Here is a 115343-nt window from a genome sequence, read left to right as displayed (position 1 = left end):
CTGGAACTCCGACATGTTGATCGTGATCATGTTCTGCTCGCCGCCATAAAGGGTTTCGGCAAGCGCGAGGGCGGTTTCTGTCTTACCCACGCCGGACGGTCCGGCCAGCATGAAAACGCCGATCGGCTTGGACGGGTTGTCCAACTTGGCGCGGCTGGTCTCGATTCGTTTCGCAATCATCGTCAGCCCGTGGGACTGGCCGACCACGCGGCGATTGAGAATTTCGGGTAGCTTCAGGACGGTTTCGATCTCGTCGCGCATCATTCTGCCGGTCGGGATACCGGTCCAGTCGGACACGACAGAGGCCACCGACTGCTGGTCGACATGGGCATAGATCATCCGCTTTTCCGGATTGATGCCTTCCAGTGTCTCGAACTTGCCGCGCAACTCGACGCGCTTCGTCGCTCGATCTTCGTCGCCGTTCTCGGAGAGGATTTCGCGAATGCTGCGGATGTCCTTGACGAGCTCCTGTTCCTTGGCCCAGTCGGCCTCCAGGCCGGACAGCTTGGCCTTCAGCGTCGCTATGTCGCCGTCGATTGTGGTGATGCGCTCGCTGTTCTCGTCCCCGAGATCGCCGTCGCTGACCAGCGCTGATCGTTCGGCCTCGCGGGCCGCGATCGCGACGCGAGCGTCCTCGATCAGGGCCGGCGTCGCGCTTTGACTGATGGCTACCCGTGCTGAAGCTGTGTCCAGCAGGCTGACCGCCTTGTCCGGCAGCTGTCGGGACGGAATGTAGCGATGCGACAGGTTGACCGCGGTCACGATCGCGGCGTCCGAAATGCGAACGCCGTGGTGCTTCTCCATCGGGCCCAGGAGACCGCGCAGCATGATGCAACAGGTCTCGACATCCGGCTCATCGACCTGGATCGGCTGAAAGCGCCGTGTGAGTGCGGGGTCCTTTTCGATGTACTGGCGATACTCTGCCCAGGTGGTGGCGGCGATGGTCCGCAGCGTGCCGCGGGCGAGGGGAGGCTTGAGGAGATTGGCCGCGTCGCCGGTGCCGGCGGCGCCACCGGCCCCGATCAGCGTGTGCGCTTCGTCGATGAACAGGATGATCGGGGTAGGCGAGTTCTGTACCTCGTCGATCACCGAGCGCAGGCGCTGCTCGAACTCGCCCTTCATCGAGGCACCGGCCTGCATCAGGCCGATATCCAGCGCGCAGAGCCTGACGTTGCGCAGCGGCGGCGGCACCTCGCCGGCGGCAATGCGCTGGGCAAATCCCTCGACCACGGCAGTCTTGCCGACGCCGGCCTCGCCGGTGAGGATCGGATTGTTTTGCCGCCGGCGCATCAGCACGTCGATCAATTGGCGGATTTCGTCGTCTCGACCGAGGATCGGGTCCATCTGGCCCGATCTGGCCTTGGCGGTCAGATCCTGGGAGAACCGGTCGAGCGGCGTCGTCCCCTTGGGATTCGCCCGGTCCGTACCGTCAGTACCGGCACCGGCCAATCCGGAGCCGTCCATCGGACGCATGGTCTCCTCCTCGGAGCCTGCCCAGATGGCGCGGTGCTCCGCAGCCAATGCGTCGACATTTATCTTGGCGAATTCCTGCGAGATGTTGTTGAGCGCACGACGGATCTCGTTCGATTTCAATCCGGCGACCAGGAGATGTCCGGTGCGGATCTGGGTCTCGCCGAAGAACAGCGTGGCGTAGTGCCAGCCACGGTCGAGAATATCGATGACCGAATTGGCGACGCCCGGCATGTCGGTTTCGTTCTTGCGGAAACCGTTGATGACGCCCGCGAGGTCCGACAGCAGCCGCGCGCGGTCGAGCTTGTAGTGATCCACCGACAGGCTGAGGTCGGTCCGCTCCTGTTGCAGGATGTGAAACAGCCAGTGCGCAAGCTCCACGTTACGGTTGCTGACGCTCTTGGCGTGGCGCAGGGCCTGTATGAAGGCATCGTAGCCGGCCCGGTTCAGTTTGCCAGTCACGGCCTCAAGGCTGATATCGGTCACGATGGCGCCTCCTGCTCAATCCCGGACGATGCCGGGTCGTCGCGGAAATCGGCTCGAATTCCCATGATGTTAGGACAATCGGAGCGATGCTTAGGTTCAAATCGGCTGCTGATCAGTCGCAGCGTTGCGCCGGGCTCTGAGACGCTCGGCAAGGTGAAAGCGTGCATCGCGCCGATACTCCTCGGTCGAGGCCCAGTTCGGCGAAACCCAGCTGGTCCATCCAAGGCGTCCGCTCTGCCCGAGCTTCATCGGGACAACCGCTCCCGCCGGAATGGCAAGTTCCACCTCCCACTCGAGTTCGTCGCCGATGTAGAAGTAGGCGGCGTCAGCCAGGGGCTCGGACAGGTTCGGCGCTTCGGTGGGCAGGAACTGCTCGTATTGAGCAAAATCCTTCACGAACACGCGAACCCTGATCTTGTCTTCGACGCTGAACACACGCGAGCCCAGGAGCGCGTCGTGACCAAGCTTGGCGTGCGTCCCGCCGAGCCGGCTGCAATGGCTTGGGTCGAATGGGAGCCACGTGCCGACGAACTCGTCGATCTCGACCCTGACATCGAACAGCCCTTGCAGCAGCCGCGCCAGTCGTGATGCGGATTTCGCTCTCGGTGAAACCAGCCCGGCGAAGCTCAGCTTCGCCATGTCAGGCACGGTATCCCGATTGGCAAAAATATCGGAGCCGAGGCCGGCGAAGGAGCCGACATAAGCGATGAAGCGGTCGTCGGATGGCCGATCATGCTGGGCGATCGGCCGTGCGTCTGCCCAGGCTCGAAAGAACAACTGCAGAAAGCGTCCGTTCAGCAGGTCGAGAAAACGGGGGAAAGCGTCGTCCCGCATCAACTGCCAGCCGACGCTCTCATCGGTGGTAGCCAGCGGCAGCGCGCCCTGCGGTCCGAGCAGGCCGAGGAATTTGACCAGAATTTTGAGCCTGCCATCACGATCGTCGACCGAGCTCAGATTGGAGGCGGGAAATTCCAGATAGGGGGTTTGACCGAGGTCGACAAACTCCTCGCGACGCGCTGCACTGTCGCCGATCCGCGGTCGATCCGGATTGCATCGCTCGAGCTGGCGGAGCGTCTGAAAGAAATCGAACCGCCACGGCTCGGCCTTCATCTGGTCGATCAGCGTCACAGCGGCCTCCGGGTGCCCATGCGGGCCGGCCAACGCATGATCTCGCCGCGCTCCGGGGTCGAGATGACGGTCTGGGTGAAGGTGTTGAAGCCTGAATAGTCGGCGAAGAAGCGTTCCAGCACAGCCCCGAGCAGGAACACGCCGCTGCCCTCGAATGCCTTCTCGTCAAGCGTGACCGTGATCTCCAGGCCGCGCGCTGCGCCACTGCCGGTACGCTCACGCACCCGCCGCACCACGGGCCTGCTCTCGACGCTGCGCACACCACGAATCTTTCGCTCCGTCGCGTCGTCGAACTGGTCGGCGAACAATGACAGCATCTCCCGCAGTGCTCCGGCGTTCTTGCCGCCGCTGCGTTCCACGAGGCCGAGATAGTTCAAACTCAGCATGTTGATCAGGCGCCAGCTGACGACGCCGCTATTGGCGATTTCGCTGCGGCTGCGCAACTGCGCCACCACCGGCTCGCGTGGTCGGGTGGGGCCGGCGATGCACATCAGCTCGAGCGAGGTGTCGTCCAGCAGGCGAAAGTCGGCTCCGCCCTGGCCGACCGGCAGATGTTCCGTGAGATGCCGGTTGGAGCACAGCGCGCGGACGCTCAGCTCGGCGGCGGATCCGTCGCCGCTCGGGTCGCCGGGCTCGAGCAGCGAGAGGAACATGTCCGTCCCGGTATAGTCCGAGGCCGCGCCATAGGTCTTCTCTTCGACGGTGCGCCGCCGCGGCAGCCGACGAACCGTGTAATAAAGTCCCTCGACCGATCCGGCCGTCCTGTCGACGGCGGCGGAGTACAGCGGACGCACGCGCCGCTTGTCCTTTTCCGCCGGAAAGTGCGCGTAAACCTCCAGCACCTGGTGCGGCTCGTATTCGAGGTAGCGGCTTCGGTCGGGCACCACGTGGTATTCGTAGGTGTTCGACTTGATCGGGATGCGATCACTGGTCTTTTCGAACAGGTTGATCGCCGGGGCGGTGTAGAGACTGAACGTATCCGCCCGGACCGAGGCGGCGAGACGCGAGTTGTGTTCATCGAACGCGAAGACGATATCGATGGATTTGCTGCGCAACCGCGGCATCACAGCGCGAAGCTGCGTCAGATTGACGCCAAGGAACTTGCGCGGAAACACGAAATATTCCCGCAATAACTCCGAGCCGCGAAAGACCCGGTTGTCGTTCGGAAACAGGGATTCGTTCTCGCTGAAGCCGACCTGCTGCACACAGTCGTTCGGAGCCCGGATGACGACCGGATCGCCGAAATCGTCGAGATAGCGAAAATAGAGCCCGACGCAGTTCGAGGTCAGTTGCTCGTAGAGTGCGATGGCATCCGACTCGGCGCCGGTCAGGTAGATGGGCAGTTCGCTGGTGCGGCAGCCGGCGAACCAGGTCTCCGGTTTGTTGCGAGTCTCGGCGTCCGCCGGCTCCTCGTCGAGCCGCGCGGCGGTACGGTGCGTCAAGGAGAGCCTGAGCCCAGCGATAACTTCTCCGCCGACTGGAATCCCGAGGGCCTGCAACGCGCCCGCGGTCGCAAAATATTCGGCGCCGGTGACGTCAAAAGGCCAAAGCACGATATCGCGGCAAAGCCGGAATCGGCAGGCGAGGCTCCGTTCCCTTTCGCGATAGTTCGCGTCGAAATAGGCGCCCCGCGCAATCTTCTTGCCGTCGCGCAATGCCGGATCGGCGTAGGTCGGCTGAATCCTGACCAGCATGGCGGACGGAGTTGGCGCGAGATAATTCGGAACCAACTGCTCAAGCAGGTTCGCCGTGAATTCCGGAAACTCGTGCTTGAGCTTGAGCTGGACACGGGCGGCGAGAAATGCAGCGCCTTCCAGCAGGCCTGAGATCATCGGATCCGAGCGGTCGCGGACCAGACCGCCGAGGCGCTCGGCGATACCAGGATATTCCTCGGCAAAACCTTCCGCGTGCTCGTACAGCAGCGACAGTTCACGATTGTAAAAGTCGAGGAATTCGCGGTTCATGCTATAATCGGTTGATCTGTATATCGCCGCTGTCGAGGTCGACGTCTGCGACGAATTCCACGGGGACGTTGAGCGGTTCGCACTTCAGGTCGGAATGCACGACAAAGCGCAGCTTGAGCTGCTCGGGGCCCACGGAGGTGTCGCGCCGCACCCGGATGGACTTGCGATCGAGTCTCGGCTCGTAAGTCGTCAGCGACATGCGCAGGGCATCGCTGAGCTCCTCGTCGGTGACTTCGTCGATCGAACGGTTTGCGATATCGGGGAAACCATAGTTCAAGATCGAGGTGCGGACGCAGCTGCGACCCGTCAGGTCAAGCGTCGATTCGAGGGCAATGGTGTTGAGGAGAGTTTCGACGTCCTGCGAAACCTCGCGCCTTAGCAGCGTCTCCGAGATCGGGAATCGACCGGCGCTGCGCCGTCCCGCTATGACTCGCTCACCGAACTGATCGCGCAGTTCGAGTGGTTTGCGCGCATCGCGCGCGTCATGAGCCGCACGAAAGGCCAGCATCAATGGCGGAGAGAGCCGATCCTTCCTTGGCGTAACGGTCATTGACGGTCCCCGTACAGCCGGCGCCGATTGCCGCTATGGACAACCGGCGCCGGGCAGGAAGCCTGCGATCAGGCCCATTCCTTGTTGGCCGCAACGTCCCATCCGAACACCGGAGACGCGCCGGCGCCGCCTTTTTCCGTCTGGGTCTTGTAGGTCATTTTGACCTTCTGGAAGTTCAGGCTGACGTTTTCGGTGAGGCGATCCTCGCCGTGCGATCCGCCCGTCGAGACGCTCGAGACCAGAACGTGCTTCATCTCGATCTTGAGATATTCGAGCGGGTGTTCACCGGCCTTGCGTACCGTGAGGATGGCGCTGTCGATGTGCTTTCCATTGGCGCAGACCTTGAAAAGCTCGGGCGTCGCCTTGTCCACGAAGTGCGTGAAGTGGAGGTCTTGAACCGCGACCTTGCCGGCGCCGCCGCCCGACCCGCTGTGGAACGTGCCGCTTTGGCTCTCGCCAAACGACCAGCTCAAAATGTCGATTTCGTCCTTGTGTTTGTCGTCGAGCGACTCGCCCTTGATCGGATCGAGTTTCAAAAAGATGTCGACAGCCATAGCATAGCCCTTTCAAAATTCTCTGATGAGTGACGGTTGCAATAGCGCGGCGTCAGGAGCTCGGGCCTGGCAGGCGCGAAACGAGACTGAGACCGACGTCCATCGCTTCCAGTTGAAAGTGTGGACGGAGAAAGAAGCGCGCGTTGTAATATCCCGGGTTCTCCTCGTTTGCTATGACCTCAACCTTCGCAGCGGCCAGCGGCTTGCGCGCTTTCTGAGCTTCTGACGACAAGGCCGGATTGGCATCAACGTATTCGTTGATCCAGGTCTGCAGCCAGACCGTCAGCTCATCCTTTTCCTTCATGGATCCGATCTTGTCGCGAACCATGCACTTCAGATAATGCGCAAAGCGGGATACTGCGAACATGTAGGGCAGGCGTGACGACAGGTTGTCGGACGCGGTTGCATCCACGCCCTTGTCGCCGAAATACTTCTTCGGCTTATAGAGCGACTGGGCGCCGATGAAGGCGGCCTTGTCGGTGTTCTTGCGATGGATCAGCGGGATCAGTCCCGCCTTTGCAAGCTCGTGCTCGCGACGATCGCTGATGGCGATCTCGGTCGGGCATTTCAGGTCGACGCCACCGTCGTCGGTCGGGAACGTATGCGTCGGCAGGTTGATGACCTCGCCGCCGGACTGGACGCCGCGGATGCGCGTGCACCAGCCGAACTCCTTGAAGGCGCGGTTGATGTTGACCGCCATCGCATAGGCGGCGTTGATCCAGCCGTATTTGTCACCGGTGTGCCCGTCCGTCTCCTCTTCGAAGGCGAACTCTTCCACCGGCTCCGATTTGGCGCCGTAGGGGAGGCGGCCCAGTGCGCGCGGCATGCACAGACCGAGATAGCGCGAGTCGTCCTGATCGCGCAGTCCCTTCCATGCGGCGTATTCCGGCGTGTCGAACACCTTGCCGATGTCGCGAGGGTTGGACAGTTCGGTCCACGAGTCCATTCCCATCAGCGTAGGCTCGGCGCCGCTGAAGAAGGGGGCGTGCGCGGCGCCGGCGATCTTGCTGAGATCGCGGAGCAACTGCACGTCGGTGGGGAGGTGGCTGAAATAGTAGTCGCCGATCAGGCAGCCGAACGGCTCGCCGCCCAACTGGCCAAATTCGTACTCGTAGATCTGCTTGAACAGCGGGCTCTGGTCCCAGCGCGCATCGGGATAGAGCCGCAGGTTCCGATACAGCTCGTTCTTGGAGACGTTCATCACCCGGATCTTGAGGTTGGCGTCGGTCTCGGAGTTGAAGACGAGGTAGTGGAGGCCGCGCCAGGCACTTTCGATCGCCTGGAATTCGGGCGCGTGCAGGATCTCGTTCATCTGCGCGGTCAGCTTCTGATCGATCCGCGCGATCATCTCCTCGATGGTGTCGAGCACGTCCGACTTGATGACGCTCGTATCTTTCAGCGCTTCCTGAACGAGCGTGGACACCGCGTTCTCGACTTCGGTCGCCGCACGTTCGGTGCGCGGCTTGAAGCTTTGCTTCAGCAGGGCGGCGAACTCGTCAGCCTCGACGGTCCCGACCTTGGCGGTGGTCTCTTTGTGGATTGCTTCTTTTGCCATGGTCCCCATTCCTTCCCTTAGCTGTTGCTGTCGGATTCGGTGGACTGGCTGGTCGCGCGCTCGCGCAGTGCGGCCATCAGTTGAGGATCGGCGAGGAGCTTCTTCAGCTGGTCCTCGGCACCCACCTTGCCATCCATGTAGCGCAGCAGGTTGGCGAGCTGTTCACGCGCTTCGAGCAGCTTGGCCGTCGCCGGCACCTGGCGGGCGACCGCCACCGGCGTGAAGTCGGATATCTTGTTGAAGCGCAGGTTGACGGAGATCTTTTCGTCGGACCCGTCGCTGAGACGGTTGGCGACGCGCGCCGTCACGCCGGGCTGGATCGCCGCCATGCGGTTGTCGAAATTGTCCATGTCGAACTCGAGGAACTTGCGCTCCTCGACCTTCGTCTTCTCGATGCCGGGGTTGTTGCCGGAAAGATCGGACAGGACGCCCATGACGAACGGCAGTTCGATCAGCCGCTCGGCATCGTAGGGATCTTCGTAAGTGATGTGCACGCGCGGTGCGCGGTTTCGGCGAATGAATTTTTGACCGCTGTCGGTTGCCATTGGGTTGCCCTCTTCACAAAAAAATCTCTGCGGAAGCCGACTTGCACGACGCAGGCAGGGAAGTGCCTCGGTCTTTCGTCGGCGGAGCTTCCTTCCGTTCAGTTAGTCCCGTCGAACGGAAGGCGGGTTCAATTCGATTTGTCGATCGCCTTCAGAGCGCCCTCGGGCAGCACTTCGTTCAGCAGGCTGAGGAAGTCTCGCTGTGAGAGTTCGCGTGCGCGATCGACCAGGAACGGGATCGGGCTGGACGGCTCCGCGGCTCGGAAGAACGACGCGACCTTGCTCAGCAGGTCCAACGCCTGGGCTCTGTTTTCGGCTGCAAAAACAGCGTCTTGAGCCTCGTTTTCGGCCGCGGATGGGAGCGAGGTGGCGAACTCCGCCATGCGCTCGATCGGCAGGTCGAAGACCTTGTCGCGACCGATATTGATGGCGGCGCTCTCGACGTGGGCCGGCATCAGCATCCGCATCACTTCGATAAACGATTTGCCAACCATGTCCTGCGCCTGCCGCACCAGCAACAGCGCCGGGCTCGACGGTTCCTTTCGAGCGAAATAGTCGGCAGCCGCCGCCAGCGCCGCGGACGCCTGTCCGGGTGACATCACTGCGCCGGCGATTTCGATCGGAGGCTGCGGGCCGTCTTGAGCAGTCTCGTCCGGAGACGGGGCAATTGCGGCCGGATCGCGTGCAGCGACCAGAGTCGCGAGCCAGCCGGCCATGCCATTCGCGACACCCGCCAGCCGGTCGAGACTGATGGGTTGCCCCGAGTTCAACTTTTCGTGCCAAACCGATTTGATGCCGGCGATCTCGGCAGCGACCGCGGAACAGCGGGCGCTCACCGCCTTGAGGGTGTCGAGATCGGTCTCGCTGACGATGCGCTCGATGGTTCCGAGATCTGGCGTGTCGACATCGGCATCGCCGGCGGGAATTTCGCCCTTGGCAATCTGATAGGCACGGTAGTTGAGGCTGCCGTGCCTTCGATTTTCGATCAGGGGGAGGAATTGGAGCGGGTTGATCACCGTCGGAAACACGTCGATCGCCTCGATGGTGACGGCACGAAAGGCATAGTCGCCGTCCTCGCCCCTCGGGTGAACCGCTTCCCATTGTTCGCGGAGCAGCAGGGTGGTTGCCCGCAGGCAGCCGAGGAAGCCGTCGAGATCGCGGTTCAGGATGGAAAACTTGGCGAGCAGCATGGTCAGGCGCAGATCGCGGGTGCGAGCCAACAGGGGCTGCGCAGCGGCGAACTGGCCGGCAATATCGATGGCCTTCGGGTCGAAGCGTCCGCGCTCTCCATTCGCGTTGACGACCTCGAAATACGACATCGGCAGCAGCGATTCCGCAGCTGCGAAGAAGTTCAGGTACTGGACGTCGCCGGCCGCATCGAGGTCTGGCCCGCAGGGATCGTCGGGGTCGATGGGCTGGGTCAGGGATACGACGTCGAGCATGCAAAGAGGATCCGTCTGCGGGCCCCTGGCCCCTCTGCCAGGTCCATGACATCTAGCGGATCACGCGGGGGATCATGATCCGATTGACTGGTAGGTCAGATCAACGCCGGCCTCGGTTCATTCCCGCGATGATGGCGGTTTCCCGTGAACCAGCAAGCGCTTGGAACCGACTACATGAGTGCCGCAGTGGCTTCCCCGGGCGGGTGCGTTGCCGCGTCAGGAGAGGTGACACCGAGCGGACTTGCCGGCCATCCCACCGATGGCCGGCTCGGATTTCGGTCGTTCGTGCTTGACCGCCCGATGCGCCGGTTGCGCAGCTCGTGCGGTCAACGAGGGAGTTTAACGCCCACATGGGCCAGCTTACCCAGGATACCCGCCTCTGCGAGCTCAAGACCCCCCTTGGCAAGGACGTTCTGGTTTTTGCCCGGTTCGAGGCCGCCGAAGGTCTGAGCGAACTGTTCGAATACCGCATCGAATGTCTCAGCGAGGAAGCCGATCTCGACTTCGATCGGGCCATCGGCAAGCAGTGCACCCTCACCATCAAATTGCACGAGAAGGAACGCGAGTTCAGCGGCATTCTCACGGAAGCCCAATGGCTGGGGGTGAAGAACGACTATTTCAGTTACCGGATCGTGCTGAGGCCCTGGTTGTGGCTGCTGTCGCGGACCACCGATTGCCGGATCTTTCAGGACAAGAAGGCGCCCGACATCATCAAGGAAGTCTTCAACGAGCGCGGCTTCACTGATTATGAGTCCAAGCTTACCGAAGAGGGCTCATGTCCAAAGCTCGAATACTGCGTTCAATATCGCGAGACCGATCTGGATTTCGTGTGCCGGTTGATGGAACAGCACGGGATCTACTACTTCTTCAAGCATGAAGGCGGCAAGCACACGCTGGTGCTGGCCGATTCCAAGTCCTCGCACAGTCCAATCAACGGCCTCGCGAAGATCCCCTACATCCCGCTCACCGGCTCCGATCGTCGCGGCGAGCAGCATATTTATGAATGGGCGTCCGAGCGCCGGTTCCGCACCGGGAAGATCGAGCTCAACGATTACAACTACCAGAAGCCCAACGCGCAGATGATCAGCGACGCCAAGGGCTCCGAGCACTACACACGATCCGAGATGGAGTTCTACGACTATCCCGGCAAGTTCAAGGAGAAGTCCGACGGCGAGCGATATGCGAAGATCCAGCTCCAGGCCGAGCAGGCGATGGATCGGCGCCGTCGGGGCAACGGCGACGCCGTCAACCTTTTCCCCGGCGGACTAACCAAGCTCGAGAAGCACTCGAAAGACTCGCAGAACGTCGAATATCTCGTGGTACGAGCCGCGCATTCGTTTTCCATCGAATCCTATCGCACTGGCGGCCCCGGCGACGCCGGACAGCATGTCTACTTCGGCAGCTACGAATTTCTGCCGAGCGATCGGCCGTTTCGAACTCCCATGACGACGCCGAAGCCGAGGATCAACGGCATTCAGACAGCCAAGGTGGTGACCAAGGACGACAATTCGAGCGAGGAGATCGACGTCGAGTCGCTGGGCGAAATCTATGTTCGCTTTTTCTGGGATCGGAAGAAGAAGCGCTCGTGCCGGTTGCGCGTGGCGCAAGTCTGGTCCGGCAAGCGCTGGGGCGGTCAGATCATCCCGCGCGTCGGGCAGGAGGTGGTCGTGGAATTCCTGGAAGGGGATCCCGACCGGCCCCTGGTGATAGGGACCGTCTACAACGATGAATACAAGCTGCCTTACGACCTGCCGTCCAAGAAGACGATTGCGGGTCTGAAGTCCGACTCGACCAAGGGAGGAGGCGGCTACAACGAATGGAACTTCGAGGACAAGAAGGGGTCCGAGAAGATCACCGTGCACGCCGAGAAGGACTACGACGTCACGGTCCGCGACACCGAGACCAGGACCATCGGTGAGGCGGCGTTCGGCGGCGATACTCGTAAGACCACGCTCAAGAACGGCAACGACAAGCTTGATATCCAATTGGGCGGTCAGCACGTCAAGCTGGCGATGGATCAGTCCGTCGATGCGGGCCTGAGCATCACCCTCACGGCCAACGTCAACATCACCCTGCAGGTTGGCCCAAGCCAGATCATCCTGTCTCCAGCCGGCATCGTCATCAACGCGCCAACCATCACCATGACCGCGCAGGCCGCCATGGCGCTCGCGGCCGGCGGCCCGCTGGTTGCCCACGGCACGCCAACCATTGTCGGCTGACAGCCATGAATCAGGTTCGGTTCAGCACAGTCCACGATCTCTTTGAAGCCTATCCGCTGGCGCGCTACGACGTCGGCAAAGCCGCTCCGGATAAACTGTCGTTGGATTTCCTGCAGGAGGCGGCCGATGCGGGCAACTGGCACCAGGCTGTATCCTTCTGCGCGTATCTGCTCCCCAGGCGCGTGGCCGTCGCCTGGGGCTGTCGCTCGTTGCGGCAGATGTTCGACCATTTCGACGGCAATGAAGGCAGGTCGCTCAGTTTTGCCGAGACCTGGGTCCGGCAACCGGACGAGCAATCGCGCAACAAGGCTTTGGCGGTCGGCAACGCCAACGATCCCGAGCAGCCGGCGACCTGGCTGGCGCTGGCGGCGGGTTGGTCTGGCGGAAGCGTGGTTCCCGCGGAATTTGCACCGGTCGAAGCCAAGCCGGACCAGACAGCGCGAGCGGTTCGCGCAGCCCTTTTGATCGGCCTCTGCCGGCTTACCCGTGAGTCCAGGGACCGGATAATGACGGCCTGCCTGGAGGATGGTATTCAATTGGCACGCGGCGAACCGCGCCCTCCACGCTGACGAGACGATGTGATGGTGCTTCGCTTCAACATCGAGAACGAGCCGAACCTTCCAGACGGCGGCCCTATGTCATTTACTGTCACCGGAAGGCGTTCGGTCGACATTGGCCGGGACCGCCATCTCGACTGGACATTGCCCGATCCGGCACGGATGATTTCGGGGAAGCATTGCGAGGTCCATTATCGCGACGGCGGCTACTGGCTGCACGACGTCTCGACCAACGGCACCTTTCTCAATGGTGCCGACCAGCGTATGCGGGGAGCGCATCGGCTGCGCAACGGCGATCGGCTCGTCATCGGCCACTATGTCATTGGCGTTTCGCTGGACCTGGATGAGCCTGCCGAGGGCACGCCGAGCCATGGTGCGCAGCAGCAAGCTCCGCTCGCTCAGCAGCACGCCGATTACCACGAGCTGTGGGCTCCCGGTCGCGACGTGCCGCCGCCAATCGACCCGCAGCAGTTGCGAAAACCGCGCGAGGCCGCGCGGCCCGTCAATCCGGAATTCCTGGACTGGGCAGCGAGCGTTCCCGCGGCGGGTGTGGATCCTGTCCGCCATTCGCCGCAGATGCCTCAACGCGAGCCGCCGCTGCACGACGACATGAGCTGGGCAGCCGGTCCGGTCGCCACGCCAAAACCGCCGGTCGACGTGCTGCACGCGATGCCGACGCCGCGCCGACCGTCGGTATGGGCCGACGACGAAGCGGCTGCCCCGCCACCGCCGGCGCCTTCACCGGCAGGGCATGTGGGAGCGCCGCGGCCGCAACTGGCCGAGCCGGCACCGGCCACGGCCGCGTCGATCGGCAATCCGGAGTTTGCGCGCCTGGTCGCACGTGCTGCCGGGCTGCCGGACGGTTTCTTCGCCGACAAGACCGAAGCTGAACTCGCGGAACAGCTCGGCGTCATCCTGCGCATGACCGTGGAAAACTTGATGGCCCTGCTGCAGGCGCGCACCCAGGCCAAGCAGCTGACGCGCAGCACCAGTCAAACCACCATCCAGGCCATCGAGAACAATCCGCTGAAATTCTCGCCGACCGCGGAAGACGCGATGCGTATCCTGTTCGGGCCGCCGACCCGCAGTTACCTCGATGCGCCGCATGCCTTCGCCCAGGGCTTCAAGGACCTCAAAACCCATCAATTGAAGACTTATGCGGCAATGCAGCATGCCGTCCGGGGACTGATCGCCAGTATCGATCCGACGCTGATGGCGCGCGAGCTCGAGCTTCAGCGCGGCGCAAGATCCTTGTTTGGCTCGAACAAGAGCAAGCTCTGGGACGAATTTTTGACGCGCTGGAACGCGCATCTCGGTCGCGACGAAAGCGCGCCGATCGATACCTTCATGCTGCATTTCTCCGAATATTACGACCGCGCAGACAAGTCGGGGTCAAAGTGAACTGTCGGTGACGATGCAGTCGCCGATCATTGCCAAGTGGATGTAGGAATGTCCTGGTACAGCAAAGTTTTCTGGTCGGAAGGCCTGTTCCTGCGACCGCATCATTTGCAGCAGAACGATCGCTATCTCGAGCATCTGCTGGAAAAGCGCGTTCGTTACACGACACCGTATCCCTGGGGCTTTGCCCAGCTCGAGATCGATAACGATCTTACCCAGCAGAGCAAATTCGCCGTGCGCAGTGCGACCGGCGTCATGCCGGACGGAACGCCGTTCGATATTCCTGCCGACAGCCCGATCCCGGAAGCCATCGAAGTGCCGGATTCGGCCGCAGGCCAGATCGTCTGGCTGATGATGCCGGTCGCGGCGCCCAATACGCGGGAGGTGGATGAGGATCGCACCGACAGCGCAAGTCGCTACGTTCGGACTGCCGAAACGTTTATCGATTCAACCTCGGCGCTGCGCATCGAAGAAGAGATCGACGTTGTCTATCCACGCCTGTCGTTCGAGCTGCGCAAGACGAGCAAGCCGGGATACATGGGTCTCGGCATCGCTCGCATCCTCGAAGTGCGCGACAAGAATATCCTGTTCGACGACAAGTTTGTGCCGCCGATGCTGGTCTGCGCCGCGCATCCGGTTGTCGATGGCTGGCTCAATCGAATCATCGGCTGGGTCGAGACCAAGCTCGACGAGCTTGCACGCTACGCAGTCGATCCGTCGTCCGGCGGCGGTTTGCAGAGCGTCGATTATCTCGTGCTGCAGGTACTGAACCGGACCATTCCGGTGCTGACTCATTTCAAGCGATCCGGCAGCGTACATCCCGAGCGGCTGTACGAGGAATTGCTGAGGTTTGCCGGTGAGCTTGCGACCTTCGCGACCACCGAACGACGCGCACGTGACTACCCGGCATACGATCACGACAACCTCGAATACGTCTTCACGCCCCTGGTGCGCGACATCCAGGATTTCCTGAGCGCGCGGCTGGGCAGGCGGGCGATTCGTCTGGAGATCATCGAACGCGCCCAGAACGCATTTGTATCGCCGATCCGCGATCGCGCGTTGTTCCGAAATGCGACCTTGGTGCTGGAGGTCGCCGCGCGGCGACCTCTCGTGGAGATTCAGAATGAATTCCCGCATCTGTTCAAGGTCGGGCCCAACACGAAAATGACCGAGATCGTGCACGCAAACCTGCCGGGTTTGACCTTGGTGCATCTGCCGACGCCGCCACCGCACATCCGAGCCATCACAGACCACGTCTATTTCTATCTCGATCGCAAGTCGCCGCTGTGGCCCGAGTTCAGCACAGCGGCCTCGATCGGGATGCATTTTTCCGGCGACTGGCCGGAGCTTGAGTTGTACCTTTGGGCCATCCTGGAAGAGCGGCCATGACCGACAGGGACAAGCCGGTTAATCCTTTCGGTCGGGGTGAGCGGACCATCATCCGTCCGAACCCCGGCGGGAAGATGCCGCCGGCTCCGGCCCCTCAACCTCCGGCAGGCGAGGGACCTGCCAGCCGTCCAGCGTACTCACCATCGCCCATGGCTTCGCCTGGTGCCCCTTCGCCGCCCTCATTTTCTCCCACACCGCAGAGCGCAAGCTACGCCGCCCCGCCGACCAGCCAGCCCTCAGAGGAATGGATTTCGACGCCGGCGCAGGCTCAGGCGCCGCAACCGATGCTGCCGCCCGGACCGCCCTTGCGTGTCGACGATCTGGTTGCGCCAAACGCCAATCCGGTAATGCGCGCCGGCGGCCCTTTGCTGCAGTTGCTCGGCCGGCTGCGCGTCGCGCTGATGCGGGCGTCATTCGCGAGCCTGATGGAGCAGGTCGCCGACGCCATCAAGTTCTTCGAAAAGGATATCCGCTCGGCGGGCATTTCCGAGCACCAGGCCAATACGGCAAAGTATATCCTGTGCGCGACCGCCGACGATATTGTGCAGCACATTCCGACCGACGACCGGCACGTCTGGGCCCAATACTCGATGCTCAGCCGGTTCTTCGGCGAGCGCGTGGGCGGCGTACGCTTCTTCGAGATTCTCGACCATTTGAAGACTGATCCGCTCGTCAACTATCCGGTGCTCGAGCTTCAGCACGCCTGCCTTGCGCTCGGATTCCAGGGCATCCACCGGACGTCGCCGGGCGGACTTGCGAACCTCCAGATGATCCAGCGCAACCTCTATGAAACGCTACGCCGGGTTCGGCCCAAGCCGACCAACGATCTGTCGCCGCACTGGCGCGGACAGGCCTTGGCCGGTCGGCGGAAGCGCTTGCGCATTCCGGTCTGGCTGGTGGCGGCCGTGGTCGCCGCGCTGCTGACCGGATCCTATTTCGTTCTGCGAACGTTGCTGGCTGGCCGCGCCGAGAATGCTGCGCAAGTCGCGCTGGCACTGCATCCCGGCGATCCGATCGAGCTCAAGCGCCGCGTCGTTGCGCCGCCGCCACCACCGCCTCCGCCGCCACCGCCGGACCGCATCACCCAGCTGCAGCGCATTCGCAACGCGCTTGCGCAGGAGAAGACGGCGTGCGCCATGACCGCGGATCAGACCGCGAGCTTCATCGTGATCAGGGTGTGCGATCTCGCATTGTTTGCCTCGGGCCAGGCAACCATCCTGGATGGTTTCAAGCCGATCGCGGCCCGCGTTGCCGCGACGCTCGACAAGGAGCCGGGACGAATCCGGGTGGTTGGCCATACCGACAGCTCGCCGATCCGCACCGTGCGTTTCCCCTCGAATTTCGAATTGTCGGTCGAGCGCGCCAAGGCGGTTGCCGCCGCGCTGAAACCCGGCCTGGCCGATGGTTCGCGCGTTGATGTCGACGGCAAGGGATCGGATTCACCAATTGCCAGCAATTCGACACCCGAGGGACGTGCCAAAAACCGTCGGGTCGAAATTTTCATCGAACGTAGCGAATAAGCGGACGCCAGAAGCTCACGCGATAAGCGACAGGTACCGGTCAATATGCTCGCCAAGGACATTCTACGCATCGTTCTCTATGGAGTCGGGCTCAGCTCGCTTGGAGCAGTGATCTACCTTGCCGGTCCCTTCGTTGCTTTCGGCGACTGGCATCCGTTGGAAAATCACATCGTTCGCCAGATCGCGATCCTGCTGCTCGGCGCGGCGGCGGCAGGCATCACCGGCCTTCATTTCTTCAAGCGACGCAAGAATGCCAAAGAGATCGCCGACGGCGTCAGCGCTGCGGACCAGGCTGTCAGCGACGAGCCGGTGCTCAAGGAGCGCATGAAGGATGCGCTCGCAACGCTCAAGACCGCGAGCGGCAACAAGTCCGGATATCTCTACGATCTACCCTGGTACGTCATTATCGGTCCGCCAGGTGCGGGAAAGACCACTGCGCTGGTCAATTCGGGGCTCAAGTTTCCGCTCGCGCGCGGGGCGACGCCGGCGGCGATCGCCGGGGTCGGCGGGACTCGCTACTGCGATTGGTGGTTTACCGAGGAAGCGGTGCTGATCGATACCGCCGGTCGCTATACGACCCAGGATTCAAACAGCAAGGCCGACAAGGAAAGCTGGCTGTCCTTCCTGGACATCCTGAAAAAAAATCGGTCGCGCCAGCCGATCAACGGCGTTCTCGTCGCAATCAGTCTGGAAGACGTGCTGACGCTGCCGAAGCAGGAACTCGCGCTTCATGCCGATGCCATCAGGATGCGGCTCCTCGAGCTGCATCAAAGGCTGAAAGTGAGCTTCCCGGTCTACGCGCTGTTCACCAAGGCCGATCTCGTTGCCGGTTTCACCGAATATTTCGCCTATCTCAGCGAGGCCGGCCGGCGCCAGGTCTGGGGCGCCACGTTCCAGACCGCCGACAAGACCCAGAATCTGGTGGGACAGGTCCCGGTCGAGTTCGATCGCCTGCTGGAGCGTCTGAGCGAGGAAACGCTCGACCGTCTGCAGGACGAGCCGACGCCGCAGCACCGGGTGCAGTTGTTCGGCTTCCCGGCGCAGATGGCGCGGCTCAAGCCGCAGATACACGATTTCCTCAACCAGATTTTTGAGCCGACACGGTATCACGTGAATGCCAATCTGCGTGGGTTCTATTTCACGTCGGGCACCCAGCAGGGCACGCCGATCGATCAATTGATCGGATCGTTGGCGCGTACGTTCGGCGCGGAGGAAGTCGGTGCCGGATCGTACTCCGGAACCGGCAAGAGCTATTTCCTTGCCGATTTGATTTCGAAGGTCATCATCGGCGAGGCCGACTGGGTCTCGACCGACCGCGCTGCGGTGCGCCGCGCCTTGATCCTCAAGACCGCGGCGCTGTCGCTGATAGGTTTGGTGGCGATCGGACTGGTCGGTGCGTGGCTGACCAGCTACAAGCGCAACTCCGACCTGATCGAGCAGAGTTTGCAGGCGGACAACGAGTATGCGGCCGCCGGGGCGCCGCTCATCAAGCAAACGCTGATCGCCGATCACGATCTCGACAAGGTGCTGCCGCTGCTCTATCGGCTGCGGAACGCCCCGGCCGGCTATGCCTCACGGAATGAGCCGGTCGCACTGTCGGCGCGCTACGGGCTCAGTCAGCACGCGCGCCTGTTGTCGCCCGCGAAGGCAGCCTATCACACCGCGCTTGAGCGCATGTTCAGGCCTCGCTTGCTGTACCGTTTGGAAGAGCAGCTCAATGCGCGCATCAACGAGCCTGCCTTCGTCTATGAGGCGCTGAAGGTCTACCTGATGCTCGGCGGCCTGCAATCCCCGGACCGCGAGCTCATCCGTTCCTGGATGCAGCGCGACTGGGCGGACAACCTCTATCCTGGCGCGACCAATGCGGAAGGGCGGCGTCTGCTCGACGAAAATCTCGTCGCCATGTTCGACCTCGAAACCGAGCAGCCGCCGCTGGTCGAGCTTGACGGACGGCTGATCAAGCAGGCCCAGAATTCATTGGCGCGCCTCAGCGTCTCGCAACGCGCCTACGAGTTCCTGAAGTCGGAGGCTCGAGGATCGACCGCCGGCGACTGGATCGCCAGCCGCCGAGGCGGTCCGGACGTGGCAGTTGTCTTCGAAACCACGACTGGGCAGCCCCTGGACAACGTGCGGGTACCCGAGTTCTTCACCTACAACGGCTTCAATCAGAAGTTCATCGCTCGACTGCCCGGATTGTCGGAGCGCATGAAGCGGGAGCGGTGGGTCTTGGGTGACGCCGGCCAGCAATCGGCAATCGACCAGCAGTATGACAATCTGGCTGGCGATCTGCTTAGCATCTACTCCAATGAGTTCGTGACGACGTGGCGGACCGCGCTCGGCAGTCTGCGTCTGAAGAAATTGCTCGCGGACAAGCCGAAATACGAGGTGCTGAGGGCGCTTTCGGCGCCGACTTCGCCGATGCGGCAAATCCTGGAGTCGGTGCGCGATGAGACGATGCTGACCAAGGAACGCCCGAAGCCGGCGAGCGGCGGCACGCCGGCCGCGCCGCCCGCGGTGACCGCGCCGGCGCTGTTCAACAACGCCCAGGATGGTACGCCCGGTGCGGCGATCGAGTCGCAGTTCAAACCCTACCATGCAGTGCTTGAAGGGGAGAGCACCCGCCGGCCGATCGACTCGACGATCGCAAACCTGAACGACATCGCGCAGAATCTGACGCTGATGGTCGAGAATCCGCAGCTGACGGCGCAAGCAACGGCGGGGCTTCAGACCCAGGTTGCGGCGCTGCGCAACAATGCCTCGCGTATGCCGCCACCATTTTCCGATATGCTGCGGGCGGCGGCCGCGGAGTTCGAAGGCAGCATCGCCGCCTCCACGGCCGGTCAGATCCTGCAGTCGTTGCGCGATCAGGTCACGCCGGTCTGTCAGCAGACGGTGACCAACCGCTACCCGTTCGTACGGAGCAGCGGTCAGGAAGTCCCGCTCGCGGACTTTGCCAAACTGTTCAGCCCGAACGGTGTCATGGACAAGTTCTTCACTCAGTTCCTGGCGCCTTATGCGGATACGTCGCGATCCGAATGGGTCTGGCGGAAGGAGAGCCCCGTCGGCCGATCGTTCTCGCCCGATACGCTAAAGCAGTTCCAGAACGCAGCCTATATCCGCGATGCCTTTTTCCAGACTGGCGGCGGTGTGCCGGCGGTGTCCTTTGCGATCCGGCCGCCGGCCGCGCGGCCGGACCCGGCATCACAGTCAAGACCGAGATCGGCGGCACGACGATCACGAGCCCAACCACACCAGGACCAGCCGCAGCTCCCTCCATGTTTGGTGCGCCGCAACCCGCTCCTCCGCCGCCGCCGCCGCAGAGCAATTCACCGACGACGGTGCTCTGGCCCGGCCCATCGCCGCGGACGGCAATTTCGGTCAGCAACGAGACTGGCTCGCCGTCCGTACTCGAGCGCATCGGCCCCTGGTCATTGTTCCGAATGCTGGAGGCCGGCTCGCTGGTCGCCAAGGCGGAATCCGCCAGCGCAACGTTCATTGTTGCCGGACGTGAGCTCAACTATCAGATTTCGACCGGATCGCTGCGCAATCCGCTAAACCTGTCAGTGCTCCGCGAGTTTCGTTGCCCGACCGGAATATGACCATGCGATGCGGCTTATTCGGCAAGATCGGCGCGAAGCGTGATTTCATCGCGATCGCGACGCCGCGCAGCTTCCTCGAAGTCTGGGAGCCGTGGGTGCAGGCCGCCATCTCCGCAAGCCGCCATCAACTCGGCGCCGGCTGGCAGGAAGCGTTCCTGACCGCGCCGATTTGGCGATTCTGGCTTGGCGCCGCGATCTGCGGCACCACCGTCGCGGGAGCGATCATGCCCTCGCTCGACGGTGTGGGGCGATACTATCCGTTGACGCTGCATGCGGTGCCGGATGGTGACGCCGCGCTGTCGCCGCCGCAGATCGACCCGCAGGACGAGTGGTATGGGCAAGTGGAGACGTTCCTGCTCTCGACCCTGGACCGGGCTGCGACGTTCGAGCAGATCTCCGATGCACTGGATCGTCTCGCGCTTCCCCGTCTGCGGACGCCGGGGACCGATCGACCGCCGGTCGTGTCGCTGAGTGATGCGACGCTGAGAATGGTTTCGACGGTCGATGGGTTTGCCGAGTCGTTCGGCACGCTCTGCGGCGCCAACCCTCAAGTCTATGCCGCGGCTAGTTTCTGGTGGACCGCCGGGGGCGAAGGGTTCTCGCCGACCGCACTGTGTTGCCGCGGATTGCCGGATCCGTTTCGCTATTCCACGTTGCTGACCGGCGACGTTGGCCGCGAAGTATCCGGGACGGGATGACGCGCGATGGCACACGTCCCCTCCTTGTTCGATGTCGGTAGCGTCACTCACGCCGGACGGGTGCGGGCGCGGAACGAGGATGCGTGCCTGGTAAGAACCGACGTCGGCCTGTGGGCCGTCGCTGACGGTATGGGCGGTCACGAGGCGGGCGATCTTGCCAGCCGCATCGTGGTGGAGTCGCTTGATTCCATCGGCGCGCCGGACTCCGCGGCGGACCTGCTGGCGCAATGCGAGGCGCGTCTGTTCAGCGCCAACCAGCAGATCCTGGCACTCAGCCATGAAAGGCAGGGTGCCATTGTCGGGACCACGACGGCAGTCCTGCTGGTGCGCGACGGCCATTATGCCTGCATCTGGGCGGGTGACAGCCGGGTGTACCTGATCAACCGCCACGGCATCACACAGGTGTCGCACGATCACAGCGAGTTGGAGGAGCTGATCGCCGATGGCGCGCTGTCGCGCGAAGAGGTCCAGGACTGGCCGAGCAATGCCATCACCCGTGCTGTCGGTGTCGTCGCCGACCCCGAGCTCGAGGTGGTGACCGGTCCGGCCGAACCGGAAGATATCTTCGTGATTTGCAGTGACGGCTTGACACGGCACGTGCGGGACGACGAGATCGAGCAGCACGCGGCCACCCGCCTTGCCCAGACCGCCTGCGACGACATGCTCGCGCTCGCACTTGATCGCGGCGGACTCGACAACGTCACGATCGTGATCGTGCGATTGCTCGCGCCACGATCCTCAGAGCCGACGAGGACGCCGCTTGATCAGGAGCCGCGACCATGACCGCGAACGATCCGTTTCGGTCATCCTACCGCGGTGTGCCGGCCGGCACCCGGCTCAACGGCATTTACGAGATCGAGGCGATGATCGGGGCAGGCGGCATGGGGGAGGTCTACCGATGCCGCGAGATCCAGACCGGATCGCCCGTCGCGGTCAAGATGCTGCTCCCCGACATGGTCGACAACGAGGCGGCGCTTGCGCTGTTCCGCCGGGAGGCGGCGGCGCTTCACAATCTTCCGCACGAAGCAATCGTTCGCTACTTCCTGTTCACGGTCGAGCCCGCACTGCAGCGCCCGTATCTGGCGATGGAGTTTGTGAACGGACGCTCGCTGTCGAACATGCTCGACGATGGGCCGCTGACCTTCGAAGCGCTGATCAAATTGATGCGGCGGGTCGCATCGGGCCTTCAGGCCGCTCACGAGCACGGCATTATCCATCGCGATGTCTCCCCCGATAACATCATCGTGCCGCTCGACGATGTAAGGCGGGCGAAGATCATCGACTTCGGGATCGCCCGATCGACGCAGATGGGCGACAAGACCATCATCGGCTCCGGCTTCGCCGGCAAGGACAATTACGCGTCGCCGGAACAGGTCGGCTTGTACGGCAATGATGTCACCGCGAAATCCGACGTCTACAGCTTTGGTCTCGTGCTGTTCCATGCCCTGACCGGACAGAAGCTCGATATGGGCGGGAGCCAGTTTCAACTGGTCGAGAAGCGTCGGCGCGTGCCCGATCTCGGCGCAGTGGACATGCGCATCAGGCCGCTTCTCGAGAGGATGCTGCAGCCGGACCCGGCCTTGCGCCCGACCATGGCGGAGGTCGCCAACGGGACGCCGGCGGGTTCGGCGCAGCCGTCCGCGGCACCGCTCTACGGCTTCGATCCATTGGGGAAGCCGGAAGCCGGGACGTCTGCGCGGCAGGAGCGGGTGCCATCAACCACACGGAACTCTCGCCGCATCTGGCTCAGCGCTTGCGTCGCGGGGCTGCTGCTTCTGCTGGGCGGCGGTGGGTACACCTTCTATAAATTTGTCTGGAAGACATCGGGCTTGGCGGCCTTGCCGCCGCCTCCGAAACTCGCCGGGACATCCGCGCCGACGAGCGAGCCTGCTCCGCCACCGCCGGCACGTCAGGAGCCGGTGAAGCTGCCGTCTCAGCCGACGTTGACGCCGTCTCCGTCCCTCGACGGGCCGGGTCGAGCCGAGCGCATCCGCAAATATGTTGCCCAGTATGCGGGCGGCGACTGCTTCTTCATCCTGCCTGTTGCCGTGAGCTCAAGCGCAGCCGTCATTGAAGGCTTCGGCGCTTCGACCGCCCCGTTCGATACCTTCGACAAGGCGTTTCGAAAGGAGCAGGGATTTGAGGCTTCGGTCGGCGTCAGGCAGGTGAATCAGGCACAATGTCCGGCCGTCAAATTCCTCAGTCAGGTCGGAAGCGATCAAGCGCGGGCGCCGCGCATCAACCTGTCGGCGACGGAGCTGAAGGCCGGCGAGACCCTCAATGGGACCGTCGAGAATTTTGCCAACCGGGTGGTGGAACTGCTCATGGTCTCGGATCGCGGCGAGGTGCGGAGTTTGTCCTACCTCCTGAAGCCGGGTGTCGACTCGCTTTCCTTTGCCCTGCCGATGGAGCGTACGACCGGTCCGCAACTCCTGTTGGCCGTCGCAGCCCCGCGGGTCCTGGATTCATTGCGCCAGCCGCGACCGATGGCTGCCGACACATTCTTCCTGCAGGCAACCAGCGAAGCTCAACGCGGCAACGTGACCATCACCGCGGCTGGACGCTATGTGATGCTCACCAATTGAGCTGCCGTTCAGAACTTGCCGATCATCAGGATCTTCAGGTCGGCATCCGGCTTGAAGTCGCTCGCCGTGAACTGCCGCGCGTTGTCGGCAGATGACGGCTTGAGCCGCCCTGGACAAAAACTGACCAGACGGTCGTCGCCGCCCGGATCGATCGTCAACGTGAAGGACCGGATTGGACCCGCCCAGTTCGCACCCGTCTTGAGCACGTAGGAAATACGCCGCTCCTGCAGCTTTGCGGTGTTAGCCTGGCTGTCACCTGTGCGCTTGTCCAATTCGGCAAGGAAGGCATCCGTAACGCAATAATCTCTCCGGTATCGCTCGACTTCCGGGCCTAGCGCCGCGCTGTGACGCAGACCGGAGCGCAGGACCGTGTCGGGGCTGGAGCCGACGCTCGGGCGATATTGATGTTCGACCGTGACGGTACGCGCCGCTGGGAACACTTGCTCGCGAACAGCCGACGTCCTGGTTATCCAGCCGGGCGTGTATTGCTGGCGACCGTTGTCGCTCATGCCGGCAGGCATCAGAAGGCCATCATCGATCAGCTTCGTGCGGGTTGTCGCCGGCAGGTCGGCCACCCGTATCTCCCGATCACCGAGCGGCAGCAAAGGCAGCTTGAACTGACGGAGGAGGGCGGTGACATCCTTGTTGCCGACCATGGCGCGCTGGTCGATGGCCAGCGGCACCGGGTTGCCGTCGATCCTCGTCTCGAACGCGACGAAGTTGACTGGATCGCTCGATGGAAGCGCAATGCTCTCGGCTTCGGACAGGTCGATGTCGGGCAGCGGAAAGGCGACCGTGAGTGCAACCGGCTTGCTCGTCTGGTTGACGAATTGGTAGCGAACGCTGACCCGGTCCAGCCCGATACGAAGCTCCTCGCTCGCCATGGCCACGTCCTTGGTGCGGACGAATTGCAGCCCGCCGATGGACAATTCGGCCGCCGAATCGTTCGCCCGCGCAGGCCAGCCGGTTGCGGCCAACAGGGCGATCATCAAGGCTCGCGACCTCAACGACTGCCCGCTTAACGCTCCATTTGCCATGCCGGCCTCCATGCGGCGCCCCAGCGTCTGCCCGTGTGGGTCAATCGATCGCCTGGTAAAGGTCGCCCCATTCCGGTTTCCAGACGCCATCGGGGTCGCAAACCACGATCGCGAGCTTCATGTCATTGGCGAGACGGATTGCGCCGCGAAAGGCATCCTGGGCCGGCATATGGGCGCTGACCTGGTCGCTGCTCAGGCGTCCCCCGCTTGCGGCGGCCGGCAACACGATTGACCCGGAGGCGCCGGCATTGTCGCGTCTCAAAACCAGAGTAATCGCGTCGGGCTGGATTTCACTGACTTGCTCAAATCTGTTTCTGGCCATGATTTTGCACTGCAAGCTGAAGGAGTTCGGACTATCACCGTCCAGTGAAAGAGTTGAACGGGATCGGGGTTGCTCGCCACTAATTGACGCTGCACTCGCGCAGTCTTGGATTAGGCAGTCTTGGATTAGTCGGACTGACGCCGCATTCGGTTCGGTTACATTGAGGCGGATATGCTTCGTCGATCTAGCTGGATCTGGCTCTCTATCGTCGGCGCGGCCATAGCTGCCACCGGGGCTAGGGCCGACGACGCGGTCGTGCGAAGCTTTGCCGGCGGTTCGGCTGCATCCATGGTGGGGATCGTCGCGGCCAGCCAGGACGTCGAACTCGCGGGCCCGCAAGCGCTCAGCGCTGACGGACAGGGAAACCTGTTTGTGCTCGATCAGATCAATGGCCGCATTCTGCAGTTCGACCCGAAACAACCGAACACGGCTCCCGATATCCTGAAGATGCCTGGCGATGTGCAGCCCACCGACCTCGTCGTCCATAACGACGACATCATGGTTTGGGACGGCGGCGTGCGGATGCTGAAGGCGGCAGCAGGACAGTCCACACGCGGGCTTGGCGGAGACGTGATCCAGTTGGAGGAAGTCTCATCCCGCGGAACGGACGACCAGGTCGCCATTTCGGCCTTCGCACAGATGGGCTCGCAGGCGCTGAGCAGCCCCACCGACTTGCTGGATCAGAATACGCGCGCGGCCATCGTGAGGACGACGCGACAGCCCGACCGGCAATATATCGCCTCGCGCAGCAAGGGATCGGTGATCGCCGATATCATTCCCGACAAGGGCAATGCCGGCGTTCGGGTCGAAATCCAGACCATGGTCTCCAACGAGACCATCGGTCAGCTCGGCCTGCGCGTCCGCAACCAGCTCGGCACCGTGGAGTTTCTCGAGATCGACAACAGCGACCGCTTCTACGTGCTGGCCGAGGACATTCCTCCGTCGGGCAAGAATGCCTCCACCTTCGTCGCACGCTATGCCGCGAACGGACGCCTTGAGGGCATCTACGAGCTGCCGCTGGAGAATACGCCCGTGACCCGGCGGTTCGTCACCGTCTCGGGCGACGGCGACGTCTATTTTCTGCGCACCAAGCCGGATGGTGTCGAGGTGGTCGGTGTCGGCTTCCGCCCCCTGGGGAAGGTATCCGTCATTGACGTCAGGCCGTCGCGCACGGCTGCCGCGCCGGCGGCGGCGCAGCCGGATATCAAGTTCAATGCGACCGCCGCTGTGCGGCCGTCCAATCGCCAGCAGGCGATCGAGACGGCCTTCGCCTTTGAGGGCATTCAATGGAAGCTGACACCGGCGAACTACGGTAGCGATCCCGACAGCCAATGCTCCGGTTTCAGTCGTATTCGCCGGCCGTGGTATCTGCAGGGCAAGGTAAACCAGGAAGTGCGCGGCGTGCCCTATTGCTGGGGCTGCCACGGTTCGCTTGCGAATTTCCGGCAGCGGATCGACAGCGGGACCCTGGCGGGCAATGTCTGCACCCGTAACGAGCCACGGCCGGATGTGGCCGGTGTCGACTGTTCGGCGTTCGTCAGTGCCACGTGGGGACTTTCCGTCCACTACACGACCGCCGCCATCCCCGCGATCGCCGCGCCCGTGACCAATCCCTGGGACCTCAAGCCTGGTGACGCCCTGAACAAACCGGGTTCCCACGTGATGTTGTTCCTGCGGTTCACCCCGGATCGCAAGGCCGAGGTCATGGAATCCTCGACGGGTGGCTGCAACGGTCGGGTCTGCCGCAACGTCTACCCGCTCGCGAGCCTGCTTGCGCGCGGTTACGTTCCGGTCCGCTTTCGGGCGTTCGCAGACGATCAGACGACCGTTTCCGCGAACGCCTATCAGGAGACCGAGGCGCCGACAGGCCGCAAGACGGCGAACAAACGGCGCTGAACCTGAAGTCTTGCCAAGGCTACAGATGAACATGGATCACCGCCTGCGCGCTGGTTTCCGGAGGTCCGGACGGCATTTGCCTTTCTGTCTTACCGGTGCGGTTCCAGGGCGGACCTGCTTGATATCGAGGTGGATCGCGATGCGAACGCTCAGGGGCTTTGATCGAAGGACCGGTTGGCTGTGTGCCGCCATCCTGCTCGCCGCGTTGATCGGCCTGCCACTCCAGCGCGCGCATGCGGCGGGTGAACTGTCGATAAGCAATCCCGACGGTGCGGCGCTCCGGGCCCTCGTCATCGGCATCGACGACTACCAGCATGTACGCAAGTTGAAGGGCGCGGTCGCCGACGCCAATGACATCGTGTCCAGCTTGAGAACCATGGGTGTCAGCGATGTGGTCGAGCTGACCAATGCACAGGCGGACAGGGCGAGCGTGCTGCGCGAAATCAGCTCACTGGTGGAGCGGACCAAGAGCAACGATCTCGTCTTCCTGTCGATCGCAGGTCACGGCACGCAGGAGCCGGAGCGGATCAAGGGCTCGGAACCGGACGGAATGGAGAACGTGTTCCTGCTGCCTGAATTCGCGACCACGCCGGCAGGATCTGTCGAGCGCATTCTGGGAAGCGAATTCAACCATTTCATCCGGCAGTTCGAATTGCGCGGCGCAAGGGTGATTTTCGTCGCGGATACCTGCCATGGCGGCGGAATGGTGCGCGATATCGATCCGCGGGCGGCTGAGATGAGTTTTCGGCAGGTGCCCCGCTACACGCTGCTGGTCGATGAATTGAAGCCGGTGTCGAGCAGCGACGACCCGAAGTCCGAACTCGATCTCGACCACACCGCGTTCATCGCCGCGGTCGATCGGCACACCAAGGCGCCGGAAGTGCGGATTCCCGGGATCGACGGCCTGCGCGGCGCCCTGAGTTATGCCGTTGCGCGCGCCGTGGAGGGCAACGCGGACATCAATCATGATGGCAAGGTGACCCTGAAAGAGCTTTTCAGCAATGTTCGGCAGGTGGTCTATCAACTGTCCGACCAGCGCCAGAATATCGTGACGGTATCGTCGCCGGCACAGATGCCGGAAACCGAGGTCGCGTTCGAACTGACCCGCGGCGTGGTGCTGATCCAGGGGACGGCGGCGAGAGCTGCCTCCGGCCAGGTCGCTACCGTCGCGTCCGCCGAGAAGCAGACCCCTGCGCCGCCGGCCGTTACGGCCAAGTCGCAAACCGCTCCAACCAGTGCCGCTGCGACCGCCCCAGCCGCGCCCAGTGCCGCACTGCCGCCCTTCCGCCTCACCACGCCGATCCGCTTGGCAGCGCTTGACGGCAAGATGAGCTATTTCACCAGCGTCAAGCCGCAGGACGCCAGCGTGCAGGCCGTTCAACCGACTGATAATCCCGACCTGATCTGGGACCCCGTGTCCCATGACGTGATCGCCTGGGGCGACGTGGTCGCCTATGGCGTCGACGTTGGCGGCTTGACGACGGTGGTCAACCGAACCGCGGCAATTCGCGAGCTGAAGCGCATGGCGACGCAATCGCCGCAGCTGATGCGTATTTGGCCGGATGATCGACAGCAGCGCAGCGGACAGACCGTCGAGGTCGAATTGTCCGACGTCGGTTCGCGGGCGGTGCTGCTATTCAACGTGTCCGGTGATGGAACCATCCAAATGCTGTATCCGGTGGGTTCCGATGCCGCGATGGCTCGGTCAGCAAATCTGCGGCTGCCGCTTCGGGTAGGCGAGCCGTTCGGCGCCGAGCAGATCGTCGCGGTAACCTCGCAGCAGCGGATGGTGGATCTGGAGACGGTCCTGATGCAGCTCAACCGGCGCCGTGCCTCGGGGCAGGTGATCAAGAGTCTGGAGCGCTACCTGCCGGCGGACGCGCGGATCGCGTCAATCGGCTTTTTCAGCGTTCCCTGACGAAGCTGTGACAGCCGGTCATGTCGCCAGCGAAACTGGTTTCCCGCAAGCAATCCTGGTTCGCGATCGCGCTGCTGCTGGCAGGAAGCGGGGCCGCGTGGGCGACGCCGCCGCCATCGGCCGCTCCATCGGCAGGAGCGACGAACGCTCCGTTGCTCTGGCGCGTACAGACCCCGCGCGGCCCGGCAAATGCCGCCGGCGTGGCGCTTGAAATCCTGCCGGGTCCAACCGTCAACATTGGCGGCAAGGTGTCATTCGGCGTAACCGCCAGGAAGCCCGGCTATCTGATGCTGGTGGATGTTGATGCGGAAGGGCGGATGAGCCAGATCTTCCCGACTGCCGAGCTATTGGCGCAGTCGGTCGGACCCGACATGAATCTTGTCAAGCCTGGCGTCCAATTCATCGTTCCGACCCCGGCGGCACAGCAACGTGGATTTGAATATGTCGTCGCGCCGCCGGCCGGGTCCGCCGTGATCGTTGCGATCCTGAGCGAGCGACGTGTGCAATTGCTCGATTTGCCGGACATTCAGCGCAAGCTTCAGGGGCCGGCCGACACGTTGAGCTATCTGTCGGATTGGACCAGTCAGCTGCGGATACCGGACAGCGGCGGCGGAAGACTGTTGCCGAACAATTGGTCGTTCGACATCAAATCATACTCCATCAAGTAGGTCAGCGATCGCATTGCTCAGGCTGCCCGGGCGGTCGAGGAGACCGTCCCGCGCGATCATGTGGTGAATATTCTTGTGGCCGAAGCTGCTGTCCGGCGTCTTGCGTGCAGGGCCCCGCGGTTTGGCTCCCTTGCCCCCGGCATTGCCGATTGCGGGGAGGAGACGGCGGCCCGATCTCGAGCGTGCCGCCTTGCATGCCGTCCTAGTTGCAGACCTCAACATTGCCGGTACCGCCGCCGGGACCTCCGCCGCCACGGTAATCGAGATGACACCCGCGACGGACCGGGCGGCATAGATAAGCATCACACACGATCTGGCCGCTGCCACCAGAGGGTCTGGCCGTCGCCTGTCGTCGGGGAACGTCGGCTTGCGGCTCGGGCCTCTCACGGACCGGACGATCGGCGCGCGACGGCCGCTCATCCGTGTTGCGCTTCGCCACCGGCTTTTTCCCGCGCCGCTTCTCGCATTCGTTATCCTCGTTCAGGAACGAGCCCTCGGCGCAGGTGATCTTGCGGCACTGGTCGCCGTCGGCCTTGTAGCCATGTTCGCAGATCAGCGGGCAAACCCGGGCCGGCTTCAGCTTGATCGCATCGAGCGCATCGAGGCTTGCAAGCTTGACGTCAAATTTGGTTCCGGCGTGCCGGTTGAACAAGGTCAGGGAGCGACGCGAGGCCGCGTTCCACTCACCGTCGATGGAGCCTGTGAAACAACCAACCCGGCTCAATTCGCTCTGCACCGATTTGGCAAGATCTTCCTGCGGCGGCGCCGTGTTCAGGGCGGCAACCTTCGCGCCCTCGCTATTCTGCGATGGGGTAGCGGTTGCAATATTATCCGGCTTGGCGCTGTCGGGCGCGGGTCCGTTCGCGGAAAGCATGGCGACCGTTGAGGTTTGGGATGCGGTCCGCTTCCGTTCAGCCTCAGCAGCTTGGTCCTGCGCCGCCTGCTTTGTTCTTTCTGCCGCGATACGGGCATCCTCCGCGGCCTTGAATTCTGCGGCCGCCTTTTCCTGCTCCGCTCGCTGGGCACCTTCGGACGCAAGCCGCGCCTTCTGCTGCTCCGCTTCCTGCGCTTTCCTGGTGGCGGTAACGCGCGCGTCCTCCGCGTCGATCTGGTTGAGCTGAAGCTTGGCCAGATTTGCATAATAGCCGTCGGGATGCTGGGCGAGGAACGCGCTCATGGCGGCCTTATTGCCGACCTGCAGGGCCAATTCGTAGTCGCGACGGATCTCCGACGAGGCGTTAACCGCCGGCGGCGCCGGCCCTTCTGCCTTTGGCACGAGCGCAACGTCCTCACCGCCCAGTGAGCCGTAAACGTAAGGCTCCTGCCGGTTGCCGGTCGCTTGCAAGACATCATCGCGGACGAAGCCGAAAGCCCTGCGCAGGTCCAGTCCAGGCTTTGCGATATATTTCACCAGCGCCGTCGCGTAGGGACTGTTCGTGCTGTTGCCGTCGAGCGCGGTCAGTCCGGCCTTCGCCGCAAACGCGATCAGCGTATTGGATACGGCGGGTTCTACCCGGGCGAGCCCGCGGCTGATCGCGCGCGAAGCGACGGTTCGCTTCATGGTGTCGGCAAAAGGATTGTTGCGGCAGGCATCAACGATCACGACGCGGAGCTGCTTGGCGGGCTCGATGGCCAGCAGGACACGATCGAGCGAGAAGGCCTCGTCATAGATATCGGTGTCGCGTTCAAGTCTGGCATCCGTCGGGATCAGATAATTCGTCCCGTCGATCTCGATTCCGTGACCTGCATAGTAGACGATGGCGATGTCTGCATCGCGAGCTTGATCGGCGAAATCCCTCAGTGCCCGCCGCATGTCGCTCGAGGTCAGGTTCAGCCGAGACTCCACCAAATCGAACCCGGCGCCCTTCAAGGTCGCGGCGATAGCGGTGGCATCATTGGCAGGATTCGGAAGTAATGGCGCATTTTGATAGTTCGAATTGCCGACCACCAAAGCCACTCGCTTCGTTGCCCAGGCTGGCTGAGACGCCAGGAGAACCGAAGCAGCAAGAACAACAAGAACTCGGAGGAGCGTGTAGCGCATGGCGAACGTCCAAAAATCGGCTCGAAACAACGGCAGCTTTATCGAAGGTGGCCGCGCGCAAACTCCACTGCGTCAAGCGTTACGGGCGCCGGCATACCTCCGTAGAGAACAAACTTGAGTCCAATCCATTCCTGATGTTGTCGTCCGGGGCAGCGAGATTGTTCAAGGATACACCGAAGCGTGTAGGGCCGGTGGTGCACGGCCGAACAAATGTCAATTGACCTGTAAGATATTGAAATATCTGTCTTTTATCGTTAGCGCCGGAATGGCTGGCAGTGCCGGCATCCGCCTGGGCTTCGCCAAGCGAAGTTCCATCTCTCGATAGTGATCTCGGAATTGAACTCGCATGCTCAAGCGATGCTCGTGCCGGATCGTCAGCGTGTGACGGCCGCGTCGTTAGTCTCGGTGGCGTCGACAGGGTTCAGCCCGTTCGTCTCGGCCGTTTGTCGCAGCCTCGGGCCTCTTCCATAGGAGCGCGAACTGCGTCTATCTGGAAGCAACGCCGATCCGTTCGAGCTGAGACGTGCGAGTCCCGAAAGAATCGAAATCTGCGTCCTCGGGATCCGGACGTCGACGTGTGGACGCCCACCGCAGGTGTCGTCGAAATCTCTGGAGACGCACATGTCTATTCCACTGAAAATCTACATTACGCCATTTGCCGAGAAAGGTGTCGCCGAGCCGCAAAAATGGAGTGGCGAGGCCGCCAAGAAGGCACTGGATGTGGTCAATAAGATCTGGGCGAAGGCCAAGATCGGGTTCGTGATCAATGATTACGTGGAAGATAAACCGCTCGATATGGCGAAGAGCGCGCGCAACAATGACCAGCGCGTGCTGGATGTTCTCAGTTTCCGGCATGCTCCCGACAATGCGGTCCACATCTATCTCGTCAATCCGATAGTCAATCTCTCGGCCGGTGGCGGCTCGTATCTTCATAGCGATCCCGAGCCGGCAAGCTTTGTCCAATGGTATGGCAATGACTTTGCCAACGGACGCGCGTGGGCTCATGAACTTGGGCATTTGATGAGTCTCGACCACGTCGACGTAGATTACGCCGATGAGAAGCAGGCCGCCCTGCGCAGCAACTTGATGACGAAGGGATTGAGCGTGGGAAGCGATTTGACCGGTCAGCAGATCAGCACGGCCAAAGGTTCAAAACTGGTGAAGCGATTTGGCGGCTGACCGCGGAACCTCCTCGCTGCCGCCTTCCATGAAACCAATTGCAGTCGGCCCGATCGCTCGTTCGCCCGCCAACCGCCGGAGAGACGCCATGCCCAAGGTCGACCTTGCAAACGTGCCGGAGCGCAAGGGGACCGGCTATCCGGCGGAGTTCGCCGCGCCGTGCGCCGAGCGGGTGCGACAGCGTCTCGGTGATGCCGGCGGGCTCGCCGACTTCGGCGTCAACCTGATGCGGCTGCCGCCCGGCAACTGGTCGAGCCAGCGCCACTGGCATTCGGATGAGGACGAGTTCGTCTATGTGCTCGCGGGCGAGGTGGTTCTGGTGGAGGACGGCGGCGAGACGGTGCTGCGGGCCGGCGATTGCGCGGCGTTCCCGAAAAACTCCGGCAACGGGCATCATCTGATCAACAGGTCGCAGATGACGGCGACCTATCTCGAGGTCGGCTCGCGCTCGCGCGCCGACGTCATCACCTGCTCCGACATCGACATGATGAGCCCGAGCTCCGACGGCCGCTTCCTGCACAAGGACGGCACGCCGTACGAATAGCCCCACCTGTCGCGCCGCGCACGAAATCGGGCGTTGCGGATTGGCCGGCGAAGGACCAATGTTCCGGCGAGGAGCTTTGGTCGCGTCCATGCCGGAATGGTATTTCATCTGGGTCGACGGTCCGCGCGGACCCGAGCCGCAGAAATGGTCGTCGGATGCGCTGTGGGGCCAGCTGGCGCGTCAGGACGTGATCGTGCGTTTTCCCCTGAGCGATCGCGAGGCCGAATTGTCGCTCGACCAGCTCGCAAGGCTGCACCCGGTGCCGCAGTGAGCTGCGCTGCAGTTCTTTCCGTCGACGTTCAATCCGCCGGGGTGAACGTCAGACCGAAAGATCGAAGCCGGGCGTCGCGATTTCGGTCAGGAACGCGGCGACGAACATCTTGCCCAGCACATGCTTGGCCGCCGGCGTGCCGGCCTTGAGCCGGCCGGCGCGTGTGGCCTCTGCGAGCTCGGCAAGCGTCGGTGCCGCAAGGCTCGTATCGGGTACGGTGCGCGGCGCCGTCGCGGATGCGCTGAGCAGCACGCCGGCATAGTAGAGCCGGGTGAGCGCGCGGACATGTGCGAGCCGTGCGCGCCGCGCCTCGTCGAGCCGGCGGCCGAGCCAGGCACGATGCAAAATGCTTTCCAGCTCCGGCGTCCGCGCCAGGCTGTCGCCGACAATCGCGAGGTCGACCAGCGGATCGGTGCGATAGGCGGATTCCCAGTCGATCATCCAGAGCCTGTTGCCGTCGAACAGGATGTTGGCGGGGAGCGAGTCGTTGTGGCTCGACACCGAGTTGGCCTCATCCCAGGCATAGGCCGCGCGGATGCGCGCGAGGTGCTCGTTGCAGCGCTCAAGCACGCCGGGCGCGAACAGGCCGGTGCGGCCGACATGGGCCCAGAGCCGGGCCACGATGTCGGGGTAGCGCACGAAAGCGGGAAAGGTCGGCGTCGCCTGCAGGCGCGCCAGCAATTCGCCGAGCGCCTTCGCCAGCGCCGGCAGGCCGCCGGGATAGCGGCCGAGCGGCTGCCGCTGCACAAAATCCATCACCGCGACGCGCGAGGCCTCGTCGACATAATGGAGTCGCGGCGCGATGCTGGCCTCGGCGGCGATCCTGAGCGACACATACTGAAACGGATTGCGCAGCGGGCTCGGCATTCCTTCGATTCGGAGCAAATAATTCTCGCCGCCTGCATCGATCCGGAACAATTGCGCCGACGTTGCGCCGCCCGAGACCGATGTGACCGCGTCGGTCGCCGCGGTGCCGATCACCTGACGCAGTGCGGCATGTGCTGCGTCGCGCTGTGCCGGCGGAAGTTTATCGAGAGCACTCATGCGCAAGAAGCTAGCATGGCCGCTATGCGTGCCCAAAATCGCGTTAATGCAGCGTTCGCGATCTATTGCTGGCAGCGCACGACGAAGCATGAAACAATGCTGCAAAAATCATGTTGGGAGAGAACTTGATGTCGTTCGAGCGGGAGTTGCATTGCGCCGTTGCGTGCCGATCATGGATCGCGTTGCCATTATTCTGCCTGATCAGCACGTTCGGAGTGATGCATAACGCCGCCGCGAACGAGTCCTTGCAGATTGTGGACGCGCGCGTGCCGGCGGTCGACAAAGCGGGCGGGGACCTTCCCTTGACGATGACGATCAAGAACGAGGCCGACAGCGCCGATGCGCTGCTTCGTGTCCGCTGCCCGGTTGCGAATTTTTCCGAGCGTCATACTGTGGATCGCGGCGAGGGCGCACCGGCGATGCGCTCGATATCCAATATACCAGTACCGGCAAAGGCAATGCTCGAGCTGAAGCGTGACGGTTATCACGTCATGCTGCTGCAGATGCGTCAGGCGCTCACGCCGGGCGAGACGTTCAAATGCGCGATCGTTTTTCAGAAAGCAGGCACCATCGAGACGGAGGTACAGGTCCAGAAGTGACCTCACAGAAATGACTCAACAAGACGGCGGGTGGTGCACAGCCATGCGCCGGGACTCAAGGCTTCTCGCGTGATCGCCCGTGTGTGACGGGCGGTTCGATCAATGAAGAATGCTAGATCCGGAGGAAATGAACTCATGACAAGGTTGAATTGGGTAAAGTCGCATATGCTCGCCGCGGCAGTAGCATCCGCAGCGACGTTCGCGGGCTCTTTCGCGCTCGCCGACGATGTCGGCCAGGACCGTCTGCTCAATGCTGACAAGGAAGCAGGCAACTGGCTGCACCACCACAAGAACTATTCGGCGACGCGCTTCTCGTCGCTGGCCGATATCAACAAGGACAACGTCAAGAATCTCAAGGTCGCCTGGACCATGCATCTCGGCGGCGTCGAGGGCGGCGGAATCTGGTCGCATGGCGGCCTGGAGGGGACGCCGATCGTCGAGAACGGCTTCATGTATGTCACCGACGGCTGGGGTTCGGTCTACAAGATCGATGCGCATGGCGGCAAAGGCGTGCTGCTCTGGAAGATGGATCCGAAGACCGACCATGACTGGGCCGGTGCAGTCGCCTGCTGCGGCGTCGACAACCGCGGCGTCGCATTGTGGGGAAACCTCGTCGTCTCGCACACGCTCGACGGCCGCCTGATCGCGACCAACAAGGAGACCGGGCAGGTCGCCTGGCAGCGCCAGGTCGCCGATCCCGACAAGGGCGAGGTGATCACCGGCGCACCGCTGATCGTCAAGGACATGGCGATCACGGGCGTGGCCGGCGCCGAATACGGCATTCGCGGCTGGATCGCGGCGACCGACCTGAAGAGCCAGAAGGAAGTGTGGCGCACCCACACCATCCCGGGCAAGGACGAGGCGGGTCACGAGACCTGGAAGGACGACAAGGACGCCAAGGCGAGCGGCGGCGGATCGACCTGGGTCACCGGCAGCTTCGACCCCTCGACCAACACCATCGTCTGGGGCGTCGGCAATCCCGGACCGGACTGGGACAACGAGTACCGGCCCGGCGACAACCTCTACACCGACTCCTCGCTTGGTCTCGATGCCGACACCGGCAAGATCAAATGGCACTACCAGCACACGCCGAACGATCCCTACGACTATGATAGCGTGGCGGAGAACGTGCTGGTCGACGTCCCCGGTCCGAACAACACGACGCAGAAGCTCGCGCTCGAGGCCGACCGCAACGGCTTTGCCTATGCGATCGACCGCAACAGCGGCAAGTTCATCTGGGGTCTGCCGTTCGTCAAGAAGGTGACCTGGACCAAGGGTCTCGACCCCGAATCCGGCAAGCCGGTGGAGTATGATCCGAAGCAGGGCGTGCAGCGCTACAACGCGGCGGTGACGCCAAGCCGGACCAACAAGGTGACGGACATCTGCCCCGGCAACATGGGCGGCAAGAACTGGCCGCCGACCGCGTACAATCCGAACCTGAAGCTCTGGTACATCCCGGTGATCGAGAGCTGCAACCGGATCACGGTCGAGGAGACGACGCCGGACAAGTTGAAGAAGCGTGAGTTCTTCACGGGCGGCGGACCGAGCCAGCCGGTCAAGATCACCGGCAGCGTCACCGCGATCGACGTTACCACCGGCAAGGTGGCAGGGAAGGCGGAGACCGAATTCCCGAACCTCGGCGGCATCCTGGCGACGCCCGACCTCGTGTTCTCCGGACAGCCGTCCGGCGAGGTGATCGCCTACGACGCGAAATCGCTGCAGCAGCTCTGGCAGTTCAACACCGGCGGCGGCGTCAATGCGCCTCCGATGACGTTCTCGGTGGACGGCAAGCAGTATGTCGCGATCCTGGTCGGCCTCGGCGGTGCCTGGGACAAGTGGTTCATCGATGCCACGCCCGAGCTGAAGCGGATGCAGCCGGGCTCGATGCTCTACGTGTTCGCCCTTTGACGTCGCAAGCGCGGGAGGCCTCTCACCGAGGCCTCCCGCGTCGATTTGGCCGAGAAAGACAAGAAAAAAGACAAGAAACAAGACAAATGAAAAAAATATCGCTGGTTGGCGCGTGGCTCGGCTGCGCGCTGGTGATGGGATTTATCGGTACCGCGCAAGCGCAGTCGGCGAGCGATCCGACCGATGCGGGCAAGGCGGTGTTCAAGCGCGGCAATTGCGTCGGCTGCCACAAATGGCACGGCAATGGCGGCGGCGGCTATGGCGGCGACGCGCTGTCGCTGCGCAAGACCGAGCTGACCCGCGAGCAGATCATCGAGACCGTGACGTGCGGCCGGCCGGGCACCGGCATGCCGTTCTTCGTGCGCGGCTCCTACGACACCACGAAATGCTACGAGATGACCCGGCAGGACGTCGCGGACCGCATGCCGCCCGAAGCGAATGTGTTCCTGCGGCCGAACGAGATCGAGGCCGTCGCCGACTACGTGCTCGCCCGCGTCAAGGGCAAGGGCGAGCCGACCTACGATGAATGCATCGCGTTCTTCGGCGATGGCTCGCGGGTCTGCAACATCTACAAGGAGGCCGGCCACGCCGCCGCGCCGTCCGATCAGAGCGAGAAGGCAAAGCCATGAGCAAGCAAGGATCGGCAATCCGTGGCTTGGTCTTCGCTGTCACCGTCACGGCAGCGGTGCCGGCGATGGCGACCGCGGGAGACCTGCGCGACATCAGCGTCGGAATGGCGATCAGCAGCGTGCCGGACGCGGGCTACATCAACCTGACTTGCATCGGCGAGAAGACCCACAGATTGGCTGACTGGGCGCAATGGCAGGCTTGCCAGGCCGGACCGGACCAGCTGCGCGGCATCCGCTTCGAGTACGATCGCGAGAGTGGGCGGGAAGGCACCATGGTCGGCGGCCATCCCGCGATCCTCACCGTCATGATCGACAAGGACGCCAAGATCGCGGCGCTGATGATCGAGACCGATCCGAAGGCGCGGCTCTATCTGCGCAAGAAGGCCTTCCTGCTCGGCCTGCAGGCGAGGTCGCGCTATGGCGAGGACGGCTGGACCTGTTCCAAGGCACAGCCGGGCGCCGACAAGCAGGAGGTCGGCGGCGTATTTGTCGACGAGAAATGCACCAAGACGATCGACGGCCGCACGGTCGAGATCGAGCGCCATCTCTACCGCGAGCCGAACAAGGAGCTCAAGGACATGACCGACGAGACCCGCATCACGATCCGCCGCGCCGGGTCCTGAGCTGCAAACTGAAATAGCCAAATTTCAGCTGCCTAACTGATCTAAAATGACTCTCTTTCTTTTCGTCATGGCCGGGCTTGTCCCGGCCATCCACGTCTTTTCTTACGCGATTGCAGCGAAGACGTGGATGCCCGGCACAAGGCCGGGCATGACGGAGCTACTCTAATGCCGAGCCAGCAGCACCACGACGATCAGGGCCAGGATCGCGCACAGCACCTTCCAGAAGGTCACGGGATCGCGGTCGTGCAGCGATTTGCGGGTGGTGACGGCGGGGCCGGCCCAGGTCGCGCCGTTTTCCAGTTCGTGCGCGAATTCGATGGCATCGCCGAAGCGTTGTGCCGGGTCGACGCTGAGCGCCTTGCCGATCACCGCGTCGAGCCAGGCCGGCAGATCCGGCCGGTAGCGCGACAGCGGCGCGGGCTTGCCGAAGCGCGGCCGCGAGAACGGCTCGATCTCGCCGAACGGATAGTTCGCCGTGAACATGCGGTAGACCGTGACGCCGAGCGCGAACAGGTCGGAGGCCTCGTCGCCGGCCTTGCCGCCGAACAGTTCGGGCGCCATGTAGCTCGCGGTGCCCGGAATGTCCTCGGCGGGAAAATCCTCCAAGAGCGGCACCCGCGCGACGCCGAGATCGACAAGGCGCAACCCGCCGTCCTTCAGCAGGATCACGTTGTCCGGCTTGATGTCGCGATGGATGATGCCGGCGCGGTGCAGCGCGGTGACCGCACGCACCAGCTTGGTTGCGATCGCGATGCCGTCGGTGAGCGACAGCCGCGGCGCGCGACCAAGCCGTTGCTCCAGTGTTTCGCCCTCGTAGAGCGGCATCGCCGAATAGAGCCTGGTCTGCCGCTCCGCCGGCACCTCGATGATCTCGCCGATCCAGAGGCTGCGCACGCGCGCGGCGACCCAGGCCTCGCGCACGAAGGCGAGGCGGTAGGAGCCTTCGCTCGCGACCCGTGGATGGGGAAACTTCAGCACCACGTCGCGGCCGGCGCGCTTGTCGATCGCCTTGAACAGGCGGCTGTAGCGTCCGTCGGACAAGACGTCGCCGAGGCTGAAATCGTCGATCGTATCGCCGGTCACCGGCAAATCGAGGATCGGCAGCGTCGCGATCGCGTGGGTAAGGTCGTCGCGGTCCGCCGGCGGCAGGTCGACGACGTCGAGCACCAGCGCGGTCGTGTTGTCGCTGCTGCCGGCCGCGAGGGCGGCGTCGACGATGCTGCGCGCGGACTCGTCGGGCGGCGTGCGTTCCTCCAGCAATTGCTGGAGACGCAAATCGCCGAGCGCGCCGTGAACCCCGTCGCTGCAGATCAGCAGGCGATCATGTTGCCGGAGCCCGAGGGACGTGTAGTCGAAGCGGGCGAACTCCTCGAAACCGATGGCGCGGCTCAGCATGTGGGCGAGGTCGCCGCGGCCGGCGATATGGTCCTGCGTCAGGCGTTCCAGCCGGCCGTCGCTCAGGCGATAGGCACGGGTGTCGCCGATATGGATCACATGGCATTGCCGCCGTGACAGGATGATCGAGGAGAACGCGCAGGCCATGCCGCTGCGCGCGGCATCGACGCGGCCCTGGCCGTGGATCCAGCTGTTGGCGGCTTCCAGCGCCCGCGCGGCGCGGCGGCGGACACCGAGCGTCTCGGGCAACGAATAATAGGCGTCGATGAAGCTGCGGACCGCAACCTCCGCGGCCTCGCGCCCGCCCTTGTGGCCGCCGACGCCGTCGGCGACCGCGGCGACCACATCGCGATGCAGCGTGCCCGGCTGGCCCAAGCAGGCCGCGACATAGTCCTCATTGGCGGCGCGCTTGCCGGTCTCGCTGGCAAAGCCGACGCGCACCCCCAAGTCCCGTTGCGAACCGTTCGCCACGTCCGGGCCCCGTCATGTTGCGGAGCGGAGTCCTCAGACGCGCGCTCCCGATACCGCGCCCCAGGTGGTGCGCCAGCGAACCTTGACCATGGCAAGTCCGATGAAGCCAAGCAACGCCAGCCCGCCGAAGAACAGGAAGCCGGCGCCGAAGCCGCCGGTCATGCCCTTGGCGGCGCCGAGCGTCTGGGCGAGGAAGAAGCCGCCGACGCCGCCGGCGCAACCGACCAGCCCGGTCATCAGGCCGATCTCGTGACGGAAGCGCAGCGGGATTAGCTGGAACACCGCGCCGTTGCCCATGCCGAGCGCCAGCACGCCGATCGAGAACAGCAGCACCGAGATCCAGGCGATGCGCGGCAGTTCCGTCAACGCCCAGCCGGCCTGCGTCGGCGCCGTCGGGCCCTCCGGCATGAAGGCAATGACGAGATAGGCCGCGACCACGACACCGAACAGGATCGACAGCGAACGGATGCCGCCGATCCGGTCGGCGATCATGCCGCCGACGGGACGGAATCCCGAGCCGAACGCGACGATCAGCGCGACCAGCATGCCGGCCGCGACGCCGGAGACATGATACTGCACGGTGAAATAGAGCGGCAGCGCGTTGGCGAGGCCGACGAAGCCGCCGAAGGTGATGAAGTAGAAGAACATGAACCAGCGGCTGTCGGAATCCTTCAGCAGTGCGCCGTAGGCCTGCAGCGAGACCTTCTTGCGCTCGCCCGGCGCGTCCTTGGCTGCGACCGCGTAATAGGCGAGCACCATCAGCATCGGAATAAGCAGGCAGCCGAACACGGCCTGCCAGCCCCAATGCTCGGCAATGGTCGGCGCGAGCAGCGTGTCGAGCACGACGCCCATATTGCCGGCACCGGCAATCCCCATCACCACGCCCTGATATTGCGGCGGATACCAGCGGCTCGCCTGGGGCAGGGCGACGGCGAACGAGGCGCCGCCGACGCCGAGCGCAAGCCCGAACAGCTCGATCGCGAGCTTGCTGGTCAGCCCGAAGTGCCACACCGCAGCAGTCGCGGCGATCACGACGAGCTGGGCGATGATGCCGGTGCGCTTGGCGCCGATGATGTCGGCGAGAATGCCCATCGGCACGCGCAGCAGCGCGCCGGCCAGCACGGGAATGGCGACCAGGGTGAACTTCTCGTTCACGGCCAGATTCATGTCTCGCGCGATGTAGACGATCAGCGGTCCGAGCGCGACCCACGCCATGAAACTGATGTCGAAGTACAGGAACGCGGCAAGCAGTGTCGGCCAGTGACCTGCCTTCTTGAACTCGGCTAGCTTCATCGCAAGCATCTCGCGTTGATGCGGCGGAGGCAGCCGCGAAAGCGCGGCCATCTCAGGCGCAGACAAATGGAATGTTGGTGAATCGTGAGTGCGCTCGTCGTTGAGACGCACTCCGTCAACAGCTGGGGTCAGCAATTACCGTGCCATCGATCAGGTCGCGTCGCTTTGCCGTGCAGTCGCAAGACGTTGCCGCGCAATCGCGAACAGCGTTCCGCCGCCGCGCGTGGCGTGGCTTGCGGCAAGTGCCGCTGCGCAAACGTGCATGCTGGTGCTTTTTTGTGCGATGCGCCAAGTCCGTGCGATCGCGCATCAAATGCGATTTCGCGATCGCCATCGCGGCCCGCGATGCTGTGATGCACAAGAGATCATCGGCGTGGCTAAAATTTCGGCCGGCTGTCGGCGCGGCGCGCGGACCGGTGGATTTTGATCGGCCGGAAACCTATTGATTTTGCAGCCGGATTCGCCCGCCACGAGTTGGCACGCGTTTTGAATATCAATCAATAACGGAACATTGGTCGTCATCGAAGACGGTCTGCGCCCGCGGCTGGGCTTCCTACAACTCCAAACCTTTATCGGTGCCCATCAACGACGCACGCCGCGTCGCTGCGCAGCGCCGTCGGAATTGAAAGGCAGACCATGCTCGACAAAGTGACCAAGCAGAAGCTCGTGGTGATCGGCAACGGGATGGCCGGCATCCGGACGGTCGAGGCGCTGCTGGAGCGCGCGCCCGATCTCTACGACATCACGGTGTTCGGCTCCGAGCCCTACGGCAATTACAACCGCATCCTGCTGTCGCCGGTGCTCGCCGGCGAGAAGACCGTCGACGACATCATGCTCAACACCGTCGACTGGTACGAGGACAACAACATCACGCTGCGCAAGGGCGAGACGATCACCATGATCGATCGCCGGACCTGCGAAGTCGTCACCGAGGCCGGCGAACGGGTGCCCTATGACCGCCTGCTGATCGCGACGGGCTCAAACCCGATCATGCTGCCGCTGCCGGGCAAGGAACTGCCGGGCGTGATCGGCTTCCGCGACATCTATGACGTCGATCGCATGATCAAGGCCTCGACCGACTATCGCAACGCGGTGGTGATCGGCGGCGGCCTGTTGGGCCTCGAGGCCGCCAACGGGCTGATGAAGCGCGGCATGAACGTCACGGTCGTGCATCTGCTCGACACGCTGATGGAGCGTCAGCTCGATCCGGTGGCCGGCGGTCTCTTGCGCAAGTCGCTGGAAGAGCGCGGCATGGTGTTCAAGATGCCCGCACAAACCCAGGCGATCCTGGGCGAGGATCGCGTCACCGGCGTGCGCTTCGGCGACGGCACCGAGCTGCCGGCCGATCTCGTGGTGATGGCGGTCGGCATCCGCCCGAATTTCGAGCTCGCCAAGAAGGCCGGGCTGTACTGCGAGCGCGGCATCGTCGTCTCAGACACCATGCAGACCTATGACGGCCGCATCTACGCGGTCGGCGAGTGCGTGCAGCACCGCCGCCAGACCTACGGTCTCGTCGCGCCGCTGTTCGACCAGGCCAAGGTCTGCGCCAACCACCTCGCGATGAAGGGGTTTGCCACCTATGACGGCTCGGTCACCTCGACCAAGCTGAAGGTCACCGGCATCGACCTGTTCTCCGCCGGCGACTTCGCGCCGGGGCCGGACAAGGAGGAGATCGTGCTGCAGGACGCCAACCGCGGCGTCTACAAGCGCATCATCCTGAAGGACAAGAAGATCGTCGGCGCCGTGCTCTATGGCGACACCATCGACGGTCCCTGGTACTTCCAGCACCTGCGTGACGGCACCGACGTCTCGCATATGCGCGAGCGCCTGGTGTTCGGCGCCGCCAATCTCGGCGATGGCGGCGTCAGCGGCCAGAGCTCGGTTGCCGCGATGAGCGACGAGACCGAAATCTGCGGCTGCAACGGCGTCTGCAAGGGTGCCATCGTCAAGGCGATCAGCGAGAAGAAGCTGTTCACGCTCGATGATGTCCGCGCTCACACCAAGGCATCGTCGTCCTGCGGGTCCTGCACCGGCCTTGTCGAGCAGGTGCTGGCGTTCACGCTCGGCGGCGACTATTCGGCGGCGCCGAAGGTCAAGCCGCTGTGCAAATGCACCGATCACAGCCACGACGACGTTCGCCGCGTGATCGTCGAGCAGCAGCTCAAGACCATTCCCGCGGTCATGCGCTTCATGGAGTGGAAGACCCTGAACGGCTGCCACTCCTGCCGTCCGGCGTTGAATTACTATCTGCTCGCGACCTGGCCCGGCGAATATCGCGACGATCAGCAGTCGCGCTTCATCAATGAGCGCGTCCACGCCAACATCCAGAAGGACGGCACCTATTCGGTGGTGCCGCGGATGTGGGGCGGCGTCACGACGCCGAGCGAGCTGCGCGCGATCGCCGACGTCGCCGAGAAGTTCAGCATCCCGACGGTAAAGGTCACCGGCGGCCAGCGCATCGACCTGCTCGGCGTCAAGAAGGAGGACCTGCCGGCGGTGTGGGCCGACCTCAACGACGCCGGCATGGTGTCGGGCCATGCCTACGCCAAGGGCCTGCGCACGGTGAAGACCTGCGTCGGCTCCGAATGGTGTCGCTTCGGCACCCAGGATTCCACCGGCCTCGGCGTCAAGCTCGAGAAGTTCATGTGGGGCTCGTGGACGCCGGCCAAGGTCAAGCTCGGCGTCTCCGGCTGCCCGCGCAACTGCGCGGAAGCGACCTGCAAGGACGTCGGCGTGGTCTGCGTCGATTCCGGTTACGAGATCCATTTCGCCGGTGCCGCCGGACTGCACATCAAGGGCACCGAGTTCCTGACCAAGGTCGAGACCGAAGACGAATGCCTCGAGGTGATCGTGGCGCTGACCCAGCTCTACCGCGAGGAGGGCTGGTATCTCGAGCGCATGTACAAATGGTGCGACCGCGTCGGTCTCGAGCAGATCAGGAAGCGGGTGGTCGATGACGTTGCGAACCGCAAGGCGCTGTTCGCTCGCTTTGCCTATTCACAGCAGTTCGCGCAGACCGATCCGTGGGCCGAGCGTGCCAGCCGCGGCGTCGATCGCAACGAGTTCGCGCCTCTCGCCGAATTGGAGCTCGCATGACCCAGTGGATCGAAATCGGCGCATTGACCGACATTCCGCGGCTCGGCTCGCGCGTGGTGCGCACGCCGGGCGGCAACATCGCGGTGTTCCGGACCGAGAGCGACGAGGTGTTCGCGCTCGACGACCGCTGCCCGCACAAGGGCGGGCCGCTGTCGCAGGGCATCGTGCACAACAAGCGCGTGACCTGTCCGCTGCATAACTTCGTCATCGAGCTGGCGAGCGGGCAGGCGGTCGCGCCCGACGAAGGCTGCACGCATACCCACCCGGCCAAGGTCGAGAACGGCGTTGTCTGGCTGTCGGTGCGGCAGGCGGCGGCGGTGAGCTGAGCGGTCAGGCAATGTCCGTCAAGACCACGTGTCCCTATTGCGGTGTCGGCTGTGGCGTCATCGCGTCGAAGGACGCGGCGGGCGCCGTCCAGGTCGAGGGCGACAAGCAGCATCCGGCCAATTTCGGCCGGCTCTGCAGCAAGGGTTCGGCGCTCGCCGAGACCATCGATCTCGACGGGCGTCTGCTCGAGCCGATGGTGGACGGCGCGCCGGCGGCGTGGGACGACGCGCTCGATCGCGTCGCCGATGGCTTTAGCAGGATCATTCGTGAGCACGGGCCCGACGCGGTTGCGTTCTATGTTTCCGGCCAGCTCCTGACCGAGGACTATTACGTCATCAACAAGCTCGCCAAGGGCTTCGTCGGCACCGCCAATATCGACACCAATTCGCGGCTGTGCATGGCCTCCAGCGTCGCCGGGCACAAGCGCGCCTTCGGCAGCGACACCGTGCCGGGCTGCTACGAGGATCTCGAGCAGGCGGAGCTTCTGGTGCTGGTGGGCTCCAACGCCGCCTGGTGCCATCCGATCCTGCACCAGCGCATGCTGGCGGCGAAGGAGAAGAATCCGGCCTGCAAGATCGTGGTGATCGATCCGCGCCGCACCGCGACCTGCGAGGGCGCCGATCTGCATCTGCCGCTGCGCTCGGGCAGCGATTCCGTGCTGTTCAACGGCCTGTTCGCCTTCCTCGCCGGCAGCAACGCGGTCGACCGCGGCTTTGTCGGCAATTGCACGACGGGTGTGGTCGACGCGCTGAAGCAGGTCGGCGGCCAGACCGTGGCGCAGACCGCGGCGACCTGCGGCCTGACCGAAGGCGCGGTCGGGCTGTTCTTCGACTGGTTCACGCGCACCGAGCGCGTCGTCACGCTCTATTCGCAAGGCATCAACCAGTCGTCGAGCGGCGTCGACAAGGTCAACGCCATCATCAATTGCCATCTCTTGACTGGACGCATCGGCCGTCCCGGCATGGGGCCGTTCTCGCTGACCGGCCAGCCCAACGCGATGGGCGGCCGCGAGGTCGGCGGGCTCGCCAACCAGCTCGCCGCGCATATGGAGATCGAGAATCCCGCGCATCGCGAGCTGGTGCAGCGGTTCTGGCGTGCGCCAGTGATCGCGGAGAAGGCCGGGCTGAAAGCGGTCGACATGTTCGACGCGATCGCCGACGGCCGCATCAAGGCGGTGTGGATCATCTCGACCAATCCGGTGGTGAGCCTGCCGGATGCCGATCGCGCGCGCGCCGCGCTCGACGCCTGCGAGCTCGTCGTGGTGACGGATTGCATGCGCGACACCGACACCACGCGCCATGCCGACGTGCTGCTGCCGGCGCTGGCGTGGGGCGAGAAGGACGGCACCGTCACCAATTCCGAGCGCCGGATCTCGCGGCAGCGGCCGTTTCTCGCAGCGCCGGGCGAGGCGCGCGCCGACTGGCGCATTATCTGCGACGTCGCCGGTCGCATGGGATATTCGGGCTTCGATTATGCCTCGGTGGCCGAGGTGTTCCGCGAGCACGCCGAACTGTCCGGCTTCGAGAATAGCGGCCGGCGCGATTTCGACATCTCGGCGCTGGCGGCGCTGGACGATACCGCCTATGACGCGCTGGCGCCGGTGCAGTGGCCGGTGACGTCGGACCATCCGGCCGGCACGTCGCGGATGTTCGAGAGCCAGCAATTCTTCACGCCGGACCGCAAGGCGCGCTTCGTGCCGGTGGCGCCGCGCGCGGCGCGCCACGCCACCAGCCGCGACTTTCCGTTGGTGCTCAACACCGGCCGCGTGCGCGATCAGTGGCACACCATGACCCGGACCGGCAAAACCGGCCGGCTGCTGGCGCATGTGTTCGAGCCCTATGCCGAGTTTCACCCCGAGGATGCGCGGCAGGCCGGGCTGCAAAACGAGGGATTGGTGCGGCTGACCAGCAGCTGGGGCGAGATGATCGCGCGCGTCGTGGTCAGCGCCGACCAGCGCCGCGGCTGCGTGTTCGTGCCGATGCACTGGAACGCGGAGTTCGCCGGCGAGGGGCGCGTCAACGCGCTGGTCAATCCGGCGACAGATCCAGTGTCCGGCCAGCCGGAGTCCAAGCACACGCCGGTCAAGGCCGATCGCTATACGCCGAAATGGCACGCCTTCATCCTGAGCCGCGACGCGATCAGGCGTCCGGCAAGCGGCTATTGGGTCTACGGCAAGGCCGGCGATTGCACGCGGCTGGAGCTCGCGCTCGACACTCGCCCGGAGAGCTGGCGCGACTGGGCGAGGGCGCAGCTCGGCCTCGAAGGTGTCGAGATCGAGTGGATCGCCTATCGCGATCCGGCGGCGGGACGCTTCCGCTACGCGGCGGTGCGCGACGGCCGGCTCGAGGGCTGCGTGTTCATCGCGCCCGATCACGCGCTGCCGTCGCGGGCCTGGCTGACCGGGCTGTTCGCCGAGCAGCAATTGTCGGCCAATGCGCGGATGTCGCTGCTCGCGGGACGGCCGTTCGGCGCGGGCGAGGATGTCGGCCCGATCGTCTGCTCCTGTTTCAGCGTCGGACGGCACCAGATCACCGCCGAGATCAAAAAGGGCGCCGACAGCGTCGATGCGATCGGCCGCTGTCTGAAGGCCGGCACCAATTGCGGCGGCTGCAAGCCCGAGATCGGCAAGCTGATCGGCGCCACCGCGCAGCCGCGGCAGGCGATCGCGTCGTAGGTCGCCGCGCCAGGGCCCAGCCGAGAAATGCGCGATTCAAGATTGTTGCGGCGCAAATTGACCGTGAGCCCTATTTCTACGGCCGCAATTTCCTGATGTGATCTTCAATATTGCGAGCCAGTTTGCGGTTACCCCTGCTGAGGCGCGCCGTGCCGATCACCATCATGTCGTGACCAAAGCCATAGAACAGGAAGGACATTACATGCCTTCACGCCGTCATCTTCTGACCGGCGCCGTCGCGACCGGTGTCGCGCTGTCAATGCAACGCGCCACTGTAGCAGTCGCGCAGCAAAAACGAGTGATCGTCGATTCGCAGGTTCACTTGTGGCCGGCAAGCACTCCGGAGAGACCCTGGCTCCCCGGTGCCAAGCCGCAGCTCCCGGAGCCCTTCACCATCGAGCGAGTCATTCCACTGATGGACGAGGCTGGCGTCGATCGCGTTGTCATCGTTCCGCCAGTGTCGCTTGAAGGTGAGCGCATCGATTATGCCCAGGAGGCAGTCAGACGGTACCCGGGCCGCTTCGCCATCATGGCGCGTGTCGCCCTCGACAAGCCCGACCGCGCGGCACGGCTTGCGACTTGGCGCGACCAGCCCGGCGTACTGGGCGTGAGGTTGAACGTCGGCCCCGGCGAAGCGGCGTGGCTGACAGACGGAACCGCGGACTGGTTCTGGCCGGCGGCGGAGAAGGCCCGCCTGCCGGTGATGTTTCTCACTGAGGGGCAGACGTCGCTGTTCGCCCGCATCGCCGAGCGGCACCCGCAACTTACGCTCATCATCGATCACATGGGCGTCGGCGCGGGACTTCGCCCTCGTCCCGGCTCATCGGAAAACAACATGGTGCCGGAGGCTATCGTCCAGGCGGCCGCGCTCGCAAAATATGCGAATGTATCGGTGAAGTTGTCGTCGGTCCCGCTGATTTCGACTGAGCGATATCCATTCCGCGACGTGATCCCGCACATCCACCGCCTGTTCGACGCCTACGGCCCGGAGCGCTGCCACTGGGGGACCGATCTAACCAACTCATTCGCCCGGGCCACTTACCGGCAGCGCGTGACGCAATTCACGGAGGAGCTTCCGTTCCTCAGCGAAAGCGACAAGGACTGGATCATGGGCCGCGCGATCCTGGCGCGGCTTCGCTGGACGTCGTCCTAGCAGCCGCGGCAGATGCTCTTCAGCTTGCTGTTGAGCAGGCGGTCCTCTTCGTCGGAGGCCGCCTTGGTGTAGGGGTCGTTGCCGTGGCGCTTGTCGTCGGCAAAACTGCCGGCGCCAGTGGCGCCGCCCACGTGCATGCCGTGCATCGCGTGCCCGCCGCCATGGCCGTGGCTGCCGCGCGCGTCCACCGGCGGCATCGCGGCCGCAAGCAGCGTCAGCAGCAACCCGACCGTCGTGATCGTCCGCATGTTTTCCTCCTCGTCGCGGCAAAATACCGCTGACGCTGAGGCAAATGGGTGTCGGCCATCTTCACAATTTCGCGTGGCGGCAATCGGGGCGGGGGCCGGCCGGTTCCGGCCAAATACCGCCGGTGCGCCGCACATAGGCCGCCCGGGGATGGCTTCATGCCGACAATGCAGTGCTCGTCACACCAAAATGGTGTATCGGCAGGCTTGAGCGCGCGCGGGCAGCGGCCCGGTGCGACACAATCAAGATATCGCAAGATTTGGAGGAAGGTTCATGTCGGCTCTGCCACTCTCGGGCATCAAGATTCTCGACCTGACGCGGGTGCTCGCGGGCCCGCTGTCGGCCCAGATGCTGGCGGATCTCGGCGCCGAGGTGATCAAGATCGAGCGGCCCGGCGGCGGCGACGATGCCCGCGCCTTCGGCCCGCCCTATCTCACCGATCCCGAAGGCAAGCAGAACAACAACAACTCGTTCTACCTCTGCGCCAACCGCAACAAGAAGTCGGTCACCGTCAACATCGCCAAGCCGGAAGGGCAGGCGATCATCCGCGAGCTCGCCAAGACGGCCGACGTGATGATGGAGAACTACAAGGTCGGCGACCTCAAGCGTTACGGTCTCGACTACGAGACCATCAAGCAGCTCAACCCCGGTATCATCTATTGCTCGGTGACGGGTTTCGGCCAGACCGGACCTTACGCGCCGCGCGCGGGCTATGATGCGATCCTGCAGGCGATGGGCGGCCTGATGAGCGTCACCGGCCATATCGACGGCGAGCCGGGCGAGGGCCCGATGAAGGTCGGCCCCTCGATCGTCGACTACATGACCGGCATGAACACCTCGATCGGCATCCTCTCGGCGCTCTACCATCGCGACGCCAACAACGGGGAAGGGCAGCACATCGACGTCTGCCTGTTCGACACGGTGATCGCATCGCTGTCGCACTGGCTGCAGATCTACCTCGTCAATGGCAAGACCCCGCCGCGCCGCGGCACCTGGGGCAATGGCGGCATGCCGGCCGGCGTGTTCCGCTGCACTGATGGCGAGCTGATGCTGGTGGTCGGCAATGACGGCCAGTTCCAGCGCACCTGCGCCGTGCTCGGCGAGCCCGAGCTCGCGAACGACAAGCGCTTCGTCAAGAACAACGACCGCGTCGTGCACGGCAAGGAGATCATGGCGATCTTCGCCGGGCTGTTCCTGAAGAAGCCGGTCGCCTACTGGCTGGAGAAGCTCGAGGAGGCCGGCGTGCCGTCGGGCCCGATCAACAATTTCGAGCAGGTGTTCAGCGATCCGCACGTGCAATCGCGCGGCATGCGGGTCAAGGTCGACCATCCGTTCGAGCCGAACCTGTCGCTGATCCGGAACGCGCTGACCTTCTCGGGCACGCCGATCACCGAATACCGCGCCCCGCCGCTGTTGGGGGCCGACACCAAGGAGATCCTGGCGACCATCGGCTATGACGACGCCAAGGTCGAGGGACTGAAGGCGCAGGGGATTCTGTAGGCACTGACTTCGAGGCCGCGGGCGGTGGAGTTTCTCCGTCATCCTGAGAGCCTGACTGAAAAATGGGTGAGTGATCTCAGTGGGGTGTGATTCCATCGGATTTGCAAAGATTCGAGGGAGAGCACGATGCCCTGGACCAAGATCACTCGGGAGCAATATCGGCGGGACGATCTGCGTTATGCAAGCGATATGACCGATGCGGAGTGGGCGGTGATCAGACGCCTGTTGCCGCGAGCGAACCGGCGCGGCCGGCCGCGTAAGACGGAGCTGCGTCGTGTGATCGAAGCGATCCTCTATATCGTTTCGACCGGCTGCCAGTGGCGGGCGTTGCCGCAGGAGTTCCCGCCCTATTCGACGGTGCAGGGCTATTTTTATAGATGGCGGGATACAGGCCGGTGGCAGAGGATTGTCAGCGTGCTTGTCCGACGGGCGCGAAAAAAGCTTGGACGGACACCGAAGCCGACGGCAGCCGTGATCGACAGTCAAAGTGCGCCGACCACGCAAGCTGGCGGACCGCGCGGCTACGATGCAGGCAAGCGCATCTACGGCCGCAAGCGGCATATCGTGACGGATACCAATGGCCTCCTCCTCGGGGTTCATGTTCATCCGGCCAACGTTCAGGACTGCCATGGCGCCGTACCGCTGCTGAAGAACGTGCGGATGAACTTCCCCCGGCTGCGCCACGTCTTTGCCGACCGGGTCTACCGCGGAAATCAACTCCTCGACGCGCTCTCAGACTGCGGTCCATGGACTGTCGAGATCGTCGAGCGGCCTCAAGGCGTCAAAGGCTTCCAGCTTCTGCCGAGGCGGTGGGTGGTTGAACGCACATTCGCTTGGTTCGGCAGATGCCGCCGCCTCGCCAAGGACTTCGAGGCGACGGTGGCAACCGAAGCTGCCTGGCTGCTGATTGCACACATCAGGCTCCTGACCCGCAGACTCGCGGCTGCAGCTAAGGTTGGGTGATTTATGAGTCAGACTCTGAGGTGCGAGCTCTTGCGAGCCTCGAAGGATGAACGGCCCCGCTGGTGGCCGTCGACCCTTCGAGACGCGCGCAAGGGCGCGCTCCTCAGGGTGACGGGACCAGGGTCGTCATTCCGCAACAACACTTCGACCAGCATCGAGGCATCATTGACATCCGCCTGCTAGGTTGGCGCCATCGATCCCTCATCGAAGGTGCCAATCATGAAACGGGAAGTGGTCCGCGTCGAACCGATCTCGAGTTGGCTGGAGCGCTGGAAGGCGCCGGCGTCGCCGGTGACCCGGGCCGGCAACATGGTGTTCGTCTCCGGCCTGCCGCCGTTCGATCCCGCGACCGGCGAGTTCGCCGCCGGCGCGTCGATCGAGCTGCAAAGCGAGCTGGTCATGGAGCAGCTCAAGCAATGCCTCGAGGCGGCCGGCGCCACGCTCGACAATGTGATGAAGTGCAACGTGTTCTGCACTTCGGCAAAGCACTTCACAACCTTCAATGCAGTCTATGCAAGGTACTTCCCACACCAGCCGCCGGCGCGGATCTTCGTCTGCATCCCGGAATGGACCGGGCCGTTCGACGTCGAGATCGACTGCATCGCGATGGTGTAAGGGCAGGGCGCCGCAGCGGCGCCCTCGCTTCACAAATCCTGCCGCGTCAGCCGCCCGTGCATCGCGACCGGTCGCGGCGCCGGCTTGCTCGGCACGTCGCCCATCGTCAGCGCCATCACCGAGACCGTGACCACGCGATCGATGATGCCGCGGACGTCGTCGAGATCGCATTTGCCTTCCGACAGCCGCAGCAGGCGTTCCTTCTCGCGGATGGTGTGGTGCGCCATCGCGAGCGCGAAGTGCAGGCCCCAATAGAGCTCGGTGTCGCTGCTGGCCGGCATCGCGCGGCGCATCGCCGCGGCGAACTTGCGCAGGTGATCGACCTCGCGATTCTTGATGCGGCGGATCGGCGGCACGGATTCGATCGAGGCGCGGATCATGAACCGCGCCGCGGTCGAGCCCTCGCGATCCGGCCCGAGGCAGCCGCGCAGGGTGGGGCCGACGAGGGCGCGCATGATGTCCTCGATCGCGGCGCGGCCGCCGCCTTTTTCCTCCGCCGCCCGCAATTCGTTGAGGCGCTCGCGGTTGGTCTGGATGCTGCGGGTGACGAACAGCTCCGCGATCAATTCGTCCTTGGAGCCGAAATGATAGTTCACCGCCGCGAGGTTGACGTTCGCTTCCGCGACGATGTCGCGCAGCGTGACGTCGCCGAAGCCGCGGTCGGCATAGAGCCGCTCGGCGGCGGCGAGAATGGCGGATCGGGTCTGGTCGCTGGCCATGGCTGAGAGCCTCCGGTCATTCCGGGGCGATGCGCAGCATCGAACCCGGAATCTCGCTCCACAATTTCCGGATTCCGGGTTCAGCCCTGCGGGCTGCCCCGGAATGACGAACGCAAGGTTGCATTTCAAACATTTGTATGAAACTATCGTTTGAACGGTCGGAAATGTCAATCCGCGGATCGCGGGGCAGCATTCTGGCACACCGCCGCCGCCCTTTCGCGAACGCCCTTGCGAGCCGCGGAGGCGGGGTCAACAATGTCGGCAAATGGCTACGGCCCAGGTCATCGGCCCAGGTCAGCGGCCCAAGTCTAGGAAACGAGGAGCGTCCCATGGATTTCACGATGTCGCCCAAGCAGAAGGAGTGGCTGGAGCGCGTTCAGGCCTTCATGAAAACGCACGTTCGGCCCGCCGTGCCGATCTACGACAAGCAGGATGCCGAGGGCCCGCGCTGGAAGGTGATCCCGATCCTCGAGGATCTGAAGAAGAAGGCGAAGGCCGAAGGCCTCTGGAATATGTTCATGCCGCCGTCCTCGCATGAGGACGATGAATTCCACGGCGCGGGATTGACCAATCTCGAATACGCGCTGCTGTCGGAAGAGATGGGTCGCATCTCCTGGGCTTCGGAAGTGTTCAACTGCTCCGCTCCCGATACCGGCAACATGGAAGTGTTCATCCGCTACGGCACCAAGGAGCAGAAGCGCAAATGGCTGCGCCCGCTGATGGACGGCGAGATCCGCTCCGCCTTCCTGATGACCGAGCCGGCGGTCGCTTCGTCCGACGCCACCAACATCGAGACCCGGATCGAGAAGGACGGCGATCACTACGTCATCAACGGCCGCAAATGGTGGTCGTCGGGCGTCGGCGATCCTCGTTGCAAGATCGCGATCCTGATGGGCAAGACCGACTTCAACGCCGCCAAGCATCAGCAGCAGTCGCAGATCCTGGTGCCGCTCGATACCCCCGGCATCAAGGTCGAGAAGATGCTGCCGGTGTTCGGCTTCGACGATGCGCCGCACGGCCACGCCCAGGTGCTGCTCGAGAACGTCCGCGTGCCGAAGGAAAACATCCTGCTCGGCGAAGGCCGCGGCTTCGAGATCGCCCAGGGCCGTCTCGGTCCGGGCCGCATCCATCACTGCATGCGCACCATCGGCCAGGCCGAGGAGGCGCTGGAGAAGATGGTGAAGCGGCTCGCCTCGCGCACCGCGTTCGGCAAGAAGATCATCGAGCATTCGGTCTGGGAGCAGCGCATCGGCGATGCCCGCACCGACATCGAGATGAACCGTCTGCTCTGCCTCAAGGCCGCCGACATGATGGACAAGGTCGGCAACAAGACCGCACAGGCCGAGATCGCGATGATCAAGGTCGCAGCTCCCAACATGGCGCTCAAGATCATCGACCAGGCGATCCAGGCCTTTGGCGGCGGCGGCGTCTCCGACGAAGCAGGGCTCGCCCGCGCCTATGCCCACATCCGCACGCTGCGCCTGGCGGACGGTCCGGACGAGGTGCACAATCGCGCCATTGCCAGACTTGAACTTCGGAAGTATGCAAACACGTCGCACTGAGCATGATGCGGAACGCATGGCGTTCGCGCGCACATCGTGCTCAGAATGAAAAAGAGAGATCAGGCTGGCGTGCCAGCCTGATTGATGGAGCGCCCCGACGCGCTCTTTGAAAAATCGAGTTGAGGGAGCGTCATCGTGGCGGACGGCGTCAGGAAAGACGAAGAATTTTCCGGCACAAGGGAAGTCGAGGAGCGCCATCGTATCAACGAGGCTAGTCTCGACGCCTGGATGAGGGAACACGTCGAAGGCTATCAGGGGCCGCTCACGGTCCTGCAGTTCAAGGGTGGCCAGTCCAACCCGACCTACAAGCTCGAGACCCCCGGCCGCAACTACGTGATGCGGCGCAAGCCGTTCGGTAAATTATTGCCGTCGGCGCATGCGGTCGATCGCGAGTTCCGCGTGATCGCGGCGCTCGGCAAGCAGAATTTCCCGGTTGCGAAAGCCTACGCGCTGTGCACCGACGACGCGGTGATCGGCTCGGCCTTCTACATCATGTCGATGGAAGAGGGGCGGGTGTTCTGGGATCCGACGCTGCCGACCCAGGAGCCCGACGCGCGCCGAAAGATCTTCGCCAGCAAGATCGAGACGCTGGCCAAGCTTCATCTGTTCAATCCCGAGGCGATCGGCCTCGGCGATTTCGGCAAGCCCGGCAATTATTTTGCGCGACAGGTCGATCGCTGGACCAAGCAGTACCGCGCCTCCGAAACGCAGCACATTCCCGAATTCGAGAAGCTCGCCGAGTGGCTGCCGAAAACCGTTCCGGAGCAGAAGCGCGTCTCGATCGTGCATGGCGACTATCGCCTCGACAACATGATCTTCCACGCCACCGAGCCGCGGGTGCAGGCGGTGCTCGACTGGGAATTGTCGACGCTCGGCGATCCCATGGCCGACTTCACCTACCTGTTGATGCAGTGGACCATGCCGGGCCTCGTCAATGCCGACCTCAAGGCATTGAACATTCCGAGCCAGGATGAAGCGGCGCAGATCTATTGCGACGTGACCGGCATCCCGGTGCCGGACCTGAACTGGTATTTCTCCTACAACCTGTTCCGCCTTGCCGGCATCACGCAGGGCATCGCGGGCCGGGTTCGCGACGGCACCGCGGCGAATGCCAAGGCCCTCGAGTCGGCCAAGCGCACCGTGCCGCTGTCGCAGGCGTCATGGGAATACGCGCAGAAGGCCGGCGCAACCTGATCCAAGAATGCGGCGCGATCCAACAGGGCTCGCGCCGCTTTTCTTTTTACCTCGCCCCGCTTGCGGCAGGGGTGTCCGGGGAAATTCAGGCATAGCGGAGCTCCATCTGGTCAGGTGAGATGGTTGATTTCCGACGGCTGGGGTTGATGGGCGGAGGTTTGTCGATGGCAGCGAGGGATCGACGCGTGAGCAGGAGCTGGCCGACGAGTTCGGCGAACCTGAGCGGGAGCATTTTGATGCAGTTGGTGTGAGCGGCGATGCGCAGCAGCAGGTAGGCAATCATCGCAGCGAGCACCTGAAGGCGGATCGCGTTGTCGTTGGCGCCGAGGAACTTGCGAATATCGAGATGCTGCTTGATCCAGCGGAACAGCAGCTCGATTTGCCATCGGCTCTTGTAGAGGGCGGCGATCTCGACGGCGCTACGGACAAGGTCGTTGGTCAGGAGTGTGATCTTGCCGCCTTTCTCGCGTCTGATCTTGATGCGGCGGAGCGGGATTGGAAGGCGCGAATCGCCCTTGCTGGTGAGCTTCACCTCGTCATCGGCAAGGATTTCGAAGCCATCCCCGTTACGCTTGCGGATGGCGCGATGCCTGAGCGAGCGAAGACGGATGCTCGTCTTCGCCCGGGTAACGAAGAAAGCCTTGCTATCATTGATCTTCTGCCACCAGTCGAAACGGCAATAGCCCTTGTCAAACACATAGGTGGTGGCGGGCTGGATTGGGGTCTGTCGGCCGATCTCGATGTCATTGACGTTCGCGGCCGTCATCTCGACGCAGGTCGGGACATCGCTCCTTGGGTCGTAGACGACATGCAGCTTCATGCCGCGGATGCGGCCGTTCCACGTCGCCCAACTGCAGACCTTGCCGAGCGGGATCGGACTGGCGTCGATCAGACGCACCATCTCCATGCCTTCACTCCGCAGCTGGCGACGCGCCATCGCCGACAGCGCCGCAAAGGTTTGCGCGAAAATGCCGATCGGACGGCGGGCATTGGCATCGGACAACGTCGAGCGCGACAGCTTGCCGGTTCCCAAGTGATAGTGATGCTGCGAATTGGCGTTGAAGCCAGTCACCACCCCGCGCAGACTGCTGTTGCCGCTAAGCTGGGCATAGATCAGCGCCACCAGATGATCCCAGCTCCTGAACGACTTGTCGTAGGCATCCCCGTCCAGACGATCCACAACCGTCTGAAACTGCCGTCGATTGATCGGTTCAAGCAGCCTTCCAAAAATGCTACCGCGATATCGCATGCTCGGCCCTCTGTGTCTCGACAACCAGAAAAGACCGATTTGCCTCGGTCCTGCCGAGCATGCACCGCGACACAGTGAATCATTCCCCGGACACCCCTGCGCTTGCGGGGAGAGGTCGGATCGCATGCAGCGAAGCGAAGTGCGATCCGGGTGAGGGGGAGTCTCCGCAACTCGTTTGCCGCCGTCTGTGCGGAGCAAGCCCTTCACTCAACCCACTAAGAGCGAGCTGCGCTCGTCTTGACCCGGCAAGAGCGGCGCGAGGGAGCAGCAGGCCGATCGCGATTCCAAAGGCTCGCGCCGCCGCTGCAAGGTGCGGCATGTTTCCGCATTGTAGCCATCTGTGACTTGAGTTCGCGCTGCCGCTTTGGCAAGTCAGTCCGGTCAACGCCCGCCCTGGTCCTGATCGGACATTTTCATTTTGGCTCTTTCCTCCAATCTTCGCGGCAGCCTGTTCATGGCTGCGGCCATGGCCAGCTTCACGGTCAACGACACCATCACCAAGGCGGTGTCGGCGGAGCTCAACATCGGCGAGATCCTGCTGGTGCGCGGCCTGGTTGCGATGGTGCTGGTCGCGGCGCTCGCCTGGTACCGTGACGCGCTGCGCAGTTTCAGCGTGCTGCTGATCTGGCCGGTCGGGCTGCGCGTCCTTGGCGAGATCGGCGGCACGCTAACCTATCTCTCCGCGATCGCGCAGATCCCGCTCGCCAACGCCTCGGCGATCTTCCAGGCGCTGCCGCTGGTCATCACGCTCGGTGCGGCGCTGGTGTTCGGCGAGCCGGTCGGCTGGCGGCGCTGGCTTGCGATCGCGGCCGGCTTCATCGGGGTGCTTGTCATCGTTCGGCCCGGTGCGGAAGGCTTTAGCCAGGCTGCGCTCTTGGCGCTGGCGTCGGTCGGCTTCTGCGCGGTGCGCGATCTCGCCACCCGCCGTATCCCGAAAGAGCTGCCGACCGTGTTCATCACGCTGCTCACCACCGTGACCGTGACGACGGCGGGTGCTGTCGTCCTTGTCCCGCTCGGCGGCTGGCGGCCGCCGTCCGGCACCGCGCTCGGCCTGCTCATATTGGCCGCGGTCCTGATCCTGATCGGTTATCAGTGCATCATCGTGTCGCTGCGCACAGGCGACATCTCGGCGGTGGCGCCGTTCCGCTATACCGCGCTGCCGTGGGCGATGCTGACGGGCTATCTCGCCTTCGGCCACAAGCCCGACGGTCCGATGCTCGCGGGTGCCGCGATCATCGTGGCCTCCGGCCTCTATGCCTTCTACCGCGAGCGCAAGCGCGACAAGCTCCGTCCCGCCGCAACGGGACCGGGGCTACCGCCGGACGGGTTGTGAGGCGTCCGTGATCCTACGCAATCATTTGCAAATCACTTGGCGCAATGTGCGATCAGCCGTGCGACGAATGCGCCGCACGCCTCGAGCTGCGACATCTCGACGAACTCATCCGGCGTATGCGCCTGTGCGATCGAGCCGGGGCCGATCACAACGGACGGCACGTCCGCCATGCTGACGAACAGGCTGGCCTCGGTGCCGAAGGCGACCTTGGCGTGGTCGTTGCGGCCGGCAAATTGCTTGGCGAGCGTGACGATGGCGGCGTCGGCGGCGGTGTCGAGCGCGGGGTAGTCGAGGATCTCCTCGAATTCGATGCCGCATTCGGGATGTCGCTTGCGCATGTCAGGCTCGATCTCGGCCTTGGCCCAGGCGATGATCGCGTCCGTCACCTCTCTCGACTCGGTGATGCCGATGCCGCGGCACTCGAATTCCACCACGCATTGGTCGGGCACGATGTTCAGCGCGGCGCCGCCATGCACGATGCTGGTGAGCAGGGTCGAGTGCGGGACATCGTAGAGGCTGCCTTGTTCGGCATCCGCGGTCAGCAACGCGGCGCGGCGGCGGATCTCGGTGATCAGGTCAGCGGCATATTCGATGGCGTTGACGCCGTCGGGCGCAATCGAGGAATGGCGGGCAAGCCCGCGGAACGTGGCGCGCACGCCGTGCTTGCCCTTGTGCCCGATGATGACCTGCATCTGGGTCGGCTCGCCGACGAAACAACCGAGCGGCTTGATCGGCTTGCGCGCGACCTCGCGCAGCATCGGACGTACGCCGACGCAACCGATCTCCTCGTCATAGGAGATGGCAAGATTGATCGGCGTCTTCAGATCGGCCGCGAGCATCTCGGGAACCATCGCGAGGCAGACGGCGACAAAGCCCTTCATGTCGGTGGTGCCGCGGCCGTACAGCCGGCCGTCGCGCTCGACGAGCTCGAACGGGTTGTGGCTCCAGTCCTGTCCCACAACTGGCACGACATCGGTATGCCCCGACAGCACCAGCCCGGCCTTGTCCTCAGGGCCGACAGTGACCCACAACGAGGATTTCTGCCCGGTTTCATCGACGATGCGTTGCCCCGCGAGGCCAAGCGAGGCGAGGTAGCGCTCGATGTAGTCGATCAGGGGCAGATTGCTGCGGTCGCTGACGGTGTCGAACGCGACGAGGTCGGCCAATAGCTTGCGGATGCGGTCGGAACGTTGATTTTGCATTGCCTGTTCGTTTGCGAGGGATTGTGCGAGGAATGACGAGTGTGCGAGCGATCCTGCCAGCGAAGTATAACAGCTGGTTGGCCTGCCGAGGCCAAGCAATATTCGGACCGTTGCCGGCGGTTATTGCGGTCCAGGCGTGTGGGATGGGTTGGGTAGAGCGAAGCGAAACCCATCGAATATATCCGCGCGGTGAGATGATGGGTTTCGTGGAGTTTATCATCGGGTCGCGCGTTGCGCGGACCTAGAGCGGAACGAAAGGCAAGACTCGGGCGATTCATGTCGCGAGAATGCGAAACTGTATCCCCATTCTCGGCTGTCATCGCCCGGCTCGGACCGGGCGATCCAGTACGCCGCGGCCTCTCGGCTCAAGCACAGAGGTCTCTGGAATACTGGATCACCCGCATGCGTATGCGCAGGTGATGACACCGCATTGTTTGGCACCTTGAATGCGAACCATCTCCAGCGTCGTCCCGGCGAAGGCCGGGACCCATTACCCCAAATGCCAATGAATGCGCGACGCTGGGGCAACAGCCTTCTTCAACTACTCGACCCTGTGGTTATGGGTCCCGGCCTTCGCCGGGACGACGGTCGTGAATGTGGAGCCATCGGGGCCGCAGCCGGGATAACCACGGAGACTGCCCTCGCTAGATCGGCTTGCCCGTATACGGCATCGATGCGGTGAGGCCGCCGTCGACCGGGATGGCCTGGCCGTTGACGTAGGACGCTTCATCGCTCGCCAAAAACAATCCCATCGCGGCGAGCTCATGCGGTTGGCCGGCGCGCTTCAGCGGATTGAGCTGGCCGATCTTGTCCTGGGTGCCGCGCTCCTTGGCGCGATCGAACACCGGTTTGGTCATGCCGGTCTCGATCAGGCCCGGGCACACCGCATTGATGCGGACGCCGGTGCCGGAGAGCGAGTAGGCGGTGGTCTGCACCAGGCTGATGACGCCGGCCTTGCTCGCGCCGTAGGGATGTCCGCTGGCACCCGACTTCAGGCCCGCGACGGAGGCGGTGCAGACGATCGAGCCGGAACCTTGCTTCGTCATATGCGGAATCGAATGCTTGATCGCGAGGAATGGGCCGATCAGATTGACGCGCAGCACCTCCTGCCAGTGTTCGACGGTCTGGTCGGCGAGTGGGACGAGACCGCCGCTGACGCCGGCATTGGCCCAGATCGCATCGAGCTTGCCGTACTTCGAGACCGCCTTCTCGATGAAGGCCTTCACGTCGCTCTCCGAGCCGGCATCGGCGGTGACGGCCTCGACAGTGCCGCCGGCATCGCGCACCAGCTTGGCGGTCTCGTTGACGCCCTCGGTGCGATCGACCGCGATCAGCTTGGCGCCTTCACTGGTGAACAGCAGCGAGGCGGCGCGGCCGATGCCGCTGCCAGCGCCGGTGATGATGACGGATTTGCCTTCGAGGCGGCCCATGAGTTTCTCCCTGTTCACGTGATTAGTTCGGGTGGTCCTTGGCGCGTCTGCCGCGCGACGGAATTCAAACAAAATTTCAAACGTCCGAAGCACTTGAGACGGTGTGCGGCGTGACGTACAGCGAGACGGGACACTATTGAAGGGCTCATCCGATGTCCAATCCAGACAAGCCTGAGGTGACGGTGACGCGGTGGTGGTGGGTTCGTCACGCGCCGGTGCGCAGCGACGGCGGCAACATCTACGGACAAGAGGATATCGACTGCGACACCGGCGATGTCGAGGTGTTCGAGGCGGTCGCCAAGATGCTGCCGCGCGATGCGGTCTGGTATTCGAGCAATTTGAAGCGCACACACAAGACTGCGGACGCGATCTGGGCTGCCGGGTTTCCAAAGCCTGAAAGCATGACGCAGGAACGCGACTTCGCCGAGCAGCATCTCGGCCAATGGCAGGGTATGAACCGCGCCGCGTTTCTCGCCAGTCGCCCGCCGGGTACGGCCTGGTTCGCCGACGTCAACGATCCCGCGCCCGGCGGCGAGAGCTACATGGATCTCTACACCCGCGTCTGCCGCACCATTGTGCGGATCACCGCCGCGGAAGCGGGCAGGAATATCATCGCCGTCGGCCATGGCGGCGTGATCAAGGCCGCGGTCGGGCTGGCGCTCGGCGGCCAGCCGGACAGGGGGCTGTCGTTCGATATCGATAATGTCTCGGTGACGCGGCTCGATCACATCGCGAGCGCCGGCCTGTCGACCTGGCGCTTGCCGATGGTGAACCAGCAGCCGTGGATTGCCGATCCGCGCCACGCCGCGATGCATCAGCCGTCCGGGCCTGAAGTCAGGCCGGCGAGCAAGCTTGCGTGATCGTCATACCGGGATGGTCCGAAGGACCAGACCGCAGATGCGCAATTGCGCATCGGGGAATCTCGAGATCCCGGGTCGACGCTGGTGCGTCGCCCCGGAATGACGCTAAGACGAACACTTAACATCAGGGAGAGAAACATGACCTTGTTCGACATGAAGGGAAAAGTCGCCGTCATCACCGGCTCGACGCGCGGCATCGGACGCGCGATCGCCGAGCGCATGGCCGAGCACGGCGCCAAGGTCGTGATCTCCTCGCGCAAGGCTGACGTCTGCGAGCAGGTGGCGAAGGAGATCAACGACAGCTACGGCAAGGGCACCGCGGTTGCGATCGCGGCAAACATCTCGTCGAAGGAAAACCTGCAGAACCTGGTTGACGAGAGCAACCGCGCCTTCGGCAAGATCGACGTGCTGGTCTGCAACGCGGCGTCCAATCCTTACTACGGTCCGCTCGCCGGCATCTCCGACGATCAGTTCCGCAAGATCCTCGACAACAACATCGTCGCCAACAACTGGCTGATCTCGATGGTGGTGCCGCAGATGATCGAGCGCAAGGACGGCTCGATCATCATCGTGTCCTCGATCGGCGGCCTGAAGGGCTCGACCATCCTCGGCGCCTACGCGATCTCCAAGGCCGCCGACATGCAGCTCGCGCGCAACCTCGCCTGCGAATACGGCAAGCACAATATCCGCGTGAACTGCATCGCGCCGGGCCTGATCAAGACCGACTTTGCGAAGGCGCTGTGGGACAATCCGGACAATCTGAAGGCCTCGACCGCGCGCTCGCCGCTGCTGCGGATCGGCGTGCCGGACGAGATCGCGGGCGCCGCCGTGATGATGGGCTCGCGGGCCGGCGACTTCATGACCGGCCAGACCATCGTGATCGACGGCGGCGCGACGATCAGCTGAGCATCACTCGTCATTCCGGGGCAGCCCGCAGGGCTGAACCCGGAATCTCGATGTTGTTGCGCGAGATTCCCCGATGCGCGATTGCGCATCTTAGGTTCGCGCCCCGGAATGACGGACTACTCCACCGCCGCGTACACCCCGTTGCGCACCAGCGAGCGGGTATATTCGCGCTGGCCCGGGCCCTGCATCATGAAGACCGCGATCAGGTCTTCGCTCGGATCGATCCAGAAGAATGTGCCGGCCATGCCGCTCCAGAAGTACTGGCCGACCGAGCCGGAGAACGGCGCGATGCCCTGCTGCATGCGCACGGCGAAGCCGAGGCCAAAACTGTGGCCGGGCGACACCAACGTGCCCTGGATTGCCACGCCGGCGCCGAGGTGATCGGAGGCCATGAATTCGAGCGTCTTGCGGCCGATGATCCTGGTGCCGTCGAGCGAGCCGCCGTTCAGCAGCATCTGCGCGAAGCGGGCATAGTCCATCGTGGTCGAAACCAGGCCGCCGCCGCCGGATTCCATCGCCGGCTTCTCCAGCATGTTGAACAGCTGCACCTTCTCGTTGGTCCAGGGATCGTTGGCAAAGGCCTCGGCGAGGCGGCCGGCATTGGCTTCCCCGGTGTGGAAGGCGGTCTCGGTCATCTGCAGCGGCGAGAGGATGTGCTCAGTGAGGTACGCGCCGAGCGTCTTGCCGCTGACGACCTCGATGATGCGGCCGAGTATGTCGGTGGAGCGGCTGTAGTTCCACTCGGCGCCGGGCTGGCAAACCAGCGGCATGCCGGCGAGCATGGTGGCGTGCTCGGCATTGGTGATCTTGCGGCTGCGCAGCCGCGACTGCTGGTAGAGCTGCTGCACCGGGCCGTTGCCGGTGTGGTCATAAGTAAGCCCAGACGTGTGGCGAAGCAGGTCCTGGATCGTCATCTGCCGCTGCACGGGTACCAGCTCGAGCTTGCCGTTGTTGTCGACGCCGACCTTGGTCTCGGCGAATTCGGGGATGAACTTCGCGACGGGGTCGTTGAGCAGGAAGTGGCCGTCCTCCAGCAGCTGCATGATGCCGATCGAGGCGATCGGCTTGGTCATCGAGAAGATGCGGAAGATCGTGTCATGCGCCATCGGCGCCGAGGCGGTCGGGCTTTGCCGGCCGATCGCGTCGAACCAGCCGATCTGGCCGCGCCGCGCCACCAGCACCGTCACGCCAGGCACGGTTCCCTTGTCGACCTCGCGGCGGAAGGTGTCGGACATCGCCTGCAGCCGCGCGCTCGACAATCCGATCGATTCGGGCTTGGCGAGGGGAAGAGAGGGGGTGGTCGGGCTGGCGGCGTGCTTGGTGGCGGTTTGGGCGTTCATGGTCTCTCCCTGGTTCTTGATTCTTGCGGCGAGGTGCCGACACGGGGTGATCGCCGAAGTCTGGCGCAGAAGTTTTGCAATGAACAGAAGCTTCACCGCTTCGCCCTTGCAAACCGGCCATGCCCTGTGCTTGAAACGGCGCGAACCGGCGGCGACGCCGGTTCCCTGCAGGAGTGTAGCTCAATTGGTAGAGCACCGGTCTCCAAAACCGGGGGTCGCAGGTTCGAGCCCTGCCACTCCTGCCAGCCTTTTCCCAATCATTTTAATGTCTTGGCCGAGGTCCCGGACCCCGGCCATGATCATGTTTGCCTACTTGATCAGCGGGCAGCCGCCGTCCTTCAGCGGCCGGAACGCCTGGTCGCCGGGCACTTCGGCGAGCACCTTGTAGTAATCCCACGGCGCCTTCGATTCCTCGGGCTTCTTGACCTCGAACAGGAACATCGAGTGCACCATGCGGCCGTCCTCGCGCACCACGCCGTTGTCGGTGAAGGCGTCGCGGACCGGGGTCGCGCGCATCTTGGCCAGCACCGGCCTGGTCTCCTTGGTGCCGGCGGCCTTCACCGCGTTGAGGTAGTGCAGGGTGGCGCTGTAGGTCGCGGCCTGGTTCATCGTCGGCATCCGCTTCATGCGCTCGAAGAAGCGCTTGCCGAAGGCGCGGGTGCGGTCGTTGAGGTCCCAGTAGTAGGCCTCGGTGATGATCAGGCCCTGCGCGAGCTTGAGCCCGAGGCTGTGGATATCCGAGATGAACATCACGATGCCGGCGAGGTTCTGGCCGCCCGCGACGATGCCGAATTCGGAGGCCTGCTTGATGGTGTTGATGGTGTCGGCGCCGCCATTGGCCATGCCAATGATCTTGGCCTTCGAGGCCTGCGCCTGCAGCAGGAAGGACGAGAAGTCCGGCGTGTTGAGCGGATGCCGCGCACTGCCGAGCACCTTGCCGCCGGCGGCGCGGACCACGTCGCCGGTGTCGCGTTCGATCGAATGACCGAACAGATAGTCGGCGGTGATGAAGAACCAGGTATCGCCGCCGTTCTTCACGATCGCGCTGCCGACGGTGTGGGCGTTGGCGTAGGTGTCGTAAGTCCAGTGCAGCGTGTAGGGCGAGCAGGACTTGCCGGTGATGTCGGAGCTCGCCGCATCCGTCACGATCATGATCTTCTCGAACTGCTTCGACATCTCCATGCCGGCGAGCGCGGTCGCCGAGGTCGGCATGTCGATGATCATGTCGACATTCTCGGCCTCGTACCATTTGCGGGTGATGGTGGCGGCGACGTCGGCCTTGTTGAGGGCGTCGGCGGTGACGAGCTCGATCGGCTTGCCGAACATCGACCCGCCGAACTCCTCGATCGCCATCTTGGTGGCCTCGACATTGCCGGCGCCGCCGATGTCCGAATAGACCGACTGGAAATCCGTGAGCACGCCGATCTTGAGCGGCGCCTGCTGGGCGAGCGCCGGCCCTGCCAGCACAGCCGCGATCAGGCCGGCGGCGGACAGACTCGTGACGATGGATTTCATGATGGTGTGCCTCCCCGAGGTGCTCTTATCAGTTTGTCCGACAAAGCTAGATTTGCCTGGTTCCGGTGTCAATTCCGCCCGCCTGGGTGCGACAACCAGGCTGGATATCGCTCATTTGACGCCCCAAAGGCCTTCGCCTATCCTTTGTCCGACAAACGACAATCGGGAGCCCCGGGGAGCTGAAGATGCCCACCACGCCGCTGTTCCGGCGCATCGATGTCGCGCCGGCCTATCAGAAGGTCGCCGACGCGATCGAACGCGAGATCATCAACGGGCGGATCAAGCCGGGCGAGCCGATCGGCACCGAGCAGCAGCTGGTTGCGCAGTTCGGCGTCAACCGCTCGACGGTGCGCGAAGGCATTCGCGTGCTCGAGGAGGGCGGACTGATCCGCCGCGATTCCAGCCGCCGGCTGCAGGCCTGCCTGCCGCGCTACAACAAGCTCGCGACGCGACTGTCCCGCGCGCTGATCCTGCACGAGGTGACGTTCCGCGAATTGTTCGAGACCTCGATGACGCTGGAGGTCGCGAGCGTCGAGGGCGCGGTGGAGCGCGCGACCGAGGAGAACATCGCCGAGCTCGCCGGCAATCTCGAGCGCAGCGCAGCTGTCGTTGGCAATCCCGCTGCGCTTGCCGAGCTCGATGCGGAATTCCATGTGCTGATGGCCAAGGCCTCGCAGAACCGCGTGCTGCAGCTGGCGCGCGAGCCCGCCGCGCAACTGTTCTTTCCGACCACCGAGATGATCGTGGGCGGCGTGCCTGAGGGCGGCGCGCGGCTGGTCGAGGCGCACCATCATCTGCTCGACGCGATCAAGCGGCGCGACAAGGAGGCCGGCGTGCTGTGGACGCGGCGGCACCTGCAGGACTGGCGGCGCGGTTTCGAGAAGATCGCCTCGCTCGATCGCTCGGTCGAGCACACCTACATGGAACACGCTTACGCCGCGCGGCAATAGCGACGGCGCGGCCGAGACAAGACAAAGACAACGACAACAAGCACATTCGGGAGGGACAAATGAGCGGAGACATCGCAGCAACCATCCAGCGCGCCCGCGAGCACAGCATCGGCGATCTGCTGCGCCGGTCGGCGAAGCGCTACCCCGGCAAGACCGCGCTGATCTGCGGCGCGGTGAGCTGGAGCTTTGCGGAGATGGACGCGATCTGCAATCGGCTCGGCCGCGGCTTGCTCGCGCTCGGCGTTGCGAAGGGCGATCGCGTCGCGGTGCTGTCGCGCAACTCGCACGGCTTCGCCGCGCTACGCTTTGCGGTGGCCCGGATCGGCGCCATCCTGGTGCCGATCAACTTCATGCTCAATCCGGACGAGATCAATTTCATCCTCGCCAATTCCGGCGCCAGGCTGCTCGCGGTCGGCCCCGATTTCGTGGAGACGGCGCACGCTGCGGCCGCCAAGGGCTCGGCGGTCGAGACCCTGGTCTGGCTGCCCGGCGAGGATCCGGCCACCGCGCCCAACGGCATCACGACGTTCGACAGCCTGTTGCACAGCGACGCGTCGGCGCCGGAGGCGTCGGTGGACAGCCTCGATCCCGCGCAGATCATCTACACCAGCGGCACCGAGTCGCTGCCGAAGGGCGCGATCCTCACCCACGAAGCCGTCATGTGGCAGTATGTCAGCTGCATCATCGACGGCGGCATGGCGACGGACGACACGGTGCTGCACGCGCTGCCGCTCTATCACTGTGCGCAGCTCGACGTCTTTCTGGGGCCCGCGATCTATCTCGGCGCCACCAGCCTCATTACCGGCAAGCCGGTGCCTGACAATGTCCTGGCGCTGATCGCGGCCCACAAGATCAATTCGTTCTTCGCTCCGCCGACGATCTGGATCGCGATGCTGCGCTCGGGCGCGTTCGACCGCACCGACCTGTCGACCCTGCGCAAGGGCTATTACGGCGCTTCGATCATGCCGGTCGAGGTGCTGCTCGAGTTGCAGCGCCGGCTGCCCGACGTGAAGTTCTGGAATTTCTACGGCCAGACCGAGATCGCACCGCTCGCGACCGTGCTGTCGCCGGAGGACCAGCTGCCGAAGGCCGGCTCGGCCGGCAAGCCCGCGATCAATGTCGAGACGCGGGTGGTCAGGCCTGATATGACCGACGTCGGGGTGGGGGAGGTCGGCGAGATCGTGCATCGCTCGCCGCATCTGTTGTCAGGCTATTACAACGATCCGGTCAAGACTGCGGCCGCGTTCGCCGGCGGCTGGTTTCATTCCGGCGATCTCGCGACCATCGATGCCGACGGCTACATCACCGTCGTCGATCGCGTGAAGGACATGATCAAGAGCGGCGGCGAGAATGTCGCGAGCCGCGAGGTCGAGGAGATGATCTACCGGTTGCCTTCGGTGTCGGAGGTCGCGGTGGTCGGGCTGCCTGATCCGCGCTGGATCGAGGCGGTGACCGCGATCGTCGTGGTCAAGGCCGGCCAGAGCCTCGATGCCGACGCCGTCATCAAGCATTGCGCGGCGTCGATGGCCCATTTCAAGGTGCCGAAGCAGGTCATCTTCGTGGATGCCTTGCCGAAGAATCCGAGCGGCAAGCTGCTCAAGCGCGAGCTGCGCCAGCGCTATCTCGGCGGCGCCCACGCTCGACCAGGCGGTGCAGAAGAGCTTCGCCGGCTAGGCTGTCTATTGGCCAGCTGTCGCCGGCGCCTTGTCCGACCATTCCGGCGGCAAGCCGAGCTTGCCGGCGGCCATTCCGGCCAGGCCGGGATTGCGGCCGAACGCCTCGCAGGCCGCGTATTTCGGCTTGCCGCCGAGCGTTGCGCCAATCTTGTCGAACGACGGCAGCTCCGGCGCCTTTCCGAATGGCGTGCTGCCGGTGACGACGAGCTTGCTGAAGTCGTCGCTGAAGGAAGGGGCGAGATCGTAGGCGTCACCGGCGCTCGAGACCATCGGCGAGTTGGTGAACGAATTCGCCCCGCGGGCCCAGATCATCGCCGCCTGCTGGCGGCTGGCCTGATCGCGCACCTCGGCTTCGACGGTCAGGCTGCCAAGCCCGACTGGCAACCGCGGCACCGGCACCGGCACGCCTGCGCCGAGCGCGCTCGGCAGGAAGCTGACCACCTTGGAAGTGCCCGCCGCGACCTCGTCGGTGGGCGCCGCCTGGGTGACAAGCGCGTGCACGGACAGATCCGCAGGCTGATCGGCACCAACGACCTGAAGCCGCTCGCTTAGGCCGACGCACAGCGAACGATCGATCGCGTTGGCCACCAGGTGCCGCTGCTCCTGGGACAGCGTCGGCGACGCTGCCTGCGAGAAGGTCGTCGGGACGATCCGCACCGTCTTCGCAGCGAGGACCTCGTCCTTGTTGACGCGAACCAGCGATTTCGCCAGCACGCCGTCGGACGGCGTGAGATTGTCGTAGGATGCCAGTGACCCGCCCCGCGTCATCGGTGCGCTGGCACAGCCCGACAACAACGCCACCACAACCGCAGCGCCCGGCAGAAATTCGATTCTCATGTACCCCTCGAACGACCGCTCACCCCACGAACGATCGCACGTCACGATAGGGCAGGGCCGCCCGGGTCGGGATTAAGAGATATTAAGTCAGATGTAGCTCGCGAAACCGCGCGACCTATTTGAGCCACATTTGGCCGTGCAGGCTTAACAAAACGCTATATTTGCGCACTGCGCATCCGGGGCCGAGGCCTCTAAAATGCCGTGATGCAAATCCTGGAATACGACCTCGTGGCTTTCCCCGTCACCAACGCACGCATCCTCTGCGTCGAGGACGATGCCGATATCGCGCGCATGCTGGCCGAGGTGCTTGAGGACAACGGCTTCAGGCCGGTGCTGGTCGGCTCGGCCGTGGAGATGGATGCGCTGCTCAAGCGCGAGAGCTTTGATCTCGTCGTACTCGACGTGATGCTGCCGGGCGAGGATGGGCTGAGCATCTGCCGGCGCCTGCGCATGTCGTCTTCGATTCCGATCATCATGGTCACCGCGCGCGGCGAGGACATCGACCGCATCCTCGGCCTCGAGCTCGGTGCCGACGACTACGTCACCAAGCCGTTCAATTCGCGCGAACTGGTCGCCCGCATCCGGGCGCTGCTGCGCCGCGTCGAGAGCGGCGCCACGTCGCGGTCACGGCCGCGTCCGCTGACCTTTGCCGGATGGCGCATCAACCCCACCACCCGTGAGCTGCATGACCCCGCGGGCGTCCGGATCACGCTGACCGGTGCCGAGTTCGATCTGCTGCTGGCGTTCTGCCGCAATCCTGGGCAGGTGCTGTCACGCGAGCAATTGATCGAGCAGGCCTTCGGCGGCCTGATCGCCTCAGTCGAGCGCAGCGTCGACGTTCATATCAGCCGCATCAGGCAGAAGATCGAACCGGATCCGAAGGACCGCTCGATGATCAAGACGGTGCGGCTCGGCGGCTACCTCTTCACACCTGCGGTCGAGCAGATATGATGGGATGGGCGCAGCGGCTGATGCCGCGCAGCGTCGCTGCGCAACTCATGAGCCTCGTCGCGCTCTCGGAACTGATCGGCATCACGCTCGCGGCGGTGACCATCATTTTTCTGTTCGATTCTCCCTCGATCACCGACACGCAGAAGTTTCTTGCCGGGCGGGTCGCGGAGCTCACGCAGCTTGTGCGTTCCACGAAGACGCCGGCAGACGCGGATGAACTGCTGGCCGCAGCCAGGCGCGGCGGTCTCGACGTCAGGCGCGTCGCCTTGGGCGAACTGGTGCCTCGAACAGCCGCAGAGACGCGGTCGTTTTCCATGCGAGCGTTCCGGCAACTGGCTGCCGAGCCCGGAATTGAATTAATGGAGGATCTGCGCCATCCCGCAGGCTCGTCGTCACAGGTGATCGTGAGACTCGACGATGGCCACGCGCTGATGGCCGACGTTGCGGTCAAAGGCGGCCTTTGGTCTACTTTGCTCCGCCCGCTGGCCGGGGGGACGATCATCGTGCTGATCTCGATGCTGCTGCTGTCGGTCTATGCGGTGCGTTGGGTGATCGCGCCGCTGGCCGACGTCGCGCGTGCCGCGACCTCGTTCGGCCGCTCGCCGCGGGCTCCCGAGGTGCTGCGCCGGCGCGGTCCGCTCGAGATCGCCCAGGTCGCCGACGCGCTGAACGACATGCGCACGCGTATCGCAGCGCTGCTCGACGACCGCACCCGCATGCTCGCCGCCATCAGTCATGACCTGCGGACGCCGCTGACCCGGCTCAGGCTGCGTACCGAGCGCGTCGGCGACGACACCCTGCGCCCGGCGATGCTGGGCGATATCGCCAAGATGACGCGCATGATCAACGAGACCCTGGAGTATCTGCGCGAGGATGCCCGCTCGGAGGCGGCGTTGTTCATCGACCTGCCGAGCTTCCTGCAGACCATCTGTTCGGACTTCGCCGACATGGGCCACGCGGTATCCTATGCTGGGCCGGCGCGTCTGCCTTATGCCTGCCGGCCCCGCGCGCTGTCGCGCGCCGTCACCAATATCGTGGAGAATGCGGTCAAGCACGGCAGCAAGGTCGTGGTGACGCTTCGCCCCATGGAGGCCGGCCACATCGAGATCGAGGTGGCGGACGACGGTCCAGGCATCCCACCTGCGCTGCACGACAAGGTATTCGAGCCCTTCTTCAAGGCCGACAGCGCCCGGCATGAGGGGGGCTTCGGGCTGGGGCTATCGATCGCGCAGGATATCGCCAAGCGCCATGGCGGCAGCATCGCGTTGAGGCTGCGGGAGCCGAGCGGACTGCTCGTATCGATGCTGCTGCCGCCAAAACCCGGCCTGGCCTAGAGGGGCGAGACGAACGACGCTGATCGCGCCAGGACGCCAGGGGATCGCAGGGCGCCGGCTAAGCCCTTGATTTGGAGAGACCAATGCCCGATCTGCCCGAACCGGGCGGGAGCCGGACCCGACCCCGCCGACCTTGACGTTTGGCCGGTCTCGCAGTAGATACTCGCCACTCGCAGCCGGCCCGCTTTGATGGCGGATATCCGGCGCGGCCTAATTCCCCGAACATTCGAGCTCGTTTATCGGCTCAACCTTCCAAACGAGGGCTGGGTCCGCAAGGTCGGCTGTTCGGATTCCTTGAAACGTTGCAATCGTCCGGAGACGGACGCGGATCTCACGATGGCTTTCAGCCCGTTCAAATTCCTGCAGGAAGTGCGCTCGGAGACCGCCAAGGTCACCTGGCCGACGCGCCGCGAGACGACCATCACCACCATCATGGTGTTCGTGATGGTGGCGCTGGCCTCGGTCTTCTTCTTCGCCGCAGATCAGATCATCCGCTATCTGATTACCCTGATACTGGGCATCCACTGATGAGCATGGGAACTCAATTGATGGACAAGCGCTGGTACATCGTCCACGCCTATTCGAACTTCGAGAAGAAGGTTCAGGAATCGATCCGCGAGCAGGCCAAGCAGCGTGGGCTGGAAGAACTGTTCGAGCAGATTCTAGTGCCGACCGAGAAGGTCACAGAGGTGCGCCGCGGCCGCAAGATCGACGCCGAGCGCAAGTTCTTCCCGGGCTATGTGCTGGTGAAGATGAAGCTGACCGACGAGGCGTTCCATCTAATCAAGAACACCCCGAAGGTGACCGGCTTCCTCGGCGCGGAAAACAAGCCGATGCCGATCTCGGAAGCGGAGGCGATGCGGATCCTGCACCAGGTGCAGGAGGGCGTGGAGCGTCCGAAGGCGTCGGTGTCGTTCGAGATCGGGGAGAACGTACGCGTGGCCGACGGCCCGTTCGCTTCGTTCTCCGGCGTGGTGGAAGAAATCGACGAGGCGCGCTCGCGCGTCAAGGTCGCGGTGTCGATCTTCGGCCGCGCGACGCCCGTGGAACTGGAATTCGGTCAGGTCGAAAAGGTGGTCTGACCGGACGGCGCGGGGTATATGCCTCGCGTCAAGTCGAGAGGCCGTGGGAGGGAGGAGGCGGTCGCCAGCCCCTTCAACCGAACCACGGAACCTGAAACCGCCGGCACGTCCGGCACAACAGGAGTGATAAATGGCAAAGAAAGTGACCGGATACCTGAAGCTTCAGGTCCCGGCCGGTGCGGCGAATCCTTCGCCCCCGATCGGCCCCGCGCTTGGTCAGCGCGGTCTCAACATCATGGAGTTCTGCAAGGCGTTCAACGCGCAGACCCAGAAGGAAGAGAAGAACACCCCGATCCCGGTGATCATCACCATCTATGCGGACCGGTCCTTCACCTTCGAGATGAAGACCCCTCCGATGTCCTACTTCCTCAAGCAGGCCGCCAAGATCCAGTCCGGATCGAAGGCGCCGGGCCGTGACAAGGCCGGCCAGGTGACCAAGGCGCAAGTGCGCGAGATCGCCGAGAAGAAGATGAAGGACTTGAATTGCGACACCATCGAATCGGCCATGAAGATGGTCGAGGGCTCTGCCCGTTCGATGGGTCTGGAAGTTGCGGGGTAACGGGCCATGTCAATCGGAAAGCGTTTGAAGAAGGCCCGCGAGGGCGTCGATCGCGAGAAGCTCTATCCGCTCGCGGATGCCATCAAGATGGTCAAGGAGCGCGCCAAGTCGAAGTTCGACGAGACGATCGAGATCGCGATCAATCTCGGCGTCGACCCGCGCCACGCCGACCAGATGGTCCGCGGCGTCGTCAACCTGCCGAACGGAACCGGCCGTACGCTTCGTGTCGGCGTGTTCGCGCGCGGCGCCAAGGCTGAGGAAGCCAAGGCCGCCGGTGCCGACGTCGTCGGTGCGGAAGACCTGGTCGAGAAGGTGCAGGGCGGCGCGATCGATTTCGATCGTTGTATCGCCACGCCCGACATGATGCCCCTGGTCGGCCGCCTCGGTAAGGTGCTCGGTCCGCGCGGCATGATGCCGAACCCGAAGATCGGCACCGTGACCATGGACGTCACCAACGCCGTGAAGGGCGCCAAGGGCGGCTCGGTCGAGTTCCGCGTCGAGAAGGCGGGCATCGTGCAGGCCGGCATCGGCAAGGCCTCGTTCTCCGAGGACAAGCTGGTCGAGAACGTCAAGGCGCTCGCGGACGCGGTCTCCAAGGCGAAGCCGGCGGGCTCCAAGGGCACCTACATCCAGCGCGTGGCGGTTTCCTCCACCATGGGCCCGGGCGTGAAGGTCGAGCCGGGCACAATCCTCGGCTGAGGTCTCTGGCCGTGACGAGATAAAGAGGGGCGGGACCGGGCAACCGGTTCCGCCCTTTGTTTTGCCAAAGCGTTTTCGAGCGAAGTGGCTACCGGTTCGCGTGAAGAAAACGCGCCAAGACAAGATCTGAAGCCTCTCGCAAGAAAGAACAACAATGCCCGATAAGGTCCTGGTCTATTCACGCTTTCCCAAGGCCCAGCTGATCCGCTTCGGCGAGCGCTATGAGCTGCTGAACGCGGCGGGCAAGCGATTGGATGAAGCGTTCCCGGCGGCCGAGCTCGCCGATATCCGCGCCATGATCACCGCGGGCGGCACGGCGCTCGGCACGGAGGCCATGGACATGCTGCCGAAGCTCGGCGCAATCGTCTGCTACGGCACCGGTTATGACGGCGTCGATCTCGCCGCGGCCGCCAGGCGCGGCATCGCGGTCGGCCACAGCCCGGGGGCCAATGCGGCCTCCGTCGCCGACACGGCGGTGACCTTGATGCTGGCGTCGGTGCGGCGGCTGCTGGTGGCTGACAATTACGTGCGGAGCGGCGACTGGGCCGGTGCAAAGCCGTCGCCGATGATGCGGCCGCAGGCCGGCATGCGCGGCCGCAAGGTCGGCGTCTACGGCATGGGCGAGATCGGCCGCAAGATCGCCGCCCGCGTCGCGGCCTTCGAGACCGAGGTCGGCTATTTCAGCCGCTCGAAGCAGGACGTGCCCTATCAATACTTTCCGACGCTGGAGGCGCTCGCCGATTGGTGCTGCGTGCTGCTGGTGGCCGTCCGCGCCGGCGCCGAGACCGAGCATGCGGTCAATGCCGACATCCTGCGCCGGCTCGGCAGCGACGGGTTCGTCGTCAACATCGCGCGCGGCTCGGTCATCGACGAGAAGGCGCTGGTCGCAGCGTTGACCGACGGCGTGATCGCCGGTGCCGGCCTCGACGTGTTCGCGAGGGAGCCGCATGGGCCCGATGCGCTGACGGCGTTGCCGAACGTGGTGCTGTCGCCGCATCTCGGCGGCCACACGCTGGAATCGCACGTCGCCATGCAGGATTGCGTGCTGGCCAATCTCGACGCGTTCTTTGCCGGCAAGCCGCTCGCCTATCCGGTGGCGACGGCGGCCTGACCGGAGCTTCAGCTCCGGCGCGGCGCGTGGCGCAGCTTGTCCGGGTTGCGGACGATGTAGATCGCCGCGATCCGGCCGGTCTCGCCGTCGATCGCCATGCTCAATGTGTGGTCGACTTCGCCATCGAGGAAGATCAGCGCGCCCGCGCTGCCATTGACCATCATCGGTTCGACGCGAACCTCGCTGCCGGCGTTCTTGCCGGCGATGCCGATGATGAAGCGGACGATCTTCTCTGCCCCCTTGATCGGCTTCAGCGCCGCCAGCTTGCGGCCGCCGCCGTCGGTGATCGCGATGGCATCCTCGCGCAGCAGGTTGGCGAGGGCGGAGACGTCGCCGCTGGCCGCGGCCTTGCAGAATGCCGTCAGCAGCCGTGCGTGGCCTTCGGGCGGCTCGGCGGGAACAGGGCGGTTGTCGCGGACCGATCGGCGGGCGCGCGCGGCGAGCTGCCGGCAGGCCGCCTCGCTGCGCTCGAGGGTGCGGGCGACTTCCGCGAACGGCCGGTCGAACACGTCGTGCAGCAGGAACGCGGCGCGCTCGAGCGGCGTCAGGGCGTCGAGCGCCAGCATCAGCGCGAAGGAGAGATCGTCGGCGAGTTCGGTCGCCGCCTCGGCCGACAGCGCCTCGTCGAACACCGGCTCGGGCAACCAGGCACCGACATAGACCTCGCGCTGGGCGCGGGCGCTCTTCAGCCGGTCGAGACAAAGCCGGGTCACCACCGTGACGAGGAACGCCTCGGGATTGCGGACGTCGTCGACCGCGGCGAACCGCAGCCAGGCGTCCTGGACCACATCGTCGGCATCGCCGCGGCTGCCGAGCATGCGATAGGCAAGCCCGGTCAGCCGCGCCCGATACGGCGCCAGCGGGTCGCGCTCAGGCCGCCTGCTTGATGACATCGATCTGATGGCCGGCCACGGTCACGCGGCGACACTCCCTGGCATATCCCAGCGCCAGCTTCATCATGGGGAAGATCCGGCCGATTTGTAGGGCCATGGCGAGGTCGATCACGCCTTTTTCGCCCCAGCGCGCGCGAACGGCGTCGCGGCAGGCGTCATCGTCGGTCGAGCGCTGCACGATGGCGTCGGCGAAGTGGAAGCCGAGCGCGGTGTCCGCGGTCATGGCGGCAACGTCACGACGGAGCACGGCGGTGACCTGCTGTTCCGCCATTCCGGCTCCGATCGCCATGTCGGCGACCAGTTGCGCACAGGGACCGCAATCTTCCGCCAGGGCGCCGGTCAGCTTGGCAGCATAGAAGGCCTCAACCGGCGCGACCGCGCGGTAGGCGGCGGCCTTCATCGCGCCGGCGAATTTGAAGAACGCGGCGGGCGATTCCTTCAGCATGATCTCGAGATAGGTGGTGTCGTAGCCGTAGCGCCTGGAATAGGCGCGCAGCATGCGGCGCGCGATGAAGCTACGCATGTCGTTCTCCTTGATTTGGCAGGGCGGAATAGAGGGCGAGCGCCGCGGGCAGGACGACCGCCACCAGATCGGATGCGGCATGGCGGTCGTGGCCGCCGGCGATCATCACGAGATGCAGCAGGCCGTGGCCGGCCAGGAACGCGGCGCCCGCGACCGCTGCCGGCCACCAGGCCGGCCACAAGGCTCGCGCGGCCAGGCCGAGCCCGGCCGCGATGAAGGCAATGCCGACGTCCTGGACCAAATGAGGGTTGAACGGACCGGTATCGGCGGCGCCGGGCACCAGCTGCCACCAGAGGGAACCGGCCGACAGCATCACCAGCCCATTGGCGAGGTTGAAGAGGGCGAGAATTCCTGCAATCCATCGTTTCATGCGAGCCTCCAGCGCCCAGACGAGCGGCGGCATTGGAGCGTGACGCCGTCCGGGAAGAAATTTTTCGCTGGGCCGGGCAGGTCGCCGAACTGGTCTGAAATTTGCTCTTGGCAAGCAGGGCAGGACCGGCTACATAGCGCCTTCCGGGCGTGCTGGCACTTGCTGGCATGTCCGTGCTCGCAATCCGAAAACCTGAGATGATAGGAGATCATTCCTTTCCGCATGCCCGCAAGGATGCTCGAAAGGAAGGAGACCCATCGCCTTCAGAGGAATGAGAGCAGGGGCCTTCAGCGTGCTGAAGTGCCTCGATCCTGTCCAAGACTGCAGGCGCCCGCGAGAACTTCGTGTTTTCAACGGCTTAATCGCATGGCCTGCATAGACGGGTGAAGACCGGATTTTGCACTCCACGTCGCGATCAGTTCGCGGCCGGGAGGCTGGTTTGGTTCGAACCTCGACAGCCCATGGCCGCAAGGCTTGGGAGGGCAGGCTTCTAGATGTCGTCTTGCCCGGCATGTCCGAAGGGTCTTGCGCCCCAAGGATCAGGTTTAGGGCGGGACGATGGGTGCAACCCGGCGGTCCTGCCTTCGCGGAAAGGCCGCCAACCGGAAAGAGCTTGCTGTGGAACGAGCGGCAAAAAAAGAGTCGGTCGAACAACTTAACGAGGTCTTCAAGACCACGTCGGTTGCGATCGTTGCTCACTATTCCGGCCTCACCGTGGCCCAGATGCAGAAGCTGCGCATGCAGATGAAGCAGGCGGGTGCGTCGGTGAAGGTCTCGAAGAACCGTCTCGCCAAAATTGCTCTTGAAGGCACTGACGTCGCTGCCATCGGCTCCCTGCTGAAGGGACCGACCGTGATCGCTACTTCGAACGATCCGGTTGCGGCGCCAAAGGTTGCCATCGAATTCGCCAAGGCGAACGAGAAGTTCGTCATCCTCGGCGGCTCGATGGGTAAAACCGTCCTGAATGTCGACAGCGTGAAGGCGCTTGCCTCACTGCCGTCGCTCGACGAACTGCGCGGCAAGATCGTTGGCCTCCTCGTGGCGCCGGCGACCAAGCTTGCTCAGCTCTCCAACGCGCCCGCGGCCAAGCTCGCACGCGTCATTCAGGCTCATGCCTCAAAGGGCGAAGCGGCCTGACCCTTCGCTAATCTCAAACCTGGTTCGAACCAAACGTTTAAGGAACTGAACAATGGCTGACTTGCAGAAAATCGTCGACGACCTCTCGAGCCTCACCGTGCTCGAAGCGGCCGAACTCGCCAAGCTCCTCGAAGAAAAGTGGGGCGTGTCCGCCGCTGCCGCCGTTGCGGTTGCCGGCCCGGCTGCTGGTGGTGGCGGTGCCGCTGCTCCGGCTGAAGAGAAGACCGACTTCACCGTCGTGCTGGCTGGGGCCGGCGACAAGAAGATCGAAGTCATCAAGGAAGTCCGCGCCATCACCGGCCTGGGCCTGAAGGAAGCCAAGGACCTCGTCGAAGGCGCTCCGAAGCCCGTCAAGGAAGGCGTCAACAAGGAAGAAGCCGACAAGATCAAGGCCCAGCTCGAGAAGGCTGGCGCCAAGGTCGAGCTCAAGTAATGCGCGATCCGGGAGCGCCGCAGGGCGCTCCCGGGCCATGCAAACGGCGTGCGACAGGTTGTCGCGTGGCACGCCGGACACAAAAAAGTGTGGGGATCCGTGGACTTAACCCTCGAATCTCCTTTATTGCCATCCCATATCGGGTTGGCAGCGGAAAAACACGGTAGGCGGCGGGGACGGCAGGGTCCTCGGCGGAAGCCGTTGGGAGACAGTCAGATTTCGGGCTTTTTCAGTCCGTAAAGCGGAGCGTTTGGACGAGCGGGTGCAGTGATGCGCCCCGCGCGTTGTTTTGCGTTTTGGAGGTGGTCGGGGCCGGGACGGGGATTTAATTCCTGACCTTGTGCTTCGTTCCTTCGAGACGATTCGAAATTCAACCCGGGGCCGATGGCAGTCGCTCCCGGAAGGTTCGCCCCACAAAGGCGACGAAAATGAGAGGCCACGATGGCGCAGCAGACATTCACCGGTCGCAAACGCGTACGCAAGTTTTTCGGTCACATCAAGGAAGTCGCCGAGATGCCGAACCTCATCGAGGTACAAAAGGCGTCCTATGACCAGTTCCTGATGGTCGACGAGCCGACCGGCGGTCGGCTCGACGAGGGCCTGCAGGCGGTGTTCCGCTCGGTGTTCCCGATCTCGGATTTCTCCGGCACCTCGATGCTCGAATTCGTCCGCTACGAGTTCGAGCAGCCGAAATATGACGTCGACGAGTGTCGCCAGCGCGGCATGACCTTCGCTGCGCCGCTCAAGGTGACGCTGCGCCTCATCGTGTTTGATATCGACGAGGAAACCGGCGCCAAGTCGGTGAAGGACATCAAGGAGCAGGACGTCTACATGGGCGATATCCCGCTCATGACGATGAACGGCACCTTCGTCGTCAACGGCACCGAGCGCGTCATCGTCTCGCAGATGCACCGTTCGCCGGGCGTGTTCTTCGACCACGACAAGGGCAAGACCCATTCGTCCGGCAAGCTGCTGTTTGCCGCGCGCGTGATTCCGTATCGCGGTTCCTGGCTCGACATCGAGTTCGACGCCAAGGACATCGTGTTCGCGCGCATCGACCGCCGCCGCAAGCTGCCCGTGACCTCGCTGATGTACGCGCTCGGTCTCGACGGCGAGCAGATCCTGTCGACCTTCTACAAGAAGATCACCTACAAGCGGACCAAGGACGGATGGCGCGTGCCGTTCGATGCCAACCGCTTCCGCGGCTATTCGACCGTCAACGACCTGATCGACGCCGACACCGGCAAGGTGGTGCTCGAGGCCGGCAAGAAGCTGACAGTGCGCCAGGCGCGCCAGCTTCAGGAGAAGGGCCTGAAGGCGCTGCGCATGTCGGACGAGGAACTCGTCGGCAACTATCTCGCCGAGGATCTCGTCAACCCGAAGACCGGTGAGATCTACGCCGAAGCCGGCGAGGAGATCACCGAGAAGTCGCTCAAGGTGCTGAACGAGCAGGGTTACAAGGACCTGCCGCTGCTCGACATCGACCACGTCAATGTCGGCGCCTACATCCGCAACACGCTGTCTGCCGACAAGAACATGACGCGCGAGGACGCGCTGTTCGACATCTACCGCGTGATGCGTCCGGGCGAGCCGCCGACGCTGGATTCGGCGCAGGCGATGTTCCAGTCGCTGTTCTTCGACGCCGAGCGCTACGACCTCTCCGCGGTCGGCCGCGTCAAGATGAACATGCGCCTCGAGCTCGATGCGCCCGATACCCATCGCACGCTGCGCAAGGAAGACATCCTGGCGGTCATCAAGACGCTGGTCGACCTGCGCGACGGCAAGGGCGAGATCGACGACATCGACCACCTCGGCAACCGCCGGGTGCGCTCGGTCGGCGAGCTCATGGAGAACCAGTACCGGATCGGCCTGCTCCGCATGGAGCGCGCGATCAAGGAGCGCATGTCGAGCGTCGATATCGACACCGTGATGCCGCAGGACCTGATCAACGCCAAGCCCGCGGCTGCCGCGGTGCGCGAGTTCTTCGGCTCATCGCAGCTGTCGCAGTTCATGGACCAGACCAACCCGCTGTCGGAAATCACCCACAAGCGGCGCCTGTCGGCGCTTGGCCCGGGCGGTCTGACCCGCGAGCGCGCCGGCTTCGAAGTCCGCGACGTGCATCCGACGCATTACGGCCGCATCTGCCCGATCGAGACGCCGGAAGGTCCGAACATCGGCCTGATCAACTCGCTGGCGACGTTCGCGCGCGTCAACAAGTACGGCTTCGTCGAGACGCCCTATCGCAAGATCAAGGACGGCCGGGTCACCGACGAGGTGATCTATCTGTCGGCGATGGAAGAGGGCCGCTACCGCGTCGCGCAGGCCAACGTGCCGCTCGATGCCAAGGGCCGCTTCACCGACGACCTCGTGGTCTGCCGTCACGCCGGCGAAGTGCTGCCGGTGACGCCGGACAAGGTCGACTACATGGACGTGTCGCCGAAGCAGCTGGTTTCGGTCGCCGCGGCGCTGATCCCGTTCCTCGAGAACGACGACGCCAACCGCGCGCTGATGGGCTCGAACATGCAGCGCCAGGCGGTGCCACTGGTCCGCGCCGAGGCGCCGTTCGTCGGCACCGGCATGGAAGGCGTGGTCGCCCGTGACTCGGGCGCGGCGATTGCCGCGCGCCGCTCGGGCGTGATCGACCAGATCGACGCCACCCGCGTCGTGATCCGCGCCACCGAGGATCTCGATCCGACCAAGTCGGGCGTCGATATCTACCGGCTGATGAAGTACCAGCGCTCCAACCAGTCGACCTGCATCAACCAGCGTCCGCTGGTGAAGGTCGGCGACATCGTCAAGAAGGGCGACATCATCGCCGACGGTCCGTCGACCGATCTCGGCGAGCTCGCGCTCGGCCGCAACGTGCTGGTCGCGTTCATGCCGTGGAACGGCTACAACTTCGAAGACTCGATCCTGCTCTCCGAGCGGATCGTGAAGGACGACGTCTTCACCTCGATTCACATCGAAGAGTTCGAGGTGATGGCCCGCGACACCAAGCTCGGTCCTGAGGAAATTACCCGCGACATTCCGAACGTCTCGGAAGAAGCGCTGAAGAACCTCGACGAAGCCGGTATCGTCTATATCGGTGCGGAAGTCCGCGCCGGCGACATCCTGGTCGGCAAGATCACGCCGAAGGGCGAGAGCCCGATGACGCCGGAAGAGAAGCTGCTGCGCGCCATCTTCGGCGAGAAGGCCTCCGACGTCCGCGACACCTCGCTGCGCGTGCCTCCGGGCGTGCAGGGCACCATCGTGGAAGTCCGCGTGTTCAACCGCCACGGCGTCGACAAGGACGAGCGTGCGCTGGCGATCGAGCGCGAGGAGATCGAGCGTCTCGCCAAGGACCGCGACGACGAGCAGGCGATCCTGGACCGCAACGTCTACAACCGCCTCGCCGAGCTGCTGGAGAACCGCCAGGGCATCGCCGGCCCGAAGGGCTTCAAGAAGGATACCAAGATCACCCGCGCGGTGCTCGACGAGTATCCGAAGTCGCAGTGGTGGCTGTTCGCCTCGCCGAACGACAAGCTGATGGCCGAGATCGAGGCCATGCGGAAGCAGTACGACGAGTCGAAGAAGGGCCTCGAGCAGCGCTTCCTCGACAAGGTCGAGAAGCTGCAGCGTGGCGACGAGCTGCCGCCCGGCGTGATGAAGATGGTCAAGGTCTTCGTCGCGGTGAAGCGCAAGATCCAGCCCGGCGACAAGATGGCCGGCCGTCACGGCAACAAGGGTGTGGTGTCGAAGATCGTGCCGATCGAGGACATGCCGTTCCTCGAGGACGGAACGCACGCCGACATCGTGCTCAATCCGCTCGGCGTGCCTTCGCGCATGAACGTCGGTCAGATCCTTGAGACCCATCTCGGTTGGGCCTGCGCCGGCCTCGGCAAGCGCATCGGGCAGACCATCGACGCCTATTATCACAAGCAGGATCTCAAGCCGCTGCGCGAGACCCTGAAGAAGATCTACGGCGAGGATGAAACCATCAAGTCGCTGAACGACAACGAGCTGGTCGAACTCGGCCGCAATCTGAGCCACGGCGTGCCGATCGCAACGCCGGTGTTCGACGGCGCCAAGGAAGCAGACATCGAGGAGATGCTGAAGCTCGCGGGCTTCGACGCCTCCGGCCAGTCGACCGTTTATGACGGCCGTACCGGTGATCAGTTCGATCGTAAGGTGACGATGGGCTACATCTACATGCTCAAGCTGCACCATCTCGTGGACGACAAGATCCACGCGCGTTCGATCGGTCCGTACTCGCTCGTCACCCAGCAGCCGCTGGGCGGCAAGGCGCAGTTCGGCGGCCAGCGCTTCGGCGAAATGGAGGTCTGGGCGCTGGAAGCCTACGGCGCCGCCTACACGCTGCAGGAGATGCTGACCGTGAAGTCGGACGACGTCGCCGGCCGTACCAAGGTGTACGAGGCGATCGTGCGCGGCGACGACACCTTCGAGGCCGGTATTCCGGAATCGTTCAACGTGCTGGTCAAGGAAATGCGCTCGCTCGGCCTCAACGTCGACCTGCACAATTCCAAGGTGGGACCGGCGTCGACGTCGGAAGCGGCCGAGTAACGCTGTGATCATGCCCGGCGCCAAACGCGCCGGGCCTCCGCACCCCGCTCGGACGTTGGGCGGGGCGCGCGCTGAATAAAAGTTTCGAATTTGCTGCCGGTGACGATCGGCACGCGAGGAGAAGACCATGAATCAAGAGATTATGAATCTTTTCAATCCGACGACCCCGGCCCAGGTCTTCGACCAGATCCGGATTTCGATCGCGTCTCCGGAGAAGATTCTGTCCTGGTCCTACGGCGAGATCAAGAAGCCGGAGACCATCAACTACCGCACCTTCAAGCCGGAGCGTGACGGCCTGTTCTGCGCGCGCATCTTCGGGCCGATCAAGGACTACGAATGCTTGTGCGGCAAGTACAAGCGGATGAAGTACAAGGGCATCATCTGCGAGAAGTGCTCGGTCGAGGTGACACTGTCGCGCGTCCGGCGCGAGCGCATGGGCCATATCGAGCTGGCGGCGCCGGTCGCCCACATCTGGTTCCTGAAGTCGCTGCCCTCGCGCATCGGCCTCCTGCTCGACATGACGCTGAAGGATCTCGAGCGGATCCTGTACTTCGAATACTACGTTGTGCTCGAGCCGGGTCTCACCGCGCTGAAGGACCGTCAGCTGCTGTCGGAAGACGAGTATCTGAAGGCGCAGGACGAGTACGGCCAGGATTCCTTCACCGCCATGATCGGCGCCGAGGCGATCCGCGAGCTGCTCAAGGGGCTCGAGCTCGAAAAGCTCGAGGCGACGCTGCGTGCCGACATGGCGGAGACCGACTCCGACATCAAGCACAAGAAGCTCGCCAAGCGTCTGAAGATCGTCGAGGCTTTCCGCGTTTCCGGCAACAAGCCGGAATGGATGATCATGACGGTCGTGCCGGTGATTCCGCCGGACCTGCGTCCGCTGGTGCCGCTCGACGGTGGCCGGTTTGCGACCTCGGACCTCAACGACCTGTACCGCCGCGTCATCAACCGCAACAACCGCCTGAAGCGGCTGATGGAGCTGCGTGCGCCCGACATCATCATCCGCAACGAAAAGCGCATGCTGCAGGAGGCCGTCGACGCACTGTTCGACAACGGCCGCCGCGGCCGCGTCATCACCGGCGCCAACAAGCGTCCGCTGAAGTCGCTCGCCGACATGCTGAAGGGCAAGCAGGGCCGGTTCCGCCAGAACCTGCTTGGCAAGCGCGTCGACTATTCGGGCCGTTCGGTGATCGTGGTCGGTCCCGAGCTGCGCCTGCATCAGTGCGGCCTGCCGAAGAAGATGGCGCTCGAGCTGTTCAAGCCGTTCATCTACTCGCGGCTCGACGCCAAGGGCCTGTCCACCACGGTGAAGCAGGCCAAGAAGCTGGTCGAGAAGGAGCGTCCGGAGGTCTGGGATATCCTCGACGAGGTGATCCGCGAGCATCCGGTGCTGCTCAACCGCGCGCCGACGCTGCATCGCCTGGGCATCCAGGCGTTCGAGCCGGTGCTGATCGAGGGCAAGGCGATCCAGCTGCATCCGCTGGTCTGCGCCGCCTTCAACGCCGACTTCGACGGCGACCAGATGGCCGTGCACGTTCCGCTGTCGCTCGAAGCGCAGCTGGAAGCGCGCGTCCTGATGATGTCGACCAACAACATCCTGCATCCGGCGAACGGCCAGCCGATCATCGTGCCGTCGCAGGACATCGTGCTCGGCCTCTACTACGTCTCGATCATGCGCGAAGGCCTGCCCGGCGAGGGCAAGATCTTCGGCGACATGGCCGAGCTCGAGCACGCCCTGCATTCGAAGGTCATCCACCTCCACACCAAGATCAAGTACCGGTGGGAAGGCCTCGACGAGGAAGGCAAGCACTCCAAGCGCTGGATCGAAACCACTGCGGGCCGCGTCATGCTCGGCAACCTGCTGCCGAAGAACCCGAAGATCTCGTACGACATCATCAACAAGCTGATGACCAAGCGCGAGATCTCCGGCGTGATCGATCAGGTCTACCGGCACTGCGGTCAGAAGGAGACGGTGATCTTCTGCGACCGAATCATGGCGCTCGGCTTCTACAACGCCTTCAAGGCGGGCATCTCGTTCGGCAAGGACGACATGGTCGTGCCGGCGTCGAAGTGGAAGATCGTCGATCAGACCCGTACGCTGGCGAAGGATTTCGAGCAGCAGTACAATGACGGCCTGATCACCCACGGCGAGAAGTACAACAAGGTCGTCGACGCCTGGTCGAAGGCCGGTGAAGAAGTCGCCAAGGCGATGATGAAGGAGATCTCGTCCACCAAGAAGACGGCGGCGGGCGCGGATGCCGACATCAACTCGATCTACATGATGGCGCACTCCGGTGCGCGTGGTTCGCCGGCCCAGATGCGCCAGCTCGCCGGCATGCGCGGCCTGATGGCCAAGCCGTCGGGCGAGATCATCGAGACGCCGATCATTTCCAACTTCAAGGAAGGTTTGTCGGTGCTCGAGTACTTCAACTCGACCCACGGCGCCCGCAAGGGCCTCGCGGACACCGCGTTGAAGACCGCGAACTCGGGTTACCTGACCCGCCGTCTGGTCGACGTCGCGCAGGACTGCATCATCACGCAGACCGACTGCGGCACCACGCTCGGCATCAAGATGCGCGCCATCGTCGACGCCGGCACCGTGGTCGCCTCGCTCGGCTCGCGCATCCTGGGCCGCGTGGCCTGCGATGACGTGCGCGATCCCGCCACCAACGAGGTCGTCATCAAGCGTGACACCTTGATGGAGGAGAGCCACGTCGACGCGATCCAGCAGGCCGGCATCCAGGAAGTGAAGATCCGCTCGGCGCTGACCTGCGAGCTGATCAACGGCATCTGCGCCAAGTGCTACGGCCGCGACCTGGCCCGCGGCACCCCGGTCAACCACGGTGAGGCCGTCGGCGTCATCGCGGCACAATCGATCGGTGAGCCCGGCACGCAGCTGACGATGCGCACGTTCCACATCGGCGGTGCCGCGCAGCTCAACGAGCAGTCGTTCGTCGAATCGAACTTCGACGGCAAGATCGTGATTAAGAACAAGGCGATCGCCCGCAACAGCGAAGGCAGCCTGATCGCTATGGTGCGCAACATGGTCGTTGCGATCGTCGATGCCGACGGCACCGAGCGTGCGACCCACCGTATTCAGTACGGTTCGAAGATGCACGTCGACGAAGGCGATATGGTCAAGCGCGGCCAGCGCATCGCCGAGTGGGATCCCTATACCCGCCCGGTGCTGAGCGAGGTCGAGGGCACGATCGGTTTCGAGGATCTGGTCGAGGGACAGTCGATCTCGGAAACGCTCGACGAGTCGACCGGTATCGCCAAGCGCGTGGTCATCGACTGGCGCACGACGCGCGGCGGTTCGGACCTGCGTCCGGCCATCGTGGTCAAGGGCAAGGACGGCAAGGTGATGAAGCTCGCGCGTGGCGGCGATGCCCGCTACATGCTGTCGGTCGACGCCATTCTGTCGGTCGACACCGGCGGGAAGGTGATGCCGGGCGACATCCTGGCGCGTATCTCGACCGAGAGCGCCAAGACGCGTGACATCACCGGCGGTCTGCCGCGGGTGGCGGAACTGTTCGAGGCTCGCAAGCCGAAGGATGCGGCGATCATCGCGGAGACCGCGGGAACGATCCGCTTCGGCCGCGACTACAAGAACAAGCGCCGCATCTCGATCGAGCCGATGGACAAGACCGAGGAGCCGCGTGAGTACCTGATCCCGAAGGGCAAGCACATCCACCTTCAGGACGGCGACATCGTCGAAAAGGGCGATTTCATCGTCGAAGGCAATCCGGCGCCGCACGACATCCTGGCGATCAAGGGCATCGAGGAGCTCGCTGCCTATCTGGTCAACGAAATCCAGGAGGTCTACCGGTTGCAGGGCGTGCTCATCAACGACAAGCACATCGAGGTGATTGTCCGTCAGATGCTGCAGAAGGTCGAGGTCACCGATCAGGGCGACACCGACATGATCTCGGGCGAGCAGGTCGACAAGATCGAGTTCGACGCGCTCAACACCAAGGCCAAGGAGGAGGGCAAGAAGCCCGCCACGGGTACGCCGGTTCTGCTCGGCATCACCAAGGCGAGCCTGCAGACCCGCTCCTTCTTCTCGGCGGCGTCGTTCCAGGAGACCACGCGCGTGCTCACCGAAGCTGCCGTCAACGGCAAGGTGGACCCGCTCGAGGGCCTCAAGGAGAACGTCATTGTCGGCCGCCTGATCCCGGCCGGCACCGGCGCCTCGATGGCGCGGATCCGCGAGGTCGCGGTCAAGCGCGACAAGCTGATCCTCGACGAGCGCGAGAAGCAGCAGGCGGCGATCGTGCCGACGGCTCCGGAAGCGGAGCCGCTGGCGCTGCCGCCCGCCGAATAGGCATCCGCAAGACTACGGGTATGGCGAGAAGGCCGGCGTTTAGCCGGCCTTTTTGCTGCTTTCTTTGCTTGCTGCGGTGCAGGGACGCAATTTGTTCATCTTTCCTTCAGGCAAAAAAGTGCCTTTGCTAGGGTGACTTAGACCGGCTGTTTGGCTCGCGCCGGAGACGACGGAATCCATATGCTCGACTTGGCTATCGTAGGCGGCGGCCCCGGGGGGCTGATGAGCGCCTGGTATTTGAAGCGCAAACTCGGCGACCTCTGCCGCGTTACCATCTTCGAGGCGTCGAACCGCCTTGGCGGCAAGATCGTCACGCGCAAATTCGACACCGCGCCCGCGATGTATGAGGCCGGCGTCGCCGAGATCTATGATTACTCGATGACGGGGCCGGACCCGCTGCGCGAGCTGATCCAGCATTTCGGCCTGCAGACGATCCCGATGGACGCCGAGCAGGTGCAGCTCGACGGCGAGTTGCTTGCCGACGTTCCCGGCATGCGCCGCAAATACGGGGCGAAGACCGCGGCCGCGATCGAGGCGTTCCGCAAGCGCTGCAGCGACCTGGTGTCGCCGATCGAATATTACGAGGGCGTCGGCGCCCACGACAACGAACACCCGTGGGCCTACAAGACCGCCGAGCAGGTCCTCGACGAGGAGGTCGAGGACGCGACCGCCAAGCGTTTCTTCAAGGTGATGGCGCGTTCCGACATCGCGACCGAGAGCCACAACACCAACGGCCTCAACGCGCTGAAGAACTACGTGATGGACGTCGACGGCTATATCGGCCTGTATTCGATCCAGAACGGCAACGAGCAGCTGATCGATTGTCTGCGCTCGGAAGTCAGCGCCGACATCCAGCTCAACCATCGTGTGCTCAAGGTCGGCAAGACCGCTGGCGGCCGCTACCAGCTCAACATGATGAACGGCAAGGGGCCGGAGACGCGCGACTTCGATCTCGTGCTGGTCTGCCTGCCGCACTCCTGGCTCGCGACCATGCGCTGGGACGGCGAACAGCTGCGCAAGTCGATGGTCAAGCACGTCGCCTATTTCGACCGGCCCGCGCATTATCTGCGGGTCTCGATCCTGTTCGACGAGCCGTTCTGGGGCGAGAAGATCCCGGGCGCCTGGTTCATGTCGGAAGCGTTCGGCGGCTGCTGCGTCTACAACGAGGGCGCGCGTCACGATGTCGGCAAGCACGGCGTGCTGAACTGGCTGATCGCAGGCTCGGATGCGCTGGCCTTCGCCAATCTCAGCGATCAGGAGCTGATCGATGCCGCGTTGAAGTCGCTGCCTGCCTCGCTCGGCGATGCGCGCGAGCATTTCCTGGAAGGCAAGATCCATCGCTGGCTGTCGTCGGTCAACGCGCTGCCGGGCGGCCTGCCGGTGCGCGACGTCATGACCAACCACCGGCCCGAGCCGAAGGAGCATCCCGGCATCGTGGTGGTCGGCGACTATCTGTTCGATTCGACGCTGAACGGACTGCTCGATTCCTCCGATGCCGCGACCGACATCATTGTCACCGAGATGATGCGGCTGCGCCGTAGCCGCGCGCAGGACGAGAGCTCGCTGTCCGACAAGATCGACCGCAGCTATTTCGACGATTATCGCGGCGTCGGCCCTTACAGCGAGGTCTGGCGCAACTTCACCGACCCCGCCTATCTGACGGACCTGATCAAGACGGTTTGGGGCAGGGCGAAGGGCTACAAGCTGCTGATCGCCGGCTCCGCCAGCGGCGAACTGGTCGGCGCGCTGCGCGAACGTGGCATCGATGCCTGGGGCATCGAGAACAACCGCTACATCCACGGCAAGACGCCGAAGGCGCTCAAGAAGTACAACAAGCTCGGCTCGATCGCCGACATGCCGTTCAAGGCCAACGAGTTCGACTTCGTGTTCGAGACCTCGCTGTGCCATCTCGGCGAGAAGCAGGTGGTGCGCGGGGTGCGCGAGCTCAACCGCGTGGTCAAGACCGGCGTCGTGTTCGCGTCGGTGACTTCCGACATGGCGGCGGCAGTGATCGATCGCTACGACCTGCTGCGCGGGGTGAAGAAGCTCGGCACCTGGTGGGAGTGGTCGGAATTGTTCTTCGGCAACGGCTTCGATCTGTCGATGCACCGCCGCGACTGCACCGATGCGCTGTGGACATTGACGCTGGCCGCCAACAAGGGGCCAGGGCAGTGGTACGCCGACTCCGACAGCCTGCGCTATTCCTTCTTCGACAAGGTCGAAGCCGACCTCGACGACTAGCGGGACCGACCGGAAGCTTTTGCCGCGAGCCGACCGGCCTCGTGTCAACCAGCTGTCAAACGGCGGCAATGCTTTGCTCCGCGAATCCGCGCGAGCGCGCCGCGGCGCGTCGGCCGTTCCAAACGCTTTGCCGAATTCGTCGTGATCGCATAGGATTACGGGCGCAGTGTTATCAGCTGCGGTTTCGATTTGCGGTCATGCCGGCCGTGGAGCATCGGTTGGTTTCATGGCGCCAAGACCTCCTGCATCAGACGATCCGACGAGAGCGGCGGCCGACGATCCCGAGCTGAAGAAGAAGCCCGCGTCCGGTCCGCCCGCGGCGGCCGCCTCCACGAAGCCGTCCGCGGCGCCGGCTGACGACGAAGAGGAAGACGACGCGGACGACGAGTTCGAGCTCGAATGACGACGATGATGACGAGGACCTCGTCGTCTTCACCGCCAAGGAAGCCGCCGGCGCGCTCTCCACGATCTTTGGCTTCGTCAGGCCGATCCTGGCGAACTACAGGAAGCCGTTCGCCTGCGTCGCCTTCGGCGTGCTGGTCGAGACGTTGTTCAACGTCATCATGCCGCTCAGCCTGAAATTCCTGATCGACGACGCGCTCGGCGAGGAGGATTTCGGGGCCCTCTACAAGATCCTCGGCGTGCTCGCGGTTGCCGGCATCGTCACCTCGATCATCGCGGTCTGGTACGAGCGCTGGGATGCGCGGCTGGGCGCCGGCATCATCGCCGACGTGCGGACGCGGCTGTTCGACCATGTCCAGAACCTGCCGTCGGCCTATTTCGCGCGCACCAAGCGCGGCGAGATCCTGTCGCGCTTCTCGATCGATCTGTCGGCGTTCGAGGGCTCGGTCAAGACCTTCGCCAACAGCGCGGCGCTGCCGGGCCTCGAGCTGGTCGCGGGCATCATCCTGATGCTGTTCCTGAACTGGCAGCTTGCCGTGGTCGCCTTGCTGGTGTTTCCGATCACCCTGATCGGGCCGCGCATCCTGACGCCGAAGGCAGTGCAGGCCAATTACGAGCAGAAGCAGAACGAGGCCGCGCTGCTCGGAACCGTGCAGGAGAACGTCGCCGCGCAGGCGGTGGTGAAGGCGTTCAATCTGCAGCGCCGGGCGCTCGGCTGGTTCACGATGCGCAACCGCGACGTCAGGGCCAAGGCCGCGTCAGCCATGTTCCTGTCGACCATGGTGGAGCGCACCGTCACCATCGCGGTGCTGCTGCTCCACCTCGTGGTGCTGGCGATCGGCGCCTATCTCGCCACCAAGGGGCAGATCACCGTCGGCACCTTCGTGACCTTCGAGAGTGCGTTCTGGGAGGTGTCGTACAACATCGCCCATCTGATGCATTTCATCCCGGTGTCGATCCAGTCGGCGGCGGCGGTGCGGCACATCCAGGAACTGCTCGACGAGCCGACCCGCGGCGCCGACCGTCCCGGCGCGCCGGATCTGCCGCGCATCACCAACGACATCTCCTTCGATCGCGTCACCTTCCAGTATGAGGGGGCACAGACGCCGGTGCTCGACAATCTCAGCCTCAAGCTCAATGCCGGCAAGAGCATTGCGATCGTCGGTCCCAGCGGCTCGGGCAAGAGCACGCTGATCAACCTGATCCTGCGGCTCTACGTGCCGGACGAGGGCCGCGTCGCCGTTGACGGCGTCGATATCCGCCGGGTGACGCGCGAGTCGCTGCGGGCCAACATGGCGGTCGTGTTCCAGGAGAACATGCTGTTCAACATGTCGATCCGCGAGAACATCCGGCTCGGCAAGGAAGGCGCGACCGACGCGGAGGTCGAGGACGCTGCCCGCAAGGCCGAGATCCATCGCTACATCATGAGCCTGCCGCAGCGCTACGACACGCCGGTCGGCGAGCGCGGCGATACCTTGTCGGGCGGCCAGCGCCAGCGCATCGCGATCGCGCGCGCGATCATCCGTAACCCGTCCGTGCTGCTGCTCGACGAGGCGACTTCGGCGCTCGACCAGACCACGGAGGCTGCGATCAATCGCACGCTGCTCAAGGTCGCCGAGGGCCGCACCATGATCTGGTCGACGCATCGCCTGACTTCGGTGGTCGAGATGGACGAGATCATCGTGATCTCCGGCGGCAGGGCGATCGAACGCGGCTCGCACGAGGAGCTGCTGGCCCGCAATGGCGTCTATCGCAAGCTGTGGGACGACCAGGGACATCTGAATCACGACGAGGACGCCGACGACGCGGATGATGACGATGATGACGATGATGACGATGATGAAGATGAGGACGAAGACGAGGATGAGGAGGCGTGAGGCCCGCGTCGCGGGCGATGGTCGAGCGCCAGATTTTTCGTTACGCCCGGTCCGCGGCGTGCGGACGTTGCCGGAAGTGGTTGGCCGGCTGCGTCGTTGACGCCGCCGCCGCAGGGTTGTGCAGCCGGCGCAGCCAGCCGCGGCCGAGATAGCCGAAAAAGCGCGCCCAGCGCTGGGCCTGCCACGTGGGCCCGCTGCCGACCGACACCTCGCGGAAGCTGAATGCCTTGGCGTTCGACCAGGCGTCGCAGGCGGTCTTGACCGGATCGTCGTAGAACGCGGTGATCTTCTCCTCGCCCATGCCGTCGGTCGACAGCCAGGCCGGGATGTAGACGTTGCAGAGCTGGGCGACGTCGGTGAACACCTTGTCGGTACCGGTGCCGGTGACGGGGCAGGTGCTGGCGAAGGCATCACCGACCAGCACCACGCCGGCCTGCCGATAGCCGGTGCTGACAAAGATGTCGGCGGGCCTGATCTTGATATCGCCGGCGATGTCGAACTCGCCGGTGAGCCGGCGCAGCCGCGGCAGCGCGGCGTTCAGCGTCTCCACCGGATTGCGCCGCATCGCCCGCAGCCAGGGATCGTCGGCCTTGCGATAGGTGAAGAGGTTGGCGCGCATCCGGTTTCCGATCGGAAACAGCGTGATGTAGGGGATGCGATCGCTCGGCCGCTCCGAGAAGTAGGTCATGGCCGCGAACGGGAAGGCGGGGCGGCCGACGGGGACGAAATCGAAGCCGAGCGAGATCGAGTGGCAGAAGCTCGTGACCAGCCGCTCGATGCCGAGCATCCGGCGCAACCGGACGTTCAGGCCGTTGGCAAGCACCACAAGGCGCGCCGAGATCTCCTCGCCATTGGCAAGCACGAGCCGCTGCCGCTCGGAACTGGTCGCGACATTGATCACCTTGTCGCAGATGAATTCCGCCGGCCCGGCGATTTCGTTCCGAATCGCCGCAATCAGCGCGTCGTACATGATGCCGTATTGCCGGCTCGGCTGCCGGTCGAGCAACCGGCCGAATCGCGCGATCCAGTTCTCGCCGTCCAGCGTCGCCGAGCGGAGCACCGACTCGGCGAGGCCGGTCCTGGCGAATCGCTCGAGCTGGAGGTCGCCGCCGATCTTTTCGACACGGAAATCGAACGGGTAGACCCGGTGGGGGTCGATCAGGATCGTCGGTATCCCGGCACGGCCGAGCATGGCGGTTGCGGTCGAGCCCGCAAGACCGCCGCCGATGATCGCGATGTCGGTGTACCGCATGAGAATTCCGTGGCTGTGACCCCGATTTTTGCGCTGCGAATGGCAAATAAAGGCTTAGTTTCGAAGTTTGCCTTCGGGACTAACTTGGGGAGAGTTGTTTCTATTCATATTTTACCCGGATGTAATATGATTCCGCACGCGTCCGAAGATTCGGATGAAGTGCGCGGGGAGGTCGGTCGGCCGTCACATTTCGCCTTGCGCCGAACCTCGGTGAAATGCGAAATCCGCAAGTGCCAGAGGCGTTTCTTCGCTTGTCGTTTTGCTTGACTTCACTATCTCTCGATTATACAAGGCGCCCACTTAACGACAGGCGGTGAGCTACGCCAGCGTCGGAACGGAACACCCGAAGGTCCTTTTTGAGGAGCCGGACGGGCACCAACCTCGACGAATGCCGCTCAAACGCTGTCGATGATAGCTAGGCAATGCCAGGACGATATTAGTTCTCTTGAGCACGTCCTCTTGAGAGTGAATTCGGATGCATGACCTCGGTGGCGGACCGAACAGCGAACGCTGAACGGTTCGGGATCGCGGTCCTCTGTGGCGTCGATGCGCTTTCCGCTCAGCGATGAGTGGTTGGCGCGATTTCGCTTTGCGCGGTTGTTTGTTCCGTGTCGAGCGGGCCGTGCGGGACGGCTAGTCCTGAGAAGAAATTTGCGGAGCCATTCAAGGTTTTCGCGCGAACTAAAGGGTGAAGGCTGCATGCCGACGATCAACCAGCTGATCGCAAATCCGCGTGAAGTGCAGAAGTCGCGTAAGAAGGTGCCGGCGCTGCAGCAGTCGCCGCAGAAGCGCGGCGTGTGCACGCGCGTCTACACCACGACCCCGAAGAAGCCGAACTCGGCGCTTCGTAAGGTCGCCAAGGTGCGCCTGACCAACGGCTTCGAGGTGATCGGCTACATCCCGGGTGAGGGCCATAACCTGCAGGAGCACTCGGTGGTCATGATCCGCGGCGGCCGCGTCAAGGACTTGCCCGGTGTGCGCTACCACATCCTCCGCGGCGTGCTGGATACCCAGGGCGTCAAGAACCGTAAGCAGCGTCGTTCGAAGTACGGCGCGAAGCGTCCGAAGTAAGCGGGAACCGATCAGATGTCGCGTCGCCATTCTGCCGAGAAGCGTGAAGTTCTTCCGGATCCGAAGTTCGGGAACATCATCATTACGAAGTTCATGAACTCGGTGATGTACGCCGGGAAGAAGTCGGTTGCCGAAAACATCGTCTACGGTGCGCTCGGCATGATCGAGGCCAAGACCAAGCAGAACCCGCTCGGCGTGTTCGAGCAGGCGCTCGAGAACGTGATGCCGACCATCGAGGTTCGTTCCCGCCGCGTCGGCGGCGCGACCTACCAGGTTCCGGTCGAAGTCCGTTCGGTGCGCCGTCAGGCGCTCGGCATCCGCTGGCTGATCTCGGCCGCTCGCGAGCGCAACGAGAAGACCATGACGGAGCGTCTCTCGGCTGAGCTGCTCGACGCCTCGAACAATCGCGGCAACGCCGTCAAGAAGCGGGAAGACGTGCACCGGATGGCGGAAGCCAACCGCGCGTTCTCGCACTATCGCTGGTAAGGCGAACAACGGAATTTAAGGAACAGTCTCATGCCCCGCCAACATGCCATCGAGGACTACCGCAACTTCGGTATCATGGCGCATATCGACGCCGGCAAGACCACGACCACCGAACGCATCCTGTATTACACCGGCAAGAGCCACAAGATCGGCGAAGTGCACGAGGGTGCCGCGACGATGGACTGGATGGAGCAGGAGCAGGAGCGGGGCATCACGATCACCTCGGCTGCGACCACCGCGTTCTGGAACGGCAAGCGCCTGAACATCATCGACACCCCCGGCCACGTCGACTTCACCATCGAGGTCGAGCGTTCGCTGCGCGTGCTCGACGGCGCCGTTTGCGTCCTCGACTCCAACCAGGGCGTCGAGCCGCAGACCGAGACCGTCTGGCGCCAGGGCGACAAGTACAAGGTTCCGCGCATCGTCTTCGCCAACAAGATGGACAAGACCGGCGCCGACTTCTTCAAGTGCCTGTCCGACATCGTCGACCGCCTCGGCGCCAAGCCGATCGCGATCCAGCTGCCGATCGGTGCCGAGAACAACTTCAAGGGTCTCGTCGACCTCGTGAAGATGAAGGGCGTCATCTGGAACGATGAATCGCTCGGCGCCAAGTTCGACTATGTCGACATTCCGGAAGATCTGGTCGAGCAGGCCAAGGAGTATCGCGAGAAGATGGTGGAAGCCGCCGTCGAGCTCGACGACGACGCTTTGGCTGCCTTCCTCGACGGCAAGGAGCCGGACGAGGCGACCCTGAAGCGCCTGATCCGCAAGGCCGTGCTGACCGGCGCGTTCTATCCGGTGCTGTGCGGCTCCGCGTTCAAGAACAAGGGCGTGCAGCCGCTGCTCGACGCCGTCGTCGACTATCTGCCGTCGCCGATCGACGTGCCCGCGATCAAGGGTACCGACGATGACGGCAACGAAGTCGTGCGCAAGGCTGACGACAAGGAGCCGCTGGCGCTGCTCGCGTTCAAGATCATGGACGACCCGTTCGTCGGCACCATCACCTTCTGCCGCATCTACTCCGGCATCCTGCAGTCGGGCACCGGCGTGGTGAACTCGACCCGCGAGAAGAAAGAGCGTATCGGCCGCATGCTGCTGATGCATGCGAACAACCGCGAAGACATCAAGGAAGCCTATGCCGGCGACATCGTCGCGCTGGCCGGCCTGAAGGAAGCGCGCACCGGTGACACGCTGTGCGATCCCGACAAGCCGGTGATCCTCGAGAAGATGGAATTCCCGGAGCCGGTGATCGAGATCGCGATCGAGCCGAAGTCGAAGGCCGACCAGGAAAAGCTCGGCGTGGCGCTTGCCAAGCTCGCCGCGGAAGATCCGTCGTTCCGCGTGTCGACCGACCAGGAGTCCGGCCAGACCATTCTCAAGGGTATGGGCGAACTGCATCTCGACATCAAGGTCGACATTCTCAAGCGCACCTACAAGGTCGACGCCAACATCGGCGCGCCGCAGGTGGCGTTCCGCGAACGCGTGACCAAGAAGGCCGAAGTCAAGTACACCCACAAGAAGCAGACCGGCGGTACCGGTCAGTTCGCCGAAGTGTCGATCGTCGTCGAGCCGAACGAGCCCGGCAAGGGCTATGAGTTCGAGTCGAAGATCGTCGGCGGTGCGGTGCCGAAGGAATACATCCCCGGCGTCGAAAAGGGCCTCAACAGCGTGATGGGCTCCGGTGTCGTTGCCGGCTTCCCGGTCGTGGACGTCAAGGTGCAGCTGGTCGACGGCAAGTATCACGACGTCGACTCGTCGGCACTGGCGTTCGAAATCGCATCGCGGGCTGCGTTCCGCGAAGCGTTGACGAAGGGCAAGTCCGTTCTGCTCGAGCCGATCATGAAGGTCGAGGTGGTGACCCCGGAAGACTACACCGGTTCGGTCATCGGCGACCTGAATTCCCGGCGTGGCCAGATCCAGGGCCAAGACATGCGCGGCAACGCCAACGTCATCAACGCGATGGTGCCGCTCATGAACATGTTCGGTTACGTGAACAACCTGCGCTCGATGAGCCAGGGTCGCGCGACCTTCACCATGCAGTTCGATCACTACGCCGAAGCTCCGGCGAACGTGTCGGCTGAAGTCCAGAAGAAGTTTGCCTGATTGTCGTTGATGGCAGTCAACGATTGAACGGAGAGTCAAATGGCCAAAGCTAAATTCGAACGTAACAAGCCCCACTGCAACATCGGCACCATCGGTCACGTCGACCATGGCAAGACCTCGCTGACCGCAGCGATCACCAAGGTGCTCGCAGAAACCGGCGGCGCGACGTTCACCGCCTACGACCAGATCGACAAGGCGCCGGAAGAGAAGGCCCGCGGCATCACGATCTCGACCGCTCACGTCGAGTACGAGACGACCAACCGCCACTACGCCCACGTCGACTGCCCCGGCCACGCCGACTACGTGAAGAACATGATCACCGGTGCCGCCCAGATGGACGGCGCGATCCTGGTCGTGTCGGCTGCTGACGGCCCGATGCCGCAGACCCGCGAGCACATCCTGCTCGCCCGCCAGGTCGGCGTGCCCGCGCTCGTCGTGTTCCTCAACAAGTGCGACATGGTCGACGATCCGGAGCTGCTCGAGCTCGTCGAGCTCGAAGTCCGCGAGCTGCTCTCGAAGTACGAATTCCCGGGCGACAAGATCCCGATCATCAAGGGCTCGGCGCTCGCCGCCCTCGAAGACAAGGACAAGAAGCTCGGCCACGACGCCATCCTCGAGCTGATGCGCAATGTCGACGAGTACATCCCGCAGCCGGAGCGTCCGATCGACCAGCCGTTCCTGATGCCGGTTGAAGACGTGTTCTCGATCTCGGGCCGCGGCACCGTCGTCACCGGCCGTGTCGAGCGCGGCGTGATCAAGGTCGGCGAGGAAATCGAAATCGTCGGTATCCGCGACACCCAGAAGACCATCGTCACCGGCGTCGAAATGTTCCGCAAGCTGCTCGATCAGGGCCAGGCCGGCGACAACATCGGTGCACTGCTCCGCGGCACCAAGCGCGAGGAAGTCGAGCGTGGCCAGGTGCTGTGCAAGCCCGGTTCGGTCAAGCCGCACACCAAGTTCAAGGCTGAGGCTTACATCCTCACCAAGGAAGAGGGCGGTCGCCACACCCCGTTCTTCACCAACTACCGTCCGCAGTTCTACTTCCGCACCACCGACGTGACCGGTGTCGTGCACCTGCCGGAAGGCACCGAGATGGTGATGCCGGGTGACAACATCGCGATGGAAGTGCACCTGATCGTGCCGATCGCGATGGAAGAGAAGCTGCGCTTCGCGATCCGCGAAGGCGGCCGCACCGTCGGCGCCGGCGTCGTCGCCGCGATCATCGAGTAACTACGCGAATAGGGAATGGCGAGTAGCGAGTGGGTCACTCCATTCGCTATTCGCTACTCGCCACTCACTAAAGAAAGAATACGGCAATGAACGGCCAAAATATTCGCATCCGTCTCAAGGCGTTCGACCATCGAATCCTCGATACGTCGACCCGCGAGATCGTGAACACGGCGAAGCGCACCGGTGCGCAGGTTCGCGGACCGATTCCGCTGCCGACCCGCATCGAGAAGTTCACCGTCAACCGTTCGCCGCACGTTGACAAGAAGAGCCGCGAGCAATTCGAGATGCGCACCCACAAGCGCCTCCTCGACATTGTCGACCCGACCCCGCAGACCGTCGATGCGCTGATGAAGCTCGACTTGGCCGCCGGTGTCGACGTCGAGATCAAGCTCTAAGGTTTTGGATTTTTACGTCCGCCGCTTGCGGACAGAAAGACAGGAAGCACGCCGATGCGCTCCGGAGTGATCGCACAAAAGGTCGGGATGACGCGGGTCTTTACGGAGACCGGCGAGCATATCCCTGTGACCGTGCTGAAGTTGGGCAACTGCCAGGTGCTGGGCCACCGCACGACCGAGAAGAACGGCTATGTCGCTCTTCAGCTCGGCTCGGGCGCCCGCAAGACCGTGTACATGCCCAAGGCCGAACGTGGCCAGTTCGCGGTCTCCAAGGTCGAGCCGAAGCGCAAGGTCGCCGAGTTCCGCGTGTCCGAGGATGCGCTGATCCCGGTCGGCGCGGAAATCCAGGCGGACCATTTCGTGGTCGGCCAGTTCGTCGACGTGACCGGTACCTCGATCGGTAAGGGCTTCGCCGGCGGCATGAAGCGCTGGAATTTCGGCGGTCTGCGCGCCACCCACGGTGTGTCGATCTCGCACCGTTCGATCGGTTCGACCGGTGGCCGTCAGGACCCCGGCAAGACCTTCAAGAACAAGAAGATGCCCGGTCACATGGGCGTCGACCGCATCACCACGCTCAATCTGCGCGTGGTTTCGACCGACGTCGAGCGCGGCCTGATCCTCGTCGAAGGCGCCGTTCCCGGCTCCAAGGGCGGCTGGATCTCGGTGCGCGACGCGGTCAAGAAGCCGCTGCCGAAGGACGCCCCGAAGCCCGGCAAGTTCAAGGTTGCAGGTGGCGAAGCTGCCGAGGCTGTGGCCGAGCAGGAGGGCGTGTGAGATGGAATTGAAAGTCACGACCCTTGAAGGCAAGGACGCCGGATCCGTCGAGCTCTCGGACGCGATCTTCGGTCTCGAGCCGCGCGCCGACATCATCCAGCGCTGCGTGCAGTGGCAGCTGAACAAGCGTCAGGCCGGCACCCACAAGGCCAAGGGCCGCGCCGAGATCTGGCGCACCGGCAAGAAGATGTACAAGCAGAAGGGCACCGGCGGCGCCCGTCACGGCTCGGCCCGCGTGCCGCAGTTCCGCGGCGGTGGCCGTGCGTTCGGTCCGGTCGTTCGCTCCCATGCGACCGACCTTCCGAAGAAGGTGCGCGCGCTCGCGCTCAAGCATGCGCTCTCGGCCAAGGCCAAGGACGGCGGGCTGATCGTGATCGACAATGCGCAGCTCGAGGCCGCCAAGACCAAGGCGCTCCTCGGCCACTTCTCCGGCCTCGGACTGACCAACGCGCTGATCATCGACGGCGCCGAGCTGAACGCCGGTTTCGCGACCGCGGCCCGGAACATTCCGAACATCGACGTGCTGCCGATCCAGGGCATCAACGTCTACGACATTCTCCGCCGCCAGAAGCTGGTGCTGACCAAGGCTGCGGTTGATGCGCTGGAGGCGCGCTTCAAATGAAGAACATCGATCCGCGCCACTACGACGTCATCATCTCTCCCGTCGTGACGGAAAAGGCGACGCTCGCCTCCGAGCACAACAAGGTGATGTTCAAGGTCGCCGGCAAGGCGACCAAGCCGCAGATCAAGGAAGCGGTCGAGAAGCTGTTCGACGTCAAGGTGAAGAGCGTCAACACTCTCGTTCGCAAGGGCAAGACCAAGGTGTTCCGCGGCAATCTCGGCTCGCAGTCGGACACCAAGCGCGCGATCGTGACCCTGGAAGAGGGCCACCGCATCGACGTGACTACCGGACTATAAGGCGCAACGACGATGGCATTGAAAACCTACAATCCCACGACGCCGGGCCAGCGCCAGCTGGTCATGGTCGATCGTTCGGCGCTCTACAAGGGCAAGCCGGTGAAGACCCTGACCGAGGGCAAGCTCGGCAACGGCGGTCGCAACAACACCGGTCGCATCACCGTGCGTTTCCGCGGCGGCGGCCACAAGAAGGCCTACCGCACCGTCGACTTCCGCCGCGACAAGGTGGACATGCCGGCGGTCGTGGAGCGGCTCGAGTATGATCCGAACCGCACCGCGTTCATCGCGCTGATCAAGTATCAGGACGGTGAGCTGGCCTACATCCTGGCGCCGCAGCGTCTGGCGGCGGGCGACACCGTCGTCGCCGGCAACTATGTCGACGTCAAGCCGGGCAACGTCATGCCGCTCGGCAACATGCCGGTCGGCACGATCGTGCACAACATCGAGCTGAAGATCGGCAAGGGCGGTCAGCTGGCGCGCTCCGCCGGCACCTACGCCCAGATCGTCGGCCGCGACCAGGACTACGTGATCGTCCGCCTGAACTCGGGCGAGCAGCGTCTGGTGCACGGCCGTTGCCGCGGCACGATCGGCGCGGTCTCCAACCCGGATCACATGAACATCTCGATCGGCAAGGCCGGTCGTACCCGCTGGCTCGGCTGGCGTCCGCACAACCGCGGCGTTGTCATGAACCCGATCGATCACCCGCACGGCGGTGGTGAAGGTCGTACCTCGGGCGGTCGCCACCCGGTTACTCCGTGGGGCAAACCGACCAAGGGCAAGAAGACCCGCACCAACAAGTCGACCAACAAATTCATTCTCCTCAGCCGCCACAAGCGGAAGAAGTAAGGAACGCCGGACATGGTTCGTTCAGTCTGGAAAGGCCCGTTCGTCGAGGGTTCTCTGCTCAAGAAGGCAGATGCCGCGCGCTCGTCCGGCCGTCACGACGTCATCAAGATCTGGAGCCGCCGCTCGACCATCCTGCCGCAGTTCGTCGGCCTGACGTTCGGCGTCTATAACGGCCACAAGCACGTGCCGGTGGCAATCAACGAGGAAATGGTGGGTCACAAGTTCGGCGAGTTCTCGCCGACCCGGACCTTCCACGGCCATTCGGGCGACAAGAAAGCCAAGAAGGCTTGAGGATTAACCGATGAGCAAACCAAAGCGCGAACGTAGCCTCGCGGACAATGAGGCCAAGGCCGTCGCCCGCATGCTGCGCGTCAGCCCGCAGAAGCTCAACCTGGTGGCGCAGCTGATCCGCGGCCGCAAGGCGTCCGCTGCGCTCGCCGACCTGCAGTTCTCGCGTAAGCGGATCGCGGTCGATGTCAAGAAGTGCCTGGAATCGGCGATCGCGAACGCCGAGAACAACCATGACCTTGAGGTTGACGATCTGGTCGTCGCCGAGGCGCATGTCGGCAATGGCATCGTGATGAAGCGTTTTGCTCCGCGCGGCCGTGGCCGTTCGGGCCGTGTGTTCAAACCGTTCTCGCACCTGACCATCGTGGTTCGTCAGGTCGAGGCCGAGGCAAGCGCCTAAGAAGGGCGCAGGAGAAGACGATGGGTCAAAAGATCAATCCAATCGGGCTGCGTCTCGGCATCAACCGGACCTGGGACTCCCGTTGGTTCGCCGGCAAGCAGGAATACGGCAAGCTGCTGCACGAGGACGTCAAGATCCGCGAGATCCTGCACAAGGAGCTCAAGCAGGCGGCCGTCGCCCGCATCGTGATCGAGCGCCCGCACAAGAAGTGCCGCGTGACGATCCATTCGGCCCGTCCGGGCGTCGTGATCGGCAAGAAGGGCGCCGACATCGACAAGCTGCGCAAGAAGGTTGCCGACATCACCTCGTCGGACGTCGTGATCAACATCGTCGAAATCCGCAAGCCGGAGCTCGACGCGACCCTGGTCGCTGAATCGATCGCCCAGCAGCTCGAGCGCCGCGTCGCGTTCCGCCGCGCCATGAAGCGCGCCGTGCAGTCGGCGATGCGTCTCGGTGCCGGTGGCATCCGCATCAACTGCTCGGGCCGTCTCGGCGGCGCCGAAATCGCGCGCATGGAGTGGTACCGCGAAGGTCGCGTGCCGCTGCACACGCTGCGCGCCGACGTCGACTACGGCGTTGCCACCGCGTTCACGACCTTCGGCACCTGCGGCGTCAAGGTCTGGATCTTCAAGGGCGAGATCCTCGAGCACGATCCGATGGCCCAGGACAAGAAGATGGCCGAAGGCGACAGCACGCCGCGTTCGCGCCGCGACGCCGCTTGAGGCAAAGCAGGAATTTGAGGGCTTAAAGCCATGATGCAACCTAAGAAAACGAAGTTCCGGAAGGCGCATAAGGGCCGTATCCACGGCGTTGCGACCTCTGGCGCGACGTTGGCGTTCGGCCAGTTCGGCCTGAAGGCGATGGAGCCTGAGCGCGTCACCGCCCGTCAGATCGAAGCCGCCCGCCGCGCGCTGACCCGTCACATGAAGCGCGCCGGCCGCGTCTGGATCCGCGTGTTCCCGGACGTGCCGGTGTCGAAGAAGCCCGCCGAAGTCCGCATGGGCTCCGGCAAGGGTGCCCCGGAATTGTGGGTGGTCCGGATCAAGCCGGGCCGCGTGATGTTCGAGATCGACGGCGTGCCGGTGCAGACCGCGAAGGAAGCGCTGTCGCTCGCCGCCGCCAAGCTGCCGATCAAGACGCGCTTCGTTGCGCGCATTGCGGAGTAATCGCCATGGCCGAGATGAAAGTTGAAGACATTCGCGCGATGAGCGACGACCAGCGGGAAGACGCGATCCTGAATCTGAAGAAGGAACGCTTCAACCTGCGTTTCCAGCGCGCCACCGGGCAGCTGGAGAACACCTCGCGGATGCGGGAAGCCCGCCGCGATATCGCTCGTATCAAGACCATCGCTGCCCAGCAGCGCGCGAAGAAGAAGTAAGGGGCCAGCTATGCCGAAACGTACTCTGCAGGGCGTGGTCGTCAGCGACAAGCAAGCCAAGACCATCGTGGTGCGCGTCGATCGCCGCTTCACCCACCCGATCTACAAGAAGACGATCCGCCGTTCCAAGAACTACCACGCGCACGACGAGAACAACCAGTTCAAGCCGGGCGACATGGTCTGGATCGAGGAATCGAAGCCGATCTCGAAGCTGAAGCGCTGGACCGTGGTCCGGGGCGAACACAAGAAAACGGCCTGATTACTTCGGCTTGGCCGAGGAAATTCAGGGAAATTTTGAGCGCGCTAAAGCGCAGAAAGAGGACGAGGTGCATCAATGATTCAGATGCAGACCAACCTCGACGTGGCCGATAATTCAGGCGCACGCCGTGTCATGTGCATCAAGGTTCTTGGAGGTTCCAAGCGCCGCTATGCCACCGTGGGCGACGTTATCGTTGTGTCGATCAAGGAAGCCATTCCGCGTGGCAAGGTGAAGAAGGGCGACGTGATGAAGGCCGTCGTGGTCCGGGTCCGCAAGGACATCCGCCGCGCCGACGGTTCGGTCATCCGCTTCGACCGCAACGCCGCCGTGCTGATCAACAATCAGTCCGAGCCGGTCGGCACCCGTATCTTCGGGCCGGTGCCGCGCGAGCTGCGCGCCAAGAACCACATGAAGATCATTTCGCTCGCGCCGGAGGTGCTGTGATGGCTGCCAAGATCCGCAAGGGCGACAAGGTGATGGTGCTCACCGGCCGCGACAAGGGTCGCACCGGCGAGGTGTTCGAGGTGCGTCCGGACGAGAACAAGGCGCTCGTTCGCGGCATCAACATGGTGAAGCGTCACCAGAAGCAGACCCAGACCCAGGAAGGCGGCATCATCTCCAAGGAGATGCCGATCGACCTTTCGAACATTGCGTATGTCGGCAAGGACGGAAAGCCGACCCGCATCGGGTTCAAGATTCAGGCCGATGGCAAGAAGGTTCGTGTTGCCAAGAGCTCGGGAGCAGAGATCGATGGCTGATACAGCTTACACGCCGCGTCTGCGCGCGGAGTATGACAAGAAGATCCGCGGCATGATGACCGAGAAGTTCGGTTATGCCAACGTGATGCAGGTGCCGCGCCTCGACAAGGTCGTGCTCAACATGGGCGTCGGCGATTCGGTCAACGACCGCAAGAAGGCCGAGACCGCCGCTGCCGAGCTGACCCAGATCGCCGGCCAGAAGGCGATCGTGACCTATTCGCGGATCGCGATCGCGACCTTCAAGCTGCGTGAGAACCAGCCGATCGGCTGCAAGGTCACGCTGCGCAAGACCCACATGTACGAGTTCATCGACCGCCTGGTGAACGTGGCGCTGCCCCGCGTCCGTGACTTCCGCGGCCTGAACCCGAAGAGCTTCGACGGCCGCGGCAACTATTCGCTCGGCATCAAGGAGCACATCATTTTCCCCGAGATCGACTTCGACAAGGTCTCGGAAGCGCGTGGCATGGACATCACGGTCTGCACCACCGCCAAGACCGACGACGAGGCGCGCGCCTTGTTGACCGCTTTCAATTTCCCGTTCCGGCAGTGAGTAGCTGAACCAAAGCCACTCAAACGCGGATACCCAGGAGCCAAGCATGGCAAAGAAGAGTTCAGTCGAGAAGAACAACCGGCGCAAGCGGATGGCGAAGAACGCTGCTCCGCAGCGCGCGAAGCTGAAGGCGATCATCGCCGACAAGACCAAGCCGATGGAAGAGCGCTTCGCCGCGACGCTGAAGCTCGCCGAGATGCCGCGCAACTCGTCGCCGACGCGCATCCGCAACCGTTGCGAGCTGACCGGGCGCCCGCGCTCGAACTATCGCAAGAACAAGCTCTCGCGCATCGCGCTGCGTGAACTCGGCTCCAAGGGCCTGGTTCCCGGCCTAGTGAAGTCGAGCTGGTAAGGAGGGTCGGAACCATGTCTACGCACGATCCGATCAGCGATCTCATCACCCGCATCCGCAACGCGCAGATGCGCTCCAAGTCCAAGGTCTCGACCCCCGGCTCGAAGATGCGCGCCAACGTGCTCGAGGTGCTGAAGTCCGAGGGTTACATCCGCGGCTACGCCAGCGTCGAGCATGCCTCGGGCCGCAGCGAGCTCGAGATCGAACTGAAGTATTTCGACGGCGAGCCCGTCATCCGCGAGATCGAGCGGGTGTCGAAGCCGGGCCGCCGCGTTTACGCCTCGGTGAAGAACCTGCCGCGCGTGAACAACGGTCTCGGCATTTCGGTGTTGTCGACGCCGAAGGGAATCATGGCTGACCACCAGGCGCGCGACGCCAACGTGGGCGGCGAAGTTCTCTTCACGGTGTTCTGAGGAAGGATTTTACGATGTCACGTATCGGCAAAAGGCCGGTGGCGATCCCGTCGGGTGTGACGGCGACCGTCGAGGGCCAGACCGTCAAGGTGAAGGGGCCGAAGGGCCAGCTTCAGTTCGTCGTGCATGACGACGTCGAGGTGAAGTTCGAGAACGGCCAGGTCAAGGTCGCTCCGCGGATCAAGACCAACCGCGCGCAGGCGATGTACGGCACCGCGCGCGCGCAGGTCGCCAACCTCGTCGAGGGCGTCACCAAGGGCTTCGAGAAGAAGCTCGAGATCACCGGCGTCGGCTACCGCGCCGCGATGCAGGGCAAGAACCTGCAGCTCGCGCTCGGCTACAGCCACGACGTGGTGTACGCGATCCCGGAAGGCATCACCATCGCGGTGCCGAAGCCGACCGAGATCACGATCACCGGCAACGATCCGCAGCGCGTCGGCCAGGTCGCCGCCGAGATCCGCGCCTACCGTCCGCCGGAGCCCTACAAGGGCAAGGGCGTGAAGTACGCCAACGAATTCATCTTCCGCAAGGAAGGCAAGAAGAAGTAACGGAGCCGGTCATGTCACTCAAGGTTACGAATGCCCGGCGCAAGCAGCGCGTGCGCCTTGCGCTTCGCCGCTCGGCAGGCGGCCGTCCGCGGCTGTCGGTGTTCCGCTCGTCCAAGCACATCTACGCCCAGGTCATCGACGACCAGAAGGGCGAGACGCTCGCTTCCGCCTCGTCGCTGGAGAAGACCATGCGCGACGCCGGCAAGACCGGCGCCGACATCGATGCGGCAAAGGCGGTCGGCAAGCTGCTCGCCGAGCGCGCGGCGCAGAAGGGTGTCAAGGAAGTCGTGTTCGATCGCGGCGCCTACATCTATCACGGGCGCGTCAAGGCGCTCGCGGATGCGGCGCGCGAAGGCGGATTGAGCTTCTAAACTTTACGAACGATGACGAGGAAAGAGGCGCAAGGCCTCCTACAGATTGGAAAACACCATGGCAGGTGAACGCGAACGCGGCGGACGCGAACGGAGCAGGGAGCGCGAGGAGCGCGACAGCGAGTTCGTCGACAAGCTCGTCCACATCAATCGCGTGGCGAAGGTCGTCAAGGGCGGCAAGCGCTTCGGCTTTGCGGCGCTGGTCGTGATCGGCGACCAGAAGGGCCGGGTCGGTTTCGGCCACGGCAAGGCGCGCGAAGTTCCGGAAGCGATCCGCAAGGCGACCGAATCGGCGAAGCGCAACCTGACGCGCGTCGCGCTTCGCGAAGGCCGCACGCTGCATCACGACATCGCCGGCCGTCACGGCGCCGGCCGCGTCTACCTGCGTGCCGCTCCGGCCGGTACCGGCATCATCGCCGGCGGCCCGATGCGCGCGGTGTTCGAGACGCTCGGCATCCAGGACGTGGTGGCGAAGTCGATCGGCTCGTCGAATCCCTACAACATGGTTCGCGCGACGTTCGACGCGCTGAAGCATCAGGACTCGCCGCGCTCGGTGGCGGCACGCCGCAACATCAAGGTCTCCACCCTGCAGTCGCGCCGCGTCGGCGGCGACGCCGAAGTGGTGGCGGAATAACAACGCGCGCTTCTCGAAGCGCTATTCGGAGTTACTGTCATGGCCAAGGCCAGCAAGACCATCAAGGTCGAGCAGATCGGCAGCGCAATCCGCCGCCATCACTCGCAGCGTTCGACGCTGATCGGCCTCAAGCTCAACAAGATCGGCCGGGTTGCCGAGCTGCAGGATACCCCTGAAGTTCGCGGCATGATCAGCAAGGTTCAGCATCTCGTCCGCGTCGTCGGCGAGTAAGCAGAGATAAGGAGAAGGGCGATGAAGCTCAGCGATATCGCCGACAACGCCGGCTCGCGCAAGAAGCGCATGCGTGTCGGCCGTGGCATCGGTTCCGGCAAGGGCAAGACCTCGGGTCGCGGCGGCAAGGGCCAGACCGCGCGTTCGGGCGTCCGCATCAAGGGTTTCGAAGGCGGCCAGATGCCGATGCATCGCCGTCTGCCGAAGCGCGGCTTCAACAACATCTTCCGGCTCGACTTCGCCGAGATCAATCTCGACCGTCTGCAGGAAGCGATCGACAACAAGCTGGTCGATGCGAGCGCGACGGTGAACGCCGAATCGCTGGTCAAGGCCGGCGTGCTGCGCCGCGCCAAGGACGGCCTGCGGCTGCTCGGCCGCGGCGAGATCAAGACCAAGCTGACCATCGAGGTGCACGGCGCTTCCAAGTCGGCCATTGCCGCGGTCGAGAAGGCCGGCGGCTCGGTCAAGATCCTGGCCCCCGCCAAGGAAGAAGGCGAGGCGGCGTAACATCTGCGTCATTGCCCGCGACGCGCGGGCAATCCGCAGATCGAATGATGGACTTATCGAGGCCGAGCACCAGATAATGTCCGGTGTCTGCCGGCGCCCAGGGAATTGATCTCTTTGGGGGCGCCGGCGAATGGGGCTCCGGGAGAAAGCCGAAACATGGTCTCAGCAGCCGAACAACTTGCCGCCAACCTCAATTTCGGACAGCTGGCGAAAGCCGACGAGCTGAAGAAGCGCATCTGGTTCACCCTGGGTGCGCTGCTTGTTTATCGGCTCGGCACCTACATCCCGCTGCCCGGCATCGATCCCAACATCTGGGAGCAGGTGTTCCGCAGCCAGTCCGGCGGCATCCTCGGCATGTTCAACATGTTCGCCGGCGGCGGCATCCACCGCATGGCGATCTTCGCGCTCAACATCATGCCGTACATCTCGGCATCGATCATCGTGCAGCTGCTGACCACCGTGTCGCCGCAGCTCGAGGCGCTCAAGAAGGAAGGCGAGGCGGGCCGCAAGACGCTGAACCAGTACACCCGCTATCTGACCGTGATCCTGGCGCTGTTCCAGTCCTATGGCATCGCGATCGGCCTCGAAGGCGCCGGTAATGTCGTCAGCGACCCCGGCATGTTCTTCCGGATCTCGACCGCGATCACGCTGACCGGCGGCACCATGTTCCTGATGTGGCTCGGCGAGCAGATCACCTCGCGCGGCATCGGCAACGGTATCTCGCTGATCATCCTGTCCGGCATCGTCGCCGAGCTGCCGTCGGCGCTCGCCAACATGCTGGAACTGGGCCGCCAGGGCGCGATGTCGACCGGCCTGATCCTGATCGTCATCGTGATGGCGGTCGCCGTGATCGCCTTCATCGTGTTCATGGAGCGCGCGCAGCGCCGGCTTTTGATCCAGTATCCGAAGCGCCAGGTCGGCAACAAGATGTTCGAGGGCCAGTCCTCGCATCTGCCGCTCAAGCTCAACACCTCGGGCGTGATTCCGCCGATCTTCGCCTCGTCGCTGCTGCTGCTGCCGACCACGGTCGCGAACTTCAACGCCGGCAAGGGGCCGGAATGGTTCCAGTGGATCACGACCCAGCTCAGCCACGGCCGGCCGCTGTTCCTGTTCATGTATCTCGCGCTGATCGTGTTCTTCGCGTTCTTCTACACCGCGATCGTGTTCAATCCGACCGAGACTGCGGACAACCTGAAGAAGCATGGCGGCTTCATCCCGGGCATCCGGCCCGGCGAGCGCACCGCCGAGTACATCGACTATGTGCTGTCGCGCATCACGGTGCTCGGCGCGGTCTATCTCGCGATCGTCTGCCTGATTCCTGAAATTCTGATTTCCTACGCATCGGTCCCGTTCTACTTTGGCGGCACCTCGCTGTTGATCGTCGTCAGCGTGACGATGGATACGGTGTCGCAGGTGCAGGGCTATCTGCTCGCTCATCAGTATGAGGGGTTGATCAGGAAGTCGAAGCTCAGGGGAGGCCGCCGCCGCTGATCGCGGCTTGGCTTCGAACTCAAAACACAGGTGTGCGGACGTCGCCCACCTAGCCGGGGGGCGAAACAGATATGAGATTGATCCTTTTGGGGCCGCCGGGCTCGGGCAAGGGAACCCAGGCGCAGCGGCTGGTGCACAAGCACGGCATCGTCCAGCTCTCGACCGGTGAGATGCTGCGCGCTGCGGTCGCCGCGGGCACGCCGGTCGGCCTACAGGCCAAGGAGATCATGGCCAATGGCGGCCTGGTTCCAGACGAGGTCGTGGTGGGAATCATCGCCGACCGGATCGAGGAGCCCGATGCCAAGAAGGGGTTCATTCTCGACGGCTTCCCGCGCACTGTGCCGCAGGCCGAGGCGCTCGACGATCTGCTCCGGAAAAAGCACCTCAAGCTCGACGCGGTGGTTGAGCTCCGCGTCAACGAGAGCGCGCTGCTCGCCCGCGTTGAGAAGCGTGCCGAGGAAACCCGCACGCGCGGCGAGGAAGTCCGCCTCGACGACACGCCGGAAGTGCTGACCAAGCGCCTGGCGCAGTACCGTTCGCTGACGGAGCCGCTGATTCACTATTATTCGGAGCGGCGGAAGCTCCTGACGGTCGATGGCATGATGACCATCGAGCACGTCACCCGCGAGATCAACCGGATCCTGACCGCGCTCGGCGCGCTGGAACCCAGGGAACACGAGGATCGCGTCCCCAAGACGGCTAAAAAGGCCGCCAAGGCGGCCATGAAGGCCAGCAAGAAGGCAGCTAAACCAGCCCAAAAGGCCGCTAAATCGGCCCGGAAGGCTGCCAAGGCGCCCTCCAAGGCCAAAGCGGCCAAGAAAACCGTGAAGAAAGCCGCGAAGAAGGCGGTAAAGAAGGCCGCCCGCGCCGCGAAAGCCCGCAAGGGAGCAAAGACCGCCAAAAAGGCGGCAAAAAAGCTCACGAAAAAGCGAGCTAAACGCTAGGAGCGGTTGACGAAACCGACATGAATCCTTTAATAAGCCCCGCATCCAAGTTGGATAGTTTGATGACGATGCCGGGCCCCGAAGGACATGAGGGGAGGGCGTCGTGTTCGCGTTTGTGGACACAAGCCCGAGAGAGCAAGCACTTGAGAAGCCCGTATCCGTGATGGATCGGCGACAGGAGAGAAGTCCGTGGCCCGTATTGCCGGCGTCAACATTCCTACCAACAAGCGCGTCCTGATCGCGCTTCAGTACATCCATGGCATCGGCCAGAAGAACGCGGCCGACATCATCGAGAAGGTCAAGATCCCGCTGGACCGTCGCGTCAACCAGTTGACCGACCAGGAAGTCCTGCAGATCCGCGAAGTGATCGACCGCGACTATCTGGTCGAGGGCGACCTCCGTCGTGAGGTCGGCATCAACATCAAGCGGCTGATGGACCTCGGCTGCTACCGCGGCCTGCGTCATCGCCGCGGTCTGCCGGTGCGCGGCCAGCGCACCCACACCAATGCGCGCACGCGCAAGGGGCCGGCCAAGGCGATCGCCGGCAAGAAGAAGTAAGTTTTGCGAATTGCAGGTGGGGAGTAGCGAATGGAAATTCGCTACTCGCCATTTGCGTTTTGAGGTGTAGCCGCTGGCACTACGGCGGCGTCGAGATCACAGGAAAGGTTTGAAATGGGCAAGGAAGCCACCCGCGTACGCCGCCGCGAACGCAAGAACATCGCCTCCGGCATCGCGCACGTGAATTCGTCGTTCAACAACACGACCATCACCATCACCGACGCGCAGGGCAACACCATTGCCTGGTCGTCGGCCGGCACCATGGGCTTCAAGGGCTCGCGCAAGTCGACCCCCTATGCCGCGCAGGTCGCGGCGGAAGACGTCTCCAAGAAGGCGCAGGAACACGGCATGCGCACGCTGGAGGTTGAAGTGGCCGGCCCGGGTTCGGGCCGTGAGTCGGCGCTCCGTGCGCTGCAGGCTGCGGGCTTCACCGTCACCTCGATCCGCGACGTGACCACCATCCCGCACAATGGCTGCCGTCCGCGCAAGCGTCGGCGCGTTTGATCTGTAAGTCGTGGGCGGCCTCTGGCCGCCCTGCGATGGTTTTTGGAATTGACCGCGCGGACTGATCCGCGATCTCCAACGCCGGGTTCGGCCATTCGATTTGGCCCTGTGACCGGCAAATGGGTGAAACAGTGACGATCCAGAAAAATTGGCAAGAACTCATTCGACCGAACAAGCTGCAGGTGACGCCGGGCTCGGACGCGAGCCGGTTCGCCACCGTGGTCGCCGAACCGCTCGAGCGTGGCTTCGGCCAGACGCTCGGCAACGCGCTGCGCCGCATCCTGTTGTCCTCGCTGCAGGGCGCGGCGGTGCAGTCGGTGCATATCGACGGCGTGTTGCACGAGTTCTCCTCGATCGCCGGTGTCCGTGAAGACGTCACCGACATCGTCCTCAACATCAAGGACATCTCGATCAAGATGCAGGGCGAAGGCCCGAAGCGCATGGTCGTGAAGAAGCAGGGCCCGGGCGCCGTCACCGCCGGCGATATCCAGACCGTCGGCGATGTCACGGTGCTCAACCCCGACCTGCAGCTCTGCACGCTGGACGACGGCGCCGAGATCCGCATGGAGTTCACGGTCACGACCGGCAAGGGCTATGTCGCCGCCGAGCGCAACCGTCCCGAGGATGCTCCGATCGGCCTGATCCCGGTCGACAGCTTGTTCTCGCCGGTCCGCAAGGTCTCCTACAAGGTCGAGAACACCCGCGAGGGCCAGATCCTCGACTACGACAAGCTGACCATGACGATCGAGACCAACGGCGCGATCACGCCGGAGGACGCGGTGGCCTACGCCGCGCGCATCCTGCAGGATCAGCTCAACGTGTTCGTCAACTTCGAAGAGCCGCGCAAGGAAGTCACGCAGGAGATCATCCCCGATCTCGCGTTCAACCCGGCGTTCCTCAAGAAGGTCGACGAGCTCGAGCTGTCGGTGCGTTCGGCAAACTGCCTGAAGAACGACAACATCGTCTACATCGGCGACCTCGTGCAGAAGTCGGAAGCGGAAATGCTCCGTACTCCGAACTTCGGCCGCAAGTCGCTGAACGAAATCAAGGAAGTGCTGGCCCAGATGGGTCTGCACCTCGGCATGGAAGTGCCGGGCTGGCCGCCGGAGAACATCGACGAGCTCGCCAAGCGCTTCGAGGATCACTACTAAGCTTTGGTCATTCCGGACGTCGCGAAGCGGCGATCCGGAATCTCGAGATTCCGGGTTCGGCTCTGCGAGTCGCCCCGGAATGACGTCCGGGCGAACGCAGGATGCCCACCTGCAAAACTTGTCGCTGAACCACCGCGGCAGAATTGAAGAAGGAAGAAGTCAATGCGTCACGGCAAGGTTCATCGGAAGCTCAACCGCACCGCCGAACACCGGCGTGCGATGTTCGCCAACATGGCGGCCGCGCTGATCAAGCACGAGCAGATCGTCACCACGCTGCCGAAGGCCAAGGAGCTGCGGCCGATCGTCGAGAAGCTCGTCACCCTCGGCAAGAAGGGCGGCCTTGCCCTGCGCCGTCAGGCGATCTCGGAGCTGCGCGACGTCGACCAGGTCAAGAAGCTGTTCGACACGCTGGCGACCCGCTACAAGGACCGCCAGGGCGGCTACACCCGCATCATCAAGGCCGGCTTCCGCTACGGCGACAACGCGGCGATGGCCGTGATCGAGTTCGTCGACCGCGACGTCGACGCCAAGGGCCAGGACTCCGGTCCGGCGCAGGACAAGGAAGCCGAGGCGGCGTAAGCCCCGCTTCGCGCCAGGATTTGAAAGCGGCGCCTTCGGGCGCCGTTTTTATTTGGTGGCCACGCTCCATCCCCGTCGTCCTGGCGAAAGCCAGGAGGTGGATTCACATTCGAAGTGCAACACTTGAGCAAAGGACGCGGCAGGCGTGCGGTAGTCAAGGCATTTGCGCGGGGTGTTGTTGTAGGCGGCGATGAACTGGCGGAACCTGGCGGTCGAGAGGGTTAGAAGATCCGTCTTGCGGGGAATAAAGCGGCGCATCCTGCCGATGGCGTTCTCGATGCCACCCTTCTGCCAGGGGGCATGGGGATCGCAGAAGAAGGTCGCGATCGAGAGGCGGTGCAGCGCCAGGTGACCGGCGAACTCGGTGCCGTTGTCGAAGGTAACGCTCTGGCGCAGCTCTTGTGGAAGGGGCGCGAAGAAGCCCACGAGATGGCGGGCGACACCGCGCGCGACCTTGCTGGCAAGGCGGATGCCGAGCAGCAGCCGCGAGGTGCGCTCGTGCACGGTCAGCACGGCCTGACCGTATTTCGAGAACATCATCAGGTCGGCCTCCCAGTGTCCGGGCACGCTGCGGTCGGCCGCTTCGAGCGGCCGATTTGCCAAGGGTACACGGCCTTCGATGAAGCTTGCGGGGCTGCCGCCCCGCTTGCCGCGGCAGCCGCGCTTGCTCTTGGCGCGCGGCAGATAGCGCCGCCAGTTGAAGTCCGTGGTGCGCCTGAGTTGGCCATAGATGAAGCGGTAGATGGTCTCGTGGGAGATCACCTTGCGCCCGTGCTCGCGGGCCAGCCGGCCAGCGACCTGCTCGGGCGACCAGCCGCGGCGAAGGCGTTGCAACACCGCGCGGCGCAGGCCGGGCTCCCGTTCGAGGCGTCCGCCCGTCCAGCGCCGCGCTCGCATCTGGTGCTGGGCATAGCTCGGCTTGTAGCCGACCTGGCTCCCCCGATTGCGCCTCAGTTCCCGAGAGATCGTTGATGGCGAGCGATCCAGAGCTGCCGCGATTTGCCGGACCGAGCTGCCATTGGCCGATAGGCAGGCAATCTCGCATCGGTCGTCCAGAGAGAGCTGCTTGTAAGTCCGCCCCATGGCAACACCTCCTCAAGGAAGTGTTGCACTTCGTTTGTGAACTCAGGGGACCCATTACCCCAAATCTAAATTGTTGCGCGACGCTGGGGCTCAAATCCTTCTCATAATCACCTGCGGTGGTAATGGGTCCTGGCTTTCGCCAGGACGACGAGGTGTGTTCTATTTCCTCACGCATCGGTGAGATGCAATTGCGGCGCTGCATGCCGCGCCCGATATGTCCGTCGACATCAATGGAGATGACAGATGAAAATCGACCTTTCCGGAAAGACTGCGCTGGTGACCGGCTCGACCGCGGGCATTGGCAATGCCATCGCAAGGGGGCTGGCCGAGACCGGCGCCGAGGTCGTCGTCAACGGCCGCGGTCAGGCCAAGGTCGATGCCGCGATTGCCGCGATCACGAAGGCAGTACCGGACGCAAAGCTCCGCGGCATTGCCGCCGACGTCTCGACCGCGGCGGGCTGCAAGGCGCTGCTCGCGGCGCTGCCGGACGTCGACATCCTCGTCAACAATGCCGGCATCTTCGAGCCGAAGCCGTTCTTCGACATTCCCGACGAGGACTGGAGCCGCTTCTACGAGGTCAATGTGATGTCGGGCGTCCGGCTGTCGCGCGGCTACATGCAGGGCATGCTGAAGCGCAACTGGGGCCGCATCGTCTTCATCTCCTCGGAGTCCGGCCTCAACATTCCGACCGAGATGATCCATTACGGCATGACCAAGACCGCGCAGCTTGCGATCGCGCGCGGGCTCGCCGAGCTGACCAAAGGCACCGCCGTGACCGTCAACTCGGTGCTGCCCGGACCGACCATGTCCGAAGGCGTCGAGACCTTCGTCAAGGATCTCGCCAAGCAGAACGGCCAATCGGTCGAGGAGGCGGCCTCCAACTTCGTCAAGCAGCACCGGCCGACCTCGCTGCTGCAGCGCTTTGCCAGCACCGAGGAGATCGCCAATCTCGTGGTCTATGTCTGCTCCAGGCAGGCATCCGCGACCAACGGCGCCGCGCTGCGCGCCGAAGGCGGCATCGTCAACACCATCGCATGAGGCCGCATGCCGGCCTATGTGATCTCCGAGGTCGAGATGCGGGACGCCGCGGCGTTCGAGGCCTATCGCACGCTGGCGGCGAACACCATCGCAAAATATGGCGGGCGCTACGTCGTGCGCGGCGGCACAGTCGAGGTGGTGGAGGGCGGTCCACCACCGAACGCGATCGTCATCGTCGAATTTCCGACCATGGCGCGCCTGCGCGAATGGTATGCGTCACCGGAATATGCCGAAGCGTTGAAGCTTCGCGCAACCGCGCTGGAGCGACGCCTGCTGTTCGTCGAGGGCGTGCCGCCGACCTAGCTATCCCTTCGCGCCGTCGAGAAACTCGCTGAAGCCTGCGGGACGGTAGGGACCGAAGCAAATCTGCTCCAGAACGCCGATCCCCGTCCGGCTGCCCTGGCGGGCGCGGACCACCTGCTGGACGTGCACATTCTCGCGGGCCAGCGGATCCAGCGTCGATGGATCGAGCGACTCGCCGCCGATCTCGAGCTCGCCCTTCCACATGCCCTGGCCCCATTGCGGATGGCCGTAGCCGAGGCCCTTCATCTGGAATTTGAGGATCGGGTCGAGCGCGATGGTCGTGGTGTGGCCGTCGATATCGACGAGGTCGATTTCAGCCGACTGCGCCAGCCGGGTGTGCGGCACGTATTTGACGCGATGCCGCGCGGTCGCCATGCGGCGGTCGAGGCCGTCGACCACGCCGGGAATCTCGGCCTCGCATCGGTAGAGCGGCGCGGTGATGCCCTCGCGGACCAGCGCCTCGCCCTGCGTCCCGTCGAAGAAGATCGCGTGCGAAATGTGGTCGTCCCAGACCAGCGGCGCCCAGAGGAAGAACACGCTCGGCGGCGGCATCGGCGCGCCTCCGACGTCGCGTTCGCCGAC

Annotated in this window: 104 protein-coding genes, 1 tRNA gene and 3 pseudogenes (2 of these 108 only partly in view); 80 read left to right on the top strand and 28 right to left on the bottom strand. The window is 63.8% G+C overall.

The window, feature by feature from the left end:
* From tssH to ACVIHF_RS19085, 8 genes are all read right to left on the bottom strand, one after another.
* Positions 1-1956, bottom strand: the 5' portion of a protein-coding gene (tssH, locus tag ACVIHF_RS19120; protein ID WP_141339672.1) for a type VI secretion system ATPase TssH. It extends 681 nt beyond the left edge of the window; the window shows 1956 of its 2637 coding nt (coding positions 1-1956); the start codon lies at positions 1954-1956; its stop codon lies off the left edge, out of view.
* Between the two features lie 96 nt (positions 1957-2052).
* The gene (gene tssG, locus ACVIHF_RS19115) at positions 2053-3117 is read right to left on the bottom strand and encodes a type VI secretion system baseplate subunit TssG (protein WP_456780360.1); all 1065 of its coding nucleotides are present in this window, start codon (positions 3115-3117) and stop codon (positions 2053-2055) included.
* On the bottom strand, positions 3081-5048 hold the full coding sequence (gene tssF, locus ACVIHF_RS19110) for a type VI secretion system baseplate subunit TssF (RefSeq protein ID WP_253608160.1): 1968 nt from the start codon (positions 5046-5048) through the stop codon (positions 3081-3083). Before tssF ends, tssG begins: the two co-directional genes overlap by 37 nt.
* 1 nt (position 5049) lies before the next feature.
* Positions 5050-5598 carry a type VI secretion system baseplate subunit TssE gene (gene tssE, locus ACVIHF_RS19105; protein WP_253608162.1) on the bottom strand — a complete coding sequence of 183 codons (549 nt, stop codon included), beginning with the start codon at positions 5596-5598 and terminating at the stop codon, positions 5050-5052.
* Positions 5599-5666: 68 nt separating this feature from the next.
* On the bottom strand, positions 5667-6152 hold the full coding sequence (locus ACVIHF_RS19100; protein WP_016843423.1) for an Hcp family type VI secretion system effector: 486 nt from the start codon (positions 6150-6152) through the stop codon (positions 5667-5669).
* Between the two features lie 52 nt (positions 6153-6204).
* Positions 6205-7707, bottom strand: coding sequence for a type VI secretion system contractile sheath large subunit (tssC, locus tag ACVIHF_RS19095; RefSeq protein WP_057019596.1), 1503 nt, complete (start codon positions 7705-7707; stop codon positions 6205-6207).
* A 17-nt stretch (positions 7708-7724) separates the two neighbouring features.
* Positions 7725-8252: a type VI secretion system contractile sheath small subunit gene (tssB, locus tag ACVIHF_RS19090; protein WP_092082334.1), complete on the bottom strand. Its 528-nt coding sequence runs from the start codon at positions 8250-8252 to the stop codon at positions 7725-7727.
* A 128-nt stretch (positions 8253-8380) separates the two neighbouring features.
* Positions 8381-9694, bottom strand: a complete 1314-nt coding sequence (locus tag ACVIHF_RS19085; protein WP_253608163.1) for a type VI secretion system protein TssA — start codon at positions 9692-9694, stop codon at positions 8381-8383.
* A 350-nt stretch (positions 9695-10044) separates the two neighbouring features.
* Between ACVIHF_RS19085 and ACVIHF_RS19080 the strand changes: the two genes are divergently transcribed.
* The 9 genes and pseudogenes from ACVIHF_RS19080 (at position 10045) to ACVIHF_RS19040 (ending at position 23659) form a co-directional block, all read left to right on the top strand.
* Positions 10045-11913, top strand: a complete 1869-nt coding sequence (locus tag ACVIHF_RS19080; RefSeq protein WP_253608164.1) for a type VI secretion system Vgr family protein — start codon at positions 10045-10047, stop codon at positions 11911-11913.
* Positions 11914-11918: 5 nt separating this feature from the next.
* Positions 11919-12482 carry a DUF6931 family protein gene (locus ACVIHF_RS19075; protein WP_225160378.1) on the top strand — a complete coding sequence of 188 codons (564 nt, stop codon included), beginning with the start codon at positions 11919-11921 and terminating at the stop codon, positions 12480-12482.
* Positions 12483-12494: 12 nt separating this feature from the next.
* Complete coding sequence (gene tagH / locus ACVIHF_RS19070) at positions 12495-13871, top strand: type VI secretion system-associated FHA domain protein TagH (RefSeq protein ID WP_456792419.1); 1377 nt, start codon at positions 12495-12497, stop codon at positions 13869-13871.
* A gap of 48 nt (positions 13872-13919) precedes the next feature.
* On the top strand, positions 13920-15257 hold the full coding sequence (gene tssK, locus ACVIHF_RS19065; RefSeq protein ID WP_028335406.1) for a type VI secretion system baseplate subunit TssK: 1338 nt from the start codon (positions 13920-13922) through the stop codon (positions 15255-15257).
* Positions 15258-15541: 284 nt separating this feature from the next.
* Complete coding sequence (gene tssL / locus ACVIHF_RS19060; RefSeq protein WP_256558703.1) at positions 15542-16777, top strand: type VI secretion system protein TssL, long form; 1236 nt, start codon at positions 15542-15544, stop codon at positions 16775-16777.
* A 45-nt stretch (positions 16778-16822) separates the two neighbouring features.
* A pseudogene (tssM, locus tag ACVIHF_RS19055) lies at positions 16823-20376 on the top strand (type VI secretion system membrane subunit TssM).
* On the top strand, positions 20373-21074 hold the full coding sequence (tagF, locus tag ACVIHF_RS19050; RefSeq protein ID WP_456792418.1) for a type VI secretion system-associated protein TagF: 702 nt from the start codon (positions 20373-20375) through the stop codon (positions 21072-21074). Before tssM ends, tagF begins: the two are co-directional and overlap by 4 nt.
* Before the next feature lie 6 nt (positions 21075-21080).
* The gene (locus ACVIHF_RS19045) at positions 21081-21857 is read left to right on the top strand and encodes a PP2C family protein-serine/threonine phosphatase (RefSeq protein ID WP_253608172.1); all 777 of its coding nucleotides are present in this window, start codon (positions 21081-21083) and stop codon (positions 21855-21857) included.
* A complete protein-coding gene (locus ACVIHF_RS19040) occupies positions 21854-23659 on the top strand; it encodes a serine/threonine-protein kinase (RefSeq protein WP_253608175.1) in 1806 nt (601 codons plus the stop codon). The genes ACVIHF_RS19045 and ACVIHF_RS19040 overlap by 4 nt, the downstream gene beginning before the upstream one ends.
* 8 nt (positions 23660-23667) lie before the next feature.
* On the opposite strand, the gene ACVIHF_RS19035 is transcribed toward ACVIHF_RS19040, so the two are convergent.
* Positions 23668-24648 (bottom strand): DUF4424 domain-containing protein, encoded by a 981-nt coding sequence (locus ACVIHF_RS19035; protein ID WP_253608177.1) that lies wholly within the window; start codon positions 24646-24648, stop codon positions 23668-23670.
* Positions 24649-24736: 88 nt separating this feature from the next.
* Positions 24737-25033, bottom strand: coding sequence for a hypothetical protein (locus tag ACVIHF_RS19030; RefSeq protein ID WP_253608182.1), 297 nt, complete (start codon positions 25031-25033; stop codon positions 24737-24739).
* Positions 25034-25189: 156 nt separating this feature from the next.
* Here ACVIHF_RS19030 and ACVIHF_RS19025 point away from each other — a divergent pair, with 156 nt between their 5' ends.
* The 3 genes from ACVIHF_RS19025 (at position 25190) to ACVIHF_RS19015 (ending at position 29500) form a co-directional block, all read left to right on the top strand.
* A complete protein-coding gene (locus tag ACVIHF_RS19025) occupies positions 25190-26914 on the top strand; it encodes an NHL repeat-containing protein (protein ID WP_253608183.1) in 1725 nt (574 codons plus the stop codon).
* A 139-nt stretch (positions 26915-27053) separates the two neighbouring features.
* Positions 27054-28832, top strand: a complete 1779-nt coding sequence (locus ACVIHF_RS19020) for a caspase family protein (protein ID WP_253609989.1) — start codon at positions 27054-27056, stop codon at positions 28830-28832.
* A 20-nt stretch (positions 28833-28852) separates the two neighbouring features.
* Complete coding sequence (locus ACVIHF_RS19015) at positions 28853-29500, top strand: DUF4384 domain-containing protein (RefSeq protein ID WP_253608184.1); 648 nt, start codon at positions 28853-28855, stop codon at positions 29498-29500.
* A gap of 202 nt (positions 29501-29702) precedes the next feature.
* On the opposite strand, the gene ACVIHF_RS19010 is transcribed toward ACVIHF_RS19015, so the two are convergent.
* Positions 29703-31541 carry a caspase family protein gene (locus tag ACVIHF_RS19010; RefSeq protein ID WP_253608185.1) on the bottom strand — a complete coding sequence of 613 codons (1839 nt, stop codon included), beginning with the start codon at positions 31539-31541 and terminating at the stop codon, positions 29703-29705.
* Between the two features lie 621 nt (positions 31542-32162).
* On the opposite strand from ACVIHF_RS19010, the gene ACVIHF_RS19005 reads away from it, so the two are divergent.
* The 3 genes from ACVIHF_RS19005 to ACVIHF_RS18995 all read left to right on the top strand — a co-directional run bounded on the left by ACVIHF_RS19005 (position 32163) and on the right by ACVIHF_RS18995 (position 33535).
* Complete coding sequence (locus tag ACVIHF_RS19005; protein ID WP_253608186.1) at positions 32163-32720, top strand: zinc-dependent metalloprotease; 558 nt, start codon at positions 32163-32165, stop codon at positions 32718-32720.
* Between the two features lie 88 nt (positions 32721-32808).
* A complete protein-coding gene (locus ACVIHF_RS19000) occupies positions 32809-33264 on the top strand; it encodes a cupin domain-containing protein (RefSeq protein ID WP_253608187.1) in 456 nt (151 codons plus the stop codon).
* Between the two features lie 88 nt (positions 33265-33352).
* Positions 33353-33535 carry a hypothetical protein gene (locus ACVIHF_RS18995; RefSeq protein WP_229158945.1) on the top strand — a complete coding sequence of 61 codons (183 nt, stop codon included), beginning with the start codon at positions 33353-33355 and terminating at the stop codon, positions 33533-33535.
* A gap of 48 nt (positions 33536-33583) precedes the next feature.
* Here the strand turns inward: ACVIHF_RS18995 and ACVIHF_RS18990 are convergent, their stop codons facing one another.
* Positions 33584-34579 (bottom strand): phosphotransferase, encoded by a 996-nt coding sequence (locus ACVIHF_RS18990; RefSeq protein WP_456792417.1) that lies wholly within the window; start codon positions 34577-34579, stop codon positions 33584-33586.
* 128 nt (positions 34580-34707) lie between these two features.
* Between ACVIHF_RS18990 and ACVIHF_RS18985 the strand changes: the two genes are divergently transcribed.
* The 4 genes from ACVIHF_RS18985 to ACVIHF_RS18970 all read left to right on the top strand — a co-directional run bounded on the left by ACVIHF_RS18985 (position 34708) and on the right by ACVIHF_RS18970 (position 38338).
* Positions 34708-35178: a copper chaperone PCu(A)C gene (locus ACVIHF_RS18985; RefSeq protein WP_307720401.1), complete on the top strand. Its 471-nt coding sequence runs from the start codon at positions 34708-34710 to the stop codon at positions 35176-35178.
* Between the two features lie 135 nt (positions 35179-35313).
* Entirely contained in the window at positions 35314-37086 is a 1773-nt protein-coding gene (locus tag ACVIHF_RS18980) for a PQQ-dependent dehydrogenase, methanol/ethanol family (protein ID WP_129965109.1), read from the top strand.
* A gap of 134 nt (positions 37087-37220) precedes the next feature.
* Complete coding sequence (locus tag ACVIHF_RS18975; protein WP_035631104.1) at positions 37221-37715, top strand: c-type cytochrome; 495 nt, start codon at positions 37221-37223, stop codon at positions 37713-37715.
* A complete protein-coding gene (locus tag ACVIHF_RS18970; RefSeq protein WP_253608189.1) occupies positions 37712-38338 on the top strand; it encodes a hypothetical protein in 627 nt (208 codons plus the stop codon). The genes ACVIHF_RS18975 and ACVIHF_RS18970 overlap by 4 nt, the downstream gene beginning before the upstream one ends.
* Before the next feature lie 162 nt (positions 38339-38500).
* On the opposite strand, the gene ACVIHF_RS18965 is transcribed toward ACVIHF_RS18970, so the two are convergent.
* Positions 38501-40174 (bottom strand): protein kinase domain-containing protein, encoded by a 1674-nt coding sequence (locus ACVIHF_RS18965; RefSeq protein ID WP_253608190.1) that lies wholly within the window; start codon positions 40172-40174, stop codon positions 38501-38503.
* A 63-nt stretch (positions 40175-40237) separates the two neighbouring features.
* Entirely contained in the window at positions 40238-41497 is a 1260-nt protein-coding gene (locus tag ACVIHF_RS18960) for an MFS transporter (RefSeq protein ID WP_076831717.1), read from the bottom strand.
* Positions 41498-42133: 636 nt separating this feature from the next.
* Here ACVIHF_RS18960 and nirB point away from each other — a divergent pair.
* From nirB to ACVIHF_RS18940, 4 genes are all read left to right on the top strand, one after another.
* Positions 42134-44593: a nitrite reductase large subunit NirB gene (gene nirB / locus ACVIHF_RS18955; protein ID WP_253608191.1), complete on the top strand. Its 2460-nt coding sequence runs from the start codon at positions 42134-42136 to the stop codon at positions 44591-44593.
* Positions 44590-44919 carry a nitrite reductase small subunit NirD gene (nirD, locus tag ACVIHF_RS18950; RefSeq protein ID WP_028335429.1) on the top strand — a complete coding sequence of 110 codons (330 nt, stop codon included), beginning with the start codon at positions 44590-44592 and terminating at the stop codon, positions 44917-44919. Before nirB ends, nirD begins: the two co-directional genes overlap by 4 nt.
* A gap of 11 nt (positions 44920-44930) precedes the next feature.
* Positions 44931-47594, top strand: coding sequence for a nitrate reductase (locus ACVIHF_RS18945; RefSeq protein WP_456792416.1), 2664 nt, complete (start codon positions 44931-44933; stop codon positions 47592-47594).
* A gap of 97 nt (positions 47595-47691) precedes the next feature.
* Positions 47692-48747 carry an amidohydrolase family protein gene (locus ACVIHF_RS18940; protein WP_233442899.1) on the top strand — a complete coding sequence of 352 codons (1056 nt, stop codon included), beginning with the start codon at positions 47692-47694 and terminating at the stop codon, positions 48745-48747.
* On the opposite strand, the gene ACVIHF_RS18935 is transcribed toward ACVIHF_RS18940, so the two are convergent.
* The gene (locus tag ACVIHF_RS18935) at positions 48744-48995 is read right to left on the bottom strand and encodes a hypothetical protein (protein ID WP_141339650.1); all 252 of its coding nucleotides are present in this window, start codon (positions 48993-48995) and stop codon (positions 48744-48746) included. The two genes, ACVIHF_RS18940 and ACVIHF_RS18935, sit on opposite strands and share 4 nt — an antisense overlap.
* A 271-nt stretch (positions 48996-49266) precedes the next feature.
* On the opposite strand from ACVIHF_RS18935, the gene ACVIHF_RS18930 reads away from it, so the two are divergent.
* The 3 genes from ACVIHF_RS18930 to ACVIHF_RS18920 all read left to right on the top strand — a co-directional run bounded on the left by ACVIHF_RS18930 (position 49267) and on the right by ACVIHF_RS18920 (position 52071).
* Positions 49267-50493 carry a CaiB/BaiF CoA transferase family protein gene (locus ACVIHF_RS18930; protein WP_253608193.1) on the top strand — a complete coding sequence of 409 codons (1227 nt, stop codon included), beginning with the start codon at positions 49267-49269 and terminating at the stop codon, positions 50491-50493.
* Between the two features lie 126 nt (positions 50494-50619).
* Complete coding sequence (locus ACVIHF_RS18925; RefSeq protein ID WP_253625200.1) at positions 50620-51456, top strand: IS5 family transposase; 837 nt, start codon at positions 50620-50622, stop codon at positions 51454-51456.
* Between the two features lie 219 nt (positions 51457-51675).
* Positions 51676-52071, top strand: coding sequence for a RidA family protein (locus tag ACVIHF_RS18920; RefSeq protein WP_253608195.1), 396 nt, complete (start codon positions 51676-51678; stop codon positions 52069-52071).
* Positions 52072-52100: 29 nt separating this feature from the next.
* Here the strand turns inward: ACVIHF_RS18920 and ACVIHF_RS18915 are convergent, their stop codons facing one another.
* On the bottom strand, positions 52101-52790 hold the full coding sequence (locus ACVIHF_RS18915; RefSeq protein WP_057019566.1) for a TetR/AcrR family transcriptional regulator: 690 nt from the start codon (positions 52788-52790) through the stop codon (positions 52101-52103).
* 329 nt (positions 52791-53119) lie between these two features.
* Here ACVIHF_RS18915 and ACVIHF_RS18910 point away from each other — a divergent pair, with 329 nt between their 5' ends.
* Both ACVIHF_RS18910 and ACVIHF_RS18905 read left to right on the top strand, forming a co-directional pair.
* Positions 53120-54352 carry an acyl-CoA dehydrogenase family protein gene (locus ACVIHF_RS18910; protein ID WP_057019565.1) on the top strand — a complete coding sequence of 411 codons (1233 nt, stop codon included), beginning with the start codon at positions 53120-53122 and terminating at the stop codon, positions 54350-54352.
* A gap of 135 nt (positions 54353-54487) precedes the next feature.
* A complete protein-coding gene (locus tag ACVIHF_RS18905; protein WP_092082388.1) occupies positions 54488-55546 on the top strand; it encodes a phosphotransferase family protein in 1059 nt (352 codons plus the stop codon).
* 85 nt (positions 55547-55631) lie between these two features.
* On the opposite strand, the gene ACVIHF_RS18900 is transcribed toward ACVIHF_RS18905, so the two are convergent.
* Positions 55632-56795, bottom strand: coding sequence for an IS4 family transposase (locus ACVIHF_RS18900; protein WP_253605569.1), 1164 nt, complete (start codon positions 56793-56795; stop codon positions 55632-55634).
* A gap of 418 nt (positions 56796-57213) precedes the next feature.
* Here ACVIHF_RS18900 and ACVIHF_RS18895 point away from each other — a divergent pair, with 418 nt between their 5' ends.
* On the top strand, positions 57214-58128 hold the full coding sequence (locus tag ACVIHF_RS18895) for a DMT family transporter (protein WP_092082390.1): 915 nt from the start codon (positions 57214-57216) through the stop codon (positions 58126-58128).
* A gap of 32 nt (positions 58129-58160) precedes the next feature.
* On the opposite strand, the gene argE is transcribed toward ACVIHF_RS18895, so the two are convergent.
* Both argE and ACVIHF_RS18885 read right to left on the bottom strand, forming a co-directional pair.
* Entirely contained in the window at positions 58161-59330 is a 1170-nt protein-coding gene (argE, locus tag ACVIHF_RS18890; RefSeq protein ID WP_253608197.1) for an acetylornithine deacetylase, read from the bottom strand.
* 644 nt (positions 59331-59974) lie between these two features.
* The gene (locus tag ACVIHF_RS18885; RefSeq protein WP_253608198.1) at positions 59975-60760 is read right to left on the bottom strand and encodes an SDR family NAD(P)-dependent oxidoreductase; all 786 of its coding nucleotides are present in this window, start codon (positions 60758-60760) and stop codon (positions 59975-59977) included.
* Between the two features lie 152 nt (positions 60761-60912).
* On the opposite strand from ACVIHF_RS18885, the gene ACVIHF_RS18880 reads away from it, so the two are divergent.
* The gene (locus ACVIHF_RS18880) at positions 60913-61620 is read left to right on the top strand and encodes a histidine phosphatase family protein (RefSeq protein ID WP_168857052.1); all 708 of its coding nucleotides are present in this window, start codon (positions 60913-60915) and stop codon (positions 61618-61620) included.
* A 138-nt stretch (positions 61621-61758) separates the two neighbouring features.
* The gene (locus tag ACVIHF_RS18875) at positions 61759-62526 is read left to right on the top strand and encodes an SDR family NAD(P)-dependent oxidoreductase (protein ID WP_026192903.1); all 768 of its coding nucleotides are present in this window, start codon (positions 61759-61761) and stop codon (positions 62524-62526) included.
* Between the two features lie 116 nt (positions 62527-62642).
* Here the strand turns inward: ACVIHF_RS18875 and ACVIHF_RS18870 are convergent, their stop codons facing one another.
* Positions 62643-63866, bottom strand: coding sequence for a serine hydrolase domain-containing protein (locus ACVIHF_RS18870; protein WP_253608199.1), 1224 nt, complete (start codon positions 63864-63866; stop codon positions 62643-62645).
* 169 nt (positions 63867-64035) lie between these two features.
* Between ACVIHF_RS18870 and ACVIHF_RS18865 the strand changes: the two genes are divergently transcribed.
* Positions 64036-64111, top strand: a tRNA-Trp gene (locus ACVIHF_RS18865).
* 64 nt (positions 64112-64175) lie between these two features.
* Here the strand turns inward: ACVIHF_RS18865 and ACVIHF_RS18860 are convergent.
* Complete coding sequence (locus ACVIHF_RS18860) at positions 64176-65381, bottom strand: ABC transporter substrate-binding protein (RefSeq protein ID WP_253608200.1); 1206 nt, start codon at positions 65379-65381, stop codon at positions 64176-64178.
* 185 nt (positions 65382-65566) lie between these two features.
* Between ACVIHF_RS18860 and ACVIHF_RS18855 the strand changes: the two genes are divergently transcribed.
* Together ACVIHF_RS18855 and ACVIHF_RS18850 are read left to right on the top strand one after the other, a co-directional pair.
* Positions 65567-66331 (top strand): FadR/GntR family transcriptional regulator, encoded by a 765-nt coding sequence (locus ACVIHF_RS18855; RefSeq protein WP_018272155.1) that lies wholly within the window; start codon positions 65567-65569, stop codon positions 66329-66331.
* Between the two features lie 59 nt (positions 66332-66390).
* Positions 66391-68005 (top strand): annotated as a pseudogene (locus ACVIHF_RS18850) (acyl-CoA synthetase).
* 5 nt (positions 68006-68010) lie between these two features.
* On the opposite strand, the gene ACVIHF_RS18845 reads toward ACVIHF_RS18850, so the two are convergent.
* A complete protein-coding gene (locus tag ACVIHF_RS18845) occupies positions 68011-68844 on the bottom strand; it encodes a DUF3313 domain-containing protein (RefSeq protein ID WP_253608204.1) in 834 nt (277 codons plus the stop codon).
* Between the two features lie 204 nt (positions 68845-69048).
* Between ACVIHF_RS18845 and ACVIHF_RS18840 the strand changes: the two genes are divergently transcribed.
* From ACVIHF_RS18840 to ACVIHF_RS18810, 7 genes are all read left to right on the top strand, one after another.
* A complete protein-coding gene (locus tag ACVIHF_RS18840; protein ID WP_057019557.1) occupies positions 69049-69795 on the top strand; it encodes a response regulator in 747 nt (248 codons plus the stop codon).
* A 20-nt stretch (positions 69796-69815) separates the two neighbouring features.
* Positions 69816-71129, top strand: a complete 1314-nt coding sequence (locus tag ACVIHF_RS18835; protein ID WP_253608205.1) for an ATP-binding protein — start codon at positions 69816-69818, stop codon at positions 71127-71129.
* A 336-nt stretch (positions 71130-71465) separates the two neighbouring features.
* The gene (gene secE / locus ACVIHF_RS18830; protein WP_028335448.1) at positions 71466-71657 is read left to right on the top strand and encodes a preprotein translocase subunit SecE; all 192 of its coding nucleotides are present in this window, start codon (positions 71466-71468) and stop codon (positions 71655-71657) included.
* Between the two features lie 20 nt (positions 71658-71677).
* Complete coding sequence (gene nusG / locus ACVIHF_RS18825) at positions 71678-72211, top strand: transcription termination/antitermination protein NusG (RefSeq protein WP_021081670.1); 534 nt, start codon at positions 71678-71680, stop codon at positions 72209-72211.
* Between the two features lie 130 nt (positions 72212-72341).
* On the top strand, positions 72342-72770 hold the full coding sequence (rplK, locus tag ACVIHF_RS18820; protein ID WP_016840552.1) for a 50S ribosomal protein L11: 429 nt from the start codon (positions 72342-72344) through the stop codon (positions 72768-72770).
* A gap of 6 nt (positions 72771-72776) precedes the next feature.
* Positions 72777-73469: a 50S ribosomal protein L1 gene (gene rplA, locus ACVIHF_RS18815; RefSeq protein WP_018272150.1), complete on the top strand. Its 693-nt coding sequence runs from the start codon at positions 72777-72779 to the stop codon at positions 73467-73469.
* A 154-nt stretch (positions 73470-73623) separates the two neighbouring features.
* Positions 73624-74580 (top strand): 2-hydroxyacid dehydrogenase, encoded by a 957-nt coding sequence (locus tag ACVIHF_RS18810; protein WP_253608208.1) that lies wholly within the window; start codon positions 73624-73626, stop codon positions 74578-74580.
* 8 nt (positions 74581-74588) lie between these two features.
* On the opposite strand, the gene sigJ is transcribed toward ACVIHF_RS18810, so the two are convergent.
* From sigJ to ACVIHF_RS18795, 3 genes are read right to left on the bottom strand one after another with little or no spacing between them, the layout of a single operon-like run.
* On the bottom strand, positions 74589-75473 hold the full coding sequence (gene sigJ / locus ACVIHF_RS18805; RefSeq protein WP_253608210.1) for an RNA polymerase sigma factor SigJ: 885 nt from the start codon (positions 75471-75473) through the stop codon (positions 74589-74591).
* On the bottom strand, positions 75451-75996 hold the full coding sequence (locus ACVIHF_RS18800) for a hypothetical protein (RefSeq protein ID WP_253608211.1): 546 nt from the start codon (positions 75994-75996) through the stop codon (positions 75451-75453). The genes sigJ and ACVIHF_RS18800 overlap by 23 nt, the downstream gene beginning before the upstream one ends.
* Positions 75989-76366: a hypothetical protein gene (locus ACVIHF_RS18795; protein ID WP_253608212.1), complete on the bottom strand. Its 378-nt coding sequence runs from the start codon at positions 76364-76366 to the stop codon at positions 75989-75991. Before ACVIHF_RS18795 ends, ACVIHF_RS18800 begins: the two co-directional genes overlap by 8 nt.
* A 618-nt stretch (positions 76367-76984) precedes the next feature.
* Here ACVIHF_RS18795 and rplJ point away from each other — a divergent pair.
* The 6 genes and pseudogenes from rplJ to ACVIHF_RS18765 all read left to right on the top strand — a co-directional run bounded on the left by rplJ (position 76985) and on the right by ACVIHF_RS18765 (position 91346).
* The gene (gene rplJ, locus ACVIHF_RS18790; RefSeq protein WP_028335452.1) at positions 76985-77503 is read left to right on the top strand and encodes a 50S ribosomal protein L10; all 519 of its coding nucleotides are present in this window, start codon (positions 76985-76987) and stop codon (positions 77501-77503) included.
* Positions 77504-77555: 52 nt separating this feature from the next.
* The gene (gene rplL / locus ACVIHF_RS18785; RefSeq protein ID WP_028335453.1) at positions 77556-77936 is read left to right on the top strand and encodes a 50S ribosomal protein L7/L12; all 381 of its coding nucleotides are present in this window, start codon (positions 77556-77558) and stop codon (positions 77934-77936) included.
* Between the two features lie 441 nt (positions 77937-78377).
* Complete coding sequence (rpoB, locus tag ACVIHF_RS18780; protein ID WP_057019553.1) at positions 78378-82496, top strand: DNA-directed RNA polymerase subunit beta; 4119 nt, start codon at positions 78378-78380, stop codon at positions 82494-82496.
* 127 nt (positions 82497-82623) lie between these two features.
* Complete coding sequence (rpoC, locus tag ACVIHF_RS18775; protein ID WP_057019552.1) at positions 82624-86826, top strand: DNA-directed RNA polymerase subunit beta'; 4203 nt, start codon at positions 82624-82626, stop codon at positions 86824-86826.
* A 180-nt stretch (positions 86827-87006) separates the two neighbouring features.
* Positions 87007-89067, top strand: a complete 2061-nt coding sequence (locus ACVIHF_RS18770) for an FAD-dependent oxidoreductase (RefSeq protein WP_253608213.1) — start codon at positions 87007-87009, stop codon at positions 89065-89067.
* Positions 89068-89293: 226 nt separating this feature from the next.
* Positions 89294-91346: pseudogene (locus ACVIHF_RS18765) on the top strand (ABC transporter ATP-binding protein).
* 40 nt (positions 91347-91386) lie between these two features.
* Here ACVIHF_RS18765 and ACVIHF_RS18760 read toward each other — a convergent pair.
* The gene (locus tag ACVIHF_RS18760; RefSeq protein ID WP_456792415.1) at positions 91387-92598 is read right to left on the bottom strand and encodes an FAD-dependent monooxygenase; all 1212 of its coding nucleotides are present in this window, start codon (positions 92596-92598) and stop codon (positions 91387-91389) included.
* A 699-nt stretch (positions 92599-93297) separates the two neighbouring features.
* Between ACVIHF_RS18760 and rpsL the strand changes: the two genes are divergently transcribed.
* The 31 genes from rpsL to rplQ all read left to right on the top strand — a co-directional run bounded on the left by rpsL (position 93298) and on the right by rplQ (position 112337).
* Entirely contained in the window at positions 93298-93669 is a 372-nt protein-coding gene (gene rpsL, locus ACVIHF_RS18755) for a 30S ribosomal protein S12 (protein WP_006611834.1), read from the top strand.
* 15 nt (positions 93670-93684) lie between these two features.
* A complete protein-coding gene (rpsG, locus tag ACVIHF_RS18750) occupies positions 93685-94155 on the top strand; it encodes a 30S ribosomal protein S7 (protein WP_016843741.1) in 471 nt (156 codons plus the stop codon).
* A 30-nt stretch (positions 94156-94185) separates the two neighbouring features.
* Positions 94186-96258: an elongation factor G gene (fusA, locus tag ACVIHF_RS18745; RefSeq protein ID WP_092082422.1), complete on the top strand. Its 2073-nt coding sequence runs from the start codon at positions 94186-94188 to the stop codon at positions 96256-96258.
* A gap of 39 nt (positions 96259-96297) precedes the next feature.
* Entirely contained in the window at positions 96298-97488 is a 1191-nt protein-coding gene (tuf, locus tag ACVIHF_RS18740) for an elongation factor Tu (RefSeq protein ID WP_018272140.1), read from the top strand.
* An 86-nt stretch (positions 97489-97574) separates the two neighbouring features.
* A complete protein-coding gene (rpsJ, locus tag ACVIHF_RS18735) occupies positions 97575-97883 on the top strand; it encodes a 30S ribosomal protein S10 (protein ID WP_002712302.1) in 309 nt (102 codons plus the stop codon).
* Positions 97884-97937: 54 nt separating this feature from the next.
* Positions 97938-98657: a 50S ribosomal protein L3 gene (gene rplC / locus ACVIHF_RS18730; RefSeq protein ID WP_253608215.1), complete on the top strand. Its 720-nt coding sequence runs from the start codon at positions 97938-97940 to the stop codon at positions 98655-98657.
* Between the two features lies 1 nt (position 98658).
* Positions 98659-99279 carry a 50S ribosomal protein L4 gene (gene rplD, locus ACVIHF_RS18725; protein ID WP_016843745.1) on the top strand — a complete coding sequence of 207 codons (621 nt, stop codon included), beginning with the start codon at positions 98659-98661 and terminating at the stop codon, positions 99277-99279.
* Positions 99276-99575 carry a 50S ribosomal protein L23 gene (locus ACVIHF_RS18720; RefSeq protein ID WP_028339313.1) on the top strand — a complete coding sequence of 100 codons (300 nt, stop codon included), beginning with the start codon at positions 99276-99278 and terminating at the stop codon, positions 99573-99575. The genes rplD and ACVIHF_RS18720 overlap by 4 nt, the downstream gene beginning before the upstream one ends.
* 12 nt (positions 99576-99587) lie before the next feature.
* The gene (gene rplB, locus ACVIHF_RS18715; RefSeq protein WP_021081655.1) at positions 99588-100421 is read left to right on the top strand and encodes a 50S ribosomal protein L2; all 834 of its coding nucleotides are present in this window, start codon (positions 99588-99590) and stop codon (positions 100419-100421) included.
* A 12-nt stretch (positions 100422-100433) separates the two neighbouring features.
* The gene (gene rpsS / locus ACVIHF_RS18710) at positions 100434-100712 is read left to right on the top strand and encodes a 30S ribosomal protein S19 (protein ID WP_028335459.1); all 279 of its coding nucleotides are present in this window, start codon (positions 100434-100436) and stop codon (positions 100710-100712) included.
* 10 nt (positions 100713-100722) lie between these two features.
* On the top strand, positions 100723-101109 hold the full coding sequence (rplV, locus tag ACVIHF_RS18705) for a 50S ribosomal protein L22 (RefSeq protein WP_016843750.1): 387 nt from the start codon (positions 100723-100725) through the stop codon (positions 101107-101109).
* 20 nt (positions 101110-101129) lie between these two features.
* Positions 101130-101831, top strand: coding sequence for a 30S ribosomal protein S3 (gene rpsC, locus ACVIHF_RS18700; protein WP_016843751.1), 702 nt, complete (start codon positions 101130-101132; stop codon positions 101829-101831).
* Between the two features lie 30 nt (positions 101832-101861).
* Positions 101862-102275, top strand: coding sequence for a 50S ribosomal protein L16 (gene rplP / locus ACVIHF_RS18695; protein ID WP_016843752.1), 414 nt, complete (start codon positions 101862-101864; stop codon positions 102273-102275).
* Between the two features lie 5 nt (positions 102276-102280).
* Complete coding sequence (gene rpmC / locus ACVIHF_RS18690; protein WP_016843753.1) at positions 102281-102487, top strand: 50S ribosomal protein L29; 207 nt, start codon at positions 102281-102283, stop codon at positions 102485-102487.
* Positions 102488-102497: 10 nt separating this feature from the next.
* Entirely contained in the window at positions 102498-102746 is a 249-nt protein-coding gene (gene rpsQ, locus ACVIHF_RS18685; RefSeq protein WP_016843754.1) for a 30S ribosomal protein S17, read from the top strand.
* A 75-nt stretch (positions 102747-102821) separates the two neighbouring features.
* On the top strand, positions 102822-103190 hold the full coding sequence (gene rplN / locus ACVIHF_RS18680) for a 50S ribosomal protein L14 (protein ID WP_011473865.1): 369 nt from the start codon (positions 102822-102824) through the stop codon (positions 103188-103190).
* A complete protein-coding gene (gene rplX, locus ACVIHF_RS18675; protein ID WP_016843755.1) occupies positions 103190-103504 on the top strand; it encodes a 50S ribosomal protein L24 in 315 nt (104 codons plus the stop codon). Before rplN ends, rplX begins: the two co-directional genes overlap by 1 nt.
* Positions 103497-104054, top strand: a complete 558-nt coding sequence (rplE, locus tag ACVIHF_RS18670) for a 50S ribosomal protein L5 (protein ID WP_016843756.1) — start codon at positions 103497-103499, stop codon at positions 104052-104054. The genes rplX and rplE overlap by 8 nt, the downstream gene beginning before the upstream one ends.
* 46 nt (positions 104055-104100) lie before the next feature.
* Positions 104101-104406 (top strand): 30S ribosomal protein S14, encoded by a 306-nt coding sequence (rpsN, locus tag ACVIHF_RS18665; RefSeq protein WP_253608216.1) that lies wholly within the window; start codon positions 104101-104103, stop codon positions 104404-104406.
* A 14-nt stretch (positions 104407-104420) separates the two neighbouring features.
* On the top strand, positions 104421-104819 hold the full coding sequence (gene rpsH / locus ACVIHF_RS18660) for a 30S ribosomal protein S8 (protein WP_024578580.1): 399 nt from the start codon (positions 104421-104423) through the stop codon (positions 104817-104819).
* A 14-nt stretch (positions 104820-104833) separates the two neighbouring features.
* Positions 104834-105367, top strand: a complete 534-nt coding sequence (gene rplF, locus ACVIHF_RS18655; protein WP_028339311.1) for a 50S ribosomal protein L6 — start codon at positions 104834-104836, stop codon at positions 105365-105367.
* An 11-nt stretch (positions 105368-105378) separates the two neighbouring features.
* Positions 105379-105738 (top strand): 50S ribosomal protein L18, encoded by a 360-nt coding sequence (gene rplR, locus ACVIHF_RS18650; RefSeq protein WP_016843760.1) that lies wholly within the window; start codon positions 105379-105381, stop codon positions 105736-105738.
* Between the two features lie 58 nt (positions 105739-105796).
* Positions 105797-106372, top strand: a complete 576-nt coding sequence (gene rpsE / locus ACVIHF_RS18645; RefSeq protein WP_016843761.1) for a 30S ribosomal protein S5 — start codon at positions 105797-105799, stop codon at positions 106370-106372.
* A gap of 39 nt (positions 106373-106411) precedes the next feature.
* The gene (gene rpmD / locus ACVIHF_RS18640) at positions 106412-106603 is read left to right on the top strand and encodes a 50S ribosomal protein L30 (protein WP_028335461.1); all 192 of its coding nucleotides are present in this window, start codon (positions 106412-106414) and stop codon (positions 106601-106603) included.
* A gap of 21 nt (positions 106604-106624) precedes the next feature.
* Complete coding sequence (gene rplO / locus ACVIHF_RS18635; protein WP_092082428.1) at positions 106625-107110, top strand: 50S ribosomal protein L15; 486 nt, start codon at positions 106625-106627, stop codon at positions 107108-107110.
* A 156-nt stretch (positions 107111-107266) separates the two neighbouring features.
* The gene (gene secY, locus ACVIHF_RS18630) at positions 107267-108601 is read left to right on the top strand and encodes a preprotein translocase subunit SecY (RefSeq protein WP_057019546.1); all 1335 of its coding nucleotides are present in this window, start codon (positions 107267-107269) and stop codon (positions 108599-108601) included.
* 71 nt (positions 108602-108672) lie between these two features.
* The gene (locus tag ACVIHF_RS18625) at positions 108673-109545 is read left to right on the top strand and encodes an adenylate kinase (protein WP_253608217.1); all 873 of its coding nucleotides are present in this window, start codon (positions 108673-108675) and stop codon (positions 109543-109545) included.
* A 189-nt stretch (positions 109546-109734) separates the two neighbouring features.
* Positions 109735-110103: a 30S ribosomal protein S13 gene (gene rpsM / locus ACVIHF_RS18620; RefSeq protein ID WP_057019544.1), complete on the top strand. Its 369-nt coding sequence runs from the start codon at positions 109735-109737 to the stop codon at positions 110101-110103.
* 114 nt (positions 110104-110217) lie between these two features.
* Complete coding sequence (gene rpsK / locus ACVIHF_RS18615; RefSeq protein WP_006021048.1) at positions 110218-110607, top strand: 30S ribosomal protein S11; 390 nt, start codon at positions 110218-110220, stop codon at positions 110605-110607.
* 119 nt (positions 110608-110726) lie between these two features.
* Entirely contained in the window at positions 110727-111758 is a 1032-nt protein-coding gene (locus ACVIHF_RS18610) for a DNA-directed RNA polymerase subunit alpha (RefSeq protein ID WP_035631062.1), read from the top strand.
* A gap of 162 nt (positions 111759-111920) precedes the next feature.
* Positions 111921-112337, top strand: a complete 417-nt coding sequence (gene rplQ / locus ACVIHF_RS18605) for a 50S ribosomal protein L17 (RefSeq protein ID WP_016843769.1) — start codon at positions 111921-111923, stop codon at positions 112335-112337.
* Positions 112338-112385: 48 nt separating this feature from the next.
* On the opposite strand, the gene ACVIHF_RS18600 is transcribed toward rplQ, so the two are convergent.
* On the bottom strand, positions 112386-113420 hold the full coding sequence (locus ACVIHF_RS18600; RefSeq protein ID WP_253608218.1) for an IS30 family transposase: 1035 nt from the start codon (positions 113418-113420) through the stop codon (positions 112386-112388).
* Positions 113421-113663: 243 nt separating this feature from the next.
* On the opposite strand from ACVIHF_RS18600, the gene ACVIHF_RS18595 reads away from it, so the two are divergent.
* Positions 113664-114458, top strand: coding sequence for an SDR family NAD(P)-dependent oxidoreductase (locus ACVIHF_RS18595; protein WP_076831371.1), 795 nt, complete (start codon positions 113664-113666; stop codon positions 114456-114458).
* Between the two features lie 6 nt (positions 114459-114464).
* A complete protein-coding gene (locus ACVIHF_RS18590) occupies positions 114465-114761 on the top strand; it encodes a DUF1330 domain-containing protein (RefSeq protein WP_225646166.1) in 297 nt (98 codons plus the stop codon).
* On the opposite strand, the gene ACVIHF_RS18585 is transcribed toward ACVIHF_RS18590, so the two are convergent.
* A protein-coding gene (locus ACVIHF_RS18585; RefSeq protein ID WP_253608219.1) for a hypothetical protein crosses the window boundary here: on the bottom strand, positions 114762-115343 show its 3' portion. The gene runs 546 nt beyond the window's last position; only the last 582 of its 1128 coding nucleotides appear in the window; its start codon lies beyond the right edge, outside the window; the stop codon is at positions 114762-114764.

Source organism: Bradyrhizobium sp. USDA 4506 (assembly GCF_054058795.1).
The sequence above is the reverse complement of the archived record's forward strand: the minus strand, read 5'-3'. Positions and strand labels throughout refer to the sequence as shown.

Coding starts and splice junctions, on each gene's coding strand:
- ACVIHF_RS18925 (WP_253625200.1), top strand. CDS start 50,620: ATGCCCTGGACCAAGATCACTCGGGAGCAATATCGGCGGGACGATCTG.
- rplO (WP_092082428.1), top strand. CDS start 106,625: ATGAAGCTCAGCGATATCGCCGACAACGCCGGCTCGCGCAAGAAGCGC.
- ACVIHF_RS19100 (WP_016843423.1), bottom strand. CDS start 6,152: ATGGCTGTCGACATCTTTTTGAAACTCGATCCGATCAAGGGCGAGTCG.
- ACVIHF_RS19000 (WP_253608187.1), top strand. CDS start 32,809: ATGCCCAAGGTCGACCTTGCAAACGTGCCGGAGCGCAAGGGGACCGGC.
- ACVIHF_RS18625 (WP_253608217.1), top strand. CDS start 108,673: ATGAGATTGATCCTTTTGGGGCCGCCGGGCTCGGGCAAGGGAACCCAG.
- ACVIHF_RS18860 (WP_253608200.1), bottom strand. CDS start 65,381: ATGAAATCCATCGTCACGAGTCTGTCCGCCGCCGGCCTGATCGCGGCT.
- rpsN (WP_253608216.1), top strand. CDS start 104,101: ATGGCAAAGAAGAGTTCAGTCGAGAAGAACAACCGGCGCAAGCGGATG.
- ACVIHF_RS18875 (WP_026192903.1), top strand. CDS start 61,759: ATGACCTTGTTCGACATGAAGGGAAAAGTCGCCGTCATCACCGGCTCG.
- tssL (WP_256558703.1), top strand. CDS start 15,542: ATGCTGCCGCCCGGACCGCCCTTGCGTGTCGACGATCTGGTTGCGCCA.
- ACVIHF_RS18855 (WP_018272155.1), top strand. CDS start 65,567: ATGCCCACCACGCCGCTGTTCCGGCGCATCGATGTCGCGCCGGCCTAT.
- tssF (WP_253608160.1), bottom strand. CDS start 5,048: ATGAACCGCGAATTCCTCGACTTTTACAATCGTGAACTGTCGCTGCTG.
- rpsL (WP_006611834.1), top strand. CDS start 93,298: ATGCCGACGATCAACCAGCTGATCGCAAATCCGCGTGAAGTGCAGAAG.
- ACVIHF_RS18915 (WP_057019566.1), bottom strand. CDS start 52,790: ATGGCCAGCGACCAGACCCGATCCGCCATTCTCGCCGCCGCCGAGCGG.
- ACVIHF_RS18600 (WP_253608218.1), bottom strand. CDS start 113,420: ATGGGGCGGACTTACAAGCAGCTCTCTCTGGACGACCGATGCGAGATT.
- ACVIHF_RS18970 (WP_253608189.1), top strand. CDS start 37,712: ATGAGCAAGCAAGGATCGGCAATCCGTGGCTTGGTCTTCGCTGTCACC.
- ACVIHF_RS18595 (WP_076831371.1), top strand. CDS start 113,664: ATGAAAATCGACCTTTCCGGAAAGACTGCGCTGGTGACCGGCTCGACC.
- rplV (WP_016843750.1), top strand. CDS start 100,723: ATGAGCAAACCAAAGCGCGAACGTAGCCTCGCGGACAATGAGGCCAAG.
- rplD (WP_016843745.1), top strand. CDS start 98,659: ATGGAATTGAAAGTCACGACCCTTGAAGGCAAGGACGCCGGATCCGTC.
- ACVIHF_RS18590 (WP_225646166.1), top strand. CDS start 114,465: ATGCCGGCCTATGTGATCTCCGAGGTCGAGATGCGGGACGCCGCGGCG.
- ACVIHF_RS18760 (WP_456792415.1), bottom strand. CDS start 92,598: ATGCGGTACACCGACATCGCGATCATCGGCGGCGGTCTTGCGGGCTCG.
- rpmC (WP_016843753.1), top strand. CDS start 102,281: ATGGCCGAGATGAAAGTTGAAGACATTCGCGCGATGAGCGACGACCAG.
- ACVIHF_RS18935 (WP_141339650.1), bottom strand. CDS start 48,995: ATGCGGACGATCACGACGGTCGGGTTGCTGCTGACGCTGCTTGCGGCC.
- ACVIHF_RS18920 (WP_253608195.1), top strand. CDS start 51,676: ATGAAACGGGAAGTGGTCCGCGTCGAACCGATCTCGAGTTGGCTGGAG.
- rpmD (WP_028335461.1), top strand. CDS start 106,412: ATGGCCAAGGCCAGCAAGACCATCAAGGTCGAGCAGATCGGCAGCGCA.
- rplN (WP_011473865.1), top strand. CDS start 102,822: ATGATTCAGATGCAGACCAACCTCGACGTGGCCGATAATTCAGGCGCA.
- secE (WP_028335448.1), top strand. CDS start 71,466: ATGGCTTTCAGCCCGTTCAAATTCCTGCAGGAAGTGCGCTCGGAGACC.
- rpsJ (WP_002712302.1), top strand. CDS start 97,575: ATGAACGGCCAAAATATTCGCATCCGTCTCAAGGCGTTCGACCATCGA.
- nirB (WP_253608191.1), top strand. CDS start 42,134: ATGCTCGACAAAGTGACCAAGCAGAAGCTCGTGGTGATCGGCAACGGG.
- ACVIHF_RS18930 (WP_253608193.1), top strand. CDS start 49,267: ATGTCGGCTCTGCCACTCTCGGGCATCAAGATTCTCGACCTGACGCGG.
- ACVIHF_RS18770 (WP_253608213.1), top strand. CDS start 87,007: ATGCTCGACTTGGCTATCGTAGGCGGCGGCCCCGGGGGGCTGATGAGC.
- rplR (WP_016843760.1), top strand. CDS start 105,379: ATGTCACTCAAGGTTACGAATGCCCGGCGCAAGCAGCGCGTGCGCCTT.
- ACVIHF_RS19075 (WP_225160378.1), top strand. CDS start 11,919: ATGAATCAGGTTCGGTTCAGCACAGTCCACGATCTCTTTGAAGCCTAT.
- ACVIHF_RS19010 (WP_253608185.1), bottom strand. CDS start 31,541: ATGCGCTACACGCTCCTCCGAGTTCTTGTTGTTCTTGCTGCTTCGGTT.
- ACVIHF_RS18835 (WP_253608205.1), top strand. CDS start 69,816: ATGCCGCGCAGCGTCGCTGCGCAACTCATGAGCCTCGTCGCGCTCTCG.
- secY (WP_057019546.1), top strand. CDS start 107,267: ATGGTCTCAGCAGCCGAACAACTTGCCGCCAACCTCAATTTCGGACAG.
- ACVIHF_RS18845 (WP_253608204.1), bottom strand. CDS start 68,844: ATGAGAATCGAATTTCTGCCGGGCGCTGCGGTTGTGGTGGCGTTGTTG.
- ACVIHF_RS19025 (WP_253608183.1), top strand. CDS start 25,190: ATGCTTCGTCGATCTAGCTGGATCTGGCTCTCTATCGTCGGCGCGGCC.
- ACVIHF_RS18980 (WP_129965109.1), top strand. CDS start 35,314: ATGACAAGGTTGAATTGGGTAAAGTCGCATATGCTCGCCGCGGCAGTA.
- ACVIHF_RS19085 (WP_253608163.1), bottom strand. CDS start 9,694: ATGCTCGACGTCGTATCCCTGACCCAGCCCATCGACCCCGACGATCCC.
- rpsH (WP_024578580.1), top strand. CDS start 104,421: ATGTCTACGCACGATCCGATCAGCGATCTCATCACCCGCATCCGCAAC.
- ACVIHF_RS18910 (WP_057019565.1), top strand. CDS start 53,120: ATGGATTTCACGATGTCGCCCAAGCAGAAGGAGTGGCTGGAGCGCGTT.
- ACVIHF_RS18870 (WP_253608199.1), bottom strand. CDS start 63,866: ATGAACGCCCAAACCGCCACCAAGCACGCCGCCAGCCCGACCACCCCC.
- nirD (WP_028335429.1), top strand. CDS start 44,590: ATGACCCAGTGGATCGAAATCGGCGCATTGACCGACATTCCGCGGCTC.
- rplB (WP_021081655.1), top strand. CDS start 99,588: ATGGCATTGAAAACCTACAATCCCACGACGCCGGGCCAGCGCCAGCTG.
- ACVIHF_RS19040 (WP_253608175.1), top strand. CDS start 21,854: ATGACCGCGAACGATCCGTTTCGGTCATCCTACCGCGGTGTGCCGGCC.
- ACVIHF_RS19015 (WP_253608184.1), top strand. CDS start 28,853: ATGTCGCCAGCGAAACTGGTTTCCCGCAAGCAATCCTGGTTCGCGATC.
- ACVIHF_RS18720 (WP_028339313.1), top strand. CDS start 99,276: ATGAAGAACATCGATCCGCGCCACTACGACGTCATCATCTCTCCCGTC.
- sigJ (WP_253608210.1), bottom strand. CDS start 75,473: ATGTCATCAAGCAGGCGGCCTGAGCGCGACCCGCTGGCGCCGTATCGG.
- ACVIHF_RS18840 (WP_057019557.1), top strand. CDS start 69,049: ATGCAAATCCTGGAATACGACCTCGTGGCTTTCCCCGTCACCAACGCA.
- rplQ (WP_016843769.1), top strand. CDS start 111,921: ATGCGTCACGGCAAGGTTCATCGGAAGCTCAACCGCACCGCCGAACAC.
- tssK (WP_028335406.1), top strand. CDS start 13,920: ATGTCCTGGTACAGCAAAGTTTTCTGGTCGGAAGGCCTGTTCCTGCGA.
- rpoC (WP_057019552.1), top strand. CDS start 82,624: ATGAATCAAGAGATTATGAATCTTTTCAATCCGACGACCCCGGCCCAG.
- ACVIHF_RS18610 (WP_035631062.1), top strand. CDS start 110,727: ATGGGTGAAACAGTGACGATCCAGAAAAATTGGCAAGAACTCATTCGA.
- ACVIHF_RS19020 (WP_253609989.1), top strand. CDS start 27,054: ATGCGAACGCTCAGGGGCTTTGATCGAAGGACCGGTTGGCTGTGTGCC.
- ACVIHF_RS18990 (WP_456792417.1), bottom strand. CDS start 34,579: ATGAGTGCTCTCGATAAACTTCCGCCGGCACAGCGCGACGCAGCACAT.
- ACVIHF_RS18995 (WP_229158945.1), top strand. CDS start 33,353: ATGCCGGAATGGTATTTCATCTGGGTCGACGGTCCGCGCGGACCCGAG.
- rpoB (WP_057019553.1), top strand. CDS start 78,378: ATGGCGCAGCAGACATTCACCGGTCGCAAACGCGTACGCAAGTTTTTC.
- rpsK (WP_006021048.1), top strand. CDS start 110,218: ATGGGCAAGGAAGCCACCCGCGTACGCCGCCGCGAACGCAAGAACATC.
- rpsE (WP_016843761.1), top strand. CDS start 105,797: ATGGCAGGTGAACGCGAACGCGGCGGACGCGAACGGAGCAGGGAGCGC.
- ACVIHF_RS18810 (WP_253608208.1), top strand. CDS start 73,624: ATGCCCGATAAGGTCCTGGTCTATTCACGCTTTCCCAAGGCCCAGCTG.
- rpsC (WP_016843751.1), top strand. CDS start 101,130: ATGGGTCAAAAGATCAATCCAATCGGGCTGCGTCTCGGCATCAACCGG.
- ACVIHF_RS18945 (WP_456792416.1), top strand. CDS start 44,931: ATGTCCGTCAAGACCACGTGTCCCTATTGCGGTGTCGGCTGTGGCGTC.
- ACVIHF_RS18985 (WP_307720401.1), top strand. CDS start 34,708: ATGTCGTTCGAGCGGGAGTTGCATTGCGCCGTTGCGTGCCGATCATGG.
- rpsQ (WP_016843754.1), top strand. CDS start 102,498: ATGCCGAAACGTACTCTGCAGGGCGTGGTCGTCAGCGACAAGCAAGCC.
- rpsG (WP_016843741.1), top strand. CDS start 93,685: ATGTCGCGTCGCCATTCTGCCGAGAAGCGTGAAGTTCTTCCGGATCCG.
- ACVIHF_RS19005 (WP_253608186.1), top strand. CDS start 32,163: ATGTCTATTCCACTGAAAATCTACATTACGCCATTTGCCGAGAAAGGT.
- ACVIHF_RS19080 (WP_253608164.1), top strand. CDS start 10,045: ATGGGCCAGCTTACCCAGGATACCCGCCTCTGCGAGCTCAAGACCCCC.
- rplK (WP_016840552.1), top strand. CDS start 72,342: ATGGCAAAGAAAGTGACCGGATACCTGAAGCTTCAGGTCCCGGCCGGT.
- ACVIHF_RS18800 (WP_253608211.1), bottom strand. CDS start 75,996: ATGCGTAGCTTCATCGCGCGCCGCATGCTGCGCGCCTATTCCAGGCGC.
- ACVIHF_RS19035 (WP_253608177.1), bottom strand. CDS start 24,648: ATGATCGCCCTGTTGGCCGCAACCGGCTGGCCTGCGCGGGCGAACGAT.
- ACVIHF_RS18960 (WP_076831717.1), bottom strand. CDS start 41,497: ATGAAGCTAGCCGAGTTCAAGAAGGCAGGTCACTGGCCGACACTGCTT.
- tssB (WP_092082334.1), bottom strand. CDS start 8,252: ATGGCAACCGACAGCGGTCAAAAATTCATTCGCCGAAACCGCGCACCG.
- tagH (WP_456792419.1), top strand. CDS start 12,495: ATGGTGCTTCGCTTCAACATCGAGAACGAGCCGAACCTTCCAGACGGC.
- rplE (WP_016843756.1), top strand. CDS start 103,497: ATGGCTGATACAGCTTACACGCCGCGTCTGCGCGCGGAGTATGACAAG.
- tssE (WP_253608162.1), bottom strand. CDS start 5,598: ATGACCGTTACGCCAAGGAAGGATCGGCTCTCTCCGCCATTGATGCTG.
- ACVIHF_RS18900 (WP_253605569.1), bottom strand. CDS start 56,795: ATGCGATATCGCGGTAGCATTTTTGGAAGGCTGCTTGAACCGATCAAT.
- fusA (WP_092082422.1), top strand. CDS start 94,186: ATGCCCCGCCAACATGCCATCGAGGACTACCGCAACTTCGGTATCATG.
- tagF (WP_456792418.1), top strand. CDS start 20,373: ATGACCATGCGATGCGGCTTATTCGGCAAGATCGGCGCGAAGCGTGAT.
- rplL (WP_028335453.1), top strand. CDS start 77,556: ATGGCTGACTTGCAGAAAATCGTCGACGACCTCTCGAGCCTCACCGTG.
- ACVIHF_RS19045 (WP_253608172.1), top strand. CDS start 21,081: ATGGCACACGTCCCCTCCTTGTTCGATGTCGGTAGCGTCACTCACGCC.
- nusG (WP_021081670.1), top strand. CDS start 71,678: ATGGACAAGCGCTGGTACATCGTCCACGCCTATTCGAACTTCGAGAAG.
- argE (WP_253608197.1), bottom strand. CDS start 59,330: ATGCAAAATCAACGTTCCGACCGCATCCGCAAGCTATTGGCCGACCTC.
- tuf (WP_018272140.1), top strand. CDS start 96,298: ATGGCCAAAGCTAAATTCGAACGTAACAAGCCCCACTGCAACATCGGC.
- rplP (WP_016843752.1), top strand. CDS start 101,862: ATGATGCAACCTAAGAAAACGAAGTTCCGGAAGGCGCATAAGGGCCGT.
- rpsS (WP_028335459.1), top strand. CDS start 100,434: ATGGTTCGTTCAGTCTGGAAAGGCCCGTTCGTCGAGGGTTCTCTGCTC.
- rplF (WP_028339311.1), top strand. CDS start 104,834: ATGTCACGTATCGGCAAAAGGCCGGTGGCGATCCCGTCGGGTGTGACG.
- rplA (WP_018272150.1), top strand. CDS start 72,777: ATGTCAATCGGAAAGCGTTTGAAGAAGGCCCGCGAGGGCGTCGATCGC.
- rplC (WP_253608215.1), top strand. CDS start 97,938: ATGCGCTCCGGAGTGATCGCACAAAAGGTCGGGATGACGCGGGTCTTT.
- ACVIHF_RS18795 (WP_253608212.1), bottom strand. CDS start 76,366: ATGAAACGATGGATTGCAGGAATTCTCGCCCTCTTCAACCTCGCCAAT.
- rplX (WP_016843755.1), top strand. CDS start 103,190: ATGGCTGCCAAGATCCGCAAGGGCGACAAGGTGATGGTGCTCACCGGC.
- ACVIHF_RS18975 (WP_035631104.1), top strand. CDS start 37,221: ATGGGATTTATCGGTACCGCGCAAGCGCAGTCGGCGAGCGATCCGACC.
- ACVIHF_RS18880 (WP_168857052.1), top strand. CDS start 60,913: ATGTCCAATCCAGACAAGCCTGAGGTGACGGTGACGCGGTGGTGGTGG.
- ACVIHF_RS18885 (WP_253608198.1), bottom strand. CDS start 60,760: ATGGGCCGCCTCGAAGGCAAATCCGTCATCATCACCGGCGCTGGCAGC.
- tssC (WP_057019596.1), bottom strand. CDS start 7,707: ATGGCAAAAGAAGCAATCCACAAAGAGACCACCGCCAAGGTCGGGACC.